Raw genomic sequence first — 115,343 nt, forward strand, 5'->3', positions numbered from 1 at the left:
AACTGCGCGAGGCCGGGGTCGAGGTCGGCAGCCACCCCTTCACCCGGCTGCGCGGCGACGCGCCGCCGGCCCCCGACCACCTCCTCGCCGACTGCGCGGGGACCTACCGCAACGGCGCCACCGAGTACCGCCTGGTCCGCGACCCGGACGGCCTGCGGCTCGACCAGGGAGGCCGACCGTTCGCCCGGCTCGCCGTCCGGTCGGACCTGGCGTTCTCGGTCGTCGAGCTGACCACCGAGCGGACCGGCTACACCGGCCGCTTCCACCGGGACCCGGACACCGGGCGGATCGACCGCATGCAGGTCGGCGGGCGCCTGGCGGCCCGGTGGTGAGCGGCGGCACACGGCAGTAACCAGCGTGTTCCGGACTCCCGCGACCCGCGGGAGTCCGAAGCCGTCGTCGGACCGGACGGCCGGGCGGCTGAACGGGCAGAGCAGACCGAAGGGCAGGAGAGACGACCATGTCGCACGAGGCGGCTTCCCCGGACGCACGGCTCATCACTGGCACCGACCCGGCGTCGGCGGAGGCGGCGGGGTGGCACGCGGGACCGCCGGCGCCCGCCGCCGCAACCCTGCCCGAGCTGCTGCGCCGGCAGGTCGAGCGGGCCCCGGGGGCGCCCGCCCTGGTGTCCGGGGCCGGCACCCTCTCGTACGCCGAGCTGGACAGCCGGACCAACCGGCTGGCGCACCTGCTGATCGACCGGGGCGTCGGCCCCGGCAGCATCGTGGCGCTCGGCATGGCCCGCGGCGCGGACCTCGTGCTGGCGGCCGTCGCCACCACCAAGGCCGGCGCCGCCTACCTGCCGGTCGATCCGGCCTACCCGGCCGAGCGGGTCGCCTACGTCCTCGCCGACGCCTCGCCGCGGCTGCTGCTCACCAACGGCGCCGGCTCGGTCCGGGCCGCCGCCGGCGCGTCGGCCGTGCTGGACCTCGCCGACCCGGCCGTCGCCGAGGCGCTGGCGGGCTGCCCGGACACCGACCCGGCCGCGGCCGGGAAGGTCGGGCCGGGACACCCGCTGGACGCCGCGTACGTCATCTACACCTCCGGATCCACCGGGCGCCCCAAGGGCGTGGCCGTGCCCCACCACGGCCTCGCCGCCCTCACCGCCCAGCACGTCGCCCGGCTGGCGGCCGGCCCCGGTTCCCGGGTGCTGCAGTTCGCCAGCCCCAGTTTCGACGCCTCGGTGTTCGAACTCTCCATGGCGCTGCTCACCGGCGGCACGCTGGTCCTGGCCGACGCCGCGCGGCTGGTGCCCGGTCCGGGCTTCGCCGACCTGCTGGCCGAACTGCGGATCACCCACGTCACCCTGCCGCCGGCGGTGCTCGCCACCCTGCCGGACGGGGCGGTCCCGGCCGGTGTCACCGTCGTCACGGCCGGCGAGGCCTGCTCCGCCGCGGTCGCGGCCCGCTGGGCGCCCGGCCGGCTGATGGTCAACGGCTACGGGCCGACCGAGTCCACCGTCTGCGCCACCATGAGCGACCCGATCCCCGGGGACGGCACCGCCCCCGACATCGGACGCCCGGTGACCGGCACCCGGGTGCACGTCCTCGACGACCGGCTGCGGCCGGTCGCCCCCGGCGCCGTCGGCGAGCTGTACGTGGCCGGGGACGGGCTGGCGCTCGGCTACCTGGGCCGCCCCGGTCTGACCGCCGAGCGCTTCGTCGCCGACCCGTACGGACCGGCCGGCGGCCGCCTCTACCGCACCGGCGACCTCGCCGAGTGGACCGCGGACGGCGTGCTGCGCTACCGCGGCCGGACCGACGACCAGGTCAAGATCCGGGGCTTCCGGGTCGAGCTGGGCGAGGTCGAGGCCGCCGTGCTGACCCACCCGGCCGTCGCCGAGGCCGCCGCCGGGGCACCCGAGGACGAGCGCGGCCACCGCCGACTGGTCGTCCACGTGCGCGCGGAGGCGGGCCTGGCCGCGCCCACCCGGGCCGAGCTCGCCGCCCACCTGCGCCGCACCCTGCCCGAGCACCTGCTGCCCTCCGCGGTGGTCCCGGTCGGGCACTTCCCGCTCAACCCCTCCGGAAAGGTGGACCGCGCCGAGCTGCCCGCGCCGGACTGGACCGGCCGCGGGGTCGCCCACGTGCCGGCGGACGGCCCGGTCGAGGAGGCCGTGGTCCGGATCTGGGAGGAGGCCCTCGGCACCACCGGGGTCGGGACCACCGACGACTTCTTCGACCTCGGCGGCGACTCGCTGCTGGGCGCCCGCGTCCTGGCCCGGCTGAAGGCGGAGTTCGGCACCGCGCCGAGCCTGCGCGAGCTGTTCGCCGCGCCGACCGCGGGCGCGGTCGCCGCCCTGGTCGGACCGGCCGGGCACACCCCCGCCCCGGCCGGGGCCGTCGCGCGCGACGGCGCGCCGGGTGGCCACGGCGGCACCGTGCCGATGTCCTTCGCCCAGGAGAGCCTGTGGTTCCTCCACGACGCCGCCCCGGCCCTGGCCGGGTACGGCGCCGCGGTCGGCATCGAGCTGACCGGCGAACTGGACGACGAGGCGCTGCGCGCCGCCCTGGGCGCGGTGCTCGCCCGGCACGAGGTGCTCCGCACCACCTTCCGGGCCGGCGAGCACGGCGGCGTCCAGGTGGTGCACGAGCCCGGCGAGCCCGCGCTCGACGTGGTCGACCTCACCGTGCTGTCGGCCGGGAAGGCGGCGGACGAGCAGGAGCGACTGCTCGCCGAGGCGACGGCCCGTCCGTTCGACCTGGTGGCCGGGCCGCTGCTGCGCGCCCTGCTGATCCATCTGCCCGGGCGGCGGCACGTGCTGGTGCTGGACCAGCACCACATCGTCACCGACGGCTGGTCCACCCGCGCCCTGCTCCGGGAGCTCTTCGAGTTGTACGGCCGGGCCGTGCGCGGGCCGCTCGGCCCGGTGGCGCCGGCGCCCGACCAGTTCGCCCGCCACGCCGCCGACCAGCGCGACCGGGCCCGGGCCGGCGCCTGGGACGCCGACATCGCGTACTGGCGCGAGCGGCTCGCCGACCTGCCGCCGCTCGACCTGCCCGCCGACCGGCCGCGCTCGGCGGCCCGCACCGGCGCCGGCGCCCTGCACCGGTTCCGCGTCCCGGCCGAGCTGGCCGCCGGGCTGCGCGCCCTGTCCCGGGCCCGCCGGGCCACCGTCTTCATGACGCTGACCGCCGCCGTGCACGTCCTGCTGGCCCGGCACAGCGGCCAGCGCGACTTCGCCCTCGGCATCGCCACCGCCGGCCGCCGCGACGGCGTGGACGACGACACCCAGGGCTTCTTCGCCAACCTGGTGCCGCTGCGCACCGCGCTCGACCCCGCCCGGCCGTTCGGCGAACTCGTCGACGCCGTACGGGAGTCCACCCTGGTCGCGGTCGAGCACGGCGAGGTGCCGTTCGACCGGCTGGTCGAGGCGCTGCGGCCGGTCCGCGAACCGGGCCGGATGCCGCTGGTGCAGACCGCCGTCACCTACCAGGAACCGCTGCTGCGCCCTGGGGCGGCGGCCGCCGGGCTCGACCTGGCCGAGGCCGAACTCCCGCGCTCCTCCTCGCGGTTCGACCTGCTCTTCGAGTTCTGGAACCACGGCGACACGCTCGGCGCGGGCATCGAGTACAGCACCGACCTGTTCACCGCCGCCACGGTCGCCCGGCTGGCGGACCACCTGCTCGGCCTGCTCCGGTCGGCCGTCGCCGACGCCGGCACGCCCGCCGGGGAGCTCGCCCTGGTCGGCGCGCAGGACGCCGGGGCCCGGCGGGCCCGGGCCGACTGGCACGACACCGGGACCACCTACCCGCGCGAGGCCCGGGTCCACGAGCTGTTCGAGCACGTCGCCCGGCTCCGCCCGGACGCCGTCGCCCTGGTGCACGAGGAGACCGAAGTCCGCTACGGCGAGCTCAACGCCCGGGCCAACCGGCTGGCCCGCCGACTGGCGGCCGCCGGGGTCGGGCGCGGCACGCTCGTCCCGGTCTGCGCCCGGCGCTCGCCCGGGATGGTCGTCGGGCTGCTGGCGGTGCTCAAGGCCGGCGGCGCCTACGCGCTGCTCGACACCGGCCTGCCGGTCGAGCGGCTGCGGCTGATGATCGAGGACCTGGCCGCGCCGGTCGCGCTCGTCGGGGCCGACGCCGAGGCGACCGTCCGGGCGGCCTGGCCCGCCGCGGGCGACCCGGTCCTGCTGTCGCTCACCGACCCGGCCACCGACGCCGAGGACGACTCCGACCCGGCCGTCCCGGGCAGCGCCGAGGACCCGGCGACGGTGATGTTCACCTCCGGCTCCACCGGTCGGCCCAAGGGCGTGCTGGCGGCCCACCGCGCCACCGTGCGCACCTTCGTCGGCACCGACTACGCCCGGTTCGGGCCGGACGAGGTGGTCCTGCAGTCGGCGCCGATCTCCTGGGACGCGTTCTCCCTGGAGCTGTTCGGCGCGCTGCTGCACGGCGCCCGCTGCGTCCTCCAGCCGGCCCCCACGCCCGAGCCGGAGGCGATCGCCGAGCTCGTCGAGCGGCACGGCGTCACCACCCTGTGGCTGTCCTCCAGCCTGTTCAACGTGATGGCCGAGGAGTACCCGGGCATCTTCGGGACGCTCCGCCAGGTGCTGACCGGCGGCGAGGCCGTCTCGGTCGAGCACGTCGGCCGGGTGCTGCGCCGCCACCCCGGGCTGCGCCTGGTCAACGGCTACGGACCGGTGGAGTCCATGGTGTTCGCCACCACCCACCGGATCACCGAGCGGGACCTGGAGCGGGCCTCGGTGCCGATCGGCCGCCCGCTGGCCAACACCCGGGTCCACCTGCTGGACCAGGACGGCCGGCCGGTGGCGGACGGCGTGCCCGGCGAGCTGTACCTGGCCGGCGACGGCCTGGCGATCGGCTACCTGGGCCGGCCCGAGCTGACCGCCGAGCGGTTCGGCCCCGCGGTCTTCGACCCGGCCGAGCGGCTCTACCGCACCGGCGACCTGGCCCGGATGCTGCCCGAGGGCGTGCTGGAGTTCCTCGGCCGGGCCGACGACCAGGTCAAGGTGCGCGGCTTCCGGATCGAGCCCGGCGAGATCGTCGCCGCCCTGCTGCGGCTGCCGGAGCTGGCCGACGCCGCCGTCCTGGCCCTGCCGGACGGCGCGGGCTCCAAGCGCCTGGTCGGCTACCTGGTGCCCCGGGACGCCGAGCGGGGCGCGGACACCGCCGGGGTGCGCGCCGCACTGGCGGAGCACCTGCCCTCGTACATGGTGCCGTCCGCCTTCGTCACGCTGCCGGCGCTGCCGCGCAACGCCGCCGGGAAGCTCGACCGGGCCGCCCTGCCGGTGCCCGAGGCCGACGCCGGGCGGGCCTACCTGGCGCCGCGCGACGAGAAGGAGCGGCTGCTCGCGCGGACCTGGGCCCGGCTGCTCGGCGTGGAACGGGTCGGCGTCGAGGACAACTTCTTCGAGCTGGGCGGGGACTCCATCCTCACCATGCGGGTCGCCGCCCGGGCCCGCGCCGAGGGGCTCGCCCTGCGCTCCGGCGACGTGATGCGGCATCAGACCGTCGCCGCACTCGCCGCCGTGGCGGTCTGGGCCCGGGACGAGGCGCCCGCCGCCGAACAGGGCCCGGTCGAGGGCGAGCTGCCGCTCACCCCGGTCCAGCGCTGGTTCCACGGCACCGACCCGGCCCGGCCCGGGCACTTCGACCAGACCGTCCGGGTCGAACTGGCCCCCGGAGTCGACGAGTCGGCCCTGGAGCGGGCGCTGCGCGCCCTGTTCGCGCAGCACGACGCGCTGCGGCTGCGCTTCACCGGGACCGTCGGCCACCACGCGCCCGGCCGGGGCGGCCCCCTGCTGCACGTCGTCGACCTGGCCGGCCTGCCGGTCGACGAGCAGGACCGCCGGATCGACGACGTGGCCGAGCGGGCCGAGGAGTTCGACCTCGCCGAGGGCCCGCTCTTCGGCGCCACCCTGCTGCGCGGCGGCACCGGGCGGCCGGACGTGCTGGTGCTGGCGGCCCACCACCTGGTGGTCGACGGCGTCTCCTGGCGCATCCTGCTGGAGGACCTCGCCGACGCCTACCGGCAGGCCGCGGTCGGCCGGGAGGTGCGGCTCGGCGCCAAGACCACCTCGTTCCGGGCCTGGGCGCTCGACCTCGAAACCCGCACCGCCGCGGGCGAGTTCGAGCCCGAGCGGGCGTACTGGGACGGCGTGCCGGACCCGGCGACGCCCCGGCTGCCGCGCGACCGGGCCGGTGCCAACACCGCGGCCTCGACCCGCACGCTGACCGTCCGGCTGACCGCCGCCGAGACGGACGCGGTGCTCCGGGAGCTCCCGGCCCGCTACCAGGGCGGCCCGGACGACGTCCTGCTGAGCGCGCTCGGCACCGCGCTGGCCGCCTGGACCGGCCTGCCGAAGGTGCTGGTGGACCTGGAGGGCCACGGCCGGGTCGAGCGGGACGGCACCGACCTGTCCCGCACCGTCGGCTGGTTCACCGCCGTGTACCCCGTCGCCCTCGACCTGCCCGACCCGGCCGTCGGCTGGCCGGCCGTGCTCAAGTCCGTCAAGCAGCGGCTGCGGGACGTCCCCGGCGGCGGCCTCGGCCACGGCGCGCTGCGCGACGCGGCCGCCCACCGCGCCGAGCGCGACCGCGCGCCCGAGGTGAGCTTCAACTACCTCGGCCGCTTCGAGGAACTGCCCGAGGGCGGCCCGTTCGAGGCGGGTACCCGGCCGCGGATGTGGCTGCGGCAGTCCCCGGAGTCGGTCCGTCCCCACCTGCTCGACGTCATCGCCGTCCTCGGCGACGGCGGCGCCCTGGAGCTGCTCTGGCAGTACTCCGACCAGGTGTACGAGGAGGCCACCGTACGGCGTCTCGCCGAGGCCACCGCCGACGCGCTGCGCGCGCTGGCCGCGCACGCGGGCGAACCCGGAGCCGGCGGCCGGACCCCCTCGGACTTCCCGCTGCTGCGGCTGGACCAGGCCGCGGTGGACCGGCTGGCCGGTGACGGCCGGGCGGTGGCGGACCTCTACCCGCTCACCGCGATGCAGGCCGGCATGCTCTTCCACTCGTTGGAGGCCGCCGCCGAGACCGGCGGTCAGGACGCCTACTTCGCCCAGTTCGCCTTCGTGCTGGACGGCGTGGACCGCGTCGACCTGCTGGAACGCGCCTGGCGCGGCATCGTCGACCGAACCCCGGTGCTGCGCACCACGGTCGCCGACACCGGGGCCGGCGGGCTCGTCCAGCGGGTGCTGCGGACCGTCCCCACCCCGCTGACCGTGCTGGACTGGAGCGGACTGGACGAGGCCGGACGGGCCGAGGCGCTGGAGCGGCTCTTCCACGCCGACCGCGCGCTCGGCGTGGACCTGGCCGACGGCCCGCTCACCCGGCTCACCGCGGCCCGGCTGGACGGCGGCTCGCTCCACCTGCTGTGGACCTTCCACCACGCGCTGCTGGACGGCTGGAGCCTCTACCAGGTGCTCTCCGACCTGTTCGCCGAGTACGCGGCGCTGCGCGCCGGCCGGCCGTCCGCCGCCGTCGAGCGGCCGCCGTTCCGCGACTACGTGGCCTGGCAGCTCGCCCGGGACACCGACGAGGCGCAGCGGTACTTCACCGAGCGGCTGGCGAGCCTGACCGCCGCCACCCCGCTGCCCTTCGACCGCAGGCCGACCGGCGAGCACCGGGTCAGGTCCTCCGCGCGGCTGCGGGTGGAACTGCCGGCGGAGCTGTCCGCCCGGGTCTACCGGGCCGCGCGGGACCGGCAGGTCACCGTGAACACGGTGGTCCAGGGCGCCTGGGCGCTGCTGCTGTCCCGGCTGTCCGGGCAGGGCGACGTGTGCTTCGGCGCGACCGTCTCCGGCCGCCCCAACGACCTCGACGGCGCGCCGGACATGGTCGGGCTGTTCATCGGCACCCTGCCGGTCCGCGCCCTCGCGGACCCGCGGGCCGAGCTCGGGCCCTGGCTGCGCGAGCTCCAGCAGGAACAGGTGCGGGCCCGCGTGCACGAGCACCTGCCGCTCACCGCGATCCAGGCCGGCAGCGGGATCGCCGCCCCGGCCAGGCTCTTCGACAGCGTGCTGGTCTTCGAGAACTACCCGGTGGACGACGCCGCGCTCACCGTCGGCGGCCTCGCCCTGCGCGACGTGAGCGCCGACGCCGAGACCACCAACTACCCGGTGGCGGTGGGCGTCTACCCGACCGAGCGGCTGACCTTCTCGTTCGCCTACGACCCCGCCCTGTTCGACGAGCGGACGGTGCGGACCTTCGCCGACCGGCTCGGTCTGCTGCTGGGCGGCATGGCCGAGCCGGAGCGGGACGCGCCGACCCGGCTGGTGGACCTGCCCTGGCTGACCGAGGACGAGCTGCGGCGGCACCTGACCGGCGACGACACCGCGGTCGCCGTGGACCGCGCCACCGTGCCGGAGCGGATCGCCGCCCAGGCCCGGCGCACTCCCGCGGCGCTCGCGCTGACCGGCCCCGACGGCCGCCTCGACTACGCGGACCTGGCCGCGCGCTCCGACGCGCTGGCCGCCCGGCTGCGCGCCGCCGGGGTCGGCACCGAGGACGTGGTGGCCGTCGCCATGCGGCCCTCCGCGCTGCTGGTGGTGACCCTGCTCGCGGTGTGGAAGGCCGGTGCCGGGTACGTGCCGCTGGACCTCCAGCACCCGGCCCGGCGGCTCGGCGCCCTGCTCGCCGAGTGCGGCCCGGTGCGGCTGCTGGCGGACGCCGAGGGCGCGGCGGCCCTGGCCGGCGAGGTGCCGGCCGGCTGCCCGGTCGACCTGGTGGACCTGGCGGGCCTGGCCGGCCCGTACGACCGCACCGCGGTCGTACGACCCGCCCCGGCGGACACCGCGTACGTGCTCTACACCTCCGGTTCGACCGGCACCCCCAAGGGCGTGGTCGTCGAGCACGCCTCGCTGGCGCACTACCTGGCCCACGCCGCCGACGCGTATCCGGGCCTGCGCACCTCGGCCCTGCTGCACTCCTCGATCGCCTTCGACCTCACCGTCACCGCGCTGTGGACCCCGCTGACCCTGGGCGGCACGGTCGTGGTGTCCCCGCTGGAGCCGGACGCGCTCGCCGAACTGGCCGCCGCCGGCACCGCGGTGGGCTTCGTCAAGGCGACGCCCAGTCACCTCCCGCTGCTGGAGCGCCTGCCCGACGTGGCGGCCGGCTCGGCCGACCTGGTGGTCGGCGGCGAGCAGCTGCCCGGCGAGAGCCTCGCCGGCTGGCGGGCCCGGCACCCCGGCAGCGCGGTGATCAACGAGTACGGGCCGACCGAGGCGACCGTGGGCTGCATCGTGTACCGGGCCGAGCCCGGGCAGCCGCTCGCCCCGGGCGCCGTCCCGATCGGCCGGCCGATCCGCAACACCCGGGTCCACCTGCTCGACGGCACGCTGCGCCCGGTGCCCGACGGCGTCACCGGCGAGCTGTACCTCGGCGGCGACGGCCTGGCCCGCGGCTACCGGGGCCGTCCGGCGCTGACCGCCGAGCGGTTCGTCGCCGCCCCGTTCGGTGCGCCCGGGGGACGGCTCTACCGCACCGGCGACCTGGCCCGGCGCCGTGCCGACGGCGTGATCGAGTACCTGGGCAGGGTCGACGACCAGGTGAAGGTGCGGGGCTTCCGGATCGAACTCGGCGAGGTGGAGAGCGCGTTGACCCGCCACCCGGGCGTCGCCGCGGCCGCTGCCACGGTCGCCGACGGGGTGCTCGGCGGGCACGTGGTGACCACCGGCGGCCCGGACGCGCCGGACGCGGCCGAGCTGCGCCGCTTCCTGGCCGGGCTGCTGCCCGAGCACATGGTCCCGGCGGGCTTCGCCTTCGTCCCGGCGCTGCCCCTCACCCCCAACGGCAAGGTCGACCGGGCGGCGCTCGGCCGACCCGCGGAACGGCCCGCCGAGCCCGCGGCACCGGAGTCGCGGGAGCCGCTGACGCCCACCGAGCAGGCCCTGGCGGACATCTGGTCGGACGTCCTGGAGGTGGCGCAGGTCGGCCGGGACGACGACTTCATCGGCCTGGGCGGGGACTCCATCCGGAGCCTGGGCGTGATGGCGAGCGTCCGCAGGGCGTTCGGGATCTCCCTGTCGCCGCGGGAGGTGATGACGGCCCGGACCGTCTCCGAGCTGGCGGCACTCATCGAGGACAAGGTCCTGGCGGACATCCTGGCCGCCGAGGGACTGGCGGACACCGGCACGAGCAGCGAGGCATGAGGAGCATGAGCATGAACGGTCCCACGTCCCGGCCCGACCGACTGTCGGCGCTGGCGCCCGAGGTGCGCGAGAAGCTGCTGCGGCGGCTGGCCGGCCGGGGCGCGGCCCCGGACGCGCCCGCCGCCGCCGCGGACGCCGCGATCGGCGCCGGTCCGCGCCCGGAGGAGGTCCCGCTCTCCTCCGGCCAGCAGCGGCTCTGGTTCCTCAGCAGCCTCGCCCCCGAGGGCAGCGAGTACACCAGCGCCTTCGGCCTGCGGCTGACCGGTCCGCTCGACCGGGACGCGCTGGCCCGGGCGGTGGACCTGGTGGTGGAGCGGCACGAGGTGCTGCGCACCAGCTACCGGGTCGAGGACGACCGGGTGCGCCAGGTCGTCCACCCGGCGGCGGCCGGCGTGCTGCGCCTCGCCGAGCCCGCCGTCGAGGCCGGGAAGCCAGGTGCCGGGAAGTCCGGTGCCGGGGAGCCGGGTGCCGGGGAACCTGATGGCGAGGAGCCCGCTGTCGAGGCCGCCGTACGGGCCGAGCTCGCGACACCCTTCGACCTCGCGCGGGGCCCGCTGCTGCGTGCCCTGCTGCTGAGCTCCGCGCCGGAGCGGCACGTGCTGCTGATCACCGCCCACCACAGCGTCATCGACGGCTGGTCCTCGGGCGTGCTCTTCGACGAACTCGGCTCGGCGTACGCGGAGTTCGCCGCCGGCCGGACACCGCGCCCGGAGCCGGTCGCGGTCCAGTACGCCGACTACGCGCTCCGGCAGCGCGAGTGGCTGGCCGGGCCCGGGGTGAAGGCCGGGCTCGACTACTGGGAGAGCCGGCTGCGCGGCGCCGAGCCGCTCGGCCTGCCCACCGACCGCCCCCGCCCGCCGGTCCGCGACACGGCCGGCGCCGTGCTGCGGCTGGCCGTGCCCGCCGCGTCGACCGCTCGGCTCAAGGACCTCGCCCGGCGCGAGGGCACCACGCTGTTCCCGGTGCTGCTGGCCGGCTACCAGCTGCTGCTCGCCCGGCTCTCCGGGCAGCCGGACGTCACCGTCGGCACCGTCACCACCGGCCGCGGCCGGCCCGAACTGGAGCGTGCCGTCGGCTTCTACGCCAACACCGTCGCGCTGCGCACCGCGGTGGACGAGGAGGAGCCGTTCGCGGCACTGCTCGCCCGGGTGCGGGACGGCGTGCTGGACGGCTTCGAGCACGACCAGGTGCCGTTCGACCGGCTGGTCGAACTGCTGGAGCCGGTCCGGGACCCGAGCCGCACCCCGGTGTTCCAGACCATGATGGTGCTGCAGAACGCGTTCGGAGCCCCGCTCGCCCTGCCCGGGGTGGCCGTCGAGCAGCTGGAGCTGCCGCGCTGGGAGGCCACCGTCGACCTCGGGCTGGAGTTCGAGGAGCGCGACGGGGAGCTGGACTTCGGCCTGTCGTACAGCACCGCGCTGTTCGACGAGCGGACCGTCCGGGCGCTCGGCGAGCGGCTGGTCGCCCTGTTCGAGGCGGTCGGCGAGCGGCCGGACACCCCGCTGCGCGCGCTGCCGCTGGTCTCCGCCGAGGAGGCGGCCGAGCTGCGCCGCGACTGGGACGCGGCCGCCGCCACCGCCGGCGACGGCCCCGCCACCCTGGTCCAGGCCTTCGAGCGGCAGGCCGCCGCCACCCCCGGCGCGCCCGCCCTGGTGTTCCGGGACGAGCGGCTCGGCTTCGCCGAACTCAACGGCCGGGCCAACCGGTTGGCGCGCCACCTGCGGTCCCTGGGGATCGGCGCGGAGAGCCTGGTGGCACTGGTGCTGCCGCGCTCGACCGACTTCGTGGTCGCGCTCTGGGCGGTGCTCAAGGCCGGCGCGGTGTACGTGCCGATGAACTCCGAGGAGCCCGCCGAGCGGATCGCCGACCTGCTGCGCGGCATCCGGCCCGCACTGGTGCTCGGCACCGGGGAGCTGGCTGGCGCGGTGCCCGCCGAACTGCCCCGGCTGCTGCTGGACGAGCCCGCCGTGGTCGCCGCCGTCGCCGCCCGGGACGGGCACGACGAGCCCGCGGCCGCCCCGGCCCCCGGGGACGCCGCGTACGTCATCCACACCTCGGGCTCCACCGGCCGGCCCAAGGGCGTGGTGGTCGAACACCGCTCGCTGGCCAACCTGTTCGCCCGCCAGCGGGACGAGCTGTTCCGGCCCGCGGCGGACCTGCTCGGCCGCCCGCTGAGGGTCGCGCTGACCACGGTGCCGACCTTCGACGCGTCCTGGAACCCGCTGATGGCGGTGGCCGACGGCCACACCCTGCACCTGGTGGACAGCGAGACCCGGCTGAACGCCGACGACCTGGTGGCCTACGCGCGGCGCGAGCAGGTGGACCTGTTCCAGCTCACGCCGTCCTTCGCCCGCCCGGTGCTCGACGCCGGCCTGCTCGCCCCCGCCGCGCCGCACCGGCCCGCCGTGCTGGTGCTCGGCGGCGAGGCGGTCGGCGAGGAGCTGTGGCGCGAGCTGGCCGCGACCCCGGGGCTGACCGCCCACAACTTCTACGGGCCGGCCGAGTGCACCGTCGACACCCTCGCCGCCCGGGTGGACACCGCCCGCGCGCCGGAGCTCGGCCTGCCGGTGCGCGGCACCCGGGCCTACGTGCTGGACGCGCACCTGCGCCCCGTCCCGGCCGGCGTGCGCGGCGAGCTCTACCTGGCCGGTCTGCCGGTCGGGCGCGGCTACCTGCACCGGGCCGCACTGACCGCCGAGCGCTTCGTCGCCGACCCGTTCGGCCCCGCGGGCACCCGGATGTACCGCACCGGCGACCTGGTCCGCCGCACGCCGGACGGGCGGCTGGAGTTCGCCGGCCGCGGCGACGACCAGGTCAAGATCAACGGCGTCCGGGTGGAGCCGGGCGAGATCGAGGCGGCGCTGCGCTCCCACCCCGCGGTGGATGATTGCGCGGTGGTGCCCCGGGTCGGCCGGGCCGGCGTCCAGCGGCTGGTGGCCTTCGTGGTGCCGAGCGCTGCGGTGCCGGGCGCGGCCGCGCTCCGCACCCACCTGCACGGCCTGCTGCCGGACTACCTCGTCCCCGCCGCCTTCGCCTTCCTGACGGCGCTGCCGCGCACCGCCGGCGGCAAGACCGACCGCCGGGCCCTGCCGGAGAGCGCCGTCGAGCCGGAGCCGGCCACCGGCTACGTGCCGCCGCGCACCGACGTCGAACGGGCTCTGGCCGGGATCTGGGCCGAGCTGCTCGGTGCCGACCTGGTCGGCACCGAGGACAACTTCTTCTCCCTCGGCGGCGACTCCATCCTCAGCATCCAGGCCGTCTCCCGGGCCCGGGCCGCCGGGTTCCTGCTCCAGTCCAGGGACATCCTGGTCAAGCAGACCATCGCCCGGATCGCCCCCGGCGTCACCACCGCGGCCGACACCGTCCAGCAGTACGAGCACCGGGGGCCGGCGCCGCTGGCCCCGATGCAGCACCGGCTGCTGGCCGGCGCGGCCGACATCCCCCGGTTCACCATGTCGCTGCTGCTGGAGCTGGTTCCCGGCACCGACCCGGCCGCACTGGCGCGGGCGCTGGAGGCCCTGGTCGCCCACCACCCGGCGCTGCGCACCCGGCTGCGCCGCGCGGACGGCGGCTGGCTGCAGGAGGCCGCGGCGCACCAGGACGGCCCGCTGCTGAGCCGCCGGGACACCGCCGGCCTGGGCGGGCCGGAGCGCGCGGCGGCGCTGCGCGAGGAGGCGGAGTCGGCCCGTCGCGCCCTCGACCCCGAGCACGGCCCGGTGCTGCGCGCCGTGCTGTTCGACGAGGGTGCCGGGGCCGGCCCCCGGCTGCTGCTGACGGCGCACCACCTGGTGGTCGACGGCGTCTCCTGGCGCATCCTGCTGGACGACCTCGCGACCGGCTACGAGCAGGCCAGGGCCGGCCGACCGGTCGACCTCGGCACCCCGACCACCCCGTTCGCGGCCTGGTCCGCCAGGCTCGCCGAGTACGTCCGCGACGGCGGCCTGGACGCCGAACTCCCTTACTGGCGAAGGATCGCGGAGGAGTCCTTCGAGCTGCCCGCCGACGGCACGGGGCCCAATACGGTGGCCTCGTCGGAGCGCACGGACTTCGCCCTCACCGCCGAGGAGACCGAGGCGCTGCTGCGCGACGTCCCGTCGGTCTACCGGACCAGGGTGGACGACGTGCTGCTCACCGCCCTGGCCGGCGCGCTCGCCGAGTGGACCGGCCGCGAGCGGGTGCTGGTCGGCCTGGAGGGGCACGGGCGCGAGGACGTCCTGCCCGGCGCCGACCTGTCCCGCACGGTCGGCTGGTTCACCGCCGTCCACCCGGTCGCGCTGACGGTGGCGGCCGGCGACGGGGTCGCCGCGCGACTGAAGTCGGTGAAGGAGCAACTGCGTGCCGCCCCCGCCAAGGGCTTCGGCCACGGCGCGCTGGCCGCCCACCGGGCGGGCTTCACCCCGGCCGCCGCGCCGGCCGTGACCTTCAACTACCACGGGCAGCTGGACGGCGCGTTCGCCGCCCGCTCCCTCTACCGCGCCCACCTGGGCGACGGCGGGCCGCAGTGGGACGGCGACCACGAGCGGAGCGCGCAGATCGAGGTGGTCGGCGCCGTCTCCGACGGGGTGCTCACGCTGTCCTGGTTCACCTCCCGGGCGCTGCACCGGCCGCAGACCGTCCGGCGGCTCGGCGAGTCGCTGCTGGCGCACCTGCGGGCCGTCATCGCGCACTGCGCCGAGCCCGGCGCCGGCGGCCGCACGCCGTCCGACCACCCGTTGGCCCGGCTCGACCAGGCCGCCCTCGACCGGCTGGTCGGCGACGGCCGGGGCGTGGACGACGTCCTGCCGCTCACCCCGCTGCAGGGCGGCATGCTCTTCCACACCCTGACCGACCCGGACGGCGGCGCCTACGTCGACCAGCTGGCCCTGCGGCTGGAGGGACTGGCCGACGCCGAGGCGCTGGCCGGGGCCTGGCGCGAGGTGTTCCGGCGCACCGACGTGCTGCGCACCACCGTCCGCTGGGAGGGCGTGCCCGAGCCGGTCCAGCTGATCCGCTCGGACCTGGAGCCGCCGGTCGAGCTGCTCGACTGGCGCGGGGACCCCGACCCCGGCCGGCGGCTGGACGAGCTGGTCCGGGCCGAGCGCGAGCGCGGCATCGACCTGGCCGCCGGGCCGCTGATGCGGATCGTCCTGGCCCGGGTCGACGACCGGACCGTCCACCAGCTGTGGACGTTCAGCCACCTGCTGCTGGACGGCTGGAGCACCGCCCAGCTGTTCGAGGAGGTGCTGGAGCACTACGTCGCCGCCGTCGAGGGGCGGGCCGCCCTCCCGGTCAGCCGGCCGTCGTTCCGCGAGTACCTGGAGTGGTTGGCCGGGCAGGACCGCGAGGCCGCCCTGGCGCACTGGCGGCAGGTGCTGGCCGGCTTCGCCGAGCCCACCGCGCTGCCGGTGGACCGCCAGCCCGCCGCCGACCACCGCACCCGGGCCGTCGGCTCGCACAAGCTCGCCCTGGACCCGGCGGTCACCGGGGTGCTGGCCGACTGGTGCCGGGAGAACCGGATCACCCTCAACACCCTGATGCAGGGCGCCTGGGCGATCCTGCTGTCGCGGCACGCCGGCGAGCCGGACGTGGTCTTCGGCGCCGTCGTCTCCGGACGCACCCCCGAGGTGCCGGGGATCGAGAGCGGCATCGGCATGTTCGTCAACACCGTCCCGGTCCGGGCCCGGGTGGCCGGACCGGAGGCGGACGGTGACCTCGGGGCCTGGCTGCGCGCCCTGCAGGCGGCGCAGGCGGAGAGCACCGCGCACGACTACCTGGCCCTCTCCGACGTCCGGCGCTGCGCCGAACTGGCTTCCGGGGAGCGGCTGTTCGACAGCGTGGTGGTCTTCGAGAACTACCCGGTCGCCGAGGGCGCCACCGGCCGCGACGGGGTGGGCGTCCAGGTGCTGCGCGCCTCGGACAGCAGCACCGTGCCGCTCACCGTCAGCAGCCACGCCGACACCGCGCTGCGGATCGAACTCACCTACGATCCCGAGCTGTTCGACGCCGCCACCGTGGAGCGGATCGGCGGCCGGCTGCGCACCCTGCTGGAGGGCGTGGCCGCGGACCCGCACCGCGGGCCGGCCGCGCTGCCCTGGCTCACGGAGCGGGAGCGGCACACCCTGCTCGTCGAGTGGAACGACACCGCGCGCCCGCGCCGCACCGAGGCGCTGGTCCAGGAGCTGTTCGACGCCCAGGTCGCCGCCCGCCCGGACGAGGTGGCCGTCCTGGAGGCGGACGGCGGGGCTCCGCTGACCTTCCGGGAGCTGGACCGCCGGGCCAACCGGCTCGCCCGTCGACTGGTCGCCGCCGGCGCCCGGCCGGGCGAGCGGGTGGCGCTGCACCTGGAACGCTCCACCGACATGGTGCTCGCCGTGCTCGCGGTGCTGAAGTCCGGCGCCGCCTACGTGCCGCTGGACCCGGCGTACCCGCGCGAGCGGCTGGAGTTCATGCTCTCGGACGCCGAGCCGGCGGTGGTGCTGAGCCACGCCGCGATCGCCGACCGGCTGCCCGACCACGGCGGTGCCCTGGTCACCGTCGAGTCCGTCGGGTCCGGCGCCGACACCGGCCCGGAGACCCCGCCGGAGGTCGCCGCCGGGCCGGACGACCCGGCGTACGTGGTGTACACCTCCGGCTCCACCGGCCGGCCCAAGGGCGTGGTGGTGACCCACCGGAACCTGCTCCACATCGCCGACGCCTGGGACGAGCTGTACGACCTGACGGAACGCAGGCTGCGCTTCGCCTCCATCACCAGCCTCTCGGTGGACCTCTTCCTGGCCGACCTGCTCCGCTCGGTCTTCTTCGGCGGTTCGCTGCTCGTCGTGCCGACCGACCTGGTCACCGACCCCGCCCGGCTGCTCGCGCTGGTCGAGCGGGTCGGCGGTACCGCGATCGAACTGGTCCCCTCGCTCGCCAAGGCACTGGTCGAGGAGGTCGGCGGGCGCGGCGAGCGGCTGCCGGCCTTCCAGGTGATGTCGGTCGGCTCGGAGGGCTGGCGCGTCGACGACTGCCGCGAGCTGCTGGCGCACGCCCACCCGGACACCGTGGTGGTCAACGCCTACGGGGCGACCGAGGCCACCGTCGACTCCACGGTGTTCGTCCCCACCCCCGAGCGGCTGGCCCGCCTCGCCGCCTACGTGCCGGTCGGCAGCCCGATCGGCAACACCCGGGTGTACGTCCTCGACGAGCGGGGCGAGCCGGTGCCGGTCGGCGTGCCCGGCCACATCCACATCGGCGGTGACGGCGTGAGCGCCGGCTACTGGCGGCGTCCCGAGCTGACCGCCGAGCACTTCCTGCCCGACCCGTTCACCCCGGGCGGCCGGCTGTACCGGCCGGGCGACCTGGGCCGCTGGACGGCCGACGGCGTCCTGGAGTTCCTCGGCCGGGCCGACCACCAGGTCAAGATCCGCGGCTTCCGGATCGAGCTCGCCGAGGTCGAGGCGGCGCTCACCGCGCTGGACGACGTGGCCGAGGCGGTCGTGGTGGCCCGCCGCGACCGCGGCCGGGACCGGCTGGTGGCGTACGTGGTGCCCGCCGTGCCCGGCGCCGGGATCGACCCGGCCGGGCTGCGGGCCCGACTGGCCGCCGGCCTCACCGAGGCGATGGTGCCCTCGGCCTTCGTCGGACTGGAGCGCGTCCCCCTGCTGCCCAACGGCAAGACCGACCGCCGGGCGCTGCCCGAGCCGCCCGAGGACCTCGCCCTCGGCGGCGAGTACCTGGCCCCCGAGGGCGCCGCGGAGACCCTGCTGGCCGGGATCTGGGCGGAGGTGCTGGGCGTCGAGCGGATCGGGGCCGAGGACAACTTCTTCGAGCTGGGCGGTGATTCGCTGCTGAGCATCCGGGTGGTGTCCCGGCTGCGGCAGCACCTGGACTCCGGGATCTCCCCGCGCGCCCTGTTCAGCGCGCCGACCGTCCGGTCGCTGGCCGCGCTGCTCGCCGCCGAGCGGGAGGCGCCCGCCGCCGCGCTGGTGCCGGTCGGCCGGGAGAGCGCCCCGCCGCTCTCCTTCGGCCAGCAACGGCTGTGGTTCCTCGGGCAGTTCGGCGGGACCGGCGCCGAGTACAACTCGCCGCTGGGCCTGCGGGTGCACGGCCCGTTGGACGCCGACGCGCTGGAACTGGCGCTGGCCGACCTGGTCGACCGGCACGAGTCGCTGCGCACGCTCTTCGGCCAGGTCGACGGCGAGGGGCGGCAGTTGATCGCCCCGGCCGGGCGGCCCTTCACGCTGGCCCGCACCGACCTGGCCGGCCACCCCGCGCACGAGCGCGAGGACCGGCTGCGGGCGGCCATCGGCGCCGACGGCGCCACCCCGTTCGACCTGCGCACCGGTCCGCTGTTCCGGGCCCACCTCGTCCGGCTGGCCGAGGACGAGCACGTGCTGACCCTGGTCCTGCACCACATCGTCACCGATGGCCGCTCGGCCGGCGTGCTGGTCCGCGACCTCGCCGAGCTGTACCGCGTCCGACGGCACGGCGGCACCGCCGACCTGCCGGAACTCCCCGTCCAGTACGCCGACTTCGCGGCCTGGCAGCGTGCCCGTTGGGAGCGCGAGGGGAGCGGCCTGCTCGACTGGTGGCGGGAGCGGCTGGCCGGCCTGGAGCCGCTGGAGCTGCCCACCGACCGGCCCCGGCCGCCGGTGCGCGGCCGCGAGGGCGCGCAGCTGGAGTTCGCCGTGGACGCGGAGACCGCCAAGCGGCTCAAGCGGATCGCCCAGGACCGCGGCGCGACGCTGTTCACCGTGCTGGTCGCGGCGACCCAACTGCTGCTCGCGCACTGGTCGGGCCAGGACGACATCGCGGTGGGCACCGTCTCGGCCGGTCGCGACCGGCCCGAACTGGAGCAGGTGGTCGGCTTCTTCGTGGACACCCTGGTGCTGCGCTCCGAGGTGGACTGGGAGGAGGGCTTCGACGGCTTCCTCGGCCGGGTGCGGGAGTCCGTCAACGGCGCCTTCGCCCACGCCGACGTGCCCTTCGACCGGCTGGTCGAGGCGCTGCGGCCGGAGCGCGACCCGAGCCGCACCCCGCTGTTCCAGACCATGGTGGTCCTGCAGGACGCCCCGGGCGGCCCGGTGCGCCTCGACGGCGCCCGCACCGAGGAGTTCGGCCTGCCCACCGGCGGCGCCGCGTTCGACCTCACCTTCCAGTTCCAGGAGACCGACCGGGGCCTGGACGCCGCCCTCCAGTACAGCGTCGGCCTGTTCGACCGGAGCACCGCCCGCCGGATGGCCGACGCCCTGGTCCTGCTGCTCGGCGGCATCTCCGAGCGCCCGGGCGACCCGCTGCGCGAACTCCCCTACGTCCCGGCCGAGGAGCTGGTGCTGGAACCCCGGCGCTGGCACCGGGAGCCGGACGGGGAGGCCGGCGTGCTCGCCCACGAGCTGGTGGGCCGGCGGGCCGCGGAGCGCCCGCACGCGGTGGCCGTGGTCGCCGACGACGGGACCGAGGTCTCGTACGGCGAACTCGACGCCCGGGCCGAGGACCTGGCCCGCCGGCTGGTCGCCCGGGGCGTCACCCCGGACACCCTGGTCGGCGTGTTCGCCGACCGCGGGGTGGAGATGGTGGTGGCGGCGCTCGCGGTGCTCAGGGCCGGCGGCGGCTACGTGCCGTTGGACCCGCAGTACCCGGCCGACCGGATCGGCGCGATGATCAGCGGCACCGCGGTCCCGCTGCTGCTCACCCAGGCGCACCTGGCCGAGCGGCTCCCCGACGGGCCGTTCACCGTCCTGCGGATGGACGGGTCGGACGGGTCGGACGGGTCGGACGGGTCGGACGGCGATGCGGCCCCGGCCGGCACCGCGCTGCCCGGCGAGCCGGGCTCCCCGCACCGGGTGGAGGCCGACCACGTCGCCTACGTGGTGCACACCTCCGGTTCCACCGGCCGCCCCAAGGCCGTGGTGATCAGCCACGGCGCGATCGCCCGGACCGCCCGGGTGCTGCGCGAGGCCTGGGACATCACCGCCGACAGCCGGGTGCTGCAGTACGCGCCGGCCAGCTTCGACGGCGGGGTGTGCGACCTGTTCTGCACCCTCACCGCGGGCGGCGCGCTCTGCCTCACCAGCCCGCGCCCCGCGCCCGACCCGGCCGGGGAGATCATCCGGACCGGCGCCACCGTCGCGGTGCTGCCCCCGGCGCTGCTGGCGGTGATGGACGCCGAGCGGCTGCGCGGCCGGCTGCCCACCGTCGCCGCCGCCGGCGACGTCTGCCCGCCCGACCTGGTGCGCACCTGGTCGCAGGGCCGGGAGTTCTTCAACGTGTACGGGCCGAGCGAGGCCACGCTGGTCTCCACCCTGTGGAGTCCGGGCGAGCTGCACGCGGGCGCCCCCGTGCCGGTCGGCACCGAGCTCAACGGCGTCGGCCTGCACGTCCTCGACCGCCACCTGCGGCCGGTCCCGGACGGCGTGCCCGGCGAGCTCTACATCGACGGCCCCGGGCTCGGCCGCGGCTACGCCGGACAGCCCGGCCTGACCGCCGGGCGGTTCGTCGCCAACCCGTTCGGCGGGCCCGGGAGCCGGATGTACCGCACCGGCGACCTGGTCCGCCGGGTGGCCGGCGGCGAGCTGGAGTTCGTCAGCCGCACCGACACGCAGTTCAAGGTCCGCGGCCACCGGGTCGAGCCCTCCGAGATCGAGGCCGTGCTGCTGCGCGAGCCCGGCGTCGGGGACGCCGCCGTGGTGGTCTTCAAGCCGGAGGGCGGCCGCGAGCTGCTGGCCGCGTACGTGGCCCCGGGCGCCCGGTCGGGCGCCTCCGAGCTCTCGCCCGCGCTGCTCAGGGACGCGGTGGCCCGCGCCCTGCCCGGCTACATGGTGCCGGCCTCCGTCCAGGTGCTCGACCAGCTCCCGGTCGGCACCAACGGCAAGGTGGACCGGCGCCGGCTCCCGGCGCCGACCGGACCGGACACCGCCGTGGCGGCCCGGGTGGCGCCGCGCGGCCGGAAGGAGGAACTGCTCGCCCGGATCTGGGCGCAGACGCTCGGCGTCGAGCGGGTCGGCGTCGAGGACAGCTTCTTCGACCTCGGCGGCGACTCCATCCTCAGCATCCAGGTGGTCGCCCGGGCCCGCCGGGCCGGGCTGCGGCTGGACGCCCAGGACGTCTTCCTGCACCAGACCGTGGCGGAACTCGCCGCCGCCGCCACCGAGATCGGCGACGGCGCGGCCGAGGGCCGGCCGCCGGCCGTCGGGCCCGTCCCGCTGACCCCGGTGCAGCGCTGGTTCTTCGACACCCACGACCACCCGCACCACTTCAACCAGTCGGTGCTGCTGGAGCTCGGCGCGCCGGCCGACCGCGCGGCGCTCACCGCCGCGCTGGAGGCCCTGGTCGAGCACCACGACGCGCTGCGGATGCGCTACACCCGCACCGCCGACGGCTGGGCCCAGGAGAACCCGCCCTACCGGGCCGGCGAGCCGCTGCTGCGGGTGGTGGACACCTCCGCCACCCCCGAGGGCGAACTGGGCGCGCTGCTGGACCGGGAGGCCCGCGCCACCCAGGCCGGATTCGACCTGGGCCGCGGCCCGCTGCTCGCCGCCGTCCTCTTCGAGTCCGGTGGACGCCGCCGCGACCGGCTGTTCCTGACGGTCCACCACCTGGTGGTCGACACCGTGTCCTGGAACATCCTGCTGGACGACCTGGACGCGGCCCACGCCCAGGCGGCGGCCGGGCGGCCGGTCGACCTCGGCCCGCGGAGCACCACCTTCCAGGAGTGGTCCGCCCGCCTGGTCGAGCACGTGCGCTCCGGCGCGCTGGACCACGAGCTCGACCACTGGAACGGGGTCGGTGCCGCCCGTCCGGTGCCCCGCGACCTCGACGGCGTCGCCACCGTGGGCGGCGGCCGGGAGGTGCGGGTGCGGCTCGGCGCCGAGGACTCGGCCCAGCTGGCCGAGCACGCGCCGACCGTCTACCGCACCAGGGTCGAGGAGATCGCGCTCGCCGCGCTCGCCCGGGTGCTGGCCCGCTGGACCGGCGAGGACGAGGTCACCGTCGACCTGGAGGGCCACGGCCGCGAGCGGCTGCTCGACGACGTCGACCTGTCCCGGACGGTCGGCTGGTTCACCGCGGTGCACCCCGTCCGCCTCATCGTGCCCGAGGGCGACGACTGGCGGGCCCTCACCCGCGTCGTGCGGCGGCAGCTGCGTGCCGTCCCCGGCAAGGGCCTGGGCCACGGCCCGCTGCGCCACCTGCACCCGGACACCCCGCTCACCGGGCCGGACCCGGACGTGGTGTTCAACTTCCTCGGCCGGCACCGCAGCGACGGCGGGCCCGGCAGCGGGCTCGTGCACACCGTGCACGGCGCGATCGGCCAGGACCTCGGCCCGGACGACCGGATGGAGCACGTGTTGGAGATCGTCGGCGGGATCCACGACGGGCGGTTGGAGTTCACCTGGTACTACTCCCCGGCCGTCCACCACCACGGGACGGTGCAGCGGCTGGCCGCGGAGTTCGCCGGCGTGCTGCGCGCGATCGCCGACGAGTGCCGGGAGGTGCGGGGATGAGCGAGCTGGCACCCGCCGCCGACCGCCCGGCGGCCGTCACGGAACCGGAGCTCCCGCTCCGCCGCAACCGGGTCTACCACCTGCTGTGGATCGGCACCACGGCCTCCGAGACCGGTCTCAACGTCTCCACCATCGCCTTCCCGCTGCTCGCCCTCGCCACGACCGGCTCCCCCGGGGTGGCCGGCGCGGTGAGCGCGGTCAACGCGGTGGCCCAGGTGGCCGTCGGGCTGCCGGCCGGTGCGCTGGTGGACCGCTGGGACCGCAAGAAGATCATGGTGGTCTGCGTGCTGGTCCGGGCGGTGATGCTCGGCCTGCTCGCGCTCGCCGCCGCCACCGGGCACGTCACCACCTGGCTGCTGCTGCTCACCGCGGCCGTCGCCGGGGCGGCCACCAGCCTGTTCGACCCGGCCGAGCGGGCCTCGCTGCCCCTGGTGGTGACCCGTGGGCAACTGCCCACGGCGCTCTCGGTGAACACCGCGCGGATGCACCTCGGGCAGCTGGTCGGCACCTCGGGCGGCGGGTTCCTGTTCGGCCTGGGGCGGGCCGTTCCGTTCCTCGCCGACGCCGTCGCCCACCTGGTGGCCTTCGTGACGCTGCTGTTCGTCCGGCTGCCGAAGCAGGAGCGCAAGCCCTCCCCGATCTCGACCATCCCGCGTGACATCGTGGCCGGCTTCGCCTTCCTGGTGCGCCAGCCGTTCATGCGCTCGACCACCCTGCTGCTGCTCGGCCTCAACCTGCTGTTCCAGGCGCTCTACCTGGTCGTCATCGTGGCCGCCGAGCAGAACGGGGCCTCGCCGGGGAAGGTCGGCACGATGGCCGCGATGTTCGGCGTCGGCGGCCTGATCGGCGCGCTCGCGGCGCCGCGGATCTCCCGCTCGATCACGCCCTACCAGGCCGTGGTCGGGATCATCTGGCTGCTCGCGGTGCTCGTCCCGCTGATGTCCGTCACCAGCGGCGCGCTGGTCTGGGGCGGCTTCCTGGCCGCCATGGCCTTCCTCGCGCCGACCGCGTACACCGTCGTCGGTACGCAGCAGATCCTGCTCACCCCGGACGGCATGCGCGGCCGGCTGAGTTCGGCGACCAACCTGTTCAACGGCGGCGCGCAGGCCGGCGGCGCGGCCCTGGGCGGGCTGCTCTCGCAGTGGCTGAGCGGCACCCAGGCGATGCTCGGCTGCGCCGCCGGCCTGGCGGTGCTCGGGCTGGCCGGCGCGGCGGCGGGCTCGCTGCGGCTGCCGTCCGCCGATCAGGTGAGGGAGGCCGGTCAACCCGGAGAGGACTGATCGCCCGAGCGGGTGAGAGTGCCCTGAGTGTGCCCGGCCCGGCCGCCCGCCCCGTCGCCGACGTCGCGGGCGGCCGGGACGCCGTCCAGCGGCAGGAGGACGGCGACCTGCCAGCCGCCGTTCGCGCAGGCCCCGGCGGTGAGCTCGCCGCCCAGCCCCGCGACCCGCCGACGCAGCTCCCGGATGCCGGTGCCGCCGCCCTCGCGCTCGACCGCCGCCGCGGTGTCCGCCCGGGCGCCGGCCGGGACCGCCTCGTTGTGGACCAGGATCCGCAGGGCGCCGCCGTCGGCCACCCGCTCGGCGGTGACCGTCACCCTGGGCGAGGCGGGGGCGTGCCGGCGGACGTTGGTGAGCGCCTCCATCACCACCCGGTAGCCGACGGCGTCGACCAGCTCCGGCAGGCCGTCCACGGCGCCGGGGGAGAGTTCGAGCCGGGCCGGGATCATCCCGGTGCGCTCGAACCGGTCCATCAGGTCCGGCAGTTCGTCCAGCGAGTGGGGCCGGGCCGCCGCGTTCTCCTCGGGATCGTCCGCCGCCGGCTCGTCCCCGCCCCGGCCCGGCCGGCGGTCCTCCTCCAGCTCGCTGAGGATCCGGATCGTCCGGTCCATCGACTTCAGCGCCTGGATACCGGCGCTCTCGATCTGCGGGAGCAGCGCCAGCGCCTTCTCCGGCGACTCCTTGGCCAGCATCTGGGCCGCCTGCGCCAGCACCATCACCCCGGTCACGTCGTGCGCGGCGAAGTCGTGCAGGTCCCGGGCGACGTGCAGCCGTTGGGCGCGCCGCTCCTCCGTGACCGCCAGCCTGCGCCGGCTGTCCAGCGAGCGCAGGTAGCAGGACGCCCCCACCGCGGCCACCGCGGCCAGGCCCCAGACCACGCAGAGCCCGATGGTCTCGCGCGGCCCGGCCGGCGGGTCGAGGGTCAGCGCGATCCGCAGCGGCAGCAGGGTCACGGTCACCAGCAGGAGCAGCCCCAGCAGGGCGGCGACCGCCGGAGCGGACCCGCGCACCGCGGGCATGACGGTGACCAGCAGGGCGACCGACTCGACCAGGATCCAGAGCCCGGAGGTGTTGTCGGCGGGGCCCTCGTAGCGGAACGTCGCGTACAGCGAGATCGCGCAGGCCAACGGGACGGTCACCAGGTTCCGGGTCCGCGGTTGCCCCGGCAGCCACACGATCAGGACCGCGGCGGCCAGCACCGCCACCGTCGTCGAGCCCCGGATCAGTGTCGAAACCGGCGAACCCTCCCACACCGCAACCGAGATGGCGACCGCCGCGAGGAACGCCGTGCCAACTGGGCGTCCGATCCTGGCCAGTTGATTTGTCATGTGCTCGGATGCTACCCCGTGCGAGGATCAGCCCATGACGACACGCATCGTGATCGCTGACGACCAGGCAACCGTGCGGGAAGGCTTTCGGCACATCCTCGACCTGCAACCGGACATGGAGGTGCTCGCGGTCGCGGGCGACGGTGACGAGGCGCTCGAGCTGGCACGGAGGCTGCGGCCGGACGTCCTGCTCGCCGACATCCGGATGCCGCGGATGGACGGGCTGGAGCTGACCCGCCGGCTGGCCGAGGAGAGCCCGGGCGTACGGGTCGTCATCGTCACCACCTTCGACCTCGACGAGTACGTCCACTCGGCGCTGAAGGCGGGCGCGTACGGCTTCCTGCTGAAGCGTTCCGGTGCGCCGCTGCTGATCGAGGCGGTGCGCGCCGCCGTCGAGGGCGACTCGCTGATCAGCCCGCAGATCACCACCCGGCTGCTGCGGAGCCTGGCCGGCCCGAAGCAGAAGAAGGCCCCCAAGGTCGAGCAGTTGACGCCGCGTGAGCTGGAGGTCGCGCGGCTGGTCGCGGACGGCCTGACCAACGCCGACATCGCGGAGGCGCTGTTCATCTCGGCCGGCACGGTGAAGACCCACATGACCCACGTGCAGCGGAAGCTGAAGGTGAACAACCGGGTCGGCATCGCGGCCTGGGTCTGGGACTCGGGCGCCCGCCACGGCTGAACCGGCCGCTCACGGGCCGGTGGAGGCGGGCGGGTTACTGGTCGAGGTAGGCGAGGACGGCCAGGACGCGGCGGTTGTCGCCGTCGGTGGGGAGCAGGCCGAGCTTGGTGAAGATGTTGCTGATGTGCTTGGCGACGGCCTTCTCGGTGATGAAGAGGCCCTGGGCGATGCCGGCGTTGGAGCGGCCCTGGGCGAGCCATTCGAGGACTTCGCGCTCGCGGTCGGTGAGGCTGCCGACGTTCTCGTCGCGTTCCTTGCGGACGAGGAGCTGGGAGATGACGTCGGGGTCCATCGCGGTGCCGCCGTCGGCGACGCGGCGGATCGAGTCGAGGAACTGGGAGCCGTTGGTGACGCGGTCCTTGAGCATGTAGCCGACGCCGCGGCCGCCGCTGGCGAGGAGTTCGCGGGCGTAGAGCGGTTCGACGTACTGGGAGAGGAGCAGGACCGGGAGGTCGGGCATGGTGCGGCGGGCGGTGAGGACGGCCCGCAGGCCCTCGTCGGTGAAGTTCGGCGGAAGCCGGACGTCGACGACCGCGACGTCCGGCTGCTGCTCGGTGAGGGCCGCGAGGAGGTCGGCGCCGTTGTCGACGGCGGCCACCACCTCGTGTCCGTAGGCCTGGAGGAGGCGGATCAGGCCGTCCCTCAGGAGGAAGTGGTCTTCGGCGAGGACAATACGCACGGAAGCTCCATCGTCACCATGGTCGGGCCGTTGACGGGACTGTTCACGGCCAGGACCCCGTCGAACGTGCTGAGTCGTCGCTCGATGCCGCGCAGGCCGGTGCCCCGGGTGGCGTCGGCGCCACCGCGGCCGCTGTCGGTCACGGTCATGCGCAGCATGCCGTGATCGTAACGGATGTCGATCCAGGCCCGGTCGGCGCCGGAGTGCTTGGCGACGTTGGTGAGGATCTCCGAGATCGCGAAGTAGGCGGCGGACTCGACGGGCATCTCGGCGCGGCCGGGCAGGTCCACGACGACCTCGGTGGGGACCGGGCAGACCATGGCCAGCGCCCGCACCGCGTCGGCGAGTCCGCGGTCGGCGAGGACCGGCGGGTGGATGCCGCGGACCAGGTTGCGGATCTCCTCCAGGGCCTTGGAGGAGGACTGGCGGGCCTCGATGAGCAGGGCCCGGACGGCCTCCGGGTTGGTCTCCAGCAGGTGTTCGGCGGCGTCCAGGGTCATGCCCATCGCGACCAGGCGGGCCTGGGCGCCGTCGTGCAGATCGCGTTCGATCCGCTGGATCTCGGCCATCTGCGTGTCGACGGCGGTGCTGCGGGTGGTGGTGAGGTGCTGGATCCGGCTGGCCATCAGTTCCTGCTCGCTGGGGGCGAGCATGGAGTGGGTGTACCGGGCGTGCTTGCGGATGGCGCGGGGGGCCATCCACAGGGCCAGCGGCAGTTGCAGGACGCCGAGGACGCCGGCCAGCACCGCGGTGGCCTGGCCGTCGATCGGGATGAACTGGTACCAGAGGCCGTCCCACTGGGTCGACAGCGGGACGCCGAAGAAGGCCAGGAAGATGCCCCAGAAGCCGCTGAGCAGGACGGCGATCGGCATGAAGGCGAGGAAGCCGCCGACGATCGGGTCGGTGAGCACCCAGGTGAACTCCCGCTTGGTCTGCGGGTCGCTCATGATCCAGCGGTAGCGGGCGACGGCTCCCGAGGCGCCCTCGGGGGCGGCCGGCAGGCCGCTGGGCGGGCCGGGGATCTGCACGCCGGACCAGCGCTCGGACAGGCCGCGCTGACGGGCGGCCAGGGCCCGGACGCGCTCCATGGCCCGCGGCACCAGGCCGAGGCCGGGGCCGACCAGGGAGATCGCGCCGGTGACCCCGAGCGAGCGTCCGAAGGCCGCCACCGACATCCAGCAGAGGGCCAGTGCCCGCCGCAGTCCGGTGAATCCGGCGGGGACGGAGAATCCCCTGATCTCGACCGCCGAGGGGCTTCCCCCGAGCTTCATCGTGCGGTCCATGGCCCGCTCCTCTCTGGTGCCGTTCGCTGTTCCCCGGCCGTGGTGGCCGTGTGACCATTCTGGCGGGGGCGGCGCGGCGAAATCGGTAGTAATAACCCCCCTCTTGCCCGACCGGAGGGGGAGGTTCTTCTACCTGGCGGCGGCGGTGACGTCGGCGGTGACGTCGGTGGTCACGTCGGTGGTGACGTGGGCGGGCGGGCTCAGAAGCCGTCCGATGCGCCCTCGGCGGTGTCGGGGGCGGCGACGAAGAGGGACAGGGTGTCCGCCACGCAGGCCGCGTGCTGCTGGCCCTCGACCTCCACCGTCATCCGGACCGCGGCGAGGTGGCCCATCGGGGTCTCGCGGACGCTGGTGACCTTGGCGCCGCCGCGGACCCGGGCGCCGACCGGGATCGGGCGGGGGAAGCGGACCTTGTCCAGGCCGAAGTTGACGCCCAGCTCGACGTTGTGGATCTCGAAGATCGCGCGCATCATCGCGGGCAGCAGCCCGAGCGTCATGTAGCCGTGGACGATGGTCCCGCCGAACGGGCCGGTGGCGGCGCGCTCCGGGTCCACGTGGATCCACTGGAGGTCGCCGGTGGCGTCGGCGAACTGGTCGACGCTGTGCTGGGTGACGTCGAGCCATTCGCTGTAGCCGAGGTGCTCCCCGGTCGCCCCGGTGAACTCGGCCAGGTTGGCAAAGGATCTCATGCGGGTGATTCTGGGCGGCCGTCCATGGCGCGGACAAGGCGTCGGGGGGCCGGGGGGCCGTTCGGTCAGCGTGCCGTCAGTTGGCCGTCAGTGGAGGGGGCGGAGCGGCGGGGAAAGGCCGGAGGCCCGCCGGCGCCGGGAGCGCGGACGGGCCTCGGGGGTGGGGCTGGGAGGGCTCAGCCGTAGCGCTTGAGCTCGTGGAAGAAGTCCGGGACGGTGTGCAGCTGCCCGGCCGCGAGGACGCGGTCGTAGACGTGCTTGGCGACGGCCATGTCGAGCACGCCGAGGCCGAACGGGGAGAAGACCACCGGCCGGTCGGACGGCGGGGTGATCGTGCCGGTGAGCACGTCGTAGAGCGTGCCGGCGACGAACTCGCGGTGGCCGACGAGCTGTTCGGCCAGGTGCGGCGAGGTGCCGGCCTTCATGCAGTGCTCGATGTCGTCGACGACGTTCCACGAGTCGAGGACGATCTCGGGGGAGAGGTCGCGCAGCGAGACGTGCAGCACCAGCGGGTTGTGCGAGAACCACTGCGGGTCCGTCACGTGCGGCTCGCCGGCGACGGTGGCGAAGACCACCAGGTCGCTGGAGCGGATCAGGTCCTCGGCCTTGTCGTGGACGGTGATCTCCACGCCCTCGCCCTCGGCCCGGCGCAGGTAGTCGGAGAAGCCCTCGGCGTGCTCGGCGGACAGGTCGTGGACGCCGGCCGCGGTGAAGTCGAAGCCGTTGGCGGCGAGGTAGGTGTGCACGTAGCGGGCGATCAGGCCGACGCCGAAGAAGCCGACCCGGGTCGGGCGCTCGCCGCGGGCGTCGGCGAGCCGGGCCGCCGCGAGGGCCGCGGAGGCGGCGGTGCGCGCCGCGCTGATGATCGAGCTCTCCAGGCAGGCGAACGGGTAGCCGGTCTCGGCGTCGTTGAGGATCAGGACGGCCGAGGCGCGCGGCAGGCCGGCCGCCACGTTGTCCGGGAAGCTGGAGATCCACTTGATGCCGTGCACGCCGACCTCGCCCTTGACCGAGGCCGGCAGCGCGATGATCCGGGAGGACGGGCGGTCGGGGAAGCGCAGGAAGTACGAGTCCGGGTTGACCGTCTGCCCCTCGCCGTGCAGCCGGTACGCGGCCTCGACCGTGGCGACGACCTCGTCCTCGTGCCCGCTGAGGGCCTCGTGCACCTGGGCGCCGGAGACCACGGCGAAGGGAGGTACCTGATTCATGGGAACAGTGCTCCTGGTCGGAGGGGTGCGGATCGGAGGGGTGCGGATCGGAGGGTGAGGAAACGGAGGGAGGAGGGGTCAGCCGATGCGGGCCAGGCCCTTGGCGCGCTGCCGCGCCCGCCCGCGCGAGACCACCAGCGGGTCCCAGTCCGGGCCGCGGTCGGGCAGCCGGGAGGGGTCGCCGAGCACCGCGCCGCCGAACACCTCGCGCAGCAGCGCGCGGCCGATGATGTCGGAGGCGGCGGCCATGCCGCTGTTCGCGACCGCGGCGATGCCGCTGCCGTAGCGCACGCTCTGGCCGACCACGTACAGGCCCTCGACCTCGGTGCGCACGTCCGGCCGCTGGCTGGAGCCGCCCCAGCTGGCCATGCCGTACGGGGTGCCGCCGGTGGCCCGGATGTAGCGTTCGTGGGTGAGCGGGGTGGCCGTCTCCAGGTGGGTGATGCGCTCCCGGAACGGGCCGATGACCTTCTCGGCGGTGGCCAGCATGACCTCGGTGAGCTGCTGCTTGCGGGCGAGGTAGGCGGCGTTGCGGCGGTAGGGCTCGCCGTCGGCCGGGCCGCCCTCCAGGCCCCAGAACCCGTAGCCGGGCGGCAGGCCCGTCATGAGCTGGAAGTTGCTGTGGCCGGGCGGGCAGACGGCGGCGGCGCCCGGGTCCTTGAGGGAGGCGAAGGAGAAGGTGAGCGCCGGCACCGAGTCCATCGAGCCGTCCCGCGCGTACCGCTCCAGCATGGCGGCGTGCGCGCCCTCCATGTCGTCGCTGTCGTGCCACCAGAGGTTGGCGTTGGGCAGGCCCGGCAGTTCGGTGTCGAGCCCGATGTACACCGAGACGAAGGAGCCGCGCATGGTCGCGGCGCGGGTGCGGGCCACCACCTCGGAGGGGAAGGCGTCCTCGCCGCCGCACAGGTCGAGGACGGTGCGCCGGTAGTCCGCGTTGGAGATGACCAGCGGGGCCGAGACCCGCTGCCCGTCGGTGAGTTCGACGCCGGTGGCGCGCCCGTTCTCGATCAGGATGCGGCGGACGTCGCAGCGGGTGCGCAGTTCGCCGCCGTGCGCCTCCAGCGCCTCGACGAACGCGGCGACCATCGCCTGGCCGCCGCCCTCGGGGTAGTACGCGCCGCGCAGGTAGTGGTCCATCATCGAGGCGTGGTGGGCCAGGCTGATGCCGTCGGGCATGGTGCCGTAGTTGCCGGCCTGCGCCGCGAGCAGCGTGCGCGCCTTGGCGGAGAGGCCGAAGTGGCCCAGGGCGTCGGCGAAGGTGCGGCGGGACCAGCGCATGGTCTGCGGGGACTTGCGGAACAGGTCGACCAGGGAGACGCCGTTCAGGCCGGCGCGGGTCGAGCCGGCCACGTTCTCGGCGAGTTCGAGGAAGCCGGCGATCCGGTCGGCCTCCTCGGGCAGGGCCTGCCGCAGCCGGTCGCGGTAGGCGTCCCAGCCGGCCGGCACGTCGACGGTCGCGGTGGGCGTGATGATCCGGTCGAAGCCCTGCTCGTTGTCCATCGGCCGGAACCGCACCCGGTCCAGGACGCCGAGGCCGGCCAGGATCGCGGGGAAGTGCCCGTCGGGGCCGCAGTCGCCCAGGTAGTGCGTGCCGACGTCGAACTCGTACTTGCGCCGGCGGCGGAACACGTGCGCGTTGCCGCCGGCGATGTCGTGCTGTTCGAGGACGAGGACGCTGCGCCCGTCGGCCGCCAGGTAGCCGGCGGTGGTCAGGCCGCCGATGCCGCTGCCGACGACGATCGCGTCGTAGTGGTCGCGCAGTCCCTGGGTCCCCTGCATTCGTGCTCCCATCAGAACGTGCCGCCGCCGTGGATCTCGAAGACCGACCCGCTGATGTAGGCGGCGCGGTCGGAGAGCAGGAAGGAGACCAGGTCGGCCACCTCCTCGGGCTTGCCGGCCCGGCCGAGGGCGACGTTCTTCAGCATCCGCTCGACCGCGGCGTCGGACATGTCGCCGACCATGTCGGTGGCGATCAGGCCCGGTGCGACCACGTTGGCGCGCACGCCGCGCGGGCCGCACTCCTTGGCGAGGGACTTGGTGAAGCCGATGATGCCGGCCTTGGAGGCGGCGTAGTTGGCCTGGCCGAGGTTGCCGTAGATGCCGGACACCGAGGACAGGTTGACGATCGATCCGCTGCGGCGCTTGCTCATCGCGAAGGCGGCGGCGCGGCACACGTGGTACACGCCGTCCAGGTTGGTGCGCAGGACCTGGTTCCAGTCGTCCTCCGGCATCAGGATGACCGGGCGGTCCCGGGTGATGCCGGCCGAGGTGACGGCGGCGTCCACCGGGCCGACCTCGCGCTCGGTGCGGTTGTACCAGTCGCGGACCTGCTCCGGGTCGGCCACGTCGCACTGGGTGGCCGTGATCCGGGTGCCGAACTCGCCGGCCTGCTCGACGAGTTGCTCGGCGGCGTCGGCGTTGGAGCGGTAGCAGAAGGCGACGTCGTAGCCGTCCTGGGCCAGGCGCAGCACGATGGCCTTGCCGATGCCCCGGGACCCGCCGCTGACCAGGGCGATCACGCGTGCTCCCCGAAGAGTCTCAGGACGGCGCAGCCCACCGCGCCGTCACGGTCGACGGCGGACACCAGGGCGATCCGGCCCCGGGCCGCCGGGTCGGCCTCGGCCACGCCGAGCACCGCCTGGATCTGGAAGGACGCGGAGGCCGCGCTGGTGTCGCCGAGCAGTTCCATGGACGGGACCCGGCCCAGTGCCTCGGCCGGCAGCAGCGCGGCGAGCGCGTCGTACTCGGCCCGGCCGGCCGCGGTGGGCGCGGCGCACGGCACGGCGGCCCAGACCTCGTCGGCGGTGACGCCGGCGCGGGCCAGGGCGCGCTGCACGCAGGCGGTGACGGCGGCCTTCGGGTCGTCGTCGATGTCGACGCGGGTCTCCACCGCGAGCACCGCGGCGAGCGCCGGGCGCTGGGCCGTGCCGGCGTGCTCGACCACGAACAGGCCGCAGCCCTCGCCGAGCAGCGGCGTGGAGTCGCCGGCCGCGACGGCGGTGTGCTCGATCCAGGCGTGCGCGGCGGAGAACTCCTCGGCGGAGCCGACCAGGTACTTGGTCGCCCGGCCCTGGCCCATCAGGCGCCGCGCGTAGTTGAGGGCGAGCAGGCCGCTGACCCGGCCGCCGGCGACGGTGGTGTTGGGGCCCTTGAGGTCGTGCCGGATGGCGGTGGCGCCGGCGGCGTGGTTGAGGCTGCCGAAGGGGATGCGGCCGGCGTCGACGTGGAAGGGCAGCGCGTTGGTGTAGGACTGCTTGAGGAAGTTGGTGACGTTCTCCAGGCTGCCCATCGAGATGCCGAGGACCACACCGGTGCGGTCGTCGGTCTCCACCACCCGGTTGCCGTCGGCGTCCTTGAGCAGGCCGTCGGAGGCGACCAGGGCCAGCGCGGTGAGCCGGTCCATCTTGGCGGTGCCGGTGGGGCCGAGCAGGCCCTTGATGTCGAAGCCGGGCACCAGGCAGACGTCGGGCGACGGCAGCGTGCCGAGCGCGGCGTCCGCCTTGACGGCGGTCTTGGCGCCGGCGCGCACGCCGGACGCGAAGTCCTGGCGGGTCAGGCCGTACGGCGACACGGCCGACCAGCCGGTGATGACGAGTGTCTCCGGCGGCAGGGCCGCCGGGGTGGCTGCGGTGGTCATCGTCAGACTCGCTCTCCGTACGTGCCCAGAATCAGGATGGCGTTGTTGCCGGCGAAGGCGCTGGAGTTGTTCTCCACGATCCGGACCTCCGCGTCGACGGCCTGGTTGGGCACGACGTCCAGCGGGCAGTCGGGGTCGGTCTCCACGTGGTTGATGGTCGGCGGGATGAACTGGTGCTCGATGGCGAGGCTGCAGGCGATCGCGCCGAGCGCGCTGGCCGCGCCCATCGAGTGGCCGAGCATCGACTTCACCGCGACGGTGCGCGGCGGTGCGTCGCCGTACACGTCGACGATGGCGGCCGACTCGGTCTTGTCGTTGGCCTTGGTGCCGGTGCCGTGCGCGGAGATGAAGTCGATCTCGTCCCGCTCGACCCCGGCGTCGTCCAGGGCGAGCCGGATGCCGCGCGCGATGCCGTCGCGGTTCGGCGCGGTCGGGTGGGCGGCGTCGCAGCTAAGGCCGTACCCGAGCACCTCGGCGTAGATGTGCGCGCCGCGGGCGAGGGCGGACTCCAGGCTCTCCAGGACGAGGATGCCCGCGCCCTCGCCGGTCAGGATGCCCTGGCGGTTCCTGTCGAACGGGCGGACCACGTCCGGGGTGAGCGCGCCGAAGCGCTTGAACAGCGCGAAGGCCTTGCGGCAGACGGCGTCGGCGCCGCCGCACAGCGCGATGTCGACCTCGCCGGAGCGGATCGCGTCCAGCCCGTAGCCGATCGAGTAGTTGCCCGCCGCGCAGGCGGTGGTGATGGTGGTCGGCTCCACGTTCGGCATCCGCAGCTCGCGGGCGATGACGGTGGTGAGCCGGCCGGCGTTGATCCGGCGGGACAGCACCGGGTCCATGGCCTCCGGGTCCCCGGCCGCGAGCTCCTGCTCGACCAGCACGCCGATGTCGTGACCCTCGCCGTCGGTGGTGCCGACGCTGATGACGGCCTGGCGCTCGCCGAGGTCGGACTCGGTGAGCCCGGCGTCCTCCACGGCCATCCGGGCGGCGGCGACGGCGAACTGTCCGGCGCGGCCCATGTCGTCGAGGGGGACGTTGCGGATCCAGCGCTCCGGCTCGAAGTCGGGGACCTCGCAGGCGACGTTCTGGCCGAACCCCTCGGTGTCGAACCGGGTGATCGGCCGCGCACCGGAGCGGCCGGACCGCAGCCCCGCGGTGTACTCCTCGACGCCCGTGCCGATGCTGGAGATCGCCCCGAGGCCGGTGAGGACGACCCGGCGGCGGTCGGCGGGCACGCCGGCGCGGGGTGCCGCTGGTGACTGTGCGGTGGACATGGGACTCCTTAAGCAGTGGGATGCCTGCGGGCGGGGGTTCCGGTCCCGGAACCCGCCCCGATCACCAGCCGGCGGCCGTCGCGGTCACCTGGTACGTGGCCTCCACGTTCACCATCTTCGGCAGCTCGTTCATGTCGATGACGATGGAGTACTCCATCTCCAGGGCGCTGAGCACGTCGATGAGCTTCAGCGAGTCGGCGCCCAGCTCGTCGACGAACAGCGCGGTGTCGGCGAACTCGGTGTGCACGTCGATGTTCTCGGCGATGATTTCGCGGATCCGGGTGAGACGCTCCGGCGCTACCGTCGTCATGCTCGTTTTCCTCCGTTTTCGCGGGTTCCCTGCGCGGGTGCCCTGGGGTGCCCGGAAACCGGGCCTCTGAGCAGCAAATTAGTCAGGCCCGATGACGGGTCGATGACGTCCAACTGACCGCTCACTGACGGGTCCTGGCGGGGTGTCGCGTGCCTGGTGGGGAGGGGTGTCGGGGACAAAACGGCCGCCCGCCGCACCGTCGGGCGAAGGCCCTGGGGGTGCGGCGGGCGGCGGGGTCGGAGCCGTCCGGCGGCGTTCTTCCGGATTCCGGGCGCGGGCCCGGCAGGTCAGCCCTGCTGCTGGAGGCTGAGCGGGCGCATGTCCGTCCAGTTGCCCTCGATGTGGGCGACGGCGGTGGCCCGGTCGGTGGCCTCCAGGGTCACCGACCAGCCCTCCGGGACGGCGGCGAAGGACGGCCACAGGGAGTGCTGCCCCTCCGCGTTGACGAGGACGAGGAAGGTGCCGTCTTCGCGGTCAAAGGGGTTCGCCATGACTGTTCTCCAGATCTCGGGTTCGCGGGACGTGCCGGGGTGACCGGGCGTCAGGTGGTCGGGGTGCCGGTCGGGGTGCCGGTCGGGGTGCCGGTCGGGCTCGCGGCCAGGGCGGCGAGGGCGTGTTCCACGACCGCGCCGATCGCCGCCGCCGGGGCGGGTTGCAGCAGCTGTTGGTGTCCGCTGTCCACGTCGTGCGCGAGGACGGCGGAACCGACGTGCGGCTCCCAGCTCTTGACCTTGAGGGCGCGCTCCTCCGGGGTGGGGCGGGGATCGCCGCCGGCCGCGACGAAGAGCGTCATCGGGCAGCCGTCGAAGCGGCCCGGGGTGAACCGCTGGAACAGCTCCAGGTTGTTCCGCATGACCCCCAGCAGCCGTTCCAGCGTACCCGGTTCGAGCGCGGCGAGGGGGCCTTCGGTGCGGGCCAGGTGCGCGGCGACGCCTTGCGGGGTGAGCCGTTCCGGCTCCGCCGCGTCGACCCCGGCCTCGGCCAGGAAGTCGGCGAGGAACTCGGCGTCGCTGGGCCGGGCCCCGAGGGCGTCGTCGGGGTAGGCGTCCAGGTTGGCCAGGAACGCCACCTGCTCGCCGGCGGCGTGCAGCCGGACGGCCATCTCGTGCGCCACGACGCCGCCGTAGGACCAGCCGAGCAGGTGGTACGGGCCGTGCGGCTGCACGGCCCGCACCCGGGCGAGGTACTCCTCGGCGACGTCGCCCAGGTCGGTCGGCAGCGGGCCGTCGTCGGACAGGCCGCGGGCCTGGAGGCCGTAGACCGGCTGCTCCGGGTCGAGGTGCTCGGCGAGCGCCGCGAACGGGATCGCGAAGCCCAGGCCGCCGTGCACGCAGAACAGCGGGGGCCGCCCGCCGGTGGGCCGGATCGGCAGGACGGGCCCGAGCAGGTCGACCGCGCCGCCCCCGGTGGTGGCGGCCGCGGCCAGCGCCTCCAGGGTGCGGTGCTCGAAGACCGCGCCGAGGCTGATCGGCAGCCCGGCCCGGCCGGCCGCGTTGACCAGCCGGATCGCCTTCAGACTGTCCCCGCCGAGGGCGAAGAAGGAGTCCTCGGGGCCGACCGGGCCCGTGCCCAGGACCTCCTCGACGGCGGCGCAGAGCAGCCGTTCCGGCTCGGTGCGGGGCGCTCGCGGGGCGCGGGCGGAGGGGGTGGCCGCGGGGGCGGGCAGGGCCTTGACGTCCAGCTTGCCGTTGGCGTTCAGCGGCAGTTCCGGCAGCGCGGTGTAGCTCTCCGGCACCATGTGGCCGGGCAGCGAGCGGGCCAGGTGGCCCTGCAGCTCGGCCGGTCCGGGGGCCGGCCGGCCGTCGGCGGGCACCAGGTAGGCGACCAGGCGGCGCTGGCCGGCGGCGTCGGCGGGGGCCAGGACGGCGGCCCGGGCGACGGCCGGGTGCGCGGCCAGCAGCCGTTCGATCTCGCCGAGTTCGACCCGGTAGCCGCGGATCTTGACCTGCTGGTCGGCGCGGGCGACGTACTCGATCCGGCCGTGCCGGTCCCAGCGGACCAGGTCGCCGGTGCGGTACATGCGCTCGCCGGGGGCGCCGAACGGGCAGGCGGTGAAGCGGGCGGCGGTCAGCCCGGGCCGGCCGAGGTAGCCGCGGGCCAGGCCCTCGCCGGCCAGGTACAGCTCGCCGACCACGCCGCGCGGCACCGGCCGCAGCGCCTCGTCCAGGACGTACGCGGAGGTGTCGCCGATCGGCAGGCCGATCGGGACGGTGCCCTCGGCGCGGCCGAGGTCCTGGCCGGTGGCGAAGGTGGTGGTCTCGGTGGGGCCGTACACGTTGAACACCGTGGTGTCCGGCAGGGCGGCCCGCAGCCGGTCCAGGTGGTCGCGGGAGTGCGCCTCGCCGCCGGTGAGCAGCGCCCGCAGCGGGGCCAGGGCGCGCGGCCGGGTGTCGGCGATGGTGTTGGACAACTGGGTGGTGAGGAAGGCGACGCTCACCCGGGCGGCGGCCAGGAAGGACTCCAGGGCCTGCGGGTCGGCCGGGCCGGGCGGGTGGACCGCCACCCGGGCGCCGTGGGCGAGCGCGCCCCAGATCTCGAAGGTGGAGGCGTCGAAGGCGACCGGCGCGAAGTAGAGGAAGGTGTCCGCGGCGGTCGGCGCCAGCTCCGGCAGGCCCAGGACCAGGCGGACGGCGGCGCGGTGCGGGACCGCGACGCCCTTCGGCTTGCCGGTGGAGCCGGAGGTGTAGATGACGTACAGCAGGTCGTCGGGGTCGATCGGGGCGGCGGGCACCGGGGCGGTGACGGGCCGGCCGGCCAGGTCGGCCAGGGTCTCGGGGGCGTCCAGGAGCAGCGTGACGACCCCGGCGGGGAGCTCCCGCCCGGCCAGGGACCGTTCGGTGACGAGCAGTCGGGCGCCGCTGTCGGCCAGCATGTCGCGGACCCGCTCGTCGGGGTAGGACGGGTCGATCGGCAGGTAGGCCGCGCCGGTGCGGGCGATCGCCAGCAGGGTGCTCACCACGGCCGGGCCGCGCTCCAGGCGCAGCGCCACCAGGTCGCCCCGGCGGGCGCCGCGCGCGGTCAGCAGGTGGGCCAGGCGGTTGGCCTCGGCGTCCAGTTCGGCGTAGCTGGTGTGCCGCAGCCGGTCGGGGTGGCCGGGCTCGGTGTGGACCAGCGCGACCGCGTCCGGGGTGGCCGCGATCCGGCGGTCCACCAGGGCGGTGAGGGTGCTGCGCGGGGTGCCGGCCCGGTGGGTGCCGAGGGCGAGCAGTTCGGCCTCCTCCTCGGGCCCGAGCAGGTCCAGCCGGGACAGCGGCCGGGCGGGCTCGGCGAGGGCGGCGGCGAGCAGCCGCAGGTAGGCGTCGGTGATCCGGCGGGCGGTGGCGGGCTCGAACAGGTCGGTGCGGTACTCGACGGCGAGCGCGAGCGCGCCGCCGGCCTGCTCGGTGAGCTGGAAGAACAGGTCCCACTTGGCCGTCCGGACGGGCACCGGCTGCTCGGCCACGGCGAGTTCCGGGTCGTCCTCGGGCGCCGGGGCCGGGCCGGCCTGCTGGAAGCCCAGCATCACCTGGAACAGCGGGTGCCGGGCCATCGAGCGCTCGGGGTTGAGCACCTCGACGAGCTTCTCGAAGGGCACGTCCTGGTGCTGGTGGGCGGCCAGGTCGTAGGCCCGGACCCGTTCGGCGAGTTCGCGCAGACCGGGGTCGCCGGAGGTGTCGGTGCGCAGCACCAGGGTGTTGACGAACATGCCGACCAGCTCGTCGAGCCGCTCGTCGGTGCGGCCGGCGACCGGGCTGCCGAGCGGGATGTCGGTGCCCGCGCCGAGCCGGGTGAGCAGGGCGGCGAGCCCGGCCCGCAGCAGCATGAAGACGCTGACGCCCCAGGCGGCGGCGAGCCGGTGCAGCTCGGCGGTGAGCGGCTGCGGCACGGTGGTGCGCACGACGTCGCCGCGGTGCTCGGCCCGGGTGCCGCGCGGGTGGTCGAAGGGCAGTGCCAGTTCCTCCGGCAGGCCCTTCAGCGTCTCGGTCCAGTAGCCGAGTTGGCGGGTGAGTTCGCTCCGCGGGTCGTCCTCCGCGCCGAGCAGTGCGCGCTGCCACAGGGCGTAGTCGGCGTACTGGACGGGCAGCGGCGGCAGTTGGGCCGGGCGGCCGGCCACCCGGGCCCGGTAGTACGCGGTGAGGTCGCGGGTGAGCGGGGCGAGCGACCAGCCGTCGCCGGCGATGTGGTGCAGGACGATCGTCAGCACGTGCTCGTCCGGGCCGAGCCGGAACAGCCGGGCGCGGAGCGGGAGGTGGCGCTCCAGGTCGAAGCCGTGCGCGGCCTCGGCGGCGAGGGCGGCGGGCAGGCCCGCCTCGGTGGTCTCGCTCACCGGGAGCGGGACGGCGGCCTCGGCCGGGGTGAGCACCCGCTGCTCGGCCGGTCCGCTGCCGGTGGCCTCGGGGGCGGTCCCGGACCCGGTGCTCTCGGGCGCGCGCTGCGGGAAGACGGTGCGCAGCGCCTCGTGCCGGGTGACCACGTCGTGCAGGGCGCCCGCCAGGGCGGTGACGTCGAGCCGCCCGGAGAGGCGGATCGCCAGCGGGATGGCGTACAGCCCGCCGGGTGTGCCCAGGTGCTCGACGAACCAGAGCCGCTGCTGCGCGTACGACAGCGGCAGCACGGCCGGGCGGGGCCCGGCGGTGAGCGGGGCGCGGCCGGGTGCGGCGGCGGCCAGCCGTTCGGCGAGGCGGGCGGGGGAGGGGGCCTCGAAGAGGTCCCGCACCTGGAGTTCGGCGCCGAGTCCGGCGCGGACCCGGTTGACGATCCGGGTGGCGAGCAGCGAGTGGCCGCCGAGGGTGAAGAAGTCGTCGTCGACGCCGACCCGGTCGAGTCCGAGCACCTCGGCGAAGACGCCGCAGAGCTGCTCCTCCTCGGCGGTGCGCGGGCCGCGGGCCGAGGTGGTGTACGCGGGGGCGGGCAGGGCGCGGCGGTCGAGCTTGCCGTTGGCGGTCAGCGGCAGCGCGGCGAGCGGGACCACGGCCGCCGGGACCATGTACTCGGGCAGCCGCTCGGCGGCGAACTCCCGCAGCCCGGCCGGGTCCGCGCCGTCGCGGGGCACCACGTAGGCGACCAGGCGCTGGTCGCCGGGCCGGTCCTCGCGGGCGACCACGGCCGCCTCGGCGACCGCGGGGTGGCGGCCGAGGACGGTCGCGATCTCACCCAACTCGATGCGGAAGCCGCGCAGTTGGACCTGCTCGTCGGCGCGGCCCAGGTACTCCAGGGTGCCGTCGGCCCGCCAGCGGCCGAGGTCGCCGGTGCGGTACATCCGGGTGCCGCCGGGCTCGAACGGGCAGGCGACGAAGCGGGCCGCGGTGAGGTCGGGGCGGCGCAGGTAGCCGCGGGCCAGGCCGGGGCCGGTGATGTACAGCTCGCCGGGCACGCCGGCCGGGACGGGCCGCAGGGCGCCGTCGAGCAGGTAGACCCGCAGGTCCGGGATGCCGCGCCCGATCACGCTGCCGCCGCCGGCGGCGGCCGTCGGGGCGTCCAGCTCCTGGTAGGAGACGTGCACCGTGGTCTCGGTGATGCCGTACATGTTGACCAGGCGCGGCGCGTCGTCGGCGTGCCGGGTGTACCAGTCGGCGAGCTTGCCGATGTCCAGCGCCTCGCCGCCGAACACCACGGTCCGCAGGGCGAGCGGGCGCGGGCGGTCGGCGTCGGCGCGCATCAGCTGGTAGAAGGCGGACGGCGTCTGGTTGAGGACGGTCACCCGCTCCTCGGCGAGCAGGTCCAGGAAGGCGTCGGGGGAGCGCGACACGTCGTACGGCACCACGACCAGCCGGCCGCCGCGCAGCAGTGCGCCCCACAGCTCCCAGACGGTGAAGTCGAAGGCGATGGAGTGGAACAGCGTCCACACGTCGCCGGGGCCGAAGTCGAACCAGTCGTCGGTGGCCTCCAGCAGCCGCGCCACGTTCTGGTGCGGCACCACGACGCCCTTGGGGCGGCCGGTGGAGCCGGAGGTGTAGATGACGTAGGCCGGGTGCTCGGGGGTGGCCGCGGTGTCCGGGGCGGTCGCCGGGTGGGCGGCCAGCGCGGCGGCCGTCTCCGGGGCGTCCAGGTCCAGACGCGGCAGGTCCGGGCGCGGCAGGTCCGGGGCTTCCGGCGGTTCGGGCAGCACGCCGCCGGCGGTCAGCAGCAGCGCCGGACGGGCGTCGCGCAGGGTGTAGCCGATCCGGTCGGCCGGGTGGCCGGGCTCCAGCGGCAGGTAGGCCGCGCCCGCCTTGAGGACGGCCAGGACGGCGACGATCAGCCGGGTGCCGCGCGGCAGCGCGACGGCCACCAGGCTCTCCGGGCCGGCGCCGCGGGCGGCGAGCAGGTGGGCGAGCCGGTTGGCCCGCTCGTCCAGCTCGCGGTAGCTGAGGGCGGCCTCGCCGGGGGCGGTGACCGCGACGGCGTCCGGGGTGCGGGCGGCCTGCTCGGCGAACAGCTCCGCGACGGTGGCGCGCCGCGCGGGCTCCCGGGGGGCGGCCGAGGCGCCGCTCCACTCGCCGAGGATGCGGGCCAGTTCGGCGGGCTCGGGCGCGCCGAGCCGGGCGAGCGGGGTCTGCGGGTCGTCGGCGACCTGCTCCAGGACGCGGACCAGCCGGTCCAGGACGCGCTGCGCGGACGGCCGCGGGCCCTCGGCGGGGTCCTCGGTGGGGTCCTCGGTGGGGCCCTCGGGGTTCGCGGCGAAGGCCGAGGCCCGGTAGGCGAGGTGCAGGTCCAGCCGCTCGCCGGGGAAGACGGTGAGGCTCAGCGGGTAGTGGGTGGCCGAGAGCACCTGGGCGGTGCTGACGGTGCCGCCCGACTCGCGGAACAGCGCGGCCTCGTCCAGCGGGTAGCTCTGGAAGGCGAGGACGGTGTCGAACAGCTCGCCCTGGACGCCGGAGGCGGCCTGCGCCTCGGCGAGCGGCAGGTGCTCGTGCGGCATCATCGCGAGCTGCTGGCGGGCCAGCGCCTCGAACAGCTCACTCGCCCGCTGGTCCGGGCGCAGGTCGGCGCGGACCGGCAGGGTGTTGGCGAACAGGCCGATCATCGACTCGACGTCCGGGACCTCGGCCGGGCGGCCGGAGGTGACCGACCCGAACACCACGTCCTCGCGGCCGGTGAGCCGGCCGAGCAGCAGCGCCCAGCAGCCCTGCACCACGGTGTTGAGGGTCAGGCTCCGGCCGCGCGCCCAGCCGGCGAGCGCCGCGGTGCGCTCCGGCGACAGGAACCCCCGGACGAGCGACGGCAGTTCCAGGGAGTCGCCGTCACCGGCGCCGGGCAGCGCCCGGACCGGCCCGTCCAGGCCGTCCAGCAGCTGCGCCCAGGCCGCCCGCGCGGCGTCCCGGTCGCGGCCGTTCAGCCAGGTCAGGAACGAGCGGTACGGCGCGGGCGCGGGCAGCGCCGCCGCGCCCGCCTCGTCGCCGAGCAGCACCAGCTCGCGGACGGCCAGCGGGAACGACCAGCCGTCCATGACGATGTGGTGCACCGACCAGAGGAACCGGTGGTGCCCCGCGCCGAGCCGGATCAGGGTGAACCGCATCAGTGGCGGCCGCGCCAGGTCGAACCGGCGCAGCCGGTCCTCGCGGGTCAGCCGCTGCGCCGCCGCCTCCCGGTCGGCCTCGGGCAGGTGGGTGAGGTCGTGCAGCTGCCACTCCGGCTCGACCTCGGTCTCCTTGAGGACGACCTGGACGGGCTCGCCGGTCTTGCGGTTGCGGAAGCAGGCCCGCAGGTTGGGGTGCCGGCGCAGCAGCGCGGCCGAGGCCGTGCGCAGCCGGGCGGCGAGCTGCTCGCCGTCACCCGCGCCCGGCCCGTCGATCTCCGCGACGAACTGGAGGGTGTACAGGTCGGGCGAGGCCTGGTCGTACGAGGACAGGAACAGCAGCCCCTGCTGGAGGGGGGAGAGCGGAAGTACTTCGCTGATCTTCGACCCGGTGCTGGGGGCGGTAGTCACGAAAGTTCCTCATTCAACTCGAATTCCAGATCGGCCAGTTCCTCGTCGGACAGGGTGATCAGACTGCTTTCGGGTTCCGTCGGGGCGGACTCGGCGGGGCTCTGCTCCTGCTCCTCGGCGACCTGGGCGAGGGCGGCGGCGGTCTTGTGGGTGAAGATGTCGCGGGTGGTGAGGGTGAGTCCGGCCTTGCGGGCCCGGCTGACGACCTGGATGGAGCGGATGCTGTCGCCGCCGAGGGCGAAGAAGTCCTCGTCGATGCCGACCCGGCCGGTGCCCAGGACCTCGGCCAGGATCTCGGTCAGCACCTGCTCGCGCTCGGTGCGCGGCGCGCGGGCCTCCTCCTGGTCCCCCAGGGCGGGCTTGGGCAGGGCCTTGCGGTCGAGCTTGCCGTTGGGGGTGAGCGGCATGGCGGGCAGCACCAGCCAGGACGCCGGGATCATGTACCCGGGCAGCAGCTCGGCCAGTTGGCGGCGGATCAGATCAGGGTCGACGCCGGGGCCGGTGAGGTAGCCGATGAGGCGGGGGTTGCCGGAGGCGTCGGGGAGGACGGCGACGGCGGTGTCGGCGACGGTGTCGAGGGAGCGGATGACGGCTTCGATCTCGCCGGTCTCGACGCGGCGGCCGCGGATCTTGACCTGGTGGTCGCGGCGTTCGATGAACTCCAGCTGGCCGTCGGGTCGTTGGATGACGCGGTCGCCGGTGCGGTACATCCGGGTGCCGGGTCCGGCGTAGGGGTCGGCCATGAAGGTGCCCGCGGTGCGGGCGGGGTCGTGGAGGTAGCCGCGGCCGACTCCGGCGCCGCCGATGTAGAGCTCGCCGGGGACGCCGACGGGGACGGGCTGGAGTTCGTCGCTGAGGACGTACAGCCGGGTGTTGCGCACCGCCGTCCCGATGGGGACGCGGGCGGTGAACGTGTCGCCGGCGCGGATGATCGCGTGGGTGACGTCGTCGGAGCACTCGGTCGGGCCGTAGGCGTTCATCATCGGAACGTGCGGGTGGCGGGCGTGCCACCGTCGGCACAGGTCGGCGGGGAGGGCCTCGCCGGTGACCATCAGCCAGCGCAGGTCCGGGAGTTCGGGGGCGTCGCCCTCGGTGTCCCAGGCGTCCAGGGCGGCACGCAGCAGCGAGGGCACGACCTCCAGCACGGCGATCTTCTCGTCCCGCGCCATCCCGAACAGGGCGGCCGGGTCGGCGGCCATCTCCGTCCCCGAGACCCGGACGGTGCCGCCGACGACCAGCGGGGCGAGCATCTGCCACACCGACACGTCGAAGGTGAGCGGCGCGTTCTGGACGACGCCCTCCCCGGCGGCCAGGTCGAGGTCCCCGACCTTGGCCCAGAGGTGGTTCATCATGCCGGAGCGCTGGACCATCGCGCCCTTGGGCTTGCCGGTCGAGCCGGAGGTGAACATCACGTACGCCAGGTCCAGCCCGGTGCCCACGCAGTCGGGCAGGGCCCGCGCGCCGGCGGCCTGCTCCAGGCCGATGACGGTGACCGGCCCGCCCTGGACGGCGGCGGCGAACTCGGCGGCCTGCTCCTCGTACCCGGCGCCGACCAGCAGGTGGCGGGCGCCGCCGTCCTCCAGCAGCCCGGTGTTGCGGGCGGCGGGGGCGGCCGGGTCGAGCGGCAGGTAGGCGCCGCCGGCGCCGATCACGCCCAGCACGCCGGTGATGAACGGGACACCGGGCTCGGCGAGCATCGCGACCACCGAGCCGGTGGTGACCCCGGCCTCGGCGAGGCCCGCGGACAGGCCGCCGGCCGCCTCGACCAGCTCCCGGTAGCTCAGCGAGCCGGCGCCGTCGGTGACGGCGGTCGCCTCGGGGGTGCGGGCGGCGACGGCGCGCACCCGCTCGACGACGCCGAGGCTCTCCTCGGGGATCGACGGGTCCCAGGCGCCGAGCAGTCCGCCCAGCTCGCCGGGGGTGCCGGTGCCGGTGAGGTCCGCCGGGCCGGTCACGTCGACCTGGGCGAGCGGCAGTCCTGGCCGCTCGGCGACGGTCCGCAGCAGGTGCTGGAAGATCGCCGAGACCCGCTCGACCTCGGCCCGGCCGAACAGGCCGGGGTTGTAGTCCAGCCGCAGGTGCAGGCTGTCGCCGGGGTGGACCACCAGGCTCAGCGGGTGGTGCCGGGCGTCCAGGGCCTCGGTGCGGACGATGCGCGGGCCGTCGGCGACGCCGGTGTCGAGGCCGTTCTCGTCCAGCGGGAAGTTCTCGAACAGCACCACGGTGTCGAAGACCTCGCCGGACAGGCCGGCGGCCTGGTGGATCGCGGCGAGCCCGAGGTGCTCATGCGGGAGCAGCGCGGTCTGCTGGTCCTGGAGGGCGTGCAGCAGTTCGGCGAGGGTGGCCTCGGGGTGCAGCCGGGCCCGGACCGGCACGGTGGTGAGGAACATGCCGATCATCGACTCGACGTCCGGGACCTCGGCCGGGCGGCCGGAGGTGACGGCGCCGAACACCACGTCCTGGCGGCCGGTGAGCCGGCCGAGCAGCAGCGCCCAGCAGCCCTGCACCACGGTGTTGACGGTCAGGCCCTGGGTGCGGGCCCAGCCGGCGAGCGCGGCGGTCAGCTCGCGCGGCACCTCGGCGAGCACCGCGTCGGGCAGCACCGGGAGGCGGCTCGGGTCGGCGGGGACGAGCAGGGTGGGCTCGTCGACGTCGGCCAGCACCTCGTGCCAGGCGGCCCGGGCGGCCGTGCGGTCCTGCGCGGTCAGCCAGGCCAGGTACGAGCGGTACGGGGCCGGGTCGGGCAGCAGCGCGACGTCCGCGCCGGGCGCGCAGAGCGCGAACAGCTCGCGGACGAGCAGCGGCATCGACCAGCCGTCGACCAGGATGTGGTGGCTGGTCCAGATGAACCGGTGCCGGCCCTCGCCGTGGGTGACGAGTGCGAAGCGCAGCAGCGGCGGCGCGGCCAGGTCGAAGCGGCGGGTGCGCTCGGCCTCGGTGATGCGGCTCAGCTCGGCGGCCCGGGCGGGCTCCGGCAGGTCGGTCAGGTCGGCGTCCAGCCAGGGCAGTTCGGCGTGCTGGGCGATGACCTGGACGGGCTCCCCGGTGGCCCGGGCGCGGAAGGCGGCGCGCAGGTTCGGGTGCCGGTCGAGCAGGGCCTGCCCGGCGGCGCGCAGGGCGTCGGCGTCGAGGTCGCCCTCGATGTCGGCGACGATCTGCAGGGTGTAGACGTCGACCGCGTCCGCGCCGCCCCCGGCGGCGGTGTCGTAGTCGGCGTGGAAGAGCATGCCCTGCTGGAGCGGGGTGAGCGGCAGGACGTCGGCGAGGGCGGTGCCGGCCTCGGCGAGCTCGGCCTCGTACTCCTCGATCTCGTCCTGGGCCAGGGCGACCAGCGGAAGGTCGGAGGGGGTGCGGCCGCCCGCACCGGGGGCGGTGGCGTGCCGGGCGAGCAGTTCGAGGGCGCGGAACCAGGTGGCCGCGACGTCCTGGGCGTCCTCCTCGGCGACGGTCCGGCCGGCCCAGGACCAGTTGGCGATCAGGTGCGGGCCGTCGTGCCGGTCCTCGGTGGCCGGGGTGACGTCGAGCAGGTGCGGCAGCGGCATGCCGGGGTGGGCGCCGGTGCCGACCACGCCGTCGCCGCCGGCCGGCTCCCAGAGGCGGGCCTCGCGGGCGTCGAAGCGGCCCATGTAGTTGAAGCCGATCTGCGGCTTGTGGTGGCCGGCCAGGGCGCGGGCGGCGTGCGGGTTGAGGTAGCGCAGCAGGCCGTAGCCGACGCCGCGGTCGGGCAGCGCGCGCAGCTGCTCCTTGATCCGCTTGAGGGCGGCGCCGAGGGCGGGGCCGCCGGCCCAGAGCTCGTCCCAGTCGAGCGTGCCGGGGTCGAGGCGCATCGGGAAGGCGCTGGTGAACCAGCCGACGGTGCGGGACAGGTCGAGGCCGTCGCTGAGCTGCTCGCGGCCGTGGCCCTCCAGCTCGATCAGGGTCTGGGCGTAGTCGGCGCGGCCGTGCCGGCGGCGCCAGTCGGCGACGGCGAGGGCGAGGCCGGTCAGCAGGACGTCGTTGACCTCGGCGTGGAAGGCCGCCGGGACGTCGGTGAGCAGCGGGCCGGTGACCTCGGGGCCGAGCTCCAGGCGCAGGGTGCGCTGGGTGCCGTAGACGTCCGTCTCGGGGTCGAGCCGGTGGGTGCCGACCAGCGGGTCGGGGCCGGTCAGGATCGACTGCCAGAGGGCGAGTTCGGGGCCGCGGACCTGGGTGCGGGCCTGCGCGGCGAGCAGCTGGGACCAGGCGCGGTAGGAGGTGCCGACCGGGTCGAGGGCGGGGGCGCGGCCGGCCGCCAGCGCCTCGCAGGCGGCGGCGAGGTCGGGCAGCAGGATCCGCCAGGACACGCCGTCGATGACCAGGTGGTGGGCGGAGAGCACCAGCAGGGCGGTGTCGGCGCCGGGGGCGGCGCCGATCAGCACGGCCTGGATCATCACGGCGGCGGCGGGGTCGAGCCGGGCGCGGGCGGCGGCGGCCTGCCGCTCGGCGAAGCCGAGGGCGTCCTGGTCGTCGGCGCCGCTGCCGGCGCCGTTCTCGGCGGTGGCGACCAGGCGGACGCCGGCGAGCGCGCCGGGGGCCAGTGCCTCCAGGTGCCACAGGCCGGGGGCGGGTTCGGTGGCCCGGGTGCGCAGCGCGTCGTGGTGGTCGACCAGGGTGTGCAGGGCCGCGTCGAGCAGGTCGGCGTCCAGGGCGGCGGGGACCCGGACGACGACGTGCTGGCTGTACTTGACGACCGGGCCGGTGAGGCTGGTGGTGTCGTCGTGCAACTGGCCCATGATCGGGGTGAGTTCGTACGGGCCGGTGCCGCCGGCGTCCTCGGCGGGCGCGGTCGCCGCCGTGGGGTCGGCGCCGCCCGCGACCCGGGCGAGGGCGGCGGCGGTCTTGTGGGTGAAGATGTCGCGGGTGGTGAGGGTGAGTCCGGCCTTGTGGGCGCGGCTGACGACCTGGATGGAGCGGATGCTGTCGCCGCCGAGGGCGAAGAAGTCCTCGTCGATGCCGACCCGGCCGGTGCCCAGGACCTCGGCGAGGATGTCGCAGAGGATCCGCTCGCGCTCGGTGCGGGGGCCGCGGAGGGTGTCCTGCTCGGCGAGGGCGGGCTTGGGCAGGGCCTTGCGGTCGAGCTTGCCGTTGGGGGTGAGCGGCATGGCGTCGAGGACGAGCCAGGACGCCGGGATCATGTAGCCGGGCAGCAGTTGGGAGAGTTCGGCCCGGACCTGCGCGGGGTCGACGCCGGGGCCGGTGAGGTAGCCGATGAGGCGGGGGTTGCCGGAGGCGTCGGGGAGGACGGCGACGGCGGTGTCGGCGACGGTGTCGAGGGAGCGGATGACGGCTTCGATCTCGCCGGTCTCGACGCGGCGGCCGCGGATCTTGACCTGGTGGTCGCGGCGTTCGATGAACTCCAGCTGGCCGTCGGGTCGTTGGATGACACGGTCGCCGGTGCGGTACATCCGGGTGCCGGGTCCGGCGTAGGGGTCGGCCATGAACGTACCCGCGGTGCGGGCGGGGTCGTGGAGGTAGCCGCGGCCGACTCCGGCGCCGCCGATGTAGAGCTCGCCGGGGACGCCGACGGGGACGGGCTGGAGTTCGTCGCTGAGGACGTACAGCCGGGTGTTGCGCACCGCCGTCCCGATGGGGACGCGGGCGGTGAGGGTGTCGCCGGCGCGGATGACGGCGTGGGTGACGTCGTCGGAGCACTCGGTCGGGCCGTAGGCGTTCATCATCGGAACGTGCGGGTAGCGGGCGTGCCAGCGGTGGCAGAGGTCGGCGGGGAGGGCTTCGCCGGTGACCATCAGCCAGCGCAGGTCCGGGAGTTCGGGGGCGGTGCCGTCGAGGTCCCAGGCGTCCAGGGCGGCGCGCAGCAGCGAGGGCACGACCTCCAGCACGGCGATCTTCTCGTCCCGGGCCATGCCGAACAGGGCGGCCGGGTCGGCGGCCATGTCGGTGCCGGAGACCCGGACGGTGCCGCCGACGATGAGCGGGGCGAGCATCTGCCAGACGGAGACGTCGAAGGTGAGCGGCGCGTTCTGGACGACGCCCTCCCCGGCGGCCAGGTCGAGGTCGCCGACCTTGGCCCAGAGGTGGTTCATCATGCCGGAGCGCTGGACCATCGCGCCCTTGGGCTTGCCGGTCGAGCCGGAGGTGAACATCACGTACGCCAGGTCCAACCCGCCTCCGGCAGCGGTGAGTTCGGCGCCACTGGTGGAGTCGGACGGGTCGGTCAGCGGCAGGGCGGCGGTCGCCCCGGCGGTGAGCTCGGCGGCCTGTGCCTCGTACCCGGCGCCGACCAGCAGGTGGCGGGCGCCGCTGTCCTCCAGCAGCCCGGTGTTGCGGGCGGCGGGGGCGGTCGGGTCGAGCGGCAGGTAGGCGCCGCCGGCGGCCTGGACGGCCAGCACGCCGGTGACGAAGGGGACGCCGGGCTCGGCGAACATCGCGACCACCGAACCGGTGGTGACCCCGGCGGCGGTCAGCCGGGCGGCCAGGCCCGCCGCCCGGGCGACCAGTTCGCGGTAGTCGATCCGCTCGGCGCCGTCGGCCACGGCCACCGCGTCGGGCGTACCGGCCGCGACGGCGCGGACCCGCTCGACCAGGCCCTGGTCGGCGGCGGTGGCCGGATCCCAGGCGCCGAGCAGCCCGAGCGGTTCGCCGGTCGCGCCCAGGCCCACCTGGCCGAGCGGACGGTCCGCGGGCATGGTGGCGAGGGCGTCGAGGAAGGTCGCGAACCGGGCGAGGTGGGTGGCGAGTTCGGCCGGCTCGTACAGCTCGGGGTTGCCGTCGAGGTGGATCTCGACGGTGCCGTCGTCCGCGTTCAGGACCGTCATGATGAGGTCCTTGACGATGCCGGTGGACAGGTTGACCACGACCCCGCGGCAGTCGCCGAAGGCCAGCTCCGGGTCCTGGTTGAGCACGTTGATGAACGGGCCGAAGGCACGCTGGTCGTCGATCCGCAGGCCGATGTCGCGGCGGACCCTGTCCCCGCGGTAGCGCTGGTGCTTCAGCGTGCCGGCGACCTCGACCCAGGCCGCGCGCAGCAGTTCGGTGCGGGTCATCTCCGGGCGCACCCGGACGGCCAGCGGCAGGTAGTTGGCGAGCATGCCGGGGATCTCGCGGCTGACCGCGCCGACCCGGCCGGTGACCGGCAGGGTGAGCAGCGGCGCCGGGACCCCGGTGACGCGCTGGGTGTAGGCGGCCATCGCGGCGACCATCAGGACCGGCATGGTGACCTTGCCGTCCTGGGCGAGGGCGTGCAGCGCGGCCGTGGTCGCGGGGGAGAGCCGGGCGGTCTCGCGCAGCGCGACCCGGCCGGGGGCCGGCTCCTGCTCGGAGAGCGAGACCAGCTCGGGCACCGGGCCGTGCCGGTCGGAGGTGAGGCGGTCCGTCCAGTAGGCGCGGTCCTTCTCGACCATCGACGAGTCGAGGTACTTGCGCTCGGCGTCCAGCAGCCGGTGGAAGGCCGGCATGGCGTCGGCGTCCAGCTCGGCCGGGCCCTCGCCGGCGGCCAGCCGGGTGTAGGCGCTGGACAGCTTGGGGTAGAGCAGCGAGCGGCTGAAGCCGTCCGCGAGGATGTGGTGCATGCACAGGTAGAGCAGGTGGTGCTCCGGGGCGAGCCTGATCAGCGCGCCGCGGAACAGCGGGAAGTCGGTGACCTCCATCGGGTCGGCGTGGTCGGCCCGCATCCACCGCTCGGCGGCCTCCGACGGCTCCGCCTCGCCGCTGAAGTCCAGCGTCCTGAGCGGGAGCTGGGCGAGCGGGCGGATGATCTGGCCGGGGGCGCCGTCCTCCTCGACGAACTGCACCCGCAGCCCCTCGGCCTCGTGGCCGAGGCGTTGCAGCGCCCGTCCGAGCAGCTCGGCGTCGAGCGGTCCGCGCAGATCGATGTAGTCCGCCATGTTGTAGGCCAGTGGCCCGGCGGCGAACTGCTCGTCGAACCAGATCTCGGCCTGTGCCGCGGTGAGCGGAAGGACAGCGTTCCGGTTAGTCGTCACTGCTTTGCTCTCCGTCATTCTCAGCCTCAGCCCCGCCTTGAAAACTCTCGACCCTCTGACCCCGCCGGCCCGCTCGCGCCGACCCGGCCCCGCCGGTCCGGTCAGCCGGACACGGTCTGGAGCCCGGCCTGGAGCCCGGCGGCGACGCCCGCCCCGAGGCCCCGGTGCTCGACCCCGGGCAGCAGGCCCTCCGGGCCGACCGAACCGCGCACCCACTCGTCGTGGTAGACGGTGTCCATGTAGCGCTCGCCCAGGTCCGGCGAGATGGTCACGGCGGTCACCCGCTCGCGCACGCCGCCCGCGCCGTCGCCGTAGTGCTCGTTCAGCCAGCGCAGCGCGCCGCTGACGGCCGTCCCGGTGGAGCCGCCGAACAGGAAGCCGCCGCGCATCAGTTCGCGGCAGGTCCGGACGGTGTCGGTCTCCTCGACGTGGACCGCCCGCTCCACCAGCGACTCGTCCAGCAGCGCGGGCCGCACGCTGGTGCCCAGGCCCGGGATGTGCCGGGTGGCCGGCGGGGCGCCGAAGGTGACCGAGCCGACGCTGTCGACCGGGACGACCCGCACCGAGGGGCGCCGCTCGCGGAAGTACCGGGCGCAGCCCATCAGCGTCCCGGTCGTGCCCGCGCCGATGAACAGCACGTTCAGGTCCGGGAACTGGCGGGCGATGGCCGGCGCGGTGGTCCGGTAGTGCGCCATCCAGTTGCCCGGGCTCAGGTACTGGTTGAGCCAGACCCGCTTCTCGTCGGCGGCGAGCAGCGCCTTGACGTGGCGGATCCGCGCACCGAGGAAGCCCTCGGTCTCGTGCGGCTCGGTGATCAGGTGCACCTCGGCGCCGTACGACTCCATGGTGCGGCGGGTGACCTCGTTGCAACGAGAGTCGGTGACGCAGATGAACTTGTAGCCGCGGCTGGCGGCGAGCACGCTCAGGGCGACGCCCATGTTCCCGGACGAGGATTCCACCAGGGTCGAGCCGGGGCCGAGGACGCCCGCCGCCTCGGCCTGCGCGACCATTTCCCGGGCCGCTTTCAGCTTGATGGACCCGGCGAAGTTGAACCCTTCGACTTTCAGGAAGAGACGGTGCCCGAAGAACGGCTGCAGATTCACGAAGAGGTCGCTGACCTCGAATTCGTGCGACGCGGAAATGACCGGCACTGGAGACTCCTGGCCTTCGGTAACGAATTAGCCTCGGCGGCAAGCCTCCCGCCGGGCGCTGACGAGGGGCTGACGGACTGCTGACGGGGTCCGCGACCAGGGTTTCGGGGCCGCCCGGAGGCACGCGTCAGCCGTCCGTCAGTTGCCGGTCAGTTGCTCGTCAGCGCCATCGGAAAGCGTTTGTTATTCCGCACCTGCAGGCCTTCCACGAGGAGCCCGGTTTGAATCGGCCGTCCGCCATCAGTGAAGTCCTTCCGCTCTCGCCGCTGCAACAGGGACTGCTCTTTCTCTCGGAGTACGACCGTGAGGGGACGGACGTCTACACCATTCAGCTTGTCCTCGACCTGGACGAGCTGACCGACGCCGATGCCGTCGCGCTGCGCACCGCGGCGGGCCTGCTCCTGGAACGGCACCCCAACCTGAAGGCCTGCTTCCGGCACCGCAAGAGCGGCGAGGCGGTCCAGGTGATCCCCACGTCGGTCGAACTGCCGTGGCGCGAGGTCGCGGTGGCGGCCGGCGCGGCCGGGCCGGAGGCGGAGTTCGACCGGCTCGCCGAGGAGGACCGGCTGCGCCGCTTCGACCTCGCCCGCCCGCCGCTCCAGCGGCTCACCCTGGCCCGCGCCGAGGGCGGGCGCTGCCGGCTGGTCTGGACCGTCCACCACATCCTGGTGGACGGCTGGTCGATGGTCTCGCTGATCGGCGAACTGGCCGCGCTCGCCGAGGAGCTGAAGGCCGGCGGCACCCCCGCCAAGCAGCCGCAGGCCGGTGCGGCCCGTTACCAGGCGCACCTGGCCTGGCTCGGCGCGCAGGACAAGGAGGCCGCCCGGCAGGCCTGGACCGCCGCCCTGGCCGGGGTCGTCGACCCGACCCGGCTGGTGCCGGCCGGCCGCGACCGGGCCGTCGGTGCGGCCGCGCTGCCGCAGGCCGTCCCGCTGGAGCTGACCCCCGAGGTCTCCGCCGCGCTGACCGGTTTCGCCCGCTCGCGCGGCCTGACCGTCAACGCGGTGGTGCAGGGCTGCTGGGCGCTGCTGCTGTCCCGGCTGACCGGCCAGGACACCGTGCTGTTCGGCGCGGTCACCTCCGGCCGGCCGGCCGAGGTCCCGGACGTCGAGCGGATGGTGGGCCTGTTCGCCAACACGCTCCCGGTCCGGGTGGACGTCGACCCGGCCCGTACCCCGGCCGAGCTCTTCGCCGACGTGCAGCGGTCGCAGACCGCGCTGCTGGCGCACGAGCACCTGACCCTGGCGGAGGTCCAGCAGCTCACCGCCGTGCGCGGCGAACTCTTCGACACCGCCCTGATGTTCCAGAACTACCCGATGGGCGGCCTGCCGCTGGCCACCGGCACCGGCCCCCGGGTGACCGGCGCCGACGTCCGCTCCGCCACCCACTTCCCCGTCACCCTCACGGTCTTCCCCGGCACCCCCTTCGGCCTGGCCGTCAACCACGTGCCCGCGCTGGTCACCCGGGCCGAGGCCGAACTGGTCGGGCGGCGCTTCGCCCGGCTGCTGGCCGCCGCCGTCGCCCGGCCCGACGAGCCGTGCGGCCGGCTGGACGTCCTGGACGAGGCCGAGCGCGCCGAGATCACCGGGGCCCGCAACGCCACCGGGGCGCCGCTGTCCGGCGACTGGCTGGCCCCGCTGCTGGCCGCCCGGGCCGCCCGCACCCCGGACGCGCCCGCCGTGCGCTGCGGCGGGGAGCGCCTGACCTACCGCGAACTGCACGCCCGCGCCGACGCGCTGGCGCAGGCCCTGCACGCCGCCGGGGCCGGCCCGGAGCAGGTGGTGGCGATCGCGCTGGACCGCTCCTGCGACCTGGTGGTCGCCGCCCTGGCCGTCCTCAAGTCCGGCGCGGCCTACCTGCCGCTGGACCCGGACTACCCGGCCGACCGGCTGCGCTACATGCTCGCCGACGCCGCCCCGGTGGTCACCCTCACCCACCGCCGGGTGCGCGAACTCCTCGCCGCCGAATCCGCCGAATCCGCCGACTCCTCCGAAGCCGCCGAAGGCGGGATGAGCACCGGCGAGCTGTGGGTGCTGGACGGCCCGGACGCCGCGACCGGTGCGCCCGGGCAGCGCGTACCGGGCACGGCCCCGCGCGCCGACCACCCCGCGTACGTGATCTACACCTCGGGCTCCACCGGCCGCCCCAAGGGCGTCGTGGTGCCGCACCGGGCGCTGGTCAACCTGGTCGAGGACATGGTCGCCCGCTTCGAGGTGACCCCCGAGGACCGCTTCCTCGCCGTCACCACCTTCGGCTTCGACATCGCCAACCTGGAGCTGTTCGTCCCGCTCGCCGCCGGCGCCGAACTGCTGGTCGCCGACCGCGAGACGGTCCGCGACCCGGCCGCCCTGGCGGACGCCGTCACCGGCCTGGACGCCACCCTGCTGCAGGCCACCCCCAGCCTCTGGCAGTCGCTCGCCGCCGACCACGCCCCCCGGCTGGCCGGCCTGCGCGCCCTGGTCGGCGGCGAGGCGCTGCCCGAGCCGCTGGCCCGCACCCTCACCGCGCACTGCGCGTCCGTGACCAACGTGTACGGCCCGACCGAGACCACCATCTGGTCCACCGCCGCGCCGCTGACCGCCGCCGAGGCCGGGCCGCCGCCGATCGGCGGCCCGATCGCCAACACCCGGGTGTACGTCCTGGACGGCGCGCTGCGCCCCGTCCCCGACGGCACCTTCGGCGACCTCTACCTCGCCGGCACCGGCCTGGCCCGCGGCTACCTGGGCCGCCCCGGCCTGAGCGCCGAGCGCTTCGTCGCCGACCCGTACGGCCCGAGCGGCGAGCGGATGTACCGCACCGGCGACATCGTCCGCTGGGACGCCGCCGGCACCGCCCTGGAGTACGCGGGGCGCAGCGACCACCAGGTGAAGATCCGTGGCTACCGCATCGAGCTCGGCGAGATCGAGTCCGTGCTCGCGGCGCAGCCCGGAGTGACGCGGGCCGTCGTCACGGCCCGCACCGACCGGGCGGGGGACGCCCGCCTGGTCGCCTATGTCGTACCGGCAGGGATCGACCGCGACCGCTTGCGGGAGCGGGCGTCATCGGTGCTGCCCACGCACATGATCCCTGCCGTGTACGTTCCCTTGGACGACCTGCCGCTGACCCCCAACGGCAAGGTCGACCGCAAGGCCCTGCCCGCCCCGCCGGACGAGCGGGCGGGCACCGGACGCGAGCCCGCGGGGGAGCGCGAGGAACTGCTCTGCGCGGTCTTCGCGGAGGCCCTCGGGCTCGACCGGGTCGGCGCCGACGACGACTTCTTCGAACTCGGCGGCCACTCGCTGTCCGCGACCAGGGTCGCCAACCGGCTGCGTGCCGCGCTCGGCGTGGACGTCCCGGTGCGGACCCTGTTCGACGCCCGGACGGCCGAGGCGCTGGCCCGCGCCCTCGACCCGGACGCGGCGGCGGCCGCCGCCGCGGAGCCGGCCCCCCGGCGCCCCGCGCTGCGCGCCGTCCCGAACCGGCCGTCCTCGGTGCCGCTCTCCTACGCCCAGGAGCGGCTCTGGTTCCTGGACAAGATGGACGGGCCCACCGGCAACTACAACATCCCGCTGGCGGTCCGCCTCACCGGCCCGCTGGACGCCGCCGCGCTGGCCGCCGCCGTCCGCGACGTGGTGGCCCGGCACGAGAGCCTGCGCACCGTCTTCGCCGAGGCCGACGGGCTGCCCTCGCAGCTGGTGCTCTCCGCCGAGGAGGCCGAGCAGGCCGGCGCCCCGCTGGTCGTGGTGGACCTCTCCGGGGCGGCGCCGGGCGCGCTGGAGGCGGCGCTGGCCGCCGAGGCCGTCCACCCCTTCGAGCTGTCCGCCCAGGTGCCGCTGCGGGCCCGGCTGTTCACCCTCGGCCGGGACAGCCACGCGCTGGCCCTGACGGTGCACCACATCGCCGCCGACGGCTGGTCGTTCGGCCCGCTCGCCCGCGACCTCTCCGACGCCTACCGGGCCCGGCTGGACGGCGCCGGGCCGCGCTGGGAGCCGCTGCCGGTGCAATACGCCGACCACGCGCTCTGGCAGCGCGAACTGCTCGGCTCCAAGGACGACCCGGACAGCCTGGCCGGCGCCGAACTCGCGCACTGGCGCGAGGCGCTGGCGGGCATCCCGGAGGAGCTGGACCTGCCCACCGACTTCCCCCGCCCGGCCCGGGCCGGGCACCGCGGCGCCGAGGTCGGGTGCACGGTGCCCGCCGGGACCCACGCCCGGCTCGCCGAACTCGCCCGGCGCGGTGGCGCCAGCCTGTTCATGGCCGTCCAGGCGGGCCTGGCCGCACTGCTCACCCGGCTGGGCGCGGGCACCGACATCCCGCTCGGCAGCCCGGTGGCCGGGCGCACCGACGACGCGGTCCGCGACCTGGTCGGCTTCTTCGTCAACACCGTGGTGCTGCGCACCGACACCTCGGGCGACCCGGCGTTCACCGCCCTGCTCGGGCGGGTCCGGGAGACCGACCTGACCGCCTACGGGCACGCCGAACTGCCCTTCGAGCACCTGGTGGAGGAGCTCAACCCGGTCCGCTCGATGGGCCGGCAGCCGCTCTTCCAGGTGATCCTGGCCTTCGAGGCCGCCGAATTCGGGAGCGGCGCCGACCTGCTGCCCGCGATGCCCGGCCTGAGCGCCGAGGTGCTGCCGATCGGCAGCACGACGGCCAAGTTCGACCTGTCCTTCCAGGTGCTGGAGCGGACCGGTCCGGACGGCGCCCCGGCCGGTCTGGACATCCGCCTGGAGTACCGCGAGGACCTGTTCACCGGGGCGACGGCGGCCCGCCTCGCCCGGGCCCTGGCCACCCTGCTCGACTCCGCCGCCCGCACCCCCGACGCGCCGCTCAGCGCCCTCGACCTGCTCACCGCCGAGGAGCGCCGCGTCCTGCTGGAGGAGTGGGCCGGTCCGACCGCCCCGTTCACCCCGGTCACCCTGACCGCCGTGTTCGAGGGCCTGGCGGCCGCCGACCCGGACCACCCCGCGCTGGTCGGCCCGGACGGCGTGCCGGCCGGCCCGGGGACGGTGCGGCTGTCCTACGCGGGGCTCAACGAGCGGGCCAACCGGCTCGCCCACCTGCTGCTGGAGCGCGGGGTCGGGCCGGGCGACGTGGTCGCGCTGGCGATGCCGCGCTCCGCGCCGCTGGTGGTCGCGCTGCTGGCGGTGCTCAAGACCGGCGCCGCCTACCTGCCGGTCGACCCGCAGTACCCGGCCGAGCGGATCGCCTACATGCTCGACGACGCGGCGCCCGCCCAGGTGCTGACCGTCGAGGCGGTCGCCGACCGGATCCCGGGGCTGCCCGAGGGCGTCGTCCCGCTGGTCCTGGACTCCGTGCGCACCCGGTCCGACCTGGCCGGCCGGCCCGACCGCAACCCCGTCGACGCCGACCGCACCCGGCCGCTCCTCCCGCAGGACGTCGCCTACGTGATCTACACCTCGGGCTCCACCGGCCGCCCCAAGGGCGTCGCGGTGCCGCACCTGGGGGCGGCCAACCTGGCCGCCAACCACCGGGCGCGGCTGGGCGCCGGGCCGGACACCCGGGTGCTGCAGTTCGCCTCGTTCAGCTTCGACGCCACCGTCTGGGAGCTGTGCGTCTCGCTGTACTCGGGCGGCACCCTGGTGGTCGCCACCGACGAGAGCCGGATCTCCGGGGAGGTGCTGGGCGCGCTGCTCGCCGAGCACCGGGTCAACCACGCCGTGCTGCCGCCCACGGTGGTCGCGGGCCTGCCCGAGGACGTGGTGCTGCCCGGGGGCCTGCACCTGCTGGTCGCCGGCGAGGCCTGCCCGCCGGCGCTGGTCGACCGCTTCGCCCCGCTGACCGGGTTCCGCAACGCCTACGGCCCGACCGAGGCCTCGGTCTGCGCCACCTGGAGCGACCCGCTGCGCCCCGGCGGCGGCCGCCCGCCGATCGGCCGCCCGCTGGACAACCACCGGCTGTACGTCCTGGACGACGCCCTCGCGCCCGCGCCGGTCGGCGTCACCGGCGAGCTGTACATCGCCGGCACCGGCCTGGCGCACGGCTACCTGCGCCGCCCGGCCACCACCGCCGAGCGCTTCGTCGCGGACCCGTACGGCCCGGCCGGCACCCGGATGTACCGCACCGGCGACCTGGCCCGCTGGCGGGCCGACGGCACGCTCGACTACGTCGGCCGGGTGGACCACCAGGTGAAGCTGCGCGGCTTCCGGATCGAGCTCGGCGAGATCGAGGCCGCGCTGGTGCGCCACCCGGTGGTCGTGCAGGCCGCGGTGCGGGTCGCGCCCTCGCCCACCGGCGTGCCCCAGCTGACCGGGTACGTGGTGCCGCTGCCCGGCGTCGCCGCCGTCGACGTGCCGGTGCTGCGCGCGTTCGTCGCCGGGTCGCTGCCCGCGCACATGGTGCCCGCGACGCTGGTGACGCTGCCCGCGCTGCCGCTGACCGCGAACGGCAAGCTCGACACCCGCGCCCTGCCGGCGCCCGGTGCCGCGCCCGCCGCCGCGCAGGCCCCGGTGCGGCTCCCGGGCACGCCGGCCGAGGAGGTCATCGCCGGGGTCTTCGGCGAGATCCTCGGCCTCGACCAGGTCGGCGCCGACGGGGACTTCTTCGACCTCGGCGGCGACAGCCTGCGCTCGGTGCAGATCGTCAGCCGGGCCGCGAAGGCCGGGCTCACGCTCTCGCTGGCCGACGTCTTCACCCACAAGACGGTGGCGGCCCTCGCCGCCGCCGCCCGGCCCGCCACCGCGCAGCGGCTCCCCGCGACGGTGCTGGAGCCGGTGCTGCCGATCCGGCCGGGCGGCACCGCCGAGCCGCTGTTCTGCGTGCACGGCGGGGTCGGCTTCGGCCTCCCGTACGCGGAGCTGGCCCCGCACCTCGACCCGGCCCGGCCGGTGTACGCGCTGCAGTCCGACGGCGTCGCCGCGCCCGAGGGGGAGTGGGAACGGCCGCAGGGCGTACGGGAGCTGGCGGCCACGTACCTGGCGAGGATCCGCCGGGTGCAGCCGCACGGCCCGTACCACCTGCTGGGCTGGTCCTTCGGCGGGCTGGTCGCGCACGAGATGGCGGTGCAGCTCCAGGCGGCGGGCGAGCGGGTGGCCTTCCTGGCGGCGCTGGACGTCTTCCCGGTGCTGCCGGGCGACCACGCCCCGACCGACGAGGAGATCCGCGAGGCCTTCCTCGCCCACCACGCCACCGGGGCGGGCATCGACGACGGGGAGCTGCGCCGGCTGATGGCGGTGATGCGCCACCACACCGACATCGCCCGGGAGTTCACCCCCGGCCGGTTCGACGGCTCGCTGCTGCTGTTCGCCGCCGCCGACGAGGTGCAGGGCGCCCCCGCCGCCGAGCTCGCCGACCGCTGGCGCGCGCACCTGACCGGCGCGCTGACGGTGCACGACGTCGCCTGCGGCCACGAGGAGATGCTCGGCCGGGAGGCGGCCGGCCGGATCGGCGCGGTGGCCGACGCCGCGCTGCGCCGGTCCTGAACGACGTGACGGCCGGGCCCGGAATCCGGGCCCGGCCGTCACGGGGCCGTCGGCGGCGCCCCAGCCGGGGAGCCGCCGGCGTGCCGGGGCGAACTGCCCTCGCCCCGACGGTACTTACAGCGAGGGGTCCTGCATCAGGATCGCCTGGTAGAGGTGGTGGAGACGACGACTCGGTTTGAGCCCCAACTCGTCGTCGAGCCACTTCCGGGTGCGGTGGAAGATGTCGACGGCCTCCGACTGCCGGCCGCACCGGTAGAGGGCGATCATCAACTGCTCGCTGAACCGCTCGCGTTCCGGGTACTGGGCGAGCAACTGCTTCAGCTCGGCCACCACCGCCCCCGCCTCGCCCGCCTGCAGCTGCGCCGAGATGAGGTCCTCCCGCGCGGTCTTGCGCTGCTCGTCCAGACGCAGCGCGACGGCCCGGCACCAGGGCCCGTCGCTCGTGTCGAGCAGGGCCGGTCCGCGCCACATCGCGAGCGACTTGCGGAGCGTGTCCATCGCTTCGTACGGCCGGTCGCTGACCAGCCCCGCGCCTTTCTCCGCCGTCCGCAGGAATCGGTACGCGTCGACCGCGTCCTCCGAGACGTTGAGCATGTAACCGTTGTCAACCGTGCGGATGAGTTCCTGGTCCGGCCCCTCCAGACCAAGTTCCGCCAACGATTTGCGCATGCGTTTGACATTGGCCTGCAAGGCGTTGCGCGCGTTCTTGAGCGGCGCTTCCCCCCACAGCTCGTCGATCAGTTCGTCGAACGCGACCACCTGACCGGCGTTGAGCGCCAGCATGGTGAGCATCACGCGATTCTTCTTCGCCCGTAGACCTACGGTGCGCTGACCGTCGCCGATCAATAGTGGGCCTAATATGGAGATGTACACCAAATTCCCCGTCCCTAGCGGTGAACTCCAGCCACAAGCCTTTCTCCTGTGACCTCGGCCCGGCCACCGTCAACAGTGGTCGACGTGTTTGGGGTGGCCTGACAAAGGGGAAAAGCCTGGGTATCATTCGCGCTGGTCAAGTATCGGACACGCCTGGGTCGTCCGGCCATGTACCTTCGTACATGAGTTGATGAACCTGCGCCACCAACCCCACCTGAAGCCGCGACTCCACTCCCAGTTTCGCGAGGATGTTGGCGACGTGCGCCTTCACCGTGCGCTCCGTGACGTGCAGTCGGGCGGCGATGCCGCGGTTGGAGTGTCCGGCACCGATCAGGTCGAAGACCTGCCGTTCCCGTCCGGACAGCGTCCCGACCCGGGTGAGCTCGTTGCGCCAGCGCGCCGAGGCGAGGCTGCCGTCACTGTGCATGGCCACCCCCCTGACCGCCCCCTGCTTCCCCGTGGTGCGTCCGGCGGCAGTTGTGCCCCCCCGTCACCGGGAAGGTCGTTCACGTGCCGACGAACGCGCATGCGATTCTACAACTCCCGTAACAAACCACCACGGGACTGTCGGCGTCAAACCCCTTGTCACAACTGGTTGTGGCCGGTGCCTGCACGAAACGCACACGAAAAGGGCCGGGGAAGGGGCTAAGCCCTTCCCCGGCCGTCGAGTTGGACGGTTCCCGGGTTACGGGAGGGTCGTGCGCGCCGCCGAGGCCGCCGCCGCCGCGGCCACGATGGCCGGCATCCGCGGGGTCCGGGTCGTGGTCTGGCGCGCGAGCCGCGAGGGCCAGAAGGTCTTCCAGCCGAGCAGGGTGACCACGGCCGGCAGGACGACGATCCGGATCACCGTCGCGTCGAGCAGCACCGCGCAGGCCATGCCCACCCCCATCTGCTTCATCTCGATGAAGTTCAGCGAGGCCAGCAGGGCGAACACGCAGACCATCACCACCGCGGCGCTGGTCACCACGCCCGCCGTGCGGGTGATGCCCTGCTCGACCGCCTCCTTCACGGAGAGCCCGCCGCGCGCCGCCTCCCGGATCCGGCTGACCACGAAGACGTGGTAGTCCATCGACAGGCCGAGCAGGATCACGAAGAGCATCAGCGGCAGCCAGGCCACCACCCGGCCGGTGGACTCGAAGTGCAGCAGGTCCTCCGCCCAGGTGTGCTGGAAGATCAGCGCGAGCAGGCCGAAGGAGGCCGCCGCGGACAGCAGGTTGAGCGCCACGGTGATCAGCGCGAGCATCACCGAGCGGAACGCGACGGTCATCACCAGGAAGGTCAGTACCAGGGCCACCCCGAGCACCCAGGGCATCTTGTGCATGACGTTCGCCCGGTAGTCGACGTCGAACGCGACGTCGCTGCCGCCGACCGCGAACTCGGCGCCCGCGACGGTGCCGAGGGTCTGCGGGGCGAGGTCCTGGCGCAGCCGGGCCAGCGAGGCGCGGGCCTGCGGCGAGCCGCTGTCGAAGTGGGTGCCGATCGCGATGGTGGCGACCGTGCCGTCGGGGGAGGTGCGGACGGTCGGCGCCGGGTTGTGCACGAAGAGGGCGTCCTGCGAGGCGCGTTCGACCAGCGCCTCCACCGCGCCGCCCAGCTCCGCCGTCCGGTCGGCCGGGACCTTCACCGCGACGGTGTGGGTGTCGGCCTGGCTCGGGAAGGAGCCGGTCAGCCGCTCGTTGGCCTGCATCGCCGGGATCGACCGGGGCAGGTCGTCGATCCCGGTGGCCTTGAGCTTCAGGCCGAGGGCGGGCAGCGCGAGGACGAGCAGCGCGCCGACCGAGAGCACCAGCGCGATCACCGGGTGGCGCAGGGCGGGCTTGAGCATGGTCGACCACAGCCGCGGCTTGACCCCGCCCTTCTGGGTGAGCCGCCACACCACCGGGACCCGCGGCGCGTCCAGGTAGCGTCCGAACCGGGACAGCATGGCCGGCAGCACGGTCAGCGAGGAGGTGATCGCGATGGCGACCACCAGCACCGCGCCGGTGGCCATTGACTCGAAGGCGATGTGCCCGGCGAGGTAGAGCGCCCCCATCGAGATCATGACGACCACGCCGGACACCAGCACAGAGTGCCCGGAGGTGGCGGCCGCGATCTCGATGGCGTCGATGTTGTTGGCGCCCAACGCCCGCTCCTCGCGCTGGCGTTTGAGGTAGAACAGCGAGTAGTCGACCCCGATGGCCATGCCCATCAGCACGATGACGTGCGTCACCGGCCCCGGGTCGGGCACCAGTTGGGAGGCCACCCCCCACAGGCCGAGCCCGGCGAGCACCGAGGACAGGCCGAGGACGACCGGGACGCTCGCGGCGACGATCGCGCCGAAGACGAAGACCATCACGAGCAGCGTCACCGGCAGGCTCAGCACGGTCGCCTTGCCGAGGTCCTTGCTCAGCATCTCGTTGAGCCCGGCCTTGATCGAGCCGGCGCCGACGAGTTCCATCCGCAGCCCGGTGTGCGACGTGTGGGTCCTCGCCACGGTGTCGATGAGCGGCTGCACCCGGTCGGCGGAGGTCTCCGGATCGCCGTCGAGGGTCACCGGGACGAGCAGGGCCGAGCCGTCCGGCGCGGGCACCGGGGCGTCGATCGAGCTGATGCCGGGGAGGGCCTTCAGGTCGCGGGTGGCGTCCGAGGCCGCGGACTGCGCCTGGACGGGGTCGAGCCGGCCGCCGTCCCACGGGGTGATGAGGACGTTCTCCACCGCGCGCTCCTGGAGGCCGCCGCTGCGGGCGATCGCGGCCGCCCGGCCGGACTGGCCGATGGCGAGGTCGGAGGTGGTGGCCTGCCGGGTGCCCGTGACGCCGCCGACCACGAGGGCCGCCACGACGAACGCCACCCAGAGCGCGATCGCCCACCAGGGGTGGACGGCGCTCCACCGAGCGGCCCTGGTGATCACGTTCCTGCCTTCCACGATCACGTTCCCCTCCTCAAAAGAAATGCCCGGATCAAGACACGGGCCTGACTTATGAGTCCGGCCGGTGCGGTGCGGCGTTCGCCTGCATCACTGAATCTAGTGACGCTTCGACGCATGATCACGGGTACAACTTCGACGATTGGAGGGGGAGTTTCTTCTACTTGACAGCCGACCCGGGAGGGCTGCCACCGGATTCCCCGGGCGGAATTTGATACCACATCCGCCGGGACACGTTAAAGGGCCCGTCGCCGATCAGTGCGACGGACCCAGCGTATTCCTCGGGCAGCGGCAGGTCGGTGACTCTCCACGGCCCGGGCAACGGCCCGGAGCGTGCGTACACGGTGGCTTCCGGTCCGTCGTGGGCGACCGGGATCCCCATGCCCTGGGTGAGTCTGGCGCCCGAGGCCTTCACGCACGCCTCCTTCCTGGTCCACAGCCGGGTGAAGGCGTCGGGCCCGTCCCGGGCGACCAGCTCCCGTTCGTCCGGGGGGAAGAAGCGACCGGCCAGCCGGGCGGTGTCCAGCTCGGCACGGGCCAGCTCGACATCCACGCCGACCGGCCGTGATGCCAGGGCGAGCAGGGCGATCTCGCCCGAGTGGGACAGGTTGAAGTGCAGGCCCGGCGCGTCCTCGACGGCCGGCTTCCCCCACGGGCCGCGGCTGAAGCGCAGCGCGGCCGGGTGGCGGCCGAGGCGCTCGCCGAGGACGATCCGGGTGGCGGCGTGCGCGAGCACGAAGCGGCGCCGCAGCCCGGGCAGCTGTCCGCTCCGGGCGCGGGCCCGCTCCTGCTCGTCGAGCAGTTCCTCCAGGTGCGGCGGGTAGCCGTCCGGGGCGTCCTGGGCGGCTTCGCCGCCCGGGTGGTCCGGGTGCTCACCACCGGTCAGCGGAATCTGCCAGATCTCGACCGTGTCCCGACCGACCGGTTGTTCTGTCCCGTTCAGAACCGGCCCACCTTTCCGGTGTGCAACCCCTGGAACAGATTCAGCTTCTGGATGTTCCGTGTCCCCTCCATGAACTCCACGCCCCGTGCGTCCCGGGCGAGTTTGTCGAGGAGCGGGTGGTCCAGCCGGGCGCCGGGCCCGAAGAAACCCAGCGCGCGCATCGTGACGTCCTCGGCGAGCTCGCAGGCGCGGGCCTTCGCCGCCGAGGAGAGGTGCCCGGCGGCCGGCCTGCGGTCCACCGCGAGGGCCGCCCGGTAGGTCAACCGGCGGGCCGCGTCGATCCGCTGGCCGAGCGACTCGAACAGCTCGCGCTCCGCGCCGCGCAGGTCCCGGCGGTTCTCGGCGACGTAGTCGTGGGCGGCCCGGGCGATGCCGAGGGCGATCGCGGCCACGCTCGGGCGGAGCTGGTTGAAGACCGAGACGATGCTCCACATCCCCCGCCGGGTCGGCGGCAGGTGGGCGCCGAGCACCCGTTCGGCGGGCACGTGCACCCCGTCGAGGGTGATCCGGGTCAGCTGGACGCCGCGCAGGCCGAGGGTGGGCAGCGGCTCCGCCCGGAACCCGGGGTCGGCGGTGTCCACCAGGACGGCCAGCACGCCGAGCCGCTCGGTGCCCGCGACCCGCGCGAACACGGCGCCCAGGTCGGCCCGGGCGGCGTTGCCGACGTAGCGCTTCTCGCCGTCCAGGACGTACGAGCCGTCGCCCACCGGGGTCAGCGTGGTGGTCATCTCGCCGATGGCCGAGCCGCGGTCGGGCTCGGTGAGGCCGAAGCAGGTCCAGCGGGGGCGTTCGGCGAGCCGGCCGTACACCCAGTCCTTCTGCGCCTGGCTGCCGAGCACGCCCAGCAGCACCCCGCACATCGAGGCGCCGGGCGCGCCCAGCATCATCCCGGCGTCGCCGCGCGCCAGTTCCTCGCTCACCAGGACCCGCTCCAGGGTGGCCAGGCCGTGTGCGGGGCCGGCGCCGGCGTCGGCGGACGCCCGGTCCCACTCCGGCGGCACCTGGTGGCCGGCCAGGAAGCGCACGGCGGGCAGGTCCAGGAAGCGGTGGACGGCGTCCGGGTCCCGGTCGAGGTCGAGCGCGCCCGCCCGCAGGTCTTCGGCCCACCGCCGCACGTACCGGTGCGTGGTTTCCAGCGGGCCGGGCAGGCTGATCACACGTTCCCCTTCCGGGAGTCGACGTTCTGTGCCGTGTCCCCGGCCGGCCCCGGCCAGCCGCAGTACACGTCGGCGAGGAGCTCGGAGGCGTACGCCGCCCGGCCCGGCCCCTCGGCGGTGAAACCGTACGCCCCCAGCAGCCGCAGCAGTGCGCGGTCGGCCTGGGTGATCTGGGCCTGGAGGCGGGCGAGGGCCGCGCAGTCCAGGGGGCGGGCGGGGGCCGGTGGGGAGTCGTCCGCGGAGTCGTCCGGCCCCTCGGCGAGGTCGTCGAGGACGCCCTCGATCTCCAGGTGGTCGATCAGCACGTCGGCGAGCGCGCCCTTGACCAGCTGTTGCAGCAGCAGCGAGGAACCCTCGACCTGGCGGCCCGCGAGGTAGGCCAGGCAGGCCTCCCGCAGCCGCTCGGACGCGCCGAGCCGCAGCCAGGCGAGGCCGGTGCCCCAGTCGTGGGCGTCGGGGCCGACGGGGCCCCGGGCGGCGTCGGCGGGGCTCAGGACGGCCAGGCCGGGCACCGGGTCCGGGCCCCCGTCCCCGTCCTCGTCGTCACCGAACTCGGCGTACTCGCCGAGGAGTTCGCGCGGAACCACGGCGTGCCCGCGCGGGCCGCGCGGTGCCACCCCGGGGGACAGCGCGCGGGAGAGCAGGGTCAGTGCGGGGACGAGGCCGTCGTTGCGCGCGCTCGTCCGGGCCTCCTGCCAGTGCTCGCGCACCTCGACCGGAACCGTCATCGGACCCCCAACTCCCCCGTGTCGAGCGTGCAGTAGGCCAGGAAGCCGCGTTCCCGGTCGTAGTCGGCCACCACCACCGGGCGGTCCCGGTCGGCGGCGGCGAGCAGGGCGGCCCAGCCGCCGGTGGCGGGCTGTCCGGCCGCCACCCTGGTCCACGGGCCGCCGTGTGCCGGAAGTTCAGCACAGCCGTCCGACAGGCCGGAGCCGGTGACCAGTGCGGCCGAGGTGTCCCAGCCGGCGAACAGCCCCGGCTCCGGGAGGCCCTGGGCCGCGCCGCCCAGCGGCGCGTCGCCGCCGTCCCAGTGGATCAGCAGCGCGACCGCGGCGTCCGCGCGGACGGCGCTCTGCCCGGTCGCGGGCAGCGGGAACGGTTGGGTGCCCTGGTCCACGACCAGCAGCAGCAGCCGCGACCAGCCGCACCGCCGGGCGTACTCCACGGCGACCCGCAGCGCGCTGAACGGCGCCAGGACGCCCTGGTCGGACAGGGCGAAGGAGAGCGGCTCGCCCGGCAGCCGCCCCTTCACGCAGGAGGCGACCAGCTCGGCGTGGTCGAAGTCCGGTGCGGAGTAGGCGACCACCACCACCTCGGGGCACTCCTCGGCGGTCAGCGGGCCCAGCGCGTCGAGCGCGCCGTGGGCCAGCTCCACCGAGGTGCGCCGCCCCGAGGCGGCGAACTGCTCGCGGTCGAAGTCCGCGCCGTAGAGCGCCCCGAGCTCGCGGTAGAAGTCCTCCCGCGCGGCCTCCGGCCGGTACGGCGCGCCAGGCCCCGGCGGGGTGTGGGCGCCGGCCCGGACCAGCCGCGGCAGGACCGCCGCCGGGGCCTGGCCGGGCGTGCCGGGCGGGCCGTCCGCGCCGGCCGGGGCCGGACGCCGCACGGGCGCAGTCGCGCGGAACATGCTTAGGCGCTCGCTTCCGCGGCGACGAAGCCGGCCAGCGAGCCCACGGTCTCGAAGTGGGTCATGTCCAGCTCGTCGGCGTCGAACTGCACGTCGAGGATCTCCTCGATGGTGATGAGCAGTTCGAGCGCGCTGCTGGAGTCCAGACCCAGCTCGTCGAAGAGGCGGACGCCCGGGTCGGCGCCGGAGACGTCCTTGTTGAGGACCTCCGACAGGCCCTTGCGGACGGCGTCGACGTACTTCACGTCGGCCACGGTGTTGGCGGTGTCGCTCATGGTGTTCTCCTCGGGCTGGTCCCGGCCGGGGGTCGGCCGGTCGGTGGTCAGTTCTGGTCGTCGCCGGGGGCCGCGTACAGCCGCTGGCGGCCGAGCATGGCCTCGACGTCGTCGCGCTCCCGGATCAGGTGCGCCCGCCCGTCCAGGACGAGCACCTCCGCCGGGTAGCCGTGGCTGAGGAAGTGCACCGGCGAGGCCGTCGGCCCGTACGCGCCGGAGCGCTGCACCCCGATCAGCTCGCCGGCCCGCAGCGCCGGCATCGGCACCTTCTTGCCGATGACGTCGTTGGGCGTGCAGAGCGGGCCGGTGATGTGCCAGGGCTCGGTGGCCGGCTCGTCCAGCCGCTCCAGCGCGGCCATCGGGAAGTTGCGCTTCACGTACGAGCCGATGCCGACGGCCGCCATGTGGTGGTTGGTGCCGCCGTCGGTGACCGCGAAGTTCTCGCCCATCGAGGTCTTGGTGTAGCGCACCCGGGTGACGTAGGTGCCGGACGCGGCGACCAGGAAGCGGCCCAGCTCCATGATCATCCGGGTCTCCGGGTGCCGGGCGCGGAAGTCCGCGATCAGCGGGTTGAGCCCGGCGGTCAGCTCGGCGACGTCGAGGTCCTTCTCGTTGTCGAAGTAGGCGATGCCGAGGCCGCCGCCGACGTCGACCGTCTCCAGCGGGAAGCCCAGCTCGGTGGAGAGGCGCTCGGCCAGCTCCAGGATCCGCCGGGTGTTCTCGACGACGGACTCCTCGATCAGGATGCGGGTGCCCAGGTACACCTGGACGCCCATCAGCCGGATGTTGGGGTAGCGGCCGGCGAGGTCCTCGCCCTCGGCCAGCAGCAGCTCCTCGTCGGTGCCGAACTGGCGCGGCTTGCCGCCCATGGTCAGGCCGGAGCCCTTCACCGAGAAGCTCGGGTTGACCCGCAGCGCGACCCGGGCGGTGATCCCGCGCTCGCGGGCCACCTCGTCGATCAGGTCCAGCTCGCCGATCGACTCGCAGACGATCGCGTGGATGTCCTCGTCCAGGCAGGCCGCCACCTCGCCGCGGCTCTTGCCCGGGCCGAGGAAGATGATGTCGCGCGGCTCGACCCCGGCCCGGCGGGCGGTGACCAGCTCCGTCAGCGAGGACACCTCGGCGCGCGAGCCCAGGCTGTGCAGCAGCGCGCAGACGGAGATGTTGGGGTTCGCCTTGAGCGAGTAGAAGACCTCCAGCGCCGGGTGCAGCGCCTCGCGCAGCCCCTGGAAGCGGGTGGTGATCTCCTCGCCGTCGTACAGGTAGAGCGGGGTGCCGAACTCCTCGGCGAGCTCGGTGATCCCGAGGCCCTGCACCTCGAATGCGACGCTCACGGTCAGCTCCGTTCCGGGTAGGCCGCGAGGCGGCGGGTGATGTCGGTGTCGAGCGCCTCGATCTCCTCGTCGGAGGCCCCGACGAGCACGCCGTACAGCCGGCCCTCGAAGCCGTCCGCCTCGGTGTCGGCGGCGGTGCCCGCGGCGGCGTTCACCGTGGCGTAGTTGTTCACGAACAGGCCGCGCGGGCGCGGTCCCCGCTCGGTCAGCAGCAGCCCGTCCAGCACCTCGGCCAGTTCGGCGAAGGGCAGCGGGCGGGTCAGCCGCAGCGGGAAGTGCCGGGCGACGGCGACCTCCTCGGCCCCGGCCAGGCCGCCCTCGTGCACCACGTTCTGGTACGTGGACATGTTGTTGCGGGCGTTGATCTCGATGACCGGGTACAGGCCCTCGTCCGGGTCGACCATCGCGTCGACGCCGACCACGCCGTAGTAGCCGTCGGCGGCCAGCCGCTCGCCGAGCCGCAGCGCCGTCGCCTCGATCTCGGCGACCTGCCCGTCGGTCAGCCGGGCCGGGATCCGGTGGCCCTTGTGGACGCCGCCCTCGGTCAGCAGCTCCTTGACGAAGTCGAAGTGCGTGGAGCCGTCCCGGCCCACCGTGAACTGGTAGTTGAGGTCGCAGCGCTTGGCGACCCACTCCTCGATCACCAGCGCGGTGCGCGGGGCCCCGCCCGCGGCCTTGGCGGCGCGCTCGGCCTGCTGGACCGCCATCCGGTGCAGCCGGCCCAACCGGGCCTCCGAGTCCAGCACGACGATGCCCTTGCCGGACACGCCGAACGCGTCCTTCAGCACCACCTTGCGGCCCGCCGCCAGCAGTTCACCGGCCGCGGCCACCGCCTCGGCCAGCTCCTCCAGCGTCTCGCAGGCCCAGCCGCGGGCCTGGCGGATGCCCAGCTCGTCGGAGAGCCGGCGGCTGTACACCTTGCTGTTGACCCGCTTGCAGACCGCGGCGGTCGGCGCGCCCAGCCGCAGCCCGGTCCGCTCGGCCAGCTCCTCCTCGACGGTGGAGATGCCGTGCGCGGTCAGCCGGGCGCCCTCGGCGGCGACGGCGGACAGCGCGCGCAGCAGCTCGGGGTCGGCGAGGGCGTCCTCGCTGACGGTGCGCTGCGGGTCCTGGCCGGCCACCACGTGCACGGTGGGCAGCTCCAGGCCGAGGCCCTCCAGGTAGCCGCGGTAGCCCTCGTCCAGGGCGGTCTTCAGCACGACGTGGTCGTCCTTGCCGCCGAGCAGCAGCGCGAACTCGTCCATGCGGTTCACCACCGCACTGCCCGCGTGCGAGGCGACCCGGGGCAGCGCGGGCTCGCCGAGCGCCCAGTGGTTCTCCACCTCGAAGTTGCCCAGGAACACCAGCGGGGTGTCCGCGGACCCGGTCACGGCGCGCTTGAGGCGCGCGCTGAAGCCGGAGGACGGTAGATGCATGTCGACCTCGTCATTTCTCGTGTGCGCTCGGGCGCGGTGCGGCGGGTGCGCGGGTGCTGCGGTGGTGCGGGTGCGCCGGTACTGCGGGGGTGGCCGGTCAGCGGGCGGCCGTCAGTGCTCCAGGACCATCGCGGCGAAGGTCGCCCCGAGTCCCACGCTGGTCATCAGGTAGCGGTCGCCGGGGCGCAGCCGCCCCAGCTCGGTGGCCTTCTGCAGGTTGATGAAGGGGTCGGCGCAGAAGCAGTGCCCGGTCTCGCCGACCAGGTCGAGGAAGACCTTGTCGAGCGGCAGCCCGAGCGCCTTGCAGACGCCGATCCACGACAGCCGGTTGACGTTGTGCGGCAGCACGAGCGCCAGCTCGTCGAGGCCGCAGCCGGCCTCCTCCAGGGCGGCGCCGATCACCTCGCACAGGCCGGGCCCGTACAGGTCCTGGAACTCCTTGGCGGCGGCGTCGCCCATGATGAACTCGTCGCCGAACTGGGTGTGGGTGCGCGTCGCGTAGCCGAGCATCCGGTCGGAGCCGGTACGGTCCGCGCTCACCAGGAAGGCGACGGTGCCCTCGCCCATGACGGTGACGTCCGGGATGGACTGCGTCCGGGTGGTGCACGCCTTCTCCCCGGCCAGGACCAGGGCGAGCGCGTCCGGATCCGGGTCGGCGGCCAGCAGGGTGCCCGCCAGGTCCAGCGCGAGCAGCCCGGAGGCGCAGGCGTGGTGCGAGACGACGAAGCCGGCGGCGTGCTCCAGGCCGAGCTCGACCTGGACCGGTCGGAGCGAGGTCATCGGGTACGGCAGCGGCGACGGCATCGTGCGGGCCTGGAGGACGTACTTGACGCGCTGTTCCTGCCCGCGCAGCTCCACCAGCTTGGTCGCGGCGCGCAGCAGCAGCTCGGTCTCGGTGGCCGCGGGGTCGCGGCACACCTCGGAGAGCCCGTAGAAGCGCTGGTAGCGCCGGAGCTGCACATCCGTCAGCTGGAGTTCCTGTTGGAAGCGCGCGATCGGGATGGTGTCGGGAAGACAGCTGGAGACTGCCGTGATCGACGTCATGCCAACTACAGTCGCCTGGAGCGCTGACGCTTAGCTGACGCTGCGCTGACCACCGCTGGCGGGGCCGGGGCGCGCTCCCCGCGGACGCCGGGGAAGCCCGGTCCGCGGACGTGGTCGGCCGGCCTGCGCAGCCGGGCGGAAACGACCGGAGGGGCGGGCCTTTCGGCCCACCCCTCCGGATCGGATCAGGTCCTACTCGTCGTCGGCCCCGCCGAGGTCACCGAGGTCGGTGCCGTCCGGGGTGCCGCTGATCGCGTACCCCTGGCGGCGCGCCTCGTAGCAGGCCACCGTCGCGGCCGCCGACACGTTCAGCGAGCCGACCCGGCCCAGCTGCGGCACGAACACCACCTGGTCGCAGAGCGCCAGCGCGTCGGGGGTGATCCCGCGGTCCTCGTGCCCCAGCACGAAGGCCACCGCCGGGGTCAGTTCGGCGGCGAACATCGGCACCGCCTCGTCCGCCAGCTCCAGGCCGACCACCTTGAATCCGTCCGCCTTCGCCGCCGCGACCGCCTCCGCGATCGTCGGGAAGTGCTCCACCTTCAAGTACTTGTCGGTGCCCATCGCGGCCTTCTGCGCGCCCGAGGAGCGCACCGACGGGGTCTCCCCGGCCAGGTACAGCTTCTCGGCGCCCATCGCGGCCCCGGTCCGGACCACCGAGCCGACGTTGAACGGCGACTGCAGGTTCTCCAGGATCATCGCGAGCCGGAACTCGTTGCTGCGCCGCCACGAGCGGTGCAGTCGCTTCAGTTCGGTCCCGCGCAACTGCTTCACGACGACGTTCCCCGTCCACTCTCCGTGCCCTCGCCCGGCTCCGGGCGGGGGCGTGCTTCCAGAATCCGGAACCCGTTGACCGACGCGACCCGGGTGGTCGGGTAGCCCTGCTCGTTCAGCCACTTCTGCAGCGAGTCCGAGCCCAGGTGCTTCTGCACCACCAGGAACGCCGAGCCGTCCGGGGTCAGCCGGCCGAGCCAGTGCGTGAGCAGCCGGCGCAGCGCGGCCTTGCCGATCCGGATCGGCGGGTTGGAGTAGATGGTGGCGAACCGCACGTCCTGCGGGACGTCCTCGGGCAGCGCGGCCTGGACGTTGCCCAGCCGCAGCGCCTCGGCGTTCAGCCGCACCAGTTCCAGCGCGCGCTCGTTCACGTCCACCGCCCAGACCGGCAGCCGCCTGCGCCGGCTCGCCCAGGTCAGCGCGATCGGGCCGTAGCCGCAGCCGACGTCCAGGATCGGGCCGCGCACCCGCGGCTGCGGGGCGTGCTCCAGCAGGATCCGGGTGCCCGGGTCGAGCCGGCCGCGCGAGAACACTCCGGTGTCGGTGGTCAGTTCGAGGGTGAGGTCCGGCAGGGAGACCGTGATCGGCCGGCGCTCGCTGGCGACCTCGGGTGCACCGGTGAAGTAGTGCGAGCCGGACATGATTTCCCCGTCGTTCGTAAGGGCCTCGGGGCCACCGGGTGGGTGTGGGTAAGCCCTTGGTACGGCACCGATCGTACCCCCGGTGGCCTGCGGCGCGTTCCGTGCCGGCCGGCGGCCCGGGCGCCGCGGGGCGGCCGCGGGGCCGCCACGGCGCAATCGCGCCCGGCCGCCCGGCGACGGATACTGCCAGTACCGCCCCCGCGCCCGTGGGAGCCTCCGGACAGCGCCTCCGAACAGTGAGGACGGACGCCATGCCGCAGAATCACGAGGACTACCTGATCGACGAGGCCGTCGAGACCGTCGAACCCGACGACGCGGCACCCGAGGGCGACGAGTACGACGAGGTGGCCGAACGCCGGGCCGTCGGAGCCGACCCGGCCACCGATGTCGCCGACGCCGCCGAGCAGAGCCGCGTCGTCCAGCTCGACGAGGACGAGTACCGCGAATAGCCGCCGCCGGGCCCGGTCCGGGGCGCCGCCCGGTGCGCCGCCCGGGGCCCTACAGCGCCCGGCGGCGCTGCAGCCAGGTCATCGCCGCCCAGCCCGGCAGGACCGGCAGGATCAGCGTCAGCAGGCGGTACATCGCCACCGCCGCGAGCGCGCCGCCCTTCTCCATCGACGCGGTCTGCTGCAGCAGCGCGATCAGTGCCCCGTCCACCGCTCCGGCCCCGCCCGGGGTGGGTGCCACGTTGCCCGCCGCGTTGCCGACCAGGAACACCACCGCCACCGAGGCGAAGGACGGCTCCCGGCCGATCGCCCGGGTGCAGCAGTACAGGCAGCCGATCAGGCAGATCGACACCAGCAGCTGCCCGGTCAGCCCCACCGCCAGCCGGGCCGGGCTGCGCAGCAGGTCCAGCAGCCGCGGCAGCACCTCGGTGGTCAGCGGCCGCAGCCGCGCCGCCAGCCAGCGCCGGGCCGGCGGCACCGCCGACACCACCGCCAGCAGCGCCGCGGCCCCCGCCAGCCCGCCCACCACGGCGGGCAGCGCGTCCAGCTCCGAACCGCCCGGTTGCAGGTCCAGCAGGTAGACGAAGGCGCCCAGCTGGAGCAGGTGCAGCACCAGGCCGATCAACTGCCCCACCCCGACGCTGGACAGCGCCTGCGCGGTCGGGATCCCGGCCCGCTGCAACAGCCGGGTGTTCAGGGCGATCCCGCCGACACCGCCGGGCGACACCAGCTTCACGAACGACCCGGCCAGCTGCGCCAGCACCGCGTTGCGGAAGTCCAGCCGCTCCGGCACGAACCCGACGAACCCCATCGCCGCCGTCACGTGGCTCAGTGCCGCCGCCAGCAGCGCCAGCGCCAGCCACGTCGGATCGGCGTCGGCCACCGCCGCGATCGGGTTGTCCTCGGCCGCGAACAGCTGCGGGATCAGCAGCCACCCGGCCACCACCCCGCCCACCACCGCGAGCAGGGTCCGCGGCCGCAGCCGCTCCAACCGCACCGGCCGCACCTCCGCCTGCGGCCTGGTCCGCAGCACCTCCGCCCGGATCTCCTCCAGCAGCCCGCCCCCGCCGGCGGCGGCCTCGTCGGGCCCGGGGCCTGCCGGGCCGTCCGCGTGGGCGGCGGCGGTCGGGCGGGCGGTGTGCTTGAGGGCGTGGCGGGTGGTGCGGGCGAGCGCGATGGGCTGGAGGAGGGGGAGGGCGGCCTCGACGGTGTCGGCGCCGAGGACGGTGACGGCGGTGTGGACGGAGCGGGCCGCGCCGGCCCGCAGGGCGAGGGTGGTGAGCAGCTGGGCGATGTCGCAGCGCAGCACGAGTTCGCTGGCCGCGATGTCGCCGTCGGCGAAGTCGACCAGGTGCACCGCGCCGGTCGCGTCCACCAGCAGGGAGGACGGGACGAGCGCCCGGTGGGCGATCTCCCGGCGCTGGAGGCGGGCGAGCTGCCGCCAGGCGTCGGCCAGCAGGTCGTCGGTGACCTCCTCGTCGGGGAGCCGGTCGAGGGTGCGTCCGGGGAGGTGTTCGTAGGCGATGAGGGCGGTGTCCTGGCCGAGGCCGGCGGTGGCGGCGATGCGGCGGGTGCGGACGCCGGCGGCGAGGGCCGCGTAGGTGACGAGCGCCTCGTGTTCGAGGCCGGCGCGGGGGGAGCGCAGGGCCCGGGGGTGGGGGGCGGTGCGCAGCCGCAGGCGGCGCCAGGCGCGCTGGACGGCGGCGGCGGTGACGGCCTGCCGGTCGAGGAGCTGGACGTCGAGGTCGGGCCGGTCGTCGGCCTGGCGGACCAGGTAGCGGTCGGGCCCGGCGGGGTGGGCCTCGGCCGGGCGCAGGCCGCTCTCGCGCAGGGCCCGGAGGATCTCGCCGGGCCTGGGCAGCGGGTCGGGGGTGCCGACGGCGTAGAGGGTGCCGTGGGCGCCGGTCCAGCCGATGAGCAGGCCGAGCAGCAGGGCGGTGGGGGTGGCGTACCCGCCGGCGAGTCCGGCGAGGCCGGAGAGGGCGAGGACGGCCCAGGGGGCCCGGTGTTCGCGGTTGCCGGAGGCGGTCATGAAGGCGAGGACGGGCGCGAGGTAGCCGTAGACGGGCTCGGTGTGGCCGAGGGCGCCGCCCGGCAGGGCCTGGGTGAGGGCGGCGAGCAGGGAGACGGGGGCGACGCCGTCGGCCCACAGGTCGAGGAGCAGGGTGGCGCCGTAGGCGAGGACGGCGGCGAGCAGGCCGTCGGAGACCTGCTGGAGGGCGCGTCGCCGGTCGGGGCCGAGGAGGCGGCGGGCGGCGAGGACGACGGGCACCAGCAGCACGGCGGCGGTGGTGAGGCCGCCGGCGAGGCCGGCGAGCGGCCGGGGCACCAGTTCGGCGGCCTCGGCGACGTCGGCGGCGATGCCGCCGGTGGTGGCCCGGGCGTAGTCGGCGAGCAGCAGGGTGAGGGCGATGGCGATCAGCCCGGTGAGCAGCCGGATCAGGGCGACGGGCTGCCGGATCCGGCCGGGTTCGGACACCGCCCGGGCCGGGCCCCGGCGGGCTCCGGCGCTCGTCGGTATGCCGGTGTCCGCCGGTGCGGGCGTGCCGGCGGTGTCGCCACCGCCGGTGTCGCCGTTCGTTCTCCCCGTCACGATCGCCACGGGTGGCATGCTCCCATGCCTCCCCTGATGGTGGAGCCGGAGCCCGGAAGCCGGCCCGGATCGGGGGAGTCCGGGGACAGGCCCTACGCCTGCCGGGTCGGCACGACGACCGCGTGGCTCAGGTTGACGTGCCGGGGGCGGCTGACGGTGTAGGCGATCAGGTCGGCGAGGTCGTCCGCGGTGAGTGCGGGGATGGCCGCGAACATGCCGCCGAGCTGTTCGCGCAGGGCGGGGTTGTCGATGTGGCCGCCGAGCTCGGTGTCGGTCAGGCCGGGCTCGATGGAGCTGACCCGGACGTCGCGGGGGCTGAGTTCGGAGCGCAGGGCGGCGGACAGCTGGGTGAGCGCGGCCTTGGTGGCGCCGTACACGGCGTAGTTGGGGAAGACGACGCGCGAGGCGATGGAGGAGACGTTGACCAGGTCGGCGGCCCGGCCGTCGGCGGCGGCCGCGGTGAGGTCGTCGGCGAAGGCGCGGATGATCCGCAGGGCGCCGGTGAGGTTGGTGTCGACCATGCGGGTCCACTCGTCGGTCCGGCCGTCGGCGAGGGGGTTGGGCAGCATCACGCCGGCGCTGTTGACCACCAGGTCGACCCGGCCGTAGGCGTCGTGGACGGCCTTGGCGGCGGCGTCGACGGAGGCCTGGTCGGTGATGTCGGCGGTGACGGCGAGGGCCTGGCCGCCGGCGGCGGTGAGCTCGGCCGCGAGGGTGTCGAGGCGGTCGGTGCGGCGGGCGAGCAGGGCGACCCGGGCGCCGTGGGCGGCGAGCAGGCGGGCGGTGGCCGCTCCCATGCCGCTGGCGGCTCCGGTGACGACGGCGGTGCGGGCGGCGAGGGCGGGGTAGCTCATCGGTGGCTCCTGGGCCTGGGAGGGTGGTGGGGCTGACGACGACAACTGTGTGCGGGCGGCGGAGGTTCGCCCAGGGCCGTGTGCGTCCCGGGTGCGGCCCTCCCCGGGTCCGGTCTTCCCGGGATCCGCGTTCCCGGGTGCGGCAGGACCACCCTGGCGCCGGGAAGGCCGGCCGGGCGCGCGGCGTGTCTTGGGGCCGGGGCCGGCCGGGCCGTCACTACCCTGCGGGCATGAGCGCCTGCGAAGACCTCGCCGCGGCCCCCCAGGACATCGAGCCCCTCCCCCCGGCCGACGGCTGCGCCGACTGCCTGGCCCAGGGGCGCCGGGACTGGGTGCACCTGCGGATCTGCCTGGACTGCGGCCACATCGGCTGCTGCGACTTCTCGCCGCAGCGGCACGCCACCGCGCACTTCCACAACACCTCGCATCCGGTGATCCGCTCGTACGAGCGGGGCGAGGACTGGCGCTGGTGCTTCGTCCACGAGGTCATGGGCTGAGGCCCGGCGCGGGGCGCGTCCCGCGGATCGGGCCGGTCCGGGGAAGGCCCGGGAACCCAGGCGAAGCCGGGGCCCGTTCCCGGTGGCATCCGGGCGGAACCCGGATAAAATCCGGACATAACGCCCGCGCGGCCCCCGGCCCCTCCGGTCGACATCCGTCCCGCCGGTGACCGCCGAAGGGAGGCCGACGATGACCAGGCGAACACCGGGCAGCACTGCCCAGCTCCGCCGGGGCACCCAGGAACTGCTGGAGCGCCGCGGCATGGCGACCGCGCCCACCCGGATGGTGCCGATGCTGCGCGCCGACGCCATGTCCTCCGCCACCGCCGGGTACGCCGCGCCCGACGCCTTCCGGCACGGCGGCCGCGACCAGGCGGCCTCGGCGGGGCACGCCGCCCCGTCGATGCACGCCGAGCTCAAGGGCCACCGGCACCGCGGCGCGGAGAAGCACTCCGCCCACTGAGCGGATCCGGGTCCGGGGGCGGGCGCCGCGTTCCGGCGCCCGCCCCCGACGCGTGCCGGGGCGGTTGTCAGTGGGCTGGAGTACCTTCGTGCCGTTCACCAGCACGGGGCGGGACGACGGGGGCGCACGATGGCCGACCTGATCACGGAGGAGCCGGTCGAGCTCCAGTTGGAGCGGTACCGGACGGAGCTGACGGGCTACTGCTACCGGATGCTCGGCTCGGTCTTCGAGGCCGAGGACGCGGTGCAGGAGACGATGGTCCGCGCCTGGCGCGGCCACCGCGGCTTCGAGGGCCGCGCCGCGCTGCGCTCCTGGCTGTACCGGATCGCCACCAACGTGTGCCTGGACGCGCTGAACGGCCGCAACAGCCGGGCCCGCCCGATGGACCTGGCCGGCCCGGTGACGGTGGCCACGGCGAGCGACACCCAACTGCCCGAGGTGACGTGGATCGGCCCCGCGCCGGACGGCCGGGTGCTGCCCGAGACGGGTGACCCGGCCGAGGTGGCGGCCCAGCGCGAGTCGGTGAAGCTGGCCTTCGTCGCCGTGCTGCAGCGCCTCGCGCCCCGGCAGCGGGCCGTGCTGATCCTGCGCGAGGTGCTCGGCTGGAAGGCCGCCGAGGTGGCCGAACTGCTCGGCGTCACGGTGGCCTCGGTGAACAGCGCGCTGCAGCGGGCGCGCGCGGTGCTCGCCGGGGACGGCGCGGCCGCCCGCCCGGCCCCCGCGCTGGACGACGACCACCGCGCGCTGCTGGACCGCTACGTCCGCGCCTTCGAGGCGTACGACATGGACGGCCTCGCCGCGCTGCTGCACGAGGACGTCACGCTCAACATGCCGCCGTACGCGATGTGGCTGCGGGGGCAGGGCGAGATCCGGGCCTGGATGCTCGGCCCGGGCCACGGCTGCCGCGGCTCCCGGCTGGTCCCGGTGACGGCCAACGGCGCTCCGGCCTTCGCCCAGTACCGGCCGAGCCCGGTGGGCGGGCACGAGCCGTGGGCGCTGATCGTGCTGGAGGTGTCAGCGGGCCGGATCACCGGGTTCACCAACTTCCTGGACACCGACGTGCTCTTCCCGCTGTTCGGCCTCCCGCCCCGGCTGGCCGCCGAGTAGCCGCCGGAGGTCGAGGGGGTCCACGCCCCCCGGCAGCAGGGCCGCGAGCCCGCTGAACGCGAGCAGCTCCCGCAGCGGGCCGCTCGCGTTCAGCAGCACCACGCCCACCCCGTGCCGCGCGGCGGCGAGCCGCAGCCGGGCGAGGGCGTCGACGACGGCCAGGTCGGGCGCGGTCAGCGCGCCCAGGTCGCAGGTCAGGGCGGGGGCGGGCGGGGGTTCCGGCGTGGTGTCCATGCTGCTTGGACCGGCCCGGCGGCCCCGGCTCATCGGCGCCGGCGGAACTTCTCGGAAATTCTCGAAAGAATTTCCGCATGGAGCGATGAGTTTCGATCGCGCCCTCGGTCTACTCCTGTGAAAGCGCCACCGTGGCGCCGCGATCACGAAGGACGACACCATGACCGAGAACCTGGGCGAGCTGACCATCACCCGCGAGCTGCCGGCCACCCCGGACGCCGTCTTCCGCGCCTACGTCGAGCCCGAGCAGTTCGTCCGCTTCTGGGGCCCGGTCGGCACCCACGTCGAGCTGGACACCGTGACCATCGAGCCGCGGGTGGGCGGGCGTTACGACAGCACCATGATCGTCGACGAGACCGGCGACGCGTACCCGATGCGCGCCAAGATCACCGAGATCCGCCCGGGCGAGCTGATCGCCCTGGTCGAGGAGAGCGTGGGCCTGCACTCCACGATGACCTTCAAGGACCTCGGCGACGGCCGCACCGAGGTGGTCCTGCACCAGACCGAGGTGCCGGCGATGTACTGCGGCCCGGAGGCCCAGGCGGGCCTCAACTCCAGCTTCGACCGCCTGGTCGAGCACCTTGCCGCGCAGCGCTGAACCGGCAGCGCTGAACCGACGGCGCTGAACCGACGGCGCTGAACCGACGGCGCCGGGCGGGTCGGTGGCAGAGTGGGCGGTGCAGAACCACCGTGCCCCAGGAGGATCGCAGTGACGGCTGAGCCCTTGAAGTCCCGTGAGGAATGGTTGGCTTCCCTGCCCAGGATCTACGCGGCGGCGGGCTGCCTGCTGCGGGACGAGTCCGGCCGGATCCTGATCGTGAAGGCCGGGTACCGCGAGTACTGGCAGTTCCCGGGCGGCACGATCGACCTCGGCGAGGGCCCGGTGGAGTGCGCCTCGCGGGAACTGCTGGAGGAGACCGGCATCGTCCGGGCGACCGGGGAGCTGCTGGCCATCTCCTGGACCCACCCCTCGGCCGAACTCGACCACCCGGCGCAGCACTTGATGTTCGACTTCGGCACCGTCCCGGACGGCACCCCCGTGACCGTCCCGGCCGTCGAACTGGACCGGCACCAGTGGGCCACCGTCGAGGAGGCGCTGGAACTCCTCGGCCCGGCCCGCTCGCTCCGGCTGCGGGCGGCGCTGGAGGCGGCCGCCGACGGCCGGGTGCGGATCGTCACCACGCCCATCTCGGGTTTCTGAGTCCCGCCCCGGCCCAACCGACCGGCCCCGGGCGGGAGTTCCGCCCGGGGCCGGGCCCCGTCTCACGCCTGCTCGGCGTTCCGGGCGGCGATGATGGCCTTGATGGCCTCGGAGGTGAAGGTCTCCGCCTCGGACTTCTCGACGCCGAGGCCGGCGAGCACGCCCGAGCCGTTCTCCAGCTCCAGCAGGGCGAGCAGGATGTGCTCGGTGCCGACGAAGTTGTGCCCGAGCTTCAGCGCCTCACGGAAGGTCAGTTCCAGCACCTTCTTGCCCTGCGCGTCGTACGGGATCAGCGCGGGCACCTGCGCGGAGGCGGCCGGCAGGACGGCGGCGGTCGCCTCCCGGACGGCCTCCGGGGTGACGCCCTGGGCGGCGAGCGCCTTGAGTCCGATGCCCTCCGGTTCGGTGAGCAGGCCGAGCAGGAGGTGTTCGGCGGTGATCTCGGCGTTGCCGGCCGCCCTGGCCTCCTCCTGTGAGGCCATCACGACGTTCCGGGCCCGGTCGGTGAACCGGGCGAAGCCCTGGCTGGGGTCGAGGTCGGCGGGGGTGCCCGGGTCCTTGGGGACGAACCGCTTCTGGGCGGCCTGCTTGCTGACGCCCATGCTGCGGCCGATGTCGGTCCAGGAGGCGCCGGAGCGGCGGGCCTGGTCGACGAAGTGGCCGATCAGGTGGTCGGCGAGGTCGCCGAGGTGGTCGGCGGCGATGACCGCGTCGGACAACTGGTCGAGCGCGTCGGGGTGGACCTTCTTGATCGCGGCGATCAGGTCGTCGAGGCGCAGCGGAGTGGTGTTGGGAACGACGGGATTCTCCATGCGTCAACCGTAGGTTGTCGATCCCGGGTCGTCAACCATCGGTTGACGCTACGCGTCAGTAGTCTTCGGCGGTCCCTGCGGAACGGAGGCGTCCGATCGGCGGGCCGCGGATCCCGGCCCGGCCCGAGGCCGGGCCGTCTCGCGAACTCGGGCTCCAGGCGGTCGAGTTGCAGGAGCCGTTCCGGCCCGGTGGCCGCTATGCGGCGGGCAGCAGCCGGGCCCGGACGGCGGCGACCTCGGCCGGGGTGGCCCCGGCGGCGAGCAGGTAGCCCGCCGGGTCGAGGCCCTCCAGCGCGTCCGCCAGGGCCGCTTCGGCGGTGGTGCCCGCCTCGGCGAGCACCGCGTCGATCCGGTGGTACTGGTCCGGCAGGCCCAGCATCCCGTACAGCGGGCGGACGTTGGGGCCGCTGAGCTGGTAGTCCTCGACGATCGCGGCCCGTTCGACGCCGGCCAGGGCGAGCAGCAGCAGGGCCGCCAGGCCGGTGCGGTCGCGGCCGGCGCCGCAGTGCACGACCAGGCCGCCGGGGCGGGCGCCGGCGATGGCGGCGATCAGCGCGGCGGCGGCGTGCGGGCAGTGGTCCAGGTAGGGGCGGAGCGCGAGCGGGGTGCCGTCCAGCCGGCCGTAGGCCTCCCACCAGGCGGGGCCGGCGAGTTCGTCCAGCGGGACGCGGATCAGCTCGACGCCCTCGGGGAGCGGGAGGAGCGGCTTGTACTCCTCGGTGTTGCGCAGGTCGACCACGGTGCGGACACCGTGGTCGAGGAGGGCGTCCCAGCCCTCGGCGGTGAGGCGGTCCAGGTTGTCCGCCCGGACTATCGCCCCGCGGGCGGTCGGCCGGCCGGAGACGGTGGGCAGCCCGCCCAGGTCACGGACGTTCAGGCAGCCGTCCCACACGAGGGTGCGGTCCTCGGTGGTGGTCAGCGCGTGCGTCCGGCTCATGGGGGCCCCGTTTCCTCGACCGGGGGTCCCGTTACCCCCTCGTTATGAAGGACTCCCGGGAGATCCGGATGGTTCCGTGCTGTTCGGATCGCCGACACCCGGCGTTGGGGCCGGTACGTGGGCCGTCCGGGGGCGGCGGTGCTCCCCCGGGCGGCAGGTGGACGGCAGACCAGGTCGGGCCAGGTCAGGCGGCGTCAGGCGGCGTCAGGCGGCGGTCGGGGCTTCGGTCTCGGCCGCGACCAGCTTCTCCATCGGCTCGGCCGCGGTCCGGCCGAGCACCGCGCCGGCCGCGATCGCGCCGATCATGAACACGGTGGACAGCCAGGCCATGGTCGCCACCGGCAGGGTGAAGGCGCCGACCACCCGGGCGACGCAGTCGGCCAGCAGCGCGGTGCCCCAGACACCCGCGAACACCCGCTCGTGGCGCCGGAAGGCCCGGGAGCCGGCCGCCCGGCCCTCGACCAGCCGCTGCCAGGCGGCGGCTCGGTCGTGCTTGCCCTTGGTGAGGAAGGGCATCAGCACCGGGGTCATCACCGACCGGCCGACCAGCGCCGAGAACAGGATGGCCAGCGCCACGGTGCCGCTCAGCCCGCCGTCCTTGGCGATCATCAGCCGGGCGTCGCCGGTCACGAAGGTGAGCGCCAGGCCCGCCAGGTTCACGGTCAGCATCAGCGCGGCCCACAGGTTGAGCCTGCGCTCGCGCAGCAGGCCGAGCACGGTCCGGGCGGCCGGGATGGCGCTGCTCCACGCCAGCGCGGCGAACACGCTCAGGCCGCCGACCGAGTGCAGCAGGTAGTAGCCGGCCAGCGGGGCGACCACGTCGATGGCGAGCGGGCGGAGCCCGGCGGCCGACGGGTTCGGGGTGGTGCCGGCCTCGGCGGTGGTGGCAGCAGTGGTGGTGGTGACGGTTCGGCTCACGGCGGGTTCCTTTTCCCTGCTGGTGGCCGCGGGCCGCTGCCCGCGTCGTGCCTCCAGTGTTTCCGTCCGACCCTCCGTCAGAGCAGTGCCGTCCGTTGCCGGATCCGCGTGACAGCTGTCATGGTGCGGGCCGTGACAGCCGCTCCGACCTGCTACTTCTCCCGGCTCGCGGGGTCGCGTTCGCCCGGATGGCCCATGATGTGGCGGGTGCAGAGTGCAGAGCGCCCCGGAGCGGGCACCGGCAGCCCCGTCGGCCGGTCCGGACCAGTCCCTTCCGTCGGCCCGCCAGCGGGCCGGGCCCCCGCTCCCGCCGATCTGACCGAGGCCGTCCGGGCCGCCCAGGCCGGGGACGAGGAGGCGTTCCGGCTGCTGTTCCGGACCGTCCAGCCGGGCCTGTTGCGCTACCTGCGGGTCCTGGTCGGCGGTCGCCCCGAGGACGTCCAGGACGCCGAGGACATCGCCTCCGAGACCTGGCTCCAGATCGCCCGCGACCTGGGCGGCTTCTCCGGAGACGGCGACGGCTTCCGCGGCTGGGCCGCCACCGTCGCGCGCCACCGCGCGCTCGACCACCTGCGCGCCCGGCGCCGCCGCCCGGTCGCCGACCTGCCCTTCGAGTACCTGGCCGGGCTGGCCGCCGGGGACGACACCGCGGGCGCCGCGCTGGCCACCGTCGGCACCGCCGACGCGCTGGCGCTGATCTCCCGGCTGCCGCGCGACCAGGCCGAGGCCGTCCTGCTGCGGGTGGTCATGGAGCTGGACGCCGAGAGCGCCGCCCGGGTGCTCGGCAAGCGGGCCGGCAGCGTCCGGATGGCCGCCCACCGGGGGCTGCGGAAGCTGGCCACGCTGCTGGAGCAGTCCTTCGCGGCCGGTGTCGGGATCCCCGCCGCGCGCGAGGCCGAACCGGCCGTGCGGCGGCCCGGCCGACCCGGCCGGCGCCGTACCGAGGAGCCCGTCGAGGAACCCTCCGAGGAACCCGTCGAGGAAACCGCGGGGAAGGCGGCCGGGAAGCCCACGGGGAAACCCGCGGGAAAGCCTGCGGGAAAAAGTTCTCCGCAAGGTGTGACAGAACGCCGGGCCGCGACGCTGAAGGACATGAGATGAGCACCAACCGATCCCGTCGGATCGACCGTGACGCTGCCGAGCATCTGCTCGGCGGTGCCGTGGGCGGCCCGCCGGCCGGGCAGGACGCCTCGCTCACCGGACCGGACGGCGGTCCCGGGCCGCTCGCCCGGATCCTCGCCGCGGCCGCCGCCCCGGCGACGGCCGACGAACTGGCCGGGGAGCAGGCCGCCCTGACCGCGTTCCGGGAGGCGCGTCTCACGCCCGACCCCGTAGTGACCACACCCGTCCGGAGACGATCGATGGCAACCGCCGCGCTGGCCAGGGCCTTCAGCACGAAGGCCACTGCCGCCGTGCTCGGCGCCACCGCGCTGTGCGGGGTCGCGGTCGCCGCCGGCACCGGCAACCTGCCGTCCCCGCTGGGCGGCGGGTCCGGCGCGCCCGAGCACGCGCTCGCCGCCGCGGGCGGGCCCTCCGGCAGTGCGCCCGGCACCGCGTCCGCCGATGCGTCGGCCGGCTCGGCCGACGGTTCGTCCGGCAGCTCGCCCGACGGTGCCGTGCCCGGCACCCCGCCCGTCCGCCCGTCCGGCGGCGGCTCCGCCTCGGGCGGCCCGCAACTGGTCGGACCGTCCACCGCGCCGAAGCCCGGCACCCCCTCCGCCGATACCGACGGCGACGGCGACGTCGAGGGGCACGGCGCCCGGCCGCTCGCGCCCGGACTGGTCGCCCTCTGCCACGGCTTCGCCGACTGGTCGGGCCGGGGCGAGCGCTCACCGGCCACCGAGCCGCGGTTCGGCCCGCTGGTCGCGGCGGCCGGCGGGGCGGAGAAGGTGGCGGACTACTGCGCGGAGGTGCTCGGCGACGAGGACGACGACCACCCGGGTGCCGCCGCGCAGCCCCACGACCCCGGCCGGACCACCCCCGGCCCAGGTGCGGGCAAGGGGAACACCGAGGACGGCCGGGGCAACGGGCAGGACAAGGCCAAGACCAAGGACAAGGGAAACGGCCAGGACAACGGTCAGGACAAGGGCCAGGACAAGGGCAACGGCGGCAACGGGGCCAAGCCGGGCCGGTCCGGCGTGACCGTCCCGGCGCCGCCGAGCGCGCCGCCCCTGCCCGACGTCCGCCCGAGCAGGACCGACCGGCCCGACGACAGCCAGTCGGGCCGGAGGTAACCCAGGAACTCCGGGTGGGCGGCGAGCGACTCCCCCCGGGCTCGCCGCCCACCCGGATCGCACCACCGGCAGGACCGCACCACCCGCAGTACCGCTCGTCAGTACCACCCGAAGACCCCGGGTGGCCGGTCGGCTCCCCGTGCCGTCCGGCCGCCCGGCCGGCCCCGGCCGGCCCGGCAGGCGCTCACCCCGGACGCGCCGCCGGCCCGGTCGGCCTGGAACGTGCGGCCCGCCCTCCCGCAGTCAGGGCGGGTCGCACCCCCGCGCCGGCGGCCGGGGGACCGCTGCCCGGTCCCCCGACCGCCTCCCCGCCCCCGGCGGTGCGGTCCGGCGGTGCGGCTATCGTGCACAGGTGCACGAGGCGGCCCGGAACACCGGGCACGGCACGTGAGGGGAGTTCCAGGTGATCGGACGGGCGCTGAACGGGCGTTACGAACTCGTCGAGATACTCGGCGTCGGCGGCATGGCCACCGTCTGGCGCGGGCTGGACCACGTGCTGGGCCGCCAGGTGGCCGTCAAGGTCCTCAACGGGGGGCTCGCCGACGACCCCCGCTTCGCCGAGCGGTTCAGCCGCGAGGCGCAGCACGCGGCCATGCTGGTGCACCCGAGGATCGTCATGGTCTTCGACTCGGGCGTCGACCAGGGCACGCCGTTCATCGTCATGGAGCTCGTCCACGGCCGTTCGCTCGCCGCCGTGCTGGTGCAGCAGCCGGGCCTGCCGGTGGAACGCGCCGTCGGCATCGCGGCGGCGGTCTGCGAGGCGCTGGCGGTCGCGCACGCGGCCGGGCTGGTCCACCGGGACATCAAACCCGGAAACATCATGATCACCGACGACGGCGGGGTGAAGGTCGTCGACTTCGGCATCGCCCGGGCCGGTTCGTCCAGCAACCTGACCCAGACGGCGAGCGTGCTCGGTACGGCCGCCTACCTGTCGCCCGAGCAGGCCACCGCCTCGCCCCTGGACGGCCGCACCGACCTCTACGCGGTCGGCTGCGTGCTCACCGAAATGCTCACCGGCGAGACCCCGTTCACCGCCGAGACCCCGGTGGCGATCGCCTTCAAGCACGTCAGCGAGCAGCCCCTGCCGCCGTCCTACCGCCGCCCCGGCCTGCCGCCCGCGCTGGACGCGGCCGTGCTGCGCCTGCTCGCCAAGAACCCCGCCGACCGGCCGGCGGACGCCGTCGCGGCGCGGGCCGAACTCCTCTCCACCATCCCCGGGTTGGCGGTCGGCGACCCGACGGCGGAACTCCTCGCCACCGCCGCCGCCACCCAACTGCTGCCGCCCGTGAGGCCGGTGAACCCCAACCAGCAGCACACCACGCTGCTCCCGCCGCAGGCCCCGGCCGTCACCTCGCTGATGGCGCCCGTCCCGCAGGCCCCGCCGGCCACTTCGCTGATGGCGCCCGTCCGGCAGGGCCCGCCCGCGCCCGCCGGCCGCGGCCGCCGCCGTAGCAGGCCCCTCGTCCTCGGCGCGTTGGGCGTGGTCGGACTCGCCGGCGTCACCGCCCTGGCCGTCGCCGCCCTGGACGAGCCCGCTGGCAACGCCGCCGCCCCCGCTCCCACCAAGCCGCCGGCGGCCACCGCCCCCAGCACCCCGGCCGCCGCGCCCAGCACCCCGGCCCGCGCGTCCACCCCCGCGGCGACCCCGACGCCCACCACCGCGGCTCCCACCACCCCGGCCGGCCTCCCCACGGCCCCCAACCCCGGCGTCCCCGGCAACCAGGGGGCGGCCCTCCAGCTCAACGCCTTCCGCCAGGCCGTCGTCCAGACCCAGGTCGCGGGCAAGGAGCACGACCGCCAGGCGCAGCTGCTGCGCATCCTCGACGACGCCTCCGCCCGCCTCAACGAGGGCAATCCGGACGACGCGGCCCAGGAGCTCAAGGACGCCCAGAAGGTGATCCGCGACCTGGCCAAGAAGCACGCCATCGACGGCCCCACCTACGCCAACTGGAACGCCCGCCTCGGCGCCCTGCTGGTCACCCTGCACGCCACGGCCGCCGACAACCAGGACTGGTGACCGCGGAGCCCCAGGTCCTGTCCGACGGTGGCTCGGCGGTTCAGCGCGCGGCCGCGGGCTGTTCGGCCGCCCAGGCGAACCCGTCCGGGTCGGTGAAGGTTCCGGCGGTGCCGCCGATCACGAGCCGGTGCGATCCGCTGCCGTCGGGGGAGACGCCGGCGTCCTTGGCGAGGGCCCGGCGCTTGTACAGCGCGAGCTTGACCGGGCTGGACCCGGTGGCGAACTCGACGTACACCGGGCCGAAGCTCTTCGCCACGGTGAGGCCGCGGTCGACGTAGAACCGCTTGCTCGCGGAGACGTCCGCGACTCCCAGCAGGAGCACGAGCTGGTCGATGTGCCGGGTGGCCGGCCCGGTGTCCTTCTTCGCGGCGGTCGCGATCTTCCAGATCGTCCCGTCCGGGGCCCGGACGACGCCGCCGTAGCCCCAGAGCGACTTCGCGGCGGGCTTGAGGGCGGTGGCGCCGGCGTCGAGGGCGGCGCCGACGAAGCCGTCGACGGTGGCGGGCCGGGACACCGTGAGGGACAGCGTGAACCCGCGGAAGCCGGTGGTCGGCTCCTGCGAGGCCCGCAGGCGCAGCTGCGTGTCCAGGCCGAAGGCGGTGGTGTAGAAGCTGCGGGCGGCCGTGGGGTCGGCCACGTCGAGGACGAGGGAGTCGATGGAGGTCATGTCCGCCAGGCTAGGCGCGGCCCGGCGGCCGGGGCTTCTCGAATCCTGACCGGTCCGGCGGCCCGTCGTGCGCGGCGCCGGTAGTCGTCGGGCGGCATGCCGACCAGTTCGGTGAAGCGGGTGCGGAAGGCGTCCGGCGAGGTGCAGCCGACCGCGCGGCGGACCGCGGTGACGCCGAGGTCGCCGCAGCGCAGGAATGCGGCCGCGCGCTCGACGCGGCGCGCCGTCAGGTACCCGTACGGCGAGTCGCCGTAGGCCAGCCGGAACTCGCGGCTGAGCTGCCCGGCCGCGAGGCCGGCGTCGCGGGCGAGCGCCAGGACGTCCAGCGGCCGTGCGTACTCGCGGTCGATCCGGTCCCGGACGCGGCGCAGCCGCGCGAGGTCCTTCAGGCGCTGCGCCGCCGCACGGGCGCGGGCCCACGAGGGGTGACACACGGGAGGACTCCTCTCACCGGGCCCGACTCCGGCCGTCGCGGCCGTGGAAGCCGTGGAAGCCGGGGCAGTCGTGGCAGGTATGGCGGCCGTGGCGGCCGTCAGGGACTGCGCGGTCCGCACGGCCCGCACGGTCGGCGCGCGGCCGGACGGCTCAGCGCAGCTCCTGGATGCGGATCAGATTGCCGGCGGGGTCGCGGAAGGCGCAGTCGCGCATGCCGTACGGCTGCTCGGTCGGCTCCTGGACGACCTCGGCGCCGCCGGCCTGCACCGCCCGGAAGGTGCCGTCGAGGTCCCGGGTGGCCAGCAGGATCCAGCCGTAGGTGCCCTTGGCCATCATCTCGGCGATGGTGCGGCGCTCGTCCTCGGTGATCCCGGGGTCGACGGCCGGCGGCGCCAGGAGGATGGAGGTGTCGGGCCGGTCGGCGGGGCCGACGGTGATCCAGCGCATCTTGCCCTGCCCGACGTCGCCGCGGACCTCGAAGCCGAGGACGTCGCGGTAGAAGGCCAGGGACGCGTCGGGGTCGTCGTGCGGGAGGACGCTGGTGTGAATGGTGATGTCCATGGCGCCGATGCTAGGTGTGGCCGCGCGGGCGTGCTTCTCGAATCCTGACCGATCGGACGCGGCTGTCCACAGCCTGTGGACGACGTCACGGCTTGCGGTGGCTCCGGGTCTCGACGCTCGCCCGGATCGCCCGCGACAGCGTCCCCGCCGCCGTGGCGAGGAAGACGAAGGTGTACCCGATCTGCAGGATCACCACGAGGCGCGGGGCCTGACCGGCCGGGGTGATGTCGCCGTAGCCGACGGTGGCCAGGGTGACGACGGTGAAGTACAGGGCGTCGAGCCGGGTGACCAGCCCGTCGAAATCGCCCGGACGGGCGGCCATGACGTAGTAGGTCGCGGCGAAGATGGTCATCGCGAGGAAGATCAGGAAGGTCAGCCAGACCACCGGGCGCTTCGCGTCGCCCCGCAGCACGGCGGTGGTCTTCGCGAGCAGCAGGCCGGTCAGGCCGACCAGCGCGGCGGCGAACACGAGCCAGCTGAGGACGGGGTGGCGGTAGCCGAGCCGGCGCAGGGGGAGCAGCCAGTACACGAGGATCAGCGCGGTGCAGGCGCCCAGCAGCCAGAGCGCGGACCGCGGGTCGACCCGGCCTTGCGGTGGCGGTGGCTGGCTTCCGGACATCGCGTCCAGCCTGCGGCCGCGCCGGGCCGGCCGCGTCCCGGGCTGGGCCGTTCGGGCCGTTCGGGCTGGAGCGTCCAGGGGGCGTGTCGGCGGGGGCCGCGGCACCGGCCCCCGCTGACCGCTCCTCAGGCGGAGGCCGGGGCTCCTCCGTCCGGTCGGCCGGGTTCGTCCAGCAGCTCCAGCACGGCCAGGACGGCGACCAGGGCGAGCGCCAGGCAGAGCGTCACCAGCACCGTCGGATAGCTCCACAGCACGAACGCCAGCGCCGCGCCCGCGACCGCCGCCCAGCCCAGCCAGGCCTTCCAGCGGTGGACGAACCGCCCGACCGGCCCGAGCCGCAGCCCGGCCCGTTCGGCGGTGCTCCGGGCCGCGCCGAGCCCCGCGTGCCAGCCGCTGCGCGCGGTGCGGGCCCAGCGACCGCCGCCGCTGATCCAGGCGCCGAGCGCGACGACCAGGCCGAGCGCGATCACCACCCGGACGGCGGAGCGCAGGTAGCGCACCAGCGCGTCGTACACCGCCTGGGCGGCCGCCTGGTCCACCCCGGCGGGGAGCCCGTCCAGGTAGACGGCCCGGAACACGCTCAGCCCGATGCCCAGCAGCAGCGCCCCGGCGGCCATCCCCAGCGCCACCGTGACCGCCGCCCGGCGCCGCCGGACCGCGAGCAGCACCCCGCCGACCGCGCAGGCCAGCGTGAGCACCGGCATCCAGAAGCCGGCCAGGTCCAGCAGCCGCAGGCCGGTGCGGACCTTGGGGATGGCGTCGGACTGCACCAGCGTGAACGAGGTGTGGATCTCCGGGATCCTCGCGGCCGGCGCGAGCCCGTTGTCGACCAGTGCGGTCTTCACCCGGGCGATCACCGGGGCGAGGTCGAGCACCACGGTGTCGTTCCTGACCTCGACGGCGCCGCCGCCCTGCCCGGTCAGCATCCGGTCGATCGCGGTGTGCGCCTGCCGGTTGACGTCCGTCCAGAGGGTGGCGAAGGCGTCGCTGTCCACCACCCGCTGGACCTGGTTGTGGACGAAGCCGGTGAGCCCGTCGGTGAGGGCCTGGCCGATGCCGTTCAGCAGCGCGCCGAGCTTGGGCCGGTCGTCGGGGGCGATGTTGTCGAGCAGCGAGTCGACCGGGATCCGCGCCACGACCTCGTCGGTGACCCGGTTGGTGACGGCCGCCCTGACCGCCGGGTCCCTGGCCAGCGGCGCCATGGTCGCGACGTACCGGTCGGTGTCGCCGATCTCCGACCTCGCCCACACCGCGACGGCGCTCAGCGGGGTCAGCACGCAGGCCAGCAGGATCAGCAGGACGGCGAAGAGGGAGCGCACCCGGTGGCGGTCCGGGCGGGTCGCCAACTGCCGGGTGAGCTGCGCCTGGTGGGCCTCGGCGGCGCTCAGGCGGGCCCGCAGGTCGGCCAGCTCGTCGGGCGACCCGGCGGGCGGTTCGCCGGATGGTCCGCCCGGGGGTCCGCCGGATGGTCCGCCCGGCGGTCCGGCGGGTGGTCTGGCGGGCGGCTCGTCGCCCGGCTCGTCGGTGGGCATGCCGCGACTCCGTTCCTCCGGTTGGTGCATACCAGGAGATAACGGATTAGATCGGACGGCCAGCCGGGAGGGCCGCGAGCAGCCCGGATGCAGCAGAAGCCCCCGGCACCGTCGTCGGACGGTACCGGGGGCTTCCGGAGGAGAGCGGGACTCAGACGGCCGTCTCGGGCCGCTTCGTCTCGGTGGCCTTGGTCACGTTGGTCGGCGTGACGGCCGGCGGGGTCGTGGCGGCCGGCTGCGGCGCGGCGGTGCTCTGCGCGGTGCCGGCGCTCTGCGCGGCGTCCGCCGGGACCTCGTCCTCGCGCAGCGCCTTCGTCTCCGCCTTCAGGATGCGCATCGACTTGCCGAGGCCGCGGGCCATCTCCGGCAGCTTCTTCGACCCGAACAGCAGGATGACGATCGCCAGCACCACCAGGAGGTGCCAGGGCTCAAGACCGTTCCGCAGCATCCCTGGCCACCGGTCCCTTCTTGTCTAGAGTCAAGGGTGGGCGAGCGCCCGTGCTGGCCAGTATGCCTGGCGACGACGGCGAACGGATACACCGGCCGGGAAACGCTGGCCAAAAAGCAGGTGCCGTTCGAGCGGAACGCGAGCGCCGGCGGCGGCGGCCGGAACCGGCCCGGTCCGGCTCGCGCACCCGTGACCAGCCCGCACGGCACCGCACCGCGCAGCACCTGCCTCTCCGGTCCCTCGGGTCCCTCCGGTCGCGTCGCCGGGGTCCGCGGCCGGCAACCGCCCGATCGGCGGCGGCTCAGTACACGAAGGGCACGAGTCGCTTCGACGTCCGCCGGTATTCCGCGTACTCCGGCCCGAAGGCGGCCAGCAGCAACCGCTCCTCGGCGGCGATCCGCCAGCCGTACGCGCCGAGCAGCAGCGCCGGCACCAGCAGGGCCGCCGGCCAGCTGCCCAGGCCGAGCGCGTAGCCCGTCCAGACCAGCAGGCTGCCGGCGTAGCCGGGGTGGCGGATCTGCCGGTACGGGCCGCTGCGGACGACGCGCTGGGTGTCCACGGTGCGCAGGGTGCGGGTGTAGTAGCGGCCCAGGGTGCGCATGCCCCAGGCCCGCAGGGCCAGCCCGGCGGCGATCAGCGCGATCCCGAACCAGCGGGCCCAGAGCGGCAGTTCGCCGATCCCGGCGCGGCCGAACAGCACCACGACCAGCACCGCGGCGGCGTAGCAGGCGAGCAGCAGCCGGGTCGAGCCGCGGTCGCGGTCGTCCGCGCGCCAGGTGCCGGCGGCGGAGTCCTCGCGGCGACGCAGCATCAGCTCGTAGCCGACCCAGCAGAGCAGACCGAGGAGGGAGAGCAGGGTCGTCAGGGACATGCGGCGGCTCCCGGCGGAGAGGAGGGACGGGCCAGATACCCCTTCACGGTCCTCCCCGGAGCCCGCCGACGCACGCCCCCGGAGGTGGACTCCCCAGCCTCCACCCCCAGGTGGATCGTCCGGCCCGCCGGACTCGATAAGTAACAGATGTACAACTGCTACATTGACGTCATGAGCGAGCCAGTGATCGAGTCGATGGCCGAGGTCCGGAGCCATCTCGCGGATGTGATCGACCGGGCGCGACGTGACGAGACTCCGACGATCATCACGAGGCGCGGTCGGCAGGAGGCGGTGGTGATCGACATCGCCGAGTACCAGCGCCTGCGGGAAGTCGCCGAGCAGGCCGAGGACGAGTGGCTGAACCGCCTTGCGGACGAGGCGGAGGCTGAGGGCCTCGAAGGCTCCGTGTCGCTGGAGGAAATGGCCGCTATGCTCCGCGAACACCACGGCTGAGCGCGATGGGGTATGTCACGCGGTTCAGTCCTGGCGCGCAACGGGATCTTCTCAAGGTGCCCAGGCCGGACGCTGTCCGCATCCTGCACCGCCTCGCCGAGTTGCAGAAGGCGCTGGACGTCGGCGACACCTCGGGCTTCGACATCAAGTCGCTCCAGGGGCACCAAGCTCGGTGGCGGCTAAGGGTGGGGGACTACCGGGTGCTGTACACCGTCGAGGACGGGGTGCTGATCGTCTGGGTCATGGCGGTCGGCAACCGTCGTGAGGTCTACCGGCACCGGTAGGGATCGGTGGGAACGGCGGAGAGCCCCCGCCCGTGGGGGCGGGGGCTCTCGATGACTCGCGTGGATCGGGCCGGGTGGGTCAGACGGTGACGGCCTCGGCTGCGGCCTCGGCCTCGGGGGCCGGGGCGGCGGCGGGGAGGTGGCGCATCAGGCGGTAGGCCAGCAGGGCGGCGCCGAGGGCGAAGAGCAGGCCGACCACCGCGGCGACGTGCAGGCCGTCGGTGAAGGCGGCCCGGGCGGTCTCCAGCAGGTCCGTGCCGATCCGGCCGGGCAGGTGGCCGGCGACGGTGACCGCGCCGCCGAGGGTGTCCTGGGCGGCCCGGGCGGCCTCGCCGTCGACGCCGGCCGGGAGGGCGCCGTCCAGCTGGTGGCGGTAGACGGCGGCGCCGGCCGCGCCGAGCAGGGCGATGCCGAGCGAGCTGCCGAGTTCGACGGCGGTCTCGGAGGTGGCGGAGGCGGCGCCGGCCTGCTCGGCGGGGGCGGCGGAGACGACCATTTCTGCGGTCATGGTCATGGTGCCGACGGTGCCGGCGGCGAGGACGCCCGCCGCGACGAGGATGAGCGCCAGCGGGGAGTGCGCGCCGACCTGGGTCATCAGCGCGAAGCCCGCCGCTCCGACCAGGAACCCGCCGCCCATCAGGGCCGCCGGGCGGACCTTGCCGGCCAGCGCCGAGCTGGTGCCGACGGCCGCGCCGACGCCGACGCTGGGCACCAGCGACCAGAGCGAGGCGGTGAGCGGGCTCATGCCCTTGACCAGCTGCAGGTACTGCGAGGTGAAGAGGGAGAAGCCCATCATCGCGAACATCGCGATGGTGTTGACGCTGATCGCGCCGCTGAAGGTGCGGATCCGGAACAGGCCGAGGTCGATCAGCGGGTCGGCGGCGGTGCGCTGGCGCCGGACGAACGCGGCGGCCAGCAGCAGGCCGGCCGGGACGGCGAGGGCGGGCAGCGGGCTCCAGCCGTCCACGGCGAGGGTCTTGACGCCGTAGACCAGCGGCAGGATCGCGGCCATCGAGAGCGCGGCGCCGGGCAGGTCGAAGCGGCCGGTGCGGGCGGTGGAGCGGTACTCGGGGAGCAGGACGGGCCCGGTGAGCAGTACCAGGGCCATCACCGGGACGGCGACCAGGAACACGGAGCCCCACCAGAAGTGGTCGAGCAGCAGGCCGCCGGCGACCGGGCCGAGGGTGGCGCCGGCGGTGAGGACGCCGCCCCAGGCGCCGAGGGCGATCTGCCGCTGCCTGGGGTCGTGGAACATGTTGCGGATCAGCGCGAGCGTCGAGGGCATCACGGTGGCCCCGGCGGCGCCGAGCAGGGCGCGGGCGGCGATCAGCTGGCCGGCGGTGTCGGCCCTGGCAGCGAGCAGCGAGGCGCCGATGAAGCCGGCGGCGCCGATCATCAGCAGCCGGCGGCGGCCGATCCGGTCGCCCAGCGAGCCCATGGTGATGAGCAGCCCGGCGAGCAGGAACGAGTACACGTCCATGATCCACAGCTGCTGGGTGCCGCTGGGCGCCAGCGTGGTGGAGATGAAGGGGACGGCGAAGAAGAGCACGCCCATGTCCATGGCCAGGACGAGGGTCGGGAGCAGGAGGACGGCCAGGCCGATCCATTCGCGACGGCCTGCGCGGCCGGTGGTTGCGGTCATGGGGAAGACGGTACGGACGTGTCAGACGCTTGTCTAGTACGTATGTGTAAATCGCTCGTGCGAGACGAAAGTGTGAGACGTCAGTGCGAGACATTCGTGCAAGACATCTGTGCAGTCCTTCCGTAGGATCGGGTCATGGGAAACCGCGAAGACCTGATGGCCGGCGCCAAGCGCTGCCTGTACGAGAAGGGGTACGGGCGCACCACCGCCCGTGACGTCGCGACCGCCTCGGGCGTCAGCCTGGCCGCGATCGGCTACCACTTCGGTTCGAAGGACGCGCTGCTCAACGCCGCGATGATCGAGGCGATCGGGGAGATGGGGGCGTCCCTGGGCGCGGTGGTGGACGCCGCCAACCGGGTGTCCGACGACCCGGAGGAGCGCTTCGCCGCGGTCTGGGACGGTCTCAGGACCGTCTTCACCGAGCACCGCGGGCTCTGGGCGGCCCAGTTCGAGGCGCTCGCCCAGGCCGCGCACGCGCCCGAGCTGGCGCACGCGTTCGCGGAGGCGCAGAAGGAGGGCCGGCTCGGTCTCGCCGCGCTGTTCCAGGGGCTGCCCGAAGTGCCGGACACCGAGGAGGAGGTCGTCCGCGGCTCCTTCTACCAGACCCTGCTCGCCGGGTACGCCGCCCAGTGGCTGGCCGCCCCCGAACTGGCGCCGAACGGGCGGGACTTCCTGCGCGGGCTGCGGCTGGTCAGCGGAAGCGTGTTCGGCCCCGCGGTGCCGTCACCGCCCGCCACCGCCCGCTGACGGCGGTTGCCCGCTGTCGACGGCTGCCGCCCCGCTAGGCGGTGACCACCGTCAGCAGCACCACCGAGTCGACGTGGGCCAGCAGCCCGTGCCGCTCCTGGGGCACCGGCTCCAGCCGTCCGACGGGCAGCTCCAGGTGCCGGCCGGCGATGGTCAGCGAGACCCGGCCGCGCAGCACCTGGACGCTGCCGGCGGTCGGCGGGGTGTGCTCGTCCAGCGAGGTGCCCGCGGTCAGCGCGATCACGGTCTGCCGCAGGACGCCGTCGTGAAGCACCAGGTGGGCGCTGCGCCCGTGCGGGCTCTCTGCCGCCCGGGCGACGTGCTCCACGGCGAGCTGTTCGAGATCGGGCATCGCGCGTCCTCCTGACCCGGCGTGCCGGGCCGACCCCGGGCGCCGCCGGACCGGCGCCGTGTGCCCAGGTTCGCGGACGCGCCCGGCTCGCGCACCCGGAGCCGTTCGACGTGCAGCCCCCGGCGAGTGCCCGCATCGTGGAGGCATGGCTATCAACGAGACAGTCTCCGGCGGGTTCCAGGTCAACCGCTCGCTGCTGGCCGGCGGCGCGCTGCTCACCGGTATCGGCGCCGTGCTCGGCGTGGCCGGGGCGGCGATGGTGTGCGCGGCGCTGGCCACGGCCGGCCGCAGCTGGGTGCGCAGCCTGGAGACCGCGCCGGCCGCGTTCGCCCAGCGGGCGCTGCGCGAGGCGAAGGTGGCGTCCAGCGCGGGCTGGGAGGCCTGGCGCGCGGAGCACGGTTCGCCCAACTGAGCGCACCCGCCCAACCGGGCCACACCCGTCCAACCGAGCACGCCGGCTCCGCCCGAGTGCCCCCGGCCGGGTGCGGCGGGCCGCCATGGGGGTGCGGCCCGCCGCGGCTGTGGGCCCGCCTACAGGCCGAGCGACTTGGCGATGATGCTGCGCATGACCTCGCTGGTGCCGCCGTAGATCCGGAACACCCGGTTGTCGGTGTAGAGCCGGGCGATCGGGTACTCCAGGATGTAGCCGTAACCACCGTGCAGCTGAAGGCACTTGTCGATGACGGTGGAGGCCGACTCGGTGCAGAACAGCTTCGCGGCGGCCGCGTCGGCGACGGTCAGCTCCCCCTGCTGGTACAGCTCCAGCGCGCGGTCCACCATCGACTGCTGCGCCACCACCTGGGCCTCGCAGTCGGCCAGGGTGAACTTGGTGTTCTGGAACTCGGCCACCGCCTTGCCGAACACCTTGCGGTCCTTGACGTACTGGAGCGCGAACCGCACCGCCGCGGCCGCCGACGCGTACGCGCTGACGGCGATCGCCAGCCGCTCCTGCACCAGGTTGTGGGTCAGGTAGGAGAAGGCCCGGCCCTCCTCGCCGAGCAGGTTCTCCACCGGCACCCTGACGTCGCTGAAGGCCAGTTCGGCGGTGTCCGAGGTGCGCAGGCCGATCTTCTGCAGCTTGCGGCCGACCGTGTAGCCGGGGGACGTGGTGTCCACGCAGAGGATGGACAGGCCGGCCCGGCGGTTGTCCGGGTCGTACGGGGCGGTGCGGCAGACCACCAGGACGAGGTCGGCCAGCACGCCGCCGGTGATGAAGGTCTTGGCGCCGTTCAGGACGTAGTGGGTGCCGTCCTCGGAGAGCTTCGCGGTGGTGGCGATGCCCGCGAGGTCGGAGCCGGCACCCGGCTCGGTCATCGCGATGGCGGTCATGATGTCGCCGGAGACGAAGCCGGGCAGCCAGCGCCGCTTCTGCTCCTCGGTGGCGTACTCCAGCAGGTAGGGCAGGACCAGCGCGGTGTGCACGCCCGAGGAGCCGAAGCTCACGCCCGCCCGGGCGGTCTCCTCGGTGATCACCGTCTGGTACTTGAAGCCGCTCTCGCCCGCGCCGCCGTACTCCTCCGGCACCTCGATGCCGTAGACGCCGAGCGCGCCGAGCTGCCGGTAGAAGTCTCGCGGCGGGTGGCCGTCGGCCTCCCAGCTCTCGTAGACCGGGACGACCTCGTTGGCGATGAAGTCCCGGATGGTCTCCCGGAAGGCCTCGTGGTCCTCGTTGAACACGGTGCGGCGCACGGCGGCGCTCCCTTCGGTGGTGACCGGCTGCGGGCGCCGGCAGGGGCTGAACGTGCCAGGTGATGGCCTCACAAGTTAATCCCGGGTAGCTTCGGCTGTCCAGGGTCGACGGCGCCGGAAAAGGCCGGTGGTCACCGGGGGTCGGCGCCCTCAAGTGAATCCTTGCTAGCCTTCGGTCGGCAGTCCGGAGCGCGGGAGGGAGGCTCGCCATGGTGGTCCGACGACCGCCCGGGCGGCGCGCCCAGATCCTCGCCGTGGCGGCCGACCGGTTCCACCGCAGCGGCTACCACCAGGTCTCCATGACCGAGGTCGCCGCCGGGGTCGGCATCACCGCGCCCGCCCTCTACCGGCACTTCCGCGGCAAGCCCGAACTGCTCGACCGCGCCCTCCGGCTGGGGCTGGACGCGCTGGCCTGCGGGCTGCGCGGGGCCCGCACCACCGGCGACCTCGGCGCCGCGCTGGCCGCCGTCGCGGTCGGACACCGCCCGCTCGGCACCCTGGTGCAGCGCGACGCCAGGCTGCTGCCGCCGGCCCGGCGGGCGGCGCTGCGCCGCGAACTGCGTGCCGACGTCGCGCTGATGACCGCCGTGTTGTGTGCCGGGCGGCCGGAACTCCCTCTGCCGGACGCCGAGTTGCTCTGCTGGTCGGCGCTCTCGGCCTGCACCGGGCTCTCCTACCAGTCGGCCGCGCCGCAGCCGCGCCGCGCCGAGGCGGTGCTGCGCGAACTCGTCGCCGCCGTCCTCGCGGCCTCCCCGGGCGGCGCCGCCGCCCACCCGGATTCCGCCGCCCACCCGGGTCCCGCCATCGTCCCCGCCGCCGATCCCGTCGCCCCCGGGTCGCCGGAGCCCAGGCCGCAGGCGCGCCGCGAGGAGTTGCTCGCGGCGGCCGTCCGGCTCTTCCACCGGCGCGGCTTCGACAACGTCAGCACCGACCAACTCGGCGCCGCCGTCGGCATCTCCGGCCCCAGCGTCTACCGGCACTTCGACAGCAAGGCCCAGTTGCTCGCCGCCTCGCTGGTGCGCAGCCGCGAACGGCTCTGGCAGGAGGTGGACGGCGCGTTCGCGGCCGCCGCCGGGCCGGAGGCGGCGCTGACGGCCGGCCTGGGCGCGTACGTCGGCTTCGCGCTGCGCAACGGCGACTACCTGGGCGCGATGCTCAGCGAGACGGAGCGGCTGGCCCCGCCGGACCGCCGGGTCGCGGTGGACTTCCGGCGCGACTTCCTGCGCACCTGGGTCGGTCTGCTGCGGCGGGTCCGGCCCGAGTACGACGCGGTCGAGGCCCGGATCCGGGTCCACGCCCTGTTCGCGCTGGTCAACGACGGGGTGCGGAACCGCCCGCACAGCGCCCGCCCGGACCTGGGGGACTGCCTGCTGCACCTCGGCCGGGCCGTCCTCGGACTGCCCGGAACGGACGGCGGCCGGGCGCCCGCCCCGCGTTGACGGAGCGGGCACCCGGCCCGGAGGGTGTGGCTGCGCCCGGGGCGGGGCGGGTCTAGCCGACGGGGAAGAAGGCCCGGGCGTCGAGGTTGCCGTTGCCCTGCAGGGCGCCGATGTTGCCGCCGTTGCCGGTCGCGGCGAGGCCGTTGTTCTGGTTGCTCGCGCCCGAGCCGGTGGCCGTCTGCTGGGTGACGACCACGTTGCCGTGGACGTTGCCGATGACGTTGGCGGAGCCGGTGTTGCTCACGACGCTGCTGTTGGAGTGGTCGATGGCACCGGCGCCGTTGTCGGCGTGGGCGCCGGCGGCGCCGAAGCCGACGAGGAGGAACGCCCCGAGGGCGGTGGCGGCGGCTGCGCGGATACGGGACACGGTGGTCTCCCTGAGCTGGGGTGCGAAATGTGGCGCGATCCGGAGTGGCCGCTCCGTGGCGCCGTTGCCTGACGTCGCACGTTCAGCATTCACCAGCAGCGTGGACGAACTCCACCAAACGGGTGGCAATTCCCCCGATGGTGTCATGGTGACGCCATATCCGGAGATTGCCCGACGGGTCCGACGAAGGCATCTCAGACCATCCAAAACCGCTGGTGGGGACGGAAGTTGACGTACGGGACGGCAAGGTCGGACAACCCTGCGCTGTCAACGTGGAGTTGACCGAGTTTTTTCAGGGAGAAAGAAATGGTGGCCGGATAGTCGCACTGGCACACTGGGGACCCATGTCTGAAGGTGCCCCGCCCGAGCCCGCCCCCGCCGAGGATCTGCGTACGACCGAGGTCGATCTCGGCGGACTGGTGAACGTCCTCGCCACCCACCTCTACTCCACCCCGCTGGTCGCTCTGCGCGAACTCGTCCAGAACGCCCACGACTCGCACACCCGCCGACTCCTGGAGGACCCGGAGGGCGACCACCGCCCGCTGATCCGGGTGCGCGGCGACGCCGTCCGGCGGACCGTCTCCATCGAGGACACCGGCGCCGGCCTCACCGAGCCGGAGATCCACGCCTACCTCGCCACCGTCGGCACCGGCTACACCCGGATGCTGCGCGACCTCACCGGCAACCAGGAGTTGATCGGCGCCTTCGGCCTCGGCTTCCTCTCCGCCTTCTCGGTGGCCGACGAGGTCGCCGTCACCACCACCTCGCACCGCGAACCGCACCTCGGCCACCGCTACCGCAGCCGGGGCGGCGAGCAGTACCAGGTCGACCCGGTGCCCGCCCGGCCCCGCCCCGGCACGGTCGTCGAGCTGACCCTCAAGGCCGAACACGCCCACCTCGCCGACGAGGACGCGCTGCGCGACGTGCTCGGCCGGTACTGCGTGCTGCTGCCGATCCCGGTCTACGTCGGCGACGACGAGCAGCCCGTCAACAACGTCGAGGTGCCCTGGCGCCAGAGCGTGCCGGGTGACCAGCACGCCGCCCGGATGCGCTTCGCCACCGCCTTCGGCCGCCGCTTCGAGCCGCTCACCGCCTTCCCCGTCCACCCGGTCGAGGGCGGCACCGGAGGCGGCACCGAGGGCGGCAGCGGGGGAGGGTCCGGGGGCGGCACCGACGCGATCGGCCTGCTCTGGGTCCAGGACGGCGGCACCTACGGCAGCAGCGACAACCGCGACCTCGCCGTCTACCTGCGCGGCATGCTGCTCGCCGAGGACGCCCGCGACCTGCTGCCCAGCTGGGCCGGGTTCATCGGCGGCGTGGTCGAGTCCAGCCGGCTCACCCCCACCGCCAGCCGCGAGGACCTCCAGCGCGACGACCACTACCGCGCACTCCAGCGCGCCCTCACCGACGCCATCGTCGACGGCCTGTACGAGACCGCCCGGCTGCGGCCCGCCGCCTGGCGCCGCATCCTCACCCGGCACGGCCAGGACCTGCTCGGCGCCGCGCTCTGCGACGAGCGGCTGTTCACCCTGCTCGCCGACGACGTCCCCGTCCCCACCTCCCAGGGCGACCTCACCGCCGGCGCGCTGCGGGCCGCGGGCGGGGGCGCGGTGCACGTCGCGCTCGGCAGCGGCGGTGGCTTCGAGGAGATGCTGTACCGGGCGATGCGGGTGCCGATCGCCCGCGGCGACCGCTACGCCGTCCTGCCCTTCCTGCGCCGCTACGCCCAGCTGCGCGGCTGCCGCCTGGTCGAGCTGGGCAGCGAGCACGGCGACCGCGAGCTGTTCCGCGACCCGGAGCGCCCGCTGCCGGCCGGTGAGGCGGCCTGGCTGGCCGGCGCCCTCGCCGACGAGGGCGAGCAGCTCGTCCCGGCCCGGTTCGACCCGCCCGGCCTGCCGCTGGTCCTGGTGCCGGACCGCGAGGCCGAGCTGAAGGCCCGGATCGAGGACGACCAGGCCGACGCCCGGATCCCGTCCGCGGCGCTGCGGCTGGCCCGGGCGTTCACCGCCCGCACCGACGGCGAGGTCAGGGCCCGCCTCTACCTCAACCTGTCCTGCCCGGCCGTGCTGGGCCTGCTCGCCGCCTACCGCGCCGGGCACACCGGCAGCGCCACGGCGGCGGGGCTGCTCCGCTCGCTCAAGGTGATCATGGCGGCCGCCTCGGCGGGCTCGACCGGCTCGTCCGGCGGCGACCTCACCGCCGCGCTGTCCGGCGTCGGCACCGCGGTCTCGGCGCTGACCGCCGCCGTCCCGGCCGGCCTGCCGGGCGTCCCGGACACCCTCGGCGCCCTCCCGGACGAGGCGTGACGGACGGATTGTCAGTGGTCCGCGGTAGACATCACATCAGCACCACGCAGGGGGACACCACATGAGTACCGACATCTGGGCCTGGGTCCACGACGCCCACCGCCAGCTGGCCGAGGCCGGCCACCGGCGGCTGGCCGACGCCATCTACGAGCTGCCCGGCCACGCCAACGAGGGCCGCAACGACCAGGTGGACGCCGTCTACCCGGAGGCGCTGGCCGCCTCCCGGGCGCTCGGCCTGCCCTGGGTCGAGGTCTACCTGCGGCACTGGCGGATGCAGAACCTGCTGAACAAGCGCCACCAGGGCGAGCAGGCCCTGCCCGAGGCGGTCGACCTGCTGGAGTTCGCCCACCGCGAGGAGACGGCGGGCTGCCCGCAGTCCGTCTGCGTGGTGCAGGACTTCGCGATCTGCCACGCCCGGGTCGACGGCCCCGGCTACGTGCCGGAGCGGCTGGCGGTGCTCGGCGAGACGCTGGAGCGGATCGAGCCCGGCCGCGCCTGCTTCGACTGCCTCTCCCGCGAGTACTCCGACGCGCTGGAGGACGACGGCCGCCACACCGAGGCGCTCGCCCACCTGGACACCGCCGCCACCCGGATCCAGGCGGCCGGCGAGCGGCTCTCGCTGCACTTCCACCACGCCCGGGCCGGCACCCTGCACCGGCTCGGCCGGCACCAGGAGGTGCTCGCGCTGCTCGACACCGCCGAGCAGGCCGAGCGCTCCCGCGGCCACGAGATCGACGAGAGCGACCGGCTCTGGGGCGGCCTGCTGCGGGCCCGCGCGCTGGCCTCGCTCGGCCGGACGGAGGAGGCGCTGGCGCTGCTGCCCGACCGGGAGGCCGCCGAGCGCCACGCCGACCTGCGGGACGGCTGGACGCACACGGTCGAGCTGCTGGTCGCGGCCGGTGCCTGGGAGAACGACGCCGAGCTGGGCGCCGCCGTGGCCGGCTGGGTCGGCTACCTGGACGGCACCGGCTCGCACCGCCCGTGCGTGGACCTGCTGCTGGCGGCGGGTCGGCTCGCCCTCGCCCGCGGCGCCCGGACGGTGGCGCTGACCCTCGCCGCGACCGGGGAGCGCAAGCTCGCCCAGCTGCGCCGCACCGACGGCGTGGCCGCGGAGGTCGCCGCGCTGCGGGCGGCCGCCGAGGCGCTGCCGGAGCCCGAGCTGCCCGTCCCGCCCGGCGAGCTGGCGGCGCACCTGGCCGAGGTCGGTGTGCCCTACGAGACCGGCGCCGACCTGCTCTCCGTCGCCCTGGACCGGTACCGGGGTGAGCAGGCCGGCGCCACCGAACTGGCCGTCAACCTGGCCGCGGTGCTCGGCGGCCTCGGCCACGCCAGGGCCTCCGCCGACCTGCTCTGGAGCTGGCTCGACACCGCCCCGGCCGACGAGGTGCTGATCGGCATGCTCGGCTCCGCCCTGATCGACGCGGGGGACGGCGAGGGCGTCCGCCGCCTCGCCGACCGGCTGGCCGACGACAGCCCGGAGGACGGGCACTGGATACGCGCCCGCTGGGCCGCCGCCGAGGGCCGCTGGGCCGAGGTGCTGGAGCAGTGCGAGGCGATCCTGGCCCTGGACGCCAGCCGGATCAACACCCGCCGGCTGGCCGCCGGCGCCGCCACCGAACTGGGCGACCACGCGACCGCGCAGCGGCTGTACCAGGAGCTCCTGGAGCACGCGCTGCCCGCCGAGGCCGCCCCGGAGGAGGAGCGCCACCGCACCGTCCAGGAGTCCGACCTCTGGCACCTGATCACGGCGGCCACCGCCAACCGGGACTGGGCCGCGGTCCGTTCCGCGGGCGCGCTGCTCGGCATCGAGTTCGACGAGCCCGAGGGGCCGGTGGACGAGGAGTGGCAGCTGGTCACCGTCCGGGCCACCCGCACCAACGGCGCCACCGCCGACCTGCCCGCCGTCCGCACCGGTCCGGCCACCGCCCGGATCCTGCCGGTGCTCGGTGAGGACCTGACGCTCAACCACGGCGACGTGGTGGTCTTCGCCCCGGCGCTGCTGGAGCCGCCGCCGGCCGAGGACGCCCCCGAGGAGGAGCGGCACGGCTGGCGCCCGGTGTTCGAGCTGCTCACCCTGCTCGACCCGGCGGGGTACACCACGTACTGGATCGACGGCGGCTGGCCCGGCGACGAGCCGTGGGCGGCGCTGCGCGAGAGCCTCCAGCAGGCCGGCCACGCGGTCTGGGCGTACAGCGGGGAGCAGTACCGCATCACCGACCCGGCCGACGAGGACGGCACGCTGCCCGGCGTGTACGCCGCCCTCGGGGTGCCGCCGACGGCCTCCGCCGCCGAGGCCGACGCGCTGCTGCACCGGCTCACCGGCGACTGGCCGCACCCGCTCGCCTGGCTCGACCTGGCCAAGGCGGCGGGCGCGGACGCCGCCCGGCACGAGGAGATCGTCGAGCGCTACGGCCTCTGACCTCTGACCTCTGGCCCGGTCCGGCCCGGGCACGCGCGCCACGGGGGGCGTCGCGCGCGTGCCCGGAGCGGGAACCATCCCGGGATCTGTCGAGTCTTGGTAAATGCTTTACCATTTCATTGCCAAGACTCGACCCCCAGGAGTGTCCGCCCGTGACCAGCCTCGCCCTCGGCCCGTCCTGGCTCGATCCGACCAACCTGATCTCCGCCTTCGGCCTGATCGGCATCCTGGCCATCGTCTTCGCCGAGTCCGGACTGCTGATCGGCTTCTTCCTGCCGGGGGACTCGCTGCTGTTCACCACCGGCCTGCTGGTGGCCGGCGGCACCTACCTGCACCAGCCGCTCTGGCTGGTCTGCGCGCTGATCGTGGCCGCCGCGGTGGCGGGGGACCAGGTCGGCTACCTGTTCGGCCGCAAGGTCGGGCCGAGCCTGTTCCGCCGCGCCGACTCCCGGCTCTTCAAGCAGGAGAACGTGGAGAAGGCCGCCGCCTTCTTCGACCGGCACGGTCCCAAGGCGATCGTGCTGGCCCGCTTCGTGCCGATCGTGCGCACCTTCACCCCGATCGTCGCCGGGGTGAGCAGGATGAACTACCGCACCTTCGTGGTCTTCAACCTCGTCGGCGGCGTGCTGTGGGGCGCCGGCGTCACCGTGCTCGGCTACTTCCTGGGCCAGATCCCGTTCGTGCGGGAGAACATCGAGGCGATCCTGGTCGGCATCGTGCTGGTCTCGGTGGTCCCGGTGGCGGTCGAACTGCTGCGGGCCCGCCGTTCCGGCGCGGCGTCCGCCGACCGCCACCGCGCCGGGTAGGCGTCCGCGGCCCCCGCCGGGGTACGCCGCGTACATGTGCGTCCGGCAGTTCGATCAGGCAAGGTGTAACCCGAGATCGAACGGTGGCCGACGGCCACCAGGGGCGGCAAGGAGCGGAAGTGCCTAAGCGGGGCCGACCGGGCGCAGGCAAGCGGGCGAGGGGAGGCCGGGCGGTCCGTCAGACCCGGCGGACGCCGCCGCCACGGCCGGTGGACCCCGCCGAGGCGCCGCCCACCGAGGGCCTGCTGGGCCATCCGGCCCCGACCGTCGAGCCCGCCACCGTCGTCCCCTTCGTCCCGCCGATCACGGAGACCAGGGGCCTGCTGTCCCCGGAGCCGGAGCGGGAGCCGGCCCCCGAGCCCGGGGCGCCCGCCGGGTCCGGGCCGCACCCCGCGCTCGGGCCGCACCCCGCACTCGGGCCGCACCCCGCGCCCGGGCAGGCGCCCGGCCCGGAGGACGCGCGCCCGGCCCGCCGTCGATCGGTCGCCGAGGACACCCTCACCCCCGAGGAGTGGCGGGCCGCCGGCTACACCCCGCCGATGGGCATCCCGGTCGTCCCGGAGCTGACCGCCGGCGCCCCCGGCGAGGCGCCCTGGCCGGACCGGATGCGCACCCTGCTGCGGATGCCGATGTCCGAGCGCCCCGCCTTCGAGCGGACCGCCCGCGAGCTGCACCCCTCCGCGGGCGCGACCCGCAACGTCCCCCGCATCCTCGACCTGACGCTGCGCATCGGCGAGCTGCTGCTCGCCAGCGGCGAGGCCGCCGAGGACGTCGAGGCGGCGATGCTCGGCATCGCGCACGCCTACCGGCTGGACCGCTGCGAGCCGCAGGTGACCTTCACCCTGATCGGCATCTCGCACCAGCCCTCGCTGGTCGAGCCGCCGATCACCGCCGACCGGGTGGTGCGCCGCCGCACCTCCGACTACACCCGGCTGAACGCGGTCTACGAGCTGGTCGCGGACATCACCGCGGAGAAGGTCACGGTCAACGACGCCTACCGCCGGCTCGCCCTGATCCGCCGCAACCGGCACCCGTACCCGGGCTGGATGCTCGCGCTGACCACCGGTCTGCTGGCCGGCGCGGCCACCTTCCTGGTCGGCGGGCGGATCGACGACAAGGCCTGGCTGGTCTTCGCCAGCGCCTTCGTCGCGGCCGTCCTCGGCGACCGGCTGGCCTCCACGCTGGCCCGGCGCCGGCTGCCGGAGTTCTACCAGTTCGTGGCGGCCGCGATGCCGGCCGCCGCCTCCGGGATCATCCTGTCCTTCAACGACTGGGGCCTGCGCGGCTCGGTGGTGATCACCGGTGGCCTGTTCGCGCTGCTGCCCGGCCGGGCGCTGGTCGCCGCCGTCCAGGACGGCCTGACCGGCTTCTACATCACCGCCGCGGCCCGCCTGCTGGAGGTGATCTACCTGGTCGCGGGCATCGTGATCGGCGTGATGCTGATCCTCTACCTGGGTGTCGGCTTCGAGGCGAAGCTGCGGCCGGACGAGAGCCTGGCGGGCGTCACCTACCCGCCGGTCCAGATGATCGCCGCGATGCTGCTGACCCTGGCCTTCGCCACGCTGCTGCAGACCGACCGCCGCTCGCTCGCGCTGGTCACCCTGAACAGCGGCATCGGCTGGGCCAGCTACGGCGTGCTGGCGTACAACGCGGGCATCTCCCCGATCGTGGCGACGGGGGTGGCGGCCGGCCTGGTCGGCCTGTTCGGCCAGCTGATGGCGCGCTACCGCAACGGCTCCGCGCTGCCGTACGTGACCGCCGCGATCGGCCCGCTGATGCCCGGTTCGGCGCTCTACCTGGGGATGCTGTCCTTCGCCCAGGGCCACGCCAGCGCGGGCCTGGTGTCCGTCTCCCGGGCGGCGGCGATCGCGATGGCGCTGGCGATCGGGGTGAACCTCGGCGGTGAGATCGCCCGGATGTTCATGAAGCTGCCGGTCGGCGGCGAGCGCCCGTCGCTGTACCCGGTCGTGCCGCGCCGGGCGGCCAAACGCACCCGCGGGTTCTGACCCCGCGTTGGACCGGTGTTGGGCTCCGGGCCATGTCACGGCAGGCCGCACGCAGGACCAGGAACGAAGGTAAGACGCATGACCACACTGCTGGACGGCTACCGCGAGCACATCGTCGCCGCGCACAAACAGCCGTTGTTCCTGCTGCTGGTCGGCTTCATCACCTCCTTCGTGTGCATCCGGTTCAGCGTCCGGATGATCCGCGCCGAGGTGCGGTGGTGGTTCCGCAACGTCACCCCCGGCGGCCTGCACATCCATCACATGGTCTTCGGCCTGGGCTTCCTGCTGGTCGGCGGCGTCGGGGTGTTCGCCACGTACGGCGGGCACCCGTGGATCGACTGGTTCGGGCTTGTCTTCGGCATCGGCTGCGGCCTGGTGCTGGACGAGTTCGCGCTGATCCTGCACCTGGACGACGTGTACTGGAGCGAGCAGGGCCGCAAGTCGGTGGACGCGGTGATCTTCGGGATCCTGTTCACCGCCCTGCTGCTGGTCGGGTACGTGCCGCTCGGCGTGGTGCCCAGCCAGGAGACCAGGTGGGGCCTGATCACGGTGATCTCGGTGAACGCCCTGGCCTCGGTGATCACCCTGATCAAGGGCAAGATGTGGACCGGCCTGCTCGGCATCATGGTTCCCGGCCTGTCCTGGATCGGGGCGATCCGGCTGGCCCGCCCGAGCAGCCCGTGGGCCCGCTGGCGGTACGCCACGCGCCCGCGCCGCCGGGCCCGTGCGCTCCGGCGCGAGCGCCTGCTGCACCGGCGTGCGGACCGGGCCCGCACCTGGCTCTTCGACCTGATCGCCGGCGCCCCCGACAAGGTGCCCGCGAACCACCCCGCCGCCCACCGGGTGGCCGAGCGGATGTCCGCCCGGGCCACCGCCCACCTCGACGCGCACGCCGCCCGGGCACTGGCCCGGCGTCAGGCGCGGCTGGCGGACCGCCGCTCGGCGGCCGCCGCCGGTGCCGGAGCGGCGAACCCCCCGGCGGCGGGTGGGCCGTACGGCGCGGGCGGCCCCGGCGGCGGCCCGGCCCTCGGGGCGCAGCAGCGCCGTCGCGCGATCCGGGCGGGGCGCAATCGGACGTACGCGGTTCGTCCGACCGGGGTGGAGCACCGCTCCGGGCGACACCCCCACCTGCGGCCGCACACCCGCCGGATCCACCGGTAGTTCGCATACCCTGTGCGTCTGACCGAAGGTGACTGGCGGTCAGATCATCTGATGGTCACCCGCCCGGCGGAGTGCGTTAGAGGTGTGAAAAGCGCCGGAGTTGAGAACATGATCGGCGAGTGACCGTTCTGTCATGTGATGGGATGATTCGTCGGACCTGCTCCGCCCGGCCGCCCCGCCCGAGCGCCGCGGACCGTCCGCCGCCGTCCCCTCCGGACCCGTGAGAAGGGGATGTCTCGTGGCGCGCAGGCTCCTGCCGACCCTCCTGTTGTCCCTCACCGCCCTGCTCGGGCTGCTCCCCGCGGCCCAGGCCGCCCCGGCGGACCCCGAACCGGCCGCCGGCCCCGCCCGGACGGAGGACCCGTACCCGACCACCGGGGAGATCGACCGGGCCCGCGCCGAGGCCGACCGCACCGCCGCCTCCGTCACCGCCATCGAAGCCGGCCTCGCCGCCGCCCGGACCGAACTCGACCAGGCCGGCCGCAGCGCCGAACAGGCCGTCGAGGCCTACAACGGCGCCCAGCTCGCCCTCGCCCGGGCCCGCGCCGACGAGACCGCCGCCGCCCGGAGCGCCACCGCCGCCGAGGCCGACCGCACCGCGGCCGCCGAGGACGCCGCCCAGCTCGCCGCCGAAACGTACCGCCAGGGCGCGGGCGCCGCACTCTCCGCCCTCAACGCCCTGCTCGGCGCCCACGGCCCGCGCGAAGCCGGCGACCGCGCCGCCGTGATCGGCGTCGCCAGCGAGCGGACCCGGCAGATCCTCGACGCCGCCACCTCCACCGCCGCCGCCGCGACCCGCGCCTCCGCCGCCGCCCGCGCCGCCACCGAGACCGCCGAGAAGGCCGCCACCGAGGTCGGCGCCGCCAGGGCCAGGGCCGAGGCCCGGCTCGCGGCCCAGCAGGAGGCGGTCACCGCCGCCGACCGCCGCCGCGAACAACTGCTCACCGACCTGGCCGCCGCCCGGCACACCACCGTCGACCTGGAACGCCGGCGCAGCGAGGCCCTGGAGGCGATCGCCGCCCGCGAGGCCGAGGCCGCCGCCCGCGCCGCCGCCGAGAAGGCCGCCGAGAAAGCCGCCGCCGAAGCGGCCGCCGCCGCCGAGGCCGCCGCTGAGGCCGCCGCCAAGGCCACCCCGGCCGCACCCCCCGCCGCCCGCCGCCCGTGGTCCGCCGAGGGCGCCGGCGCCGCCATCGCCTTCGCCCGCTCCAAGATCGGCCTGCCCTACATCTGGGGCGGCGAGGGCCCGGCCGGCTACGACTGCTCCGGGCTCACCATGATGGCCTGGCGCGAGGGCGGCAAACAGCTCAACCACTTCGCCGCCGACCAGTACGCCCAGAGCACCCCGGTCAGCTACCAGCAGCTGCGCCCCGGCGACCTCGTGTTCTGGACGGACACCGGCCGCGCCGCCGACATCTACCACGTCGGCCTCTACATCGGCGACGACCAGATGATCGAGGCCCCCCGCGTCGGCATGCCGGTCAAACAGGCCAGCCTCTGGATCATGGGCACCCCCGACTTCTACGCCCGCCCGTAGCGCCCGGCCCGCTTCTGCGCCCGCCCGCAGGGCCCGACGTGCGCGCCCGGCTCGCGCCGGGGCTGTCGGTGGCGGAGGCTAGCGTGGCCGCGTCGACCACTCGGGAGGAGACGCGATGAGGCTGCGGGACGTCGAGGCGGGGGACGCCGGGGCGTACGTCCGGATGCGGTGCGACGCGGTGATGATGGCCGAGCTGGGCGGGCCGCTGCCGGAGGAGCGGGTGCGGGAGCGGCTGCGCAAGGACGTCGTGGAGGTCGCCGAGGACCGTTCGTGGATCAAGGTGATCGTCCCGGACGGCGCCGGGCCGGAGGTGGCGGCCGGGACCGTCACGCTCTGGTCGCACGAGGAGGACGGCGCCGCCGTGGCCGAGATCGGCTGGATGGTGCTGCCCGAGTTCCAGGGGCGCGGCCTCGCCAAGGCGGCCGTCCGGGAACTGCTGGACGCGGCCGCCCGGGACGGCCGGTGGGGCCCGGTGCACGCCTTCCCGGCAACGGCCAACGGCCCGTCCAACGGGATCTGCCGGGCGCTCGGCTTCCGGCTGCTCGGCGAGCAGGACGTCGACTTCGCCGACCGCGTCCTGCACTGCAACCACTGGGTGGTGGTGCCGGGGGAGCACTACGCATCGGGCACGGAATAAATGGGATGCCGCCCGAAAGCGGCGCCCGTACGGTGGCCCGATGGGCAACACAACCGATGACGGGGCCGTCGACATCGTGAACGGCCTCCAGATCCGCGCGATCGCCGAGAGCGAGGTGGCCGCGTGGGACCGGGCGCTCGCTCTGGGCTTCCTGCGCTCGCACGCGGAGAGCTCGGCCGACTTCCGCCGCCTGCAGTGGGAGCCGGGCCGGATGCTGGCCGGCTTCGACGGCGACCGCTGCATCGCCACCTTCCGCAGCTTCGACGTCGAGCTGACCGTCCCGGGCGGGGCCGCCGTCCGGGCCGACGCCATCACCGCCGTGACGGTCAGCGCCACCCACCGCCGCCGCGGCCTGCTCGGCACGCTGATGCGCCGCGACCTCGCGGCCGCCGCCGAGCGCGGTTCGGCGGTCGCCATCCTGATCGCCGCCGAGTACAACATCTACGGCCGCTACGGCTTCGGCCCGGCCACCCGCGGCCACGGCTGGAACATCGACCTGCACCGCACCCGAGGCCTGCGCGACGGCCTGCCCACCGTGCCCGGCGGGCGGATCGACTTCGCGACCATGGCGCAGGCCCGCGAGCTGGGCCCCGACCTGCACGAGCGCTGGCGGCGCACCCAGCCGGGCGCGATCGCCCGCGACGAGCTGTGGTGGAAGCGGAACACCGGCGAACTCAAGGTGCCGGGGAACGAGTTCAAGGAGCCGTTCGTGGCCGTCCACCGGGACGCCGACGGCACGGTCACCGGCCTGGTGGCCTACCGGGTCGACGACACCTGGGACGGCAGCTACCCGAACTGCACCCTGACCGTGGCCGACTTCCTCGCCCTCGACCGGGCGACCGCCGCCGAGCTGTGGCGCTTCGTCCTCTCCGTCGACTGGGTGCGCAAGGTCGTCGCGGAGAACATCGGCCCGGACGACCCGCTGCCGCTGCTGCTCCAGGACCCGCGCGCCGCCACCCCGTACGTGGACAACGCCGACTTCACCTGGCTGCGGGTGCTGGACGTGGCGGCCGCGTTCGACGCCCGGACGTACGGCGCGCCCGGCCGGGTGGTCCTGGAGGTCGAGGACCGGCTCGGCTACGCCTCCGGCCGCTGGGCGATCGAGGTCGCCGCGGACGGCACCGGCCGCTGCACCCGGACCACGGACGACGCCGACCTCGCCCTGGGCGCCTCCGCGCTGGCGTCGCTCTACCTGGGCGGCGAGACGGCGCCCCGGCTGCTCGCGGCCGGCCTGCTCACCGAACTGCGCCCCGGCGCGGCGGCCGCCGCCGACCTGCTGCTGCGCACGCCGCTGCAGCCCTGGAACCCGGACGGCTTCTGAGCCGCCGCTACGCCGGGGGCCGGATCGCAGTGCTGCGGTCCGGCCCCCGGCGCGTCCGAGCTGTTCTCCGGGGGGGGGGGCTACTTGACGGCGGTTTTCCCGATGGTCGGCAGGATGAAGTCCTGGATGAGGCCCTTGGCATCGCGGACGATCGGGCGGAACACCCGATAACGCGAGAGGTTGATGACCCGGGCCGCCATGGGAGTGGACCGGCGGACGAATTCCCGCGTCCGCTCGGTGTCCTCGGTCCGGTCGAAGACCCAGTAGAGCACCACGACCATCAGGTGCAGCCAGAGCACGTCGGGCAGCAGCTCGCCCAGCTCGGCGTCCAGCTTGGGCGCCAGTTCCGATCCCTGCAGCACGTCGCGGAACAGCTCCACGGCGGTCGCCCGCGCCGGGTGGGACTCGTTGGAGAACGGGCTCAGCGAGCTGGTCGGGTCGGCAGCGGTGCGGAAGAACTGCGCGGCGAACTCGTGGTACGGCGCGGCCGTGTCGAGCCAGGAGGTCAGCGCGATTTCCAGGCGCTCGGCGAAGTTCCGCGTATGGGCCATGCGATTCCTGGCGTCCGCCGCATGGTCGTACGTCATTCGGTCATAGAACCCCTGAATCAGGAATTCCTTCGCCGAAAAATAGTAGTAAGCATTGCCGACCGAGACGCCCGCCTCGGTGGCGATCGCGCGCATGGTGGTCTTCTCGTAGCCGCGCTCCTGGAAGAGCCGCATCGCGGTCTCCAGGATCAGTGCCCGGGTCTGCTCGCTCTTGTCGGTCTTCGGCTGCGCCCGGCCGCCGGGCATGGGCCCGCTGTCGGTACCGGGTCCGCTGTCGGTACCGGGTCCGCTGTCGGTACCGGGCCCGCCGACGGTGTCGGGCGCGGCCGCAGGGTCGGTCGGGGTGTCGGCCGGGGTCGCGGCCGCACCGCTCGTGCCGTCCGTTCGGTTCGTCGCTGCCAGGTCGTCCACGGGCACGAGCCTAACCGGAGACGAAGCTCCGACCCGTGTCGGTGGACGCGGCACCGGGCGTCCCCTCCGCGCTCGGTGCCACATCCACCACCCCCGCCATTTCGAACGCGTTCAAAATGATGTGAGCACTGTAGAGGCTCAGCTTGAACATGTTCAACTCCAATCTGTGGGAGGCTCGCCACATGATCAGTCCCGTGCAGACCACCATCCGGCACGGCGGAGCGCAGGACGCCGCGGCCGTCGCCGACCTGCACGCCCACAGCTGGAGCACCGCCTACCGCGGAATCGTCCCCGCGGACGCACTCGGCGACGGGCTGCCCGCCCAGCGGCGCGAGCTGTGGGAGCTGCGGCTGACCGTCGACTACGGCGATCCGGCCGCCGAGCCCGAACTGCTGATCGCCGAACAGGCCGGGGAGACGGTCGGGTTCATCTACCTCGTCCCGCAGCCGGACGGCCGGGTACTGGTCGACAACCTGCACGTCCGCCCCGGGCGGACCGGCGGCGGCATCGGCCGCGCGCTGTTCGCCGCGGCCCGCGCCCACGTCGCCGAACGGCACCCCGGGGCCGAGCTGTACCTGGAGGTGCTGCGCGACAACATCCGCGCGATCGCCTTCTACGAGCGCGAGGGCGGCGTGCGGACGCGGGTGCAGGAGGGCGTGTTCCCGGGCGGGTACGTGTTGCCCGAGTACGTGTACAGCTGGCCCGCCGAGAGCCTCGCGGAGCAGGCGCCGCCTGTACAGGCGGTGCCAGTACAGGCGGCGCCGGCTCAGCCGATGTCGTAGACCGTCACCGGCACCCCTCGCTCCACCAGCCGCGCGGACACCAGCGGTTCGACCCGCTCCCAGCGCCCGCCGGCCAGCCCGCAGCCGATCCGCGGCATGTGGACGGAGGCGCCGAGCTCCCGCGCGTGGTCGCCCAGCGCGGCCAGCGCGGTGTCGATCGCCTCGTACCGGACCGGCACCCCGGTCGAGCGCCCCGTCCGGATGCCGCGCTGGCCGACCAGGTTGGCCACCCAGAGGTACGGCTCGACCTGCACCAGTTGCAGGGCGCCGAGCCCGAAGTCGTTCCCCGCCCGCTCCCGGTGCCAGCGCCGGAACGCGGCCTCGGGCTCGGGCCAGCGTCTGGACAGCGCGAGCACGAAGCCCTTGCCCCAGCCGCCGAGGTCGTTGCAGACGTGCGCGATCACCTTCACGCCCGAACCCTGCGGCGCGGTGGCATCGCCCTGGACATAGGTGATTTCCGCCATGCCCCGAACGCTAGACCGAGGCACTGACAGTTCGCTCGGCACTGTCCGCCGGGGTGCGCCGCGACTGCCCCAGGTGCCGCCGCCCGGCGAGGGCGATCAGCAGGGCGAGCGCGGCGGCGCAGGCGGGCAGCGCGTAGCCGGTACCGGGGGCGGCGTGCTCGGCGACCGCGCCGGCGAGCGCCGCACCGCCCGAGATGCCGACCACGATGCCGGACACCGCGACCGCCATCCCCTCGTTGAACTGCCGCCCCGGCAGCAGCTCCTGGACCAGCGTCATCCCGGTCACCATGGTCGGCGCGGTGGCCGTGCCGGCCGCGAACAGCGCGACCCCGAGCAGGCCGAGCCCGGCCCCGCCCAGTCCGGCGGCGAGCGGCAGCAGCAGCACCCCGGCCATCGCCGCGGCCCCGGACAGGAAGCGCACCCCGGTCGCCCGGCGCGGCGTCAGCAGCCCGAACAGCAGCCCGGCCAGGCAGGATCCGCCCGCGACCAGGGCCAGCAGCGCGCCCGCCGCCGCCTTGTGCCCGAGTGCGTCGGCGTACGCCACGGTGGTGATCTCGGTCGAGCCGAAGACGACGCCGGTGGCGAGGAAGGCGAGCAGCAGCACCCGCAGCCCGGGCACCCGCAGCGGCGAGCCGTGGCGGTCGCCCTCCGAGCGGGCGGGCAACGGTGGTTCGGTGCGCCGCTGGGCCGCGAACAGCAGGGCGCCGGTGGTGCCGAGCGCCCCGGCGGCGAGCAGCCCGGCCTCCGGGGCGACCGCCGTGCAGAGCGTCATGGCGAGGACGGGCCCGGCCATGAAGCAGAGTTCGTCCAGGGCCTGTTCGAGGGAGTTGGCCAGGTGCCGGGCGGCCGGGTCGGCCCGGTACAGGTGTGCCCAGCGGGCCCGGGCCATGCCGCCGAGGTTGGGCGCGGCCGCGCCGGCCGCCCAGCAGGCGTAGAGCGTCCAGTCGGGTGCGCCGAGCCGGAGGCAGATCAGCAGCGCGGCGAGCGGGGCGGCGTTGTAGAGCGCGGCCGGTACGGTCACCCGCGCCTGCCCGTACCGGTCCACCAGCCGCCCGAGCAGCGGCATCCCGATCGCGCCGGTGACCAGCCCGGCGGCCGAGACGGTGCCGGCCAGCGCGTACGAGCCGCGCCGTTCGGCGAGCAGCACGACCAGCGAGACGCCGTTCATCGACAGCGCGAGCCGGCCGAGCAGCCCGGCGAGGGTGAAGGCGGCCGCGCCGGGGGCCGCGAACAGCCGCCGGTAGGAGGCGAGGAGGGCGCGCGAGGGCATCGGGCTCCTGGGGGAGGTCGAGGGGGATGGCCCCAGCCTCCCGTCGGTGCCCGGCGGCGGTCCAACACCTGTTCCGCCGCATTCACAGCAGGGTGTTGTTAATCTGCCGCCCATGCCCCGTGACCTGCACCCCCGCCTGCTCCGCGGCTTCGTCGCGACCGCCGAGAGCCTGCACTTCGGCCGGGCCGCCGGGCGGCTGCACGTCGCCCAGCAGGCGCTCAGCCGGGACATCCGGACCCTGGAAGGACTGCTCGGCGACGCGCTGTTCACCCGCACCACCCGCAGCGTCGAACTCACCCCGGCCGGGCAGCGGTTGCTGCCCCGGGCGCGCCGGCTCCTCGCCCTGCACGACGAGATCCTGGCGGGCGCCGCGGCCCGGCCGCTGCTGCTGGACCTCAACAGCGACGTCACCGGCCCGGACCTCACCGCCGACCGGGTGCTCGAACGCGCCCGCGCCGCCTGGCCGGAGGGCGAACTGCTGGCCCGCTTCCACGGCGGCCTCGCCGCGGCCGCCGCCGAACTGCTGGCCCACCGGCTGGACGTGTCCTTCGGCCGGTTCGCCGGACTGCCCGCCCCGCTGCGCGACCAACTCGCCCAGCGGCCGGTCCGGTTGGAGCGGATCTCGGTGATGATGGCGGACACCCACCCGCTGGCCGACCGTCCGGTGCTGCGGGTCGCCGAGCTGACCGGGCACCCCGTCGACGTCTGCGCCGGCAACCCGGCCACCACCGAGTGGACCGATCTCGGCGTCCGCCTGCTGCGCGAGCACGGCCTGACGCCGGCCGCGCCGTACGTGCCGCCGGTGGGCGTGGACGAGACGGCCCGCTACCTGGCCCGGCACGGCGATCCGATGCTGACCACCGTCGGCGGGCCGAGGATTCCGGGGGTGGTGAACGTGCCGCTGGTGGAGCCGGTGCCGCTGA

78 protein-coding genes (2 of these 78 only partly in view) are annotated in these 115,343 nt (G+C 74.9%); 30 read left to right on the plus strand and 48 right to left on the minus strand.

The features are described from left to right. The 4 genes from ACFVTF_RS02545 to ACFVTF_RS02560 form a co-directional block, all read left to right on the plus strand. Positions 1-332, plus strand: partial view of a serine hydrolase domain-containing protein gene (locus ACFVTF_RS02545; RefSeq protein WP_387808008.1) — the 3' portion only. The gene continues 1,042 nt to the left of window position 1, outside the view; the window shows 332 of its 1,374 coding nt (coding positions 1,043-1,374); its start codon lies beyond the left edge, outside the window; its stop codon occupies positions 330-332. Between the two features lie 128 nt (positions 333-460). Further along, on the plus strand, positions 461-10,117 hold the full coding sequence (locus tag ACFVTF_RS02550; protein ID WP_387808011.1) for an amino acid adenylation domain-containing protein: 9,657 nt from the start codon (positions 461-463) through the stop codon (positions 10,115-10,117). Positions 10,118-10,128: 11 nt separating this feature from the next. Next, positions 10,129-22,575, plus strand: a complete 12,447-nt coding sequence (locus ACFVTF_RS02555; protein ID WP_387808014.1) for an amino acid adenylation domain-containing protein — start codon at positions 10,129-10,131, stop codon at positions 22,573-22,575. Then, positions 22,572-23,855 carry an MFS transporter gene (locus ACFVTF_RS02560; RefSeq protein ID WP_371518131.1) on the plus strand — a complete coding sequence of 428 codons (1,284 nt, stop codon included), beginning with the start codon at positions 22,572-22,574 and terminating at the stop codon, positions 23,853-23,855. The genes ACFVTF_RS02555 and ACFVTF_RS02560 overlap by 4 nt, the downstream gene beginning before the upstream one ends. Here the strand turns inward: ACFVTF_RS02560 and ACFVTF_RS02565 are convergent. Continuing rightward, positions 23,837-25,180, minus strand: a complete 1,344-nt coding sequence (locus ACFVTF_RS02565; protein WP_387808018.1) for a sensor histidine kinase — start codon at positions 25,178-25,180, stop codon at positions 23,837-23,839. The genes ACFVTF_RS02560 and ACFVTF_RS02565 overlap by 19 nt on opposite strands. Positions 25,181-25,214: 34 nt before the next feature. Here ACFVTF_RS02565 and ACFVTF_RS02570 point away from each other — a divergent pair, with 34 nt between their 5' ends. Continuing rightward, positions 25,215-25,859 carry a response regulator gene (locus ACFVTF_RS02570; RefSeq protein WP_371518133.1) on the plus strand — a complete coding sequence of 215 codons (645 nt, stop codon included), beginning with the start codon at positions 25,215-25,217 and terminating at the stop codon, positions 25,857-25,859. 34 nt (positions 25,860-25,893) lie between these two features. On the opposite strand, the gene ACFVTF_RS02575 is transcribed toward ACFVTF_RS02570, so the two are convergent. The 13 genes from ACFVTF_RS02575 to sbnA all read right to left on the minus strand — a co-directional run bounded on the left by ACFVTF_RS02575 (position 25,894) and on the right by sbnA (position 51,933). Next, positions 25,894-26,538, minus strand: coding sequence for a response regulator transcription factor (locus ACFVTF_RS02575; RefSeq protein WP_063348719.1), 645 nt, complete (start codon positions 26,536-26,538; stop codon positions 25,894-25,896). Further along, entirely contained in the window at positions 26,502-27,821 is a 1,320-nt protein-coding gene (locus tag ACFVTF_RS02580) for a sensor histidine kinase (RefSeq protein ID WP_371518134.1), read from the minus strand. The genes ACFVTF_RS02575 and ACFVTF_RS02580 overlap by 37 nt, the downstream gene beginning before the upstream one ends. Positions 27,822-28,021: 200 nt before the next feature. After that, entirely contained in the window at positions 28,022-28,510 is a 489-nt protein-coding gene (locus ACFVTF_RS02585; protein ID WP_387808023.1) for a MaoC family dehydratase, read from the minus strand. Between the two features lie 176 nt (positions 28,511-28,686). Further along, positions 28,687-29,718 (minus strand): 2,3-diaminopropionate biosynthesis protein SbnB, encoded by a 1,032-nt coding sequence (sbnB, locus tag ACFVTF_RS02590; protein ID WP_387808026.1) that lies wholly within the window; start codon positions 29,716-29,718, stop codon positions 28,687-28,689. Positions 29,719-29,796: 78 nt separating this feature from the next. Next, positions 29,797-31,497, minus strand: coding sequence for a phytoene desaturase family protein (locus tag ACFVTF_RS02595; RefSeq protein WP_387808029.1), 1,701 nt, complete (start codon positions 31,495-31,497; stop codon positions 29,797-29,799). Positions 31,498-31,508: 11 nt separating this feature from the next. After that, a complete protein-coding gene (fabG, locus tag ACFVTF_RS02600; RefSeq protein ID WP_387808031.1) occupies positions 31,509-32,237 on the minus strand; it encodes a 3-oxoacyl-ACP reductase FabG in 729 nt (242 codons plus the stop codon). Further along, complete coding sequence (locus tag ACFVTF_RS02605; RefSeq protein WP_107452908.1) at positions 32,234-33,355, minus strand: beta-ketoacyl synthase N-terminal-like domain-containing protein; 1,122 nt, start codon at positions 33,353-33,355, stop codon at positions 32,234-32,236. Before ACFVTF_RS02605 ends, fabG begins: the two co-directional genes overlap by 4 nt. Positions 33,356-33,357: 2 nt before the next feature. Beyond that, on the minus strand, positions 33,358-34,626 hold the full coding sequence (locus ACFVTF_RS02610) for a beta-ketoacyl synthase (protein ID WP_371518138.1): 1,269 nt from the start codon (positions 34,624-34,626) through the stop codon (positions 33,358-33,360). Between the two features lie 61 nt (positions 34,627-34,687). Then, a complete protein-coding gene (locus ACFVTF_RS02615; RefSeq protein WP_063348726.1) occupies positions 34,688-34,936 on the minus strand; it encodes an acyl carrier protein in 249 nt (82 codons plus the stop codon). A gap of 287 nt (positions 34,937-35,223) precedes the next feature. After that, positions 35,224-35,427: an MbtH family protein gene (locus ACFVTF_RS02620; RefSeq protein ID WP_063348727.1), complete on the minus strand. Its 204-nt coding sequence runs from the start codon at positions 35,425-35,427 to the stop codon at positions 35,224-35,226. 50 nt (positions 35,428-35,477) lie between these two features. Further along, positions 35,478-42,824 carry an amino acid adenylation domain-containing protein gene (locus tag ACFVTF_RS02625; protein ID WP_387808036.1) on the minus strand — a complete coding sequence of 2,449 codons (7,347 nt, stop codon included), beginning with the start codon at positions 42,822-42,824 and terminating at the stop codon, positions 35,478-35,480. After that, complete coding sequence (locus ACFVTF_RS02630; protein WP_387808039.1) at positions 42,821-50,782, minus strand: amino acid adenylation domain-containing protein; 7,962 nt, start codon at positions 50,780-50,782, stop codon at positions 42,821-42,823. Before ACFVTF_RS02630 ends, ACFVTF_RS02625 begins: the two co-directional genes overlap by 4 nt. A gap of 101 nt (positions 50,783-50,883) precedes the next feature. Then, entirely contained in the window at positions 50,884-51,933 is a 1,050-nt protein-coding gene (gene sbnA / locus ACFVTF_RS02635) for a 2,3-diaminopropionate biosynthesis protein SbnA (RefSeq protein WP_387808042.1), read from the minus strand. Positions 51,934-52,154: 221 nt separating this feature from the next. Between sbnA and ACFVTF_RS02640 the strand changes: the two genes are divergently transcribed. Then, positions 52,155-59,354, plus strand: coding sequence for an amino acid adenylation domain-containing protein (locus ACFVTF_RS02640; protein WP_387808045.1), 7,200 nt, complete (start codon positions 52,155-52,157; stop codon positions 59,352-59,354). A gap of 114 nt (positions 59,355-59,468) precedes the next feature. Here the strand turns inward: ACFVTF_RS02640 and ACFVTF_RS02645 are convergent, their stop codons facing one another. From ACFVTF_RS02645 to ACFVTF_RS02705, 13 genes are all read right to left on the minus strand, one after another. Continuing rightward, a complete protein-coding gene (locus ACFVTF_RS02645; protein ID WP_363582478.1) occupies positions 59,469-60,227 on the minus strand; it encodes an AfsR/SARP family transcriptional regulator in 759 nt (252 codons plus the stop codon). Positions 60,228-60,363: 136 nt separating this feature from the next. Further along, entirely contained in the window at positions 60,364-60,654 is a 291-nt protein-coding gene (locus ACFVTF_RS02650) for a helix-turn-helix transcriptional regulator (RefSeq protein WP_107453059.1), read from the minus strand. A 258-nt stretch (positions 60,655-60,912) separates the two neighbouring features. Beyond that, a complete protein-coding gene (locus tag ACFVTF_RS02655; RefSeq protein ID WP_387808049.1) occupies positions 60,913-63,138 on the minus strand; it encodes an MMPL family transporter in 2,226 nt (741 codons plus the stop codon). 154 nt (positions 63,139-63,292) lie between these two features. Further along, positions 63,293-63,868 carry a 4'-phosphopantetheinyl transferase family protein gene (locus ACFVTF_RS02660; protein WP_387808052.1) on the minus strand — a complete coding sequence of 192 codons (576 nt, stop codon included), beginning with the start codon at positions 63,866-63,868 and terminating at the stop codon, positions 63,293-63,295. Between the two features lie 203 nt (positions 63,869-64,071). Continuing rightward, positions 64,072-65,232 (minus strand): acyl-CoA dehydrogenase family protein, encoded by a 1,161-nt coding sequence (locus ACFVTF_RS02665; RefSeq protein ID WP_387808054.1) that lies wholly within the window; start codon positions 65,230-65,232, stop codon positions 64,072-64,074. Next, entirely contained in the window at positions 65,229-65,960 is a 732-nt protein-coding gene (locus ACFVTF_RS02670) for a hypothetical protein (protein WP_387808057.1), read from the minus strand. The genes ACFVTF_RS02665 and ACFVTF_RS02670 overlap by 4 nt, the downstream gene beginning before the upstream one ends. Further along, the gene (locus ACFVTF_RS02675; protein ID WP_371518152.1) at positions 65,957-66,856 is read right to left on the minus strand and encodes a hypothetical protein; all 900 of its coding nucleotides are present in this window, start codon (positions 66,854-66,856) and stop codon (positions 65,957-65,959) included. Before ACFVTF_RS02675 ends, ACFVTF_RS02670 begins: the two co-directional genes overlap by 4 nt. Before the next feature lie 2 nt (positions 66,857-66,858). Then, positions 66,859-67,131 (minus strand): acyl carrier protein, encoded by a 273-nt coding sequence (locus ACFVTF_RS02680; protein WP_063348736.1) that lies wholly within the window; start codon positions 67,129-67,131, stop codon positions 66,859-66,861. A 47-nt stretch (positions 67,132-67,178) separates the two neighbouring features. Further along, positions 67,179-68,465: a type III PLP-dependent enzyme gene (locus ACFVTF_RS02685; RefSeq protein ID WP_371518153.1), complete on the minus strand. Its 1,287-nt coding sequence runs from the start codon at positions 68,463-68,465 to the stop codon at positions 67,179-67,181. Between the two features lie 2 nt (positions 68,466-68,467). Then, positions 68,468-69,880, minus strand: coding sequence for an ATP-grasp domain-containing protein (locus ACFVTF_RS02690; RefSeq protein ID WP_387808060.1), 1,413 nt, complete (start codon positions 69,878-69,880; stop codon positions 68,468-68,470). 111 nt (positions 69,881-69,991) lie between these two features. Further along, positions 69,992-70,924 carry a 3-oxoacyl-[acyl-carrier-protein] synthase III C-terminal domain-containing protein gene (locus ACFVTF_RS02695; protein ID WP_371518156.1) on the minus strand — a complete coding sequence of 311 codons (933 nt, stop codon included), beginning with the start codon at positions 70,922-70,924 and terminating at the stop codon, positions 69,992-69,994. A 192-nt stretch (positions 70,925-71,116) separates the two neighbouring features. Continuing rightward, a complete protein-coding gene (locus ACFVTF_RS02700; protein WP_350878299.1) occupies positions 71,117-71,695 on the minus strand; it encodes a TrmH family RNA methyltransferase in 579 nt (192 codons plus the stop codon). Next, positions 71,692-72,336 carry a class I SAM-dependent methyltransferase gene (locus ACFVTF_RS02705; RefSeq protein WP_063348741.1) on the minus strand — a complete coding sequence of 215 codons (645 nt, stop codon included), beginning with the start codon at positions 72,334-72,336 and terminating at the stop codon, positions 71,692-71,694. Before ACFVTF_RS02705 ends, ACFVTF_RS02700 begins: the two co-directional genes overlap by 4 nt. Before the next feature lie 251 nt (positions 72,337-72,587). Between ACFVTF_RS02705 and ACFVTF_RS02710 the strand changes: the two genes are divergently transcribed. Further along, the gene (locus ACFVTF_RS02710) at positions 72,588-72,785 is read left to right on the plus strand and encodes a hypothetical protein (protein ID WP_371518157.1); all 198 of its coding nucleotides are present in this window, start codon (positions 72,588-72,590) and stop codon (positions 72,783-72,785) included. A 49-nt stretch (positions 72,786-72,834) separates the two neighbouring features. Here the strand turns inward: ACFVTF_RS02710 and ACFVTF_RS02715 are convergent, their stop codons facing one another. Next, a complete protein-coding gene (locus ACFVTF_RS02715) occupies positions 72,835-75,384 on the minus strand; it encodes a lysylphosphatidylglycerol synthase domain-containing protein (protein WP_387808065.1) in 2,550 nt (849 codons plus the stop codon). Positions 75,385-75,467: 83 nt separating this feature from the next. Further along, positions 75,468-76,229 carry an SDR family oxidoreductase gene (locus ACFVTF_RS02720; protein ID WP_387808067.1) on the minus strand — a complete coding sequence of 254 codons (762 nt, stop codon included), beginning with the start codon at positions 76,227-76,229 and terminating at the stop codon, positions 75,468-75,470. Between the two features lie 230 nt (positions 76,230-76,459). Here ACFVTF_RS02720 and ACFVTF_RS02725 point away from each other — a divergent pair, with 230 nt between their 5' ends. The 3 genes from ACFVTF_RS02725 (at position 76,460) to ACFVTF_RS02735 (ending at position 78,296) form a co-directional block, all read left to right on the plus strand. Next, positions 76,460-76,726, plus strand: a complete 267-nt coding sequence (locus ACFVTF_RS02725) for a UBP-type zinc finger domain-containing protein (RefSeq protein ID WP_363582452.1) — start codon at positions 76,460-76,462, stop codon at positions 76,724-76,726. Between the two features lie 190 nt (positions 76,727-76,916). Then, entirely contained in the window at positions 76,917-77,189 is a 273-nt protein-coding gene (locus ACFVTF_RS02730; RefSeq protein WP_371518163.1) for a hypothetical protein, read from the plus strand. 129 nt (positions 77,190-77,318) lie between these two features. Then, on the plus strand, positions 77,319-78,296 hold the full coding sequence (locus tag ACFVTF_RS02735) for a sigma-70 family RNA polymerase sigma factor (protein ID WP_387808070.1): 978 nt from the start codon (positions 77,319-77,321) through the stop codon (positions 78,294-78,296). Here ACFVTF_RS02735 and ACFVTF_RS02740 read toward each other — a convergent pair. Next, positions 78,204-78,530: an STAS domain-containing protein gene (locus ACFVTF_RS02740; RefSeq protein WP_387808073.1), complete on the minus strand. Its 327-nt coding sequence runs from the start codon at positions 78,528-78,530 to the stop codon at positions 78,204-78,206. The genes ACFVTF_RS02735 and ACFVTF_RS02740 overlap by 93 nt on opposite strands. A 160-nt stretch (positions 78,531-78,690) precedes the next feature. Between ACFVTF_RS02740 and ACFVTF_RS02745 the strand changes: the two genes are divergently transcribed. Both ACFVTF_RS02745 and ACFVTF_RS02750 read left to right on the plus strand, forming a co-directional pair. Continuing rightward, the gene (locus ACFVTF_RS02745; RefSeq protein WP_387808076.1) at positions 78,691-79,128 is read left to right on the plus strand and encodes an SRPBCC domain-containing protein; all 438 of its coding nucleotides are present in this window, start codon (positions 78,691-78,693) and stop codon (positions 79,126-79,128) included. 147 nt (positions 79,129-79,275) lie between these two features. Continuing rightward, positions 79,276-79,731: an NUDIX domain-containing protein gene (locus ACFVTF_RS02750; RefSeq protein WP_387808079.1), complete on the plus strand. Its 456-nt coding sequence runs from the start codon at positions 79,276-79,278 to the stop codon at positions 79,729-79,731. A gap of 62 nt (positions 79,732-79,793) precedes the next feature. Here ACFVTF_RS02750 and ACFVTF_RS02755 read toward each other — a convergent pair whose 3' ends face one another. The 3 genes from ACFVTF_RS02755 to ACFVTF_RS02765 all read right to left on the minus strand — a co-directional run bounded on the left by ACFVTF_RS02755 (position 79,794) and on the right by ACFVTF_RS02765 (position 82,398). Then, the gene (locus ACFVTF_RS02755; RefSeq protein WP_387808082.1) at positions 79,794-80,543 is read right to left on the minus strand and encodes a Clp protease N-terminal domain-containing protein; all 750 of its coding nucleotides are present in this window, start codon (positions 80,541-80,543) and stop codon (positions 79,794-79,796) included. A gap of 196 nt (positions 80,544-80,739) precedes the next feature. Then, on the minus strand, positions 80,740-81,480 hold the full coding sequence (locus ACFVTF_RS02760; RefSeq protein WP_387808085.1) for a tyrosine-protein phosphatase: 741 nt from the start codon (positions 81,478-81,480) through the stop codon (positions 80,740-80,742). Between the two features lie 204 nt (positions 81,481-81,684). Next, positions 81,685-82,398, minus strand: a complete 714-nt coding sequence (locus ACFVTF_RS02765; protein ID WP_387808088.1) for a VC0807 family protein — start codon at positions 82,396-82,398, stop codon at positions 81,685-81,687. Positions 82,399-82,605: 207 nt separating this feature from the next. Between ACFVTF_RS02765 and ACFVTF_RS02770 the strand changes: the two genes are divergently transcribed. The 3 genes from ACFVTF_RS02770 (at position 82,606) to ACFVTF_RS02780 (ending at position 86,649) form a co-directional block, all read left to right on the plus strand. After that, the gene (locus tag ACFVTF_RS02770) at positions 82,606-83,499 is read left to right on the plus strand and encodes an RNA polymerase sigma factor (RefSeq protein ID WP_387808091.1); all 894 of its coding nucleotides are present in this window, start codon (positions 82,606-82,608) and stop codon (positions 83,497-83,499) included. After that, positions 83,496-84,632 carry a hypothetical protein gene (locus ACFVTF_RS02775; RefSeq protein ID WP_387808094.1) on the plus strand — a complete coding sequence of 379 codons (1,137 nt, stop codon included), beginning with the start codon at positions 83,496-83,498 and terminating at the stop codon, positions 84,630-84,632. Before ACFVTF_RS02770 ends, ACFVTF_RS02775 begins: the two co-directional genes overlap by 4 nt. Positions 84,633-85,035: 403 nt before the next feature. After that, positions 85,036-86,649, plus strand: a complete 1,614-nt coding sequence (locus ACFVTF_RS02780) for a protein kinase (RefSeq protein ID WP_387808097.1) — start codon at positions 85,036-85,038, stop codon at positions 86,647-86,649. 40 nt (positions 86,650-86,689) lie between these two features. Here ACFVTF_RS02780 and ACFVTF_RS02785 read toward each other — a convergent pair whose 3' ends face one another. The 7 genes from ACFVTF_RS02785 to ACFVTF_RS02815 form a co-directional block, all read right to left on the minus strand. Next, positions 86,690-87,316 carry a glyoxalase gene (locus ACFVTF_RS02785; RefSeq protein ID WP_387808100.1) on the minus strand — a complete coding sequence of 209 codons (627 nt, stop codon included), beginning with the start codon at positions 87,314-87,316 and terminating at the stop codon, positions 86,690-86,692. Continuing rightward, on the minus strand, positions 87,313-87,750 hold the full coding sequence (locus tag ACFVTF_RS02790; RefSeq protein ID WP_387808103.1) for a helix-turn-helix domain-containing protein: 438 nt from the start codon (positions 87,748-87,750) through the stop codon (positions 87,313-87,315). Before ACFVTF_RS02790 ends, ACFVTF_RS02785 begins: the two co-directional genes overlap by 4 nt. Before the next feature lie 151 nt (positions 87,751-87,901). Next, positions 87,902-88,312 carry a VOC family protein gene (locus tag ACFVTF_RS02795; protein WP_371518177.1) on the minus strand — a complete coding sequence of 137 codons (411 nt, stop codon included), beginning with the start codon at positions 88,310-88,312 and terminating at the stop codon, positions 87,902-87,904. Between the two features lie 85 nt (positions 88,313-88,397). Continuing rightward, positions 88,398-88,931 carry a potassium channel family protein gene (locus ACFVTF_RS02800; RefSeq protein WP_387808106.1) on the minus strand — a complete coding sequence of 178 codons (534 nt, stop codon included), beginning with the start codon at positions 88,929-88,931 and terminating at the stop codon, positions 88,398-88,400. Positions 88,932-89,056: 125 nt separating this feature from the next. After that, on the minus strand, positions 89,057-90,463 hold the full coding sequence (locus tag ACFVTF_RS02805) for a hypothetical protein (protein WP_387808108.1): 1,407 nt from the start codon (positions 90,461-90,463) through the stop codon (positions 89,057-89,059). Between the two features lie 151 nt (positions 90,464-90,614). Then, on the minus strand, positions 90,615-90,911 hold the full coding sequence (tatA, locus tag ACFVTF_RS02810; RefSeq protein ID WP_387808111.1) for a Sec-independent protein translocase subunit TatA: 297 nt from the start codon (positions 90,909-90,911) through the stop codon (positions 90,615-90,617). Positions 90,912-91,212: 301 nt separating this feature from the next. Continuing rightward, positions 91,213-91,782 carry an isoprenylcysteine carboxylmethyltransferase family protein gene (locus ACFVTF_RS02815; RefSeq protein ID WP_371518180.1) on the minus strand — a complete coding sequence of 190 codons (570 nt, stop codon included), beginning with the start codon at positions 91,780-91,782 and terminating at the stop codon, positions 91,213-91,215. Positions 91,783-91,953: 171 nt separating this feature from the next. Here ACFVTF_RS02815 and ACFVTF_RS02820 point away from each other — a divergent pair, with 171 nt between their 5' ends. Next, a complete protein-coding gene (locus ACFVTF_RS02820) occupies positions 91,954-92,235 on the plus strand; it encodes a type II toxin-antitoxin system Phd/YefM family antitoxin (RefSeq protein ID WP_244293429.1) in 282 nt (93 codons plus the stop codon). 5 nt (positions 92,236-92,240) lie between these two features. Continuing rightward, positions 92,241-92,519 (plus strand): type II toxin-antitoxin system RelE/ParE family toxin, encoded by a 279-nt coding sequence (locus ACFVTF_RS02825; RefSeq protein ID WP_063348757.1) that lies wholly within the window; start codon positions 92,241-92,243, stop codon positions 92,517-92,519. A 79-nt stretch (positions 92,520-92,598) separates the two neighbouring features. On the opposite strand, the gene ACFVTF_RS02830 is transcribed toward ACFVTF_RS02825, so the two are convergent. Beyond that, positions 92,599-94,161 carry an MFS transporter gene (locus tag ACFVTF_RS02830; RefSeq protein ID WP_387808116.1) on the minus strand — a complete coding sequence of 521 codons (1,563 nt, stop codon included), beginning with the start codon at positions 94,159-94,161 and terminating at the stop codon, positions 92,599-92,601. A 135-nt stretch (positions 94,162-94,296) separates the two neighbouring features. Between ACFVTF_RS02830 and ACFVTF_RS02835 the strand changes: the two genes are divergently transcribed. Continuing rightward, entirely contained in the window at positions 94,297-94,908 is a 612-nt protein-coding gene (locus ACFVTF_RS02835; protein ID WP_371518183.1) for a TetR/AcrR family transcriptional regulator, read from the plus strand. Between the two features lie 34 nt (positions 94,909-94,942). On the opposite strand, the gene ACFVTF_RS02840 is transcribed toward ACFVTF_RS02835, so the two are convergent. Further along, a complete protein-coding gene (locus ACFVTF_RS02840; RefSeq protein ID WP_371518184.1) occupies positions 94,943-95,260 on the minus strand; it encodes a cupin in 318 nt (105 codons plus the stop codon). A gap of 145 nt (positions 95,261-95,405) precedes the next feature. Between ACFVTF_RS02840 and ACFVTF_RS02845 the strand changes: the two genes are divergently transcribed. Beyond that, on the plus strand, positions 95,406-95,672 hold the full coding sequence (locus ACFVTF_RS02845; RefSeq protein WP_063348761.1) for a hypothetical protein: 267 nt from the start codon (positions 95,406-95,408) through the stop codon (positions 95,670-95,672). Between the two features lie 119 nt (positions 95,673-95,791). On the opposite strand, the gene ACFVTF_RS02850 is transcribed toward ACFVTF_RS02845, so the two are convergent. Then, a complete protein-coding gene (locus tag ACFVTF_RS02850) occupies positions 95,792-96,949 on the minus strand; it encodes an acyl-CoA dehydrogenase family protein (RefSeq protein WP_363617680.1) in 1,158 nt (385 codons plus the stop codon). Positions 96,950-97,158: 209 nt separating this feature from the next. Here ACFVTF_RS02850 and ACFVTF_RS02855 point away from each other — a divergent pair, with 209 nt between their 5' ends. Next, positions 97,159-98,388 carry a TetR/AcrR family transcriptional regulator gene (locus tag ACFVTF_RS02855; protein WP_387808120.1) on the plus strand — a complete coding sequence of 410 codons (1,230 nt, stop codon included), beginning with the start codon at positions 97,159-97,161 and terminating at the stop codon, positions 98,386-98,388. 52 nt (positions 98,389-98,440) lie between these two features. On the opposite strand, the gene ACFVTF_RS02860 is transcribed toward ACFVTF_RS02855, so the two are convergent. Beyond that, on the minus strand, positions 98,441-98,755 hold the full coding sequence (locus tag ACFVTF_RS02860; RefSeq protein WP_371518187.1) for a hypothetical protein: 315 nt from the start codon (positions 98,753-98,755) through the stop codon (positions 98,441-98,443). Positions 98,756-99,099: 344 nt separating this feature from the next. On the opposite strand from ACFVTF_RS02860, the gene ACFVTF_RS02865 reads away from it, so the two are divergent. The 8 genes from ACFVTF_RS02865 to ACFVTF_RS02900 all read left to right on the plus strand — a co-directional run bounded on the left by ACFVTF_RS02865 (position 99,100) and on the right by ACFVTF_RS02900 (position 110,945). Next, positions 99,100-101,061: an ATP-binding protein gene (locus ACFVTF_RS02865; RefSeq protein ID WP_387808123.1), complete on the plus strand. Its 1,962-nt coding sequence runs from the start codon at positions 99,100-99,102 to the stop codon at positions 101,059-101,061. A 61-nt stretch (positions 101,062-101,122) separates the two neighbouring features. Continuing rightward, positions 101,123-103,480: a hypothetical protein gene (locus ACFVTF_RS02870; RefSeq protein ID WP_387808126.1), complete on the plus strand. Its 2,358-nt coding sequence runs from the start codon at positions 101,123-101,125 to the stop codon at positions 103,478-103,480. A gap of 152 nt (positions 103,481-103,632) precedes the next feature. Next, positions 103,633-104,286 carry a VTT domain-containing protein gene (locus ACFVTF_RS02875; protein WP_350878332.1) on the plus strand — a complete coding sequence of 218 codons (654 nt, stop codon included), beginning with the start codon at positions 103,633-103,635 and terminating at the stop codon, positions 104,284-104,286. Positions 104,287-104,495: 209 nt separating this feature from the next. Continuing rightward, positions 104,496-106,292, plus strand: coding sequence for a threonine/serine exporter family protein (locus ACFVTF_RS02880; RefSeq protein ID WP_387808130.1), 1,797 nt, complete (start codon positions 104,496-104,498; stop codon positions 106,290-106,292). Between the two features lie 78 nt (positions 106,293-106,370). Then, the gene (locus ACFVTF_RS02885; RefSeq protein WP_387808133.1) at positions 106,371-107,453 is read left to right on the plus strand and encodes a hypothetical protein; all 1,083 of its coding nucleotides are present in this window, start codon (positions 106,371-106,373) and stop codon (positions 107,451-107,453) included. 238 nt (positions 107,454-107,691) lie between these two features. Beyond that, positions 107,692-108,987 carry a C40 family peptidase gene (locus ACFVTF_RS02890; RefSeq protein WP_387808136.1) on the plus strand — a complete coding sequence of 432 codons (1,296 nt, stop codon included), beginning with the start codon at positions 107,692-107,694 and terminating at the stop codon, positions 108,985-108,987. A gap of 115 nt (positions 108,988-109,102) precedes the next feature. Then, a complete protein-coding gene (locus tag ACFVTF_RS02895) occupies positions 109,103-109,624 on the plus strand; it encodes a GNAT family N-acetyltransferase (RefSeq protein WP_387808139.1) in 522 nt (173 codons plus the stop codon). 40 nt (positions 109,625-109,664) lie between these two features. Further along, on the plus strand, positions 109,665-110,945 hold the full coding sequence (locus ACFVTF_RS02900; RefSeq protein ID WP_387808142.1) for a GNAT family N-acetyltransferase: 1,281 nt from the start codon (positions 109,665-109,667) through the stop codon (positions 110,943-110,945). An 80-nt stretch (positions 110,946-111,025) separates the two neighbouring features. Here the strand turns inward: ACFVTF_RS02900 and ACFVTF_RS02905 are convergent, their stop codons facing one another. After that, the gene (locus ACFVTF_RS02905) at positions 111,026-111,904 is read right to left on the minus strand and encodes a TetR family transcriptional regulator (RefSeq protein ID WP_387808145.1); all 879 of its coding nucleotides are present in this window, start codon (positions 111,902-111,904) and stop codon (positions 111,026-111,028) included. Between the two features lie 10 nt (positions 111,905-111,914). Beyond that, positions 111,915-112,055, minus strand: a complete 141-nt coding sequence (locus ACFVTF_RS02910; RefSeq protein ID WP_387808148.1) for a hypothetical protein — start codon at positions 112,053-112,055, stop codon at positions 111,915-111,917. 43 nt (positions 112,056-112,098) lie between these two features. On the opposite strand from ACFVTF_RS02910, the gene ACFVTF_RS02915 reads away from it, so the two are divergent. Next, entirely contained in the window at positions 112,099-112,686 is a 588-nt protein-coding gene (locus ACFVTF_RS02915; RefSeq protein WP_387808151.1) for a GNAT family N-acetyltransferase, read from the plus strand. On the opposite strand, the gene ACFVTF_RS02920 is transcribed toward ACFVTF_RS02915, so the two are convergent. Together ACFVTF_RS02920 and ACFVTF_RS02925 are read right to left on the minus strand one after the other, a co-directional pair. Further along, positions 112,671-113,150 carry a macro domain-containing protein gene (locus ACFVTF_RS02920; protein ID WP_387808153.1) on the minus strand — a complete coding sequence of 160 codons (480 nt, stop codon included), beginning with the start codon at positions 113,148-113,150 and terminating at the stop codon, positions 112,671-112,673. The genes ACFVTF_RS02915 and ACFVTF_RS02920 overlap by 16 nt on opposite strands. A gap of 10 nt (positions 113,151-113,160) precedes the next feature. Further along, entirely contained in the window at positions 113,161-114,420 is a 1,260-nt protein-coding gene (locus tag ACFVTF_RS02925; protein ID WP_387808155.1) for an MFS transporter, read from the minus strand. Positions 114,421-114,532: 112 nt separating this feature from the next. On the opposite strand from ACFVTF_RS02925, the gene ACFVTF_RS02930 reads away from it, so the two are divergent. Then, positions 114,533-115,343: the 5' portion of a LysR family transcriptional regulator gene (locus tag ACFVTF_RS02930; protein ID WP_387808158.1), read on the plus strand. It continues 152 nt past the right edge of the window; 811 of the gene's 963 nt are visible here — the first part of the coding sequence; its start codon is at positions 114,533-114,535; its stop codon lies off the right edge, out of view.

The sequence above is a fragment of the Kitasatospora sp. NPDC057940 genome (genome assembly GCF_042887425.1).
Classification (GTDB): Bacteria; Actinomycetota; Actinomycetes; order Streptomycetales; family Streptomycetaceae; genus Kitasatospora.

Bases quoted from the DNA above. Each gene is read 5' to 3' on its own strand.
- ACFVTF_RS02805 (WP_387808108.1), bottom strand. From the start codon at position 90,463: ATGCCCACCGACGAGCCGGGCGACGAGCCGCCCGCCAGACCACCCGCC.
- ACFVTF_RS02845 (WP_063348761.1), top strand. From the start codon at position 95,406: ATGGCTATCAACGAGACAGTCTCCGGCGGGTTCCAGGTCAACCGCTCG.
- ACFVTF_RS02610 (WP_371518138.1), bottom strand. From the start codon at position 34,626: ATGTCCACCGCACAGTCACCAGCGGCACCCCGCGCCGGCGTGCCCGCC.
- ACFVTF_RS02760 (WP_387808085.1), bottom strand. From the start codon at position 81,480: ATGAGCCGGACGCACGCGCTGACCACCACCGAGGACCGCACCCTCGTG.
- tatA (WP_387808111.1), bottom strand. From the start codon at position 90,911: ATGCTGCGGAACGGTCTTGAGCCCTGGCACCTCCTGGTGGTGCTGGCG.
- ACFVTF_RS02920 (WP_387808153.1), bottom strand. From the start codon at position 113,150: ATGGCGGAAATCACCTATGTCCAGGGCGATGCCACCGCGCCGCAGGGT.
- ACFVTF_RS02680 (WP_063348736.1), bottom strand. From the start codon at position 67,131: ATGAGCGACACCGCCAACACCGTGGCCGACGTGAAGTACGTCGACGCC.
- ACFVTF_RS02560 (WP_371518131.1), top strand. From the start codon at position 22,572: ATGAGCGAGCTGGCACCCGCCGCCGACCGCCCGGCGGCCGTCACGGAA.
- ACFVTF_RS02820 (WP_244293429.1), top strand. From the start codon at position 91,954: ATGAGCGAGCCAGTGATCGAGTCGATGGCCGAGGTCCGGAGCCATCTC.
- ACFVTF_RS02885 (WP_387808133.1), top strand. From the start codon at position 106,371: ATGACCACACTGCTGGACGGCTACCGCGAGCACATCGTCGCCGCGCAC.
- ACFVTF_RS02595 (WP_387808029.1), bottom strand. From the start codon at position 31,497: ATGCAGGGGACCCAGGGACTGCGCGACCACTACGACGCGATCGTCGTC.
- ACFVTF_RS02865 (WP_387808123.1), top strand. From the start codon at position 99,100: ATGTCTGAAGGTGCCCCGCCCGAGCCCGCCCCCGCCGAGGATCTGCGT.
- ACFVTF_RS02895 (WP_387808139.1), top strand. From the start codon at position 109,103: ATGAGGCTGCGGGACGTCGAGGCGGGGGACGCCGGGGCGTACGTCCGG.
- ACFVTF_RS02605 (WP_107452908.1), bottom strand. From the start codon at position 33,355: ATGACCACCGCAGCCACCCCGGCGGCCCTGCCGCCGGAGACACTCGTC.
- ACFVTF_RS02620 (WP_063348727.1), bottom strand. From the start codon at position 35,427: ATGGCGAACCCCTTTGACCGCGAAGACGGCACCTTCCTCGTCCTCGTC.
- ACFVTF_RS02855 (WP_387808120.1), top strand. From the start codon at position 97,159: ATGGTGGTCCGACGACCGCCCGGGCGGCGCGCCCAGATCCTCGCCGTG.
- ACFVTF_RS02705 (WP_063348741.1), bottom strand. From the start codon at position 72,336: ATGTCCGGCTCGCACTACTTCACCGGTGCACCCGAGGTCGCCAGCGAG.
- ACFVTF_RS02825 (WP_063348757.1), top strand. From the start codon at position 92,241: ATGGGGTATGTCACGCGGTTCAGTCCTGGCGCGCAACGGGATCTTCTC.
- ACFVTF_RS02735 (WP_387808070.1), top strand. From the start codon at position 77,319: ATGGCCGACCTGATCACGGAGGAGCCGGTCGAGCTCCAGTTGGAGCGG.
- ACFVTF_RS02795 (WP_371518177.1), bottom strand. From the start codon at position 88,312: ATGGACATCACCATTCACACCAGCGTCCTCCCGCACGACGACCCCGAC.
- ACFVTF_RS02555 (WP_387808014.1), top strand. From the start codon at position 10,129: ATGAACGGTCCCACGTCCCGGCCCGACCGACTGTCGGCGCTGGCGCCC.
- ACFVTF_RS02720 (WP_387808067.1), bottom strand. From the start codon at position 76,229: ATGAGCTACCCCGCCCTCGCCGCCCGCACCGCCGTCGTCACCGGAGCC.
- ACFVTF_RS02580 (WP_371518134.1), bottom strand. From the start codon at position 27,821: ATGGACCGCACGATGAAGCTCGGGGGAAGCCCCTCGGCGGTCGAGATC.
- ACFVTF_RS02550 (WP_387808011.1), top strand. From the start codon at position 461: ATGTCGCACGAGGCGGCTTCCCCGGACGCACGGCTCATCACTGGCACC.
- ACFVTF_RS02775 (WP_387808094.1), top strand. From the start codon at position 83,496: ATGAGCACCAACCGATCCCGTCGGATCGACCGTGACGCTGCCGAGCAT.
- ACFVTF_RS02870 (WP_387808126.1), top strand. From the start codon at position 101,123: ATGAGTACCGACATCTGGGCCTGGGTCCACGACGCCCACCGCCAGCTG.
- ACFVTF_RS02900 (WP_387808142.1), top strand. From the start codon at position 109,665: ATGGGCAACACAACCGATGACGGGGCCGTCGACATCGTGAACGGCCTC.
- ACFVTF_RS02755 (WP_387808082.1), bottom strand. From the start codon at position 80,543: ATGGAGAATCCCGTCGTTCCCAACACCACTCCGCTGCGCCTCGACGAC.
- ACFVTF_RS02695 (WP_371518156.1), bottom strand. From the start codon at position 70,924: ATGACGTCGATCACGGCAGTCTCCAGCTGTCTTCCCGACACCATCCCG.
- ACFVTF_RS02670 (WP_387808057.1), bottom strand. From the start codon at position 65,960: ATGACGGTTCCGGTCGAGGTGCGCGAGCACTGGCAGGAGGCCCGGACG.
- ACFVTF_RS02910 (WP_387808148.1), bottom strand. From the start codon at position 112,055: ATGTTCAAGCTGAGCCTCTACAGTGCTCACATCATTTTGAACGCGTTC.
- ACFVTF_RS02785 (WP_387808100.1), bottom strand. From the start codon at position 87,316: ATGACCTCCATCGACTCCCTCGTCCTCGACGTGGCCGACCCCACGGCC.
- ACFVTF_RS02830 (WP_387808116.1), bottom strand. From the start codon at position 94,161: ATGACCGCAACCACCGGCCGCGCAGGCCGTCGCGAATGGATCGGCCTG.
- ACFVTF_RS02725 (WP_363582452.1), top strand. From the start codon at position 76,460: ATGAGCGCCTGCGAAGACCTCGCCGCGGCCCCCCAGGACATCGAGCCC.
- ACFVTF_RS02815 (WP_371518180.1), bottom strand. From the start codon at position 91,782: ATGTCCCTGACGACCCTGCTCTCCCTCCTCGGTCTGCTCTGCTGGGTC.
- ACFVTF_RS02835 (WP_371518183.1), top strand. From the start codon at position 94,297: ATGGGAAACCGCGAAGACCTGATGGCCGGCGCCAAGCGCTGCCTGTAC.
- ACFVTF_RS02650 (WP_107453059.1), bottom strand. From the start codon at position 60,654: ATGCACAGTGACGGCAGCCTCGCCTCGGCGCGCTGGCGCAACGAGCTC.
- ACFVTF_RS02745 (WP_387808076.1), top strand. From the start codon at position 78,691: ATGACCGAGAACCTGGGCGAGCTGACCATCACCCGCGAGCTGCCGGCC.
- ACFVTF_RS02840 (WP_371518184.1), bottom strand. From the start codon at position 95,260: ATGCCCGATCTCGAACAGCTCGCCGTGGAGCACGTCGCCCGGGCGGCA.
- ACFVTF_RS02800 (WP_387808106.1), bottom strand. From the start codon at position 88,931: ATGTCCGGAAGCCAGCCACCGCCACCGCAAGGCCGGGTCGACCCGCGG.
- ACFVTF_RS02570 (WP_371518133.1), top strand. From the start codon at position 25,215: ATGACGACACGCATCGTGATCGCTGACGACCAGGCAACCGTGCGGGAA.
- ACFVTF_RS02710 (WP_371518157.1), top strand. From the start codon at position 72,588: ATGCCGCAGAATCACGAGGACTACCTGATCGACGAGGCCGTCGAGACC.
- ACFVTF_RS02690 (WP_387808060.1), bottom strand. From the start codon at position 69,880: ATGCATCTACCGTCCTCCGGCTTCAGCGCGCGCCTCAAGCGCGCCGTG.
- ACFVTF_RS02925 (WP_387808155.1), bottom strand. From the start codon at position 114,420: ATGCCCTCGCGCGCCCTCCTCGCCTCCTACCGGCGGCTGTTCGCGGCC.
- ACFVTF_RS02615 (WP_063348726.1), bottom strand. From the start codon at position 34,936: ATGACGACGGTAGCGCCGGAGCGTCTCACCCGGATCCGCGAAATCATC.
- ACFVTF_RS02565 (WP_387808018.1), bottom strand. From the start codon at position 25,180: ATGACAAATCAACTGGCCAGGATCGGACGCCCAGTTGGCACGGCGTTC.
- ACFVTF_RS02675 (WP_371518152.1), bottom strand. From the start codon at position 66,856: ATGTTCCGCGCGACTGCGCCCGTGCGGCGTCCGGCCCCGGCCGGCGCG.
- ACFVTF_RS02730 (WP_371518163.1), top strand. From the start codon at position 76,917: ATGACCAGGCGAACACCGGGCAGCACTGCCCAGCTCCGCCGGGGCACC.
- sbnB (WP_387808026.1), bottom strand. From the start codon at position 29,718: ATGAATCAGGTACCTCCCTTCGCCGTGGTCTCCGGCGCCCAGGTGCAC.
- ACFVTF_RS02585 (WP_387808023.1), bottom strand. From the start codon at position 28,510: ATGAGATCCTTTGCCAACCTGGCCGAGTTCACCGGGGCGACCGGGGAG.
- ACFVTF_RS02740 (WP_387808073.1), bottom strand. From the start codon at position 78,530: ATGGACACCACGCCGGAACCCCCGCCCGCCCCCGCCCTGACCTGCGAC.